Genomic DNA, 114,109 nt, shown 5'->3' on the forward strand with positions numbered 1-114,109 from the left:
GGCGTCAGGCACATGTTCTCGTCACCGGCAAGGCAGGTCGCGCATTTGCCGCAACCGATCCAGGGATAGACGAGGCCGACATCGCCGAGCTTGAGGTCGCCCTGGTCGGTCGGCTTCACGTCCGGGCCGAAGGCGAGGACCTCGCCCACGGTCTCGTGGCCCATCGTCAGCGGCAGGTTGATGCCGCGATCCTTCAGCGACAGCGGCTTGCGGCCGTGGCCGAGGTCGTAGCCGCCTTCCCAGATGTGGAGGTCGCTGTGGCAGACGCCGGCGGCCTTCACCTTGATCAGCACCTGCGTGCCCGACGGCTGCGGCGTCGCTTCGTCGAACTCCTGCAGCGGCGCCTTGAAATCGGCGACCTTGAAACTTTTCATGGCGTCCTCCCGGCATATGTCTTCGTCGCACCACCATGCCACGGCCGGCGGGGCGAGACAAACGCGAGACCTGTCTTCAGCCTTGCGTCTTCAACCTTGCGCCGCTGTTCTGCCGGACGGAATTGAGGCGTTCGAAAGGCCAATCTCGTCGCGCAGCGCCTCGGTGTGCTCACCGAGTGCGGCCATCGTTCTGGCCGGCGTGGTGTCCGCGCCGGTCATCCGGAACGGCAGGTTGAGCACCTGAAACGACCCGCCGCCGTCCTCGACCGGCGAGAGCGCCCGCCGATGCGCGAGCTGCGGATCGGCCAGCGCCTCGGACACGGTGCGATAGGCTGAGGCCGGCACGCCGGCCGCGCTCAGGTCGACGAGGCACGCCTCGGTCGAGAGCTGCTTCGACCAGGCCTCGACGCCGTCCATCATCTCGGCCCAATTCTCGCGGCGTGGCGCATAGCTGGAGAAGCGCGGATCGGAGATCCATTCGGGGCGGCCGATCACCTCCATCAGGCATCGAAACGTCTTCTCGCTCGCGACCGTGATCATGACATAGCCGTTGGCGGTCTCGGTCGGGCCGAACATCGGCCGTGGCGGCGGCTTCACCGCGAATTGCGAGCTCTGGAGCTCGATCACCGTCAAGCTCAGCATCGACTCCAGCATGGAGACGTCGATGTGCTGGCCCCGCCCGGTCACGGTGCGCTGATAGAGCGCCGACGCAATCGCGCCAAAGCCGTAGGTGCCGGTGACGACGTCGGCATGGTAGATGCCGCAATAGTCCGGCCTGACACGGCCGGGCTGATAGGCGAGATGCGCCATATCGTAGCCGGAGGCGGCGTGGATGACAGGCGCGTAGGCCGGCAGCTCGGCCGAGGGACCGCTCTGGCCATAGCCCGAGATCGAGCAATAGATCAGCTTTGGGTTGACGGGACGCAAGGCCTCATAGTCGAGCCGCAGCCGGTGCATCACGCCTGGGCGAAAATTCTCGACCAGGATGTCGGCGGTCGCGGCGAGCCGGCGCACCGCCTCCTTGCCGTCCTCGGATTTGAGGTCGAGCACGACGCTCTTCTTGCCGACATTGAGCTGGCCGAACACGGTGCTGCAGCCCTTGCGCAGCGGCGGCCGGGTCCGCATCGTCTCGCCGCCATCGGTCTCGATCTTGATGACCTCGGCGCCCATGTCGGCCAGCATCCGGGCGCAATGGGGACCGGCGATAGTGGTCGAAAAATCGAGAACCCTTAAGCCAGCGAAGGCCTTTGTCGTCGCCGCTTCGTGCTTATCTGGTAGCTGCATGCCTGCTCGGTCCTCGGCCCGTCCCTTAGGAACGATCAACGTTCTCTGTTGTTGGTGCACCGACCCTAGATGGCGGCGGCCGAGTAGGAAAGTCTTTACCGAACCAATGCATCTCGTGGGCAGGCTGAGATATCCAGGGGCAACTGGACCCGTTCTTGCATAGCAGCAAACGGGCTCGAGCAGGGGGCGACTGTTCTTGAGGGTCTTGTTCGTTACGACAGAGATGGACGACTTCGTCCGCGTCGGCGGACTTGGAGCCGTTTCCGCCGCGCTTCCCCGAGCCCTTCGCCCCTTCGCCGATATCCGGATCATGCTGCCCGGCTATCGCGACATCATCGAGCAACTCACACATATCCAGATCGTCGGCCGTTGTCCGGCGTTCGCCGAGATGCCGGCCGCCTCTCTTAGCAGGGCCGCGACGAAGGACGGTCTGCCCGTCTATGTGCTGTTGTGCTCGCAGCTCTACGACCGGCCCGGCAATCCCTATGGCGACGAGTCCGGGCGCGACTGGCCCGACAATGACATCCGCTTCGCGCGCTTTGCCTCGGCAGCCGCTGAGCTCGCCATGGGCAAGCTGGACAAGAATTGGGCAGCCGACCTGATCCATGCCAACGACTGGCAGGCCTCGCTGGTGCCGGCCTATCTCGCCTGGCGCGGAGCCAAGCTGCCGTCGATCCTGACCATCCATAATCTCGCCTATCAGGGCCTCTTCCCTAAGGACTCGCTGCGGCGGATCGGCGCACCCGAAAGCTCCTTCCACATCGACGGCGTCGAGTTCTACAACCAGCTCTCCTTCCTCAAGGCCGGGCTCGTCTACGCCTCACACCTGACCACCGTCAGCGGCACTTACGCGCGCGAGATCACGACAGAGGAATTCGGCTGCGGCCTCGAAGGCCTGCTCCGCCTGCGGTCGGACGCCTCCGAGCTGACCGGCATCCTCAACGGCATCGACGAGAGCTGGGATCCGCGCTCCTGCGCCCAGCTCGCCCAGCAATTCGGCGCGGGCGACTGGGTCGGCAAGAAGGCCAACGCGGATTATGTCCGCAAGCAGTTTGGCCTCGCGGTGTCGCGCGGCCCGATGTTCGGCATCGTCGCCCGCCTCGTGCACCAGAAGGGCATCGACCTCGTGCTGTCCGCGGCCGACGAGATCGTCGATGCCGGCGGACAGATCGTCGTCACCGGCTCCGGCGAGCCCGCGCTCGAGCAGGCCCTGATCGACGCCCACCGCCGCCGCCCGGACGCGATCGGCGTCGCCATCGGCTTCAACGACGCTCAGGCAAGACGCATCTTCGCCGGCAGCGATTTCACCTTGATGCCGTCGCGGTTCGAGCCCTGCGGCCTCAGCCAGATGTACGCCCAGCGCTTCGGCTCTCTGCCGATCGGCCACCAGACCGGCGGCCTCGCCGAGACCATCACCGACGGCGAGACCGGCTTTTTGTTCTCGAAGCCCTCGCATGAATCCTTCCTCGGCGGGGTCCGCCGCGCCTTCGAGGCCTTCATGGCCCAGGACCAGCTCGACACCATGCGCCGCAGCGCCATGGGCCGCTCGTTCTCCTGGAGCATCTCGGCGGGCAGCTACAGCATGCTGTACAAGAAGCTGGCCGCGGTGTGAGGTCGGCGCGCGTCCACGCGCTCCGCCATTGCGCCTCACTCCCCTATTGTGCCCCGGACGCAGCGCAGCGCTCTTGCGGTGCGCTGCTGAGCCGGGGCCCATCGCGCGCCGGAGTTCGCAGCCCCTGGGTCCCGGCTCTGCGCCGCAACGCTTACGCGTTGCAGCTTGTCCGGGACAGGAGACTGACCTTCACCCCTTCCCGCGGGCGTCCATCTGTGGCCGGCCGATCCAGGCCCTGTTGAGACACCGCGTCATCCAGTCAGGCTGCATCTCACCCCGCAGCCGGGCTTGCGCCTCCTGATAGGGACCGACATAGCGCAGCCTGTCCGGCAATTTTGGATAGACGCGCCTGATCCATCGCAGTGCGTTGTCGGCGGCGCTGACGTCCCGCTCCTCCAGCTCGATCCCAAATCCGGCGCGCAAACGCTGCGGCAGCATTCTCACCGTCAGCGCGCGATACCAGCGCGGCGGCCGCAGCCATGGGCGTGTGCCGCCAAAAATCTGCGCGGCGATCTCGCGCGCGGCGGGGCTGACGGTCAGCACTTCCGACTGCGCCATCGCCGCGTTGTACGCGGCAAAGCCGGCCCAGTCCGCCGGCAAATCATCTGCCGTCAATCCGAACAGCGCGCCAAAAATCCGGCTCTCGCTCCAGTAGCGCTCGCGCTCCTCCACCGAGAGCTGTGGCAGGACCAGGTCATGCGCCATCAGCGCCGTCTCGACCAAGGTCGCGTGAACCCAGCGCAGCGACGGCACGTCGTTGGCGCAGTAGCGCGAGCCTGCCGCGAACGGCCCGACCGTCTCCGGCATCTCGCCGACGATCATGGCGTGACGCCGGTGCAATTGCCGCGACGACAGCAAGGCACGGTCGAGCGAGCCGAACACCATGGCAAAGACGATGTCGAAAGTGCGATGGAATCGCCCGATCGGATCGGCAAAAGTCCTTGAATGCTCGGCGATGGCTGCAGCGACCCAGGGATGCGCGAGCTGAAGCAGCAGCGCGCGGCCGGCACCGAGGAAGATGACGGCCTCGCGGTCGATCCGCCAAGTGACCGTGTCAGGACCGAACACGCCCGGCACCGGTCCCGCCGCGTCCGCGCGGACCTTGTCGAGCGCCAATTCCAGATCGCGTTCGGACACCACTGAGCGGCCTCATCGCATGCGGATGGAGACTGACAGTCTGCAGGGGCTGTGGCAATTTGATGAATCTTCGACCGCTTGCGGCGCTATTCCGCCGCCATCGGCATCTCGTCGACATGCTCGTGCAGCACCACGCCGGCCAGCGGATCGAATTCGCCGATCCACGGCTTTCGCGCGAGCGCGGACTTGGTATGGGCATAGCCGGCATGCCAGCGCCGCGAGATGCCGGACGGACTGAAGTCAATGTCCTTGGTGTGTGTCTCGCGCTCGAGCTGCGGCGCCAACAGCCGCACCACATGCATGCGGGTCGGGCAGCCATAGCTCATCAGTTCCCGCACCGTGGGATCGCTCCGCTCGCTTTCCGGCAGCCGTGCCGCGAGCTGGTTGATCACGTGGCGCAGGCGGTGGGCCTGCTGCTGGCGCGTGATCTGGCTCGCGATCCGGCTGGAATACATCACGTCCTTGTGCCGGTTCAGCACCTCCGCCATCGTAGTCGGATCGGCGCCGACGGGATTCCACAGATGCACCGAGAAGATCAGCGAATCCCGGCGCGGATTGTCGTCGAACACGGCTTCCGTCGGCGTGTTCGACAGGATGCCGCCGTCCCAATAGAGCTCGCCATCGATGCGCACCGCCGGGAAGGCCGGCGGCAGTGCGCCTGAAGCCATGACATGCTTCACCGTCAATTCGCCGTCGCGGCTGTCGAAGTAGCGCATCTCGCTGGTGCCGACATGGGCCGCACCGACGGTCAGGCGCGGCGCGCAGCGGTTGGCGAGATCGAAATCGACCAGCTCGTTCAGCGTCTGCTCCAGCGGCGCGGTCGAATAATAGCCGGCGAGATCGGCGCCGAGCGGATAGGAATCCCCGGCATGCGCCAGCGGATTGGGCCGGAAGAAGCCTGGAATGCCGTGGGTCACGGTCGACCAATAGGCCAGCTTCTCGTTGAAGCCGCGAAACGCGGCGCGCCAGTCCCAGACCGGCTTCTGCTCCATCCGCTTCCAGAACTCTTTCAGGCGCGCGAGCCGATGCTCCCTTGCATTGCCAGCAATGAGGCTCGCATTGATGGCACCGATCGAGGTGCCGATGATCCAGTCCGGCTCGATGCCAGCCTCGTGCAGGGCCTGGTAGACGCCGGCCTGATACGAGCCGAGGGCGCCGCCGCCCTGAAGCACGAGGACGACCTGCCCCGGCAGGTCCTTGCGCTGTATGGTAGTCTGCGTGCCGTTCATGGTTCGCTCCTGATCAGCCTGCGCTGCTCCGATATTCGCTGCCGGCCGCGGCTTGTTACGCCGGCTCATTTTAGTGCGCCGTCCAGCCGCCGTCGACCGGCAGCGCGACACCGGTGATCGACCCCGCCGCCTCGGACGACAGGAAGACCGTGAGAGCGCCGACCTCCTCGACAGTGGCAAAGCGCTTGTTCGGCTGCTGCGCCAGCAGTACGTCGCGGATCACCTGGTCGCGCGAGATTCCGTGCGCAGCGGCCTGCCCGTCGATCTGCGCCTCGACCAATGGCGTATAGACATAGCCGGGGCAGATCGCGTTGCAGGTAATGCCTTGCTCCGCAGTCTCCAGCGCCGTCACTTTCGTCAGGCCGACGATGCCGTGTTTGGCAGTGACATAAGCGGCCTTGAAGGGCGAGCCGACGAGGCCATGCGCGGAGGCGATGTTGATGATGCGCCCAAAGCCGTTCTGGCGCATCGCGGGCAGCGCAAGACGCGTGGTGTGAAACGCCGAGGACAGGTTGATCGTGAGGATCTGGTCCCATTTCTCCACCGGAAACTGATCGAGCGGCGCGACGTGCTGGATACCGGCATTGTTGACGAGGATATCGAGGCGGCCGGCCTGCGCAATGGTCGCAGCGATCATCTCGGCGATCGATTTCGGCTTCATCATGTCAGCAGGCGAGTAGCTTGCCTTGACGCCGAACTCGGCGGCGATCTGCTCGCGCACCCGCCCGATCTCGCTGGCGACGCCGAGGCCGTTGAGAACGATGTCGGCGCCGGAAGCAGCCAGTGCGCGAGCGATGCCGAGGCCGATGCCGCTGGTCGATCCGGTGACCAGCGCGACCTTGCTGGCGAGCACGCGCGACGAAGCGGACGGCTGTGTCTTGACCGGGACATTCATGATCCAAACCTTCTGTTGGCAAGTGGCCGGCGCGACGCCGCGCCGTGGCTGGATCGAAATCTGCAGGATCATCCGTCTTTGCGGAAATGCCGGTTGGCTTCCAAGTCCATACGTGCGCGCTATCGCAAGCGGGATGTCATTTCCGGCCCCGATCGGCTAGATTCCGGCCGATCTCGCTGGGAGCCCGATCCATGGAAATGCACCAGGTCCGCTACTTCCTCGCGGTGGCGCAGCTCTTGAACTTCACCCGCGCCGCCGAGGAATGCAACGTGACGCAGCCTTCGCTGACGCGCGCGATCAAGCAGCTCGAGGCGGAGCTCGGCGGCGACCTGTTTCGCCGCGAGCGCCCGGCCGCGCAATTGACCGAACTCGGCCAGCGCATGCATCCTCTGCTGAAGCAGTGTTACGATGCTGCGATCGGCGCACGTTCGCTCGCCTCCTCGTTCAAGAGCGGCGAAATCGGCGCGCTCCGGATTGCGCTGACTCACTCGATCGACCTGTCGCTGCTCATTCCGCACCTCAACGAGATCAGGCGACAGTTCAACCGGCTAGAATTGCACTTCCTGCGCGGGACCAGCCGCGAGGTCGGCGAATTCCTCAAGAAGGGCGAGGCCGAGCTCGGCATTGCCGCCGAGATCGACGAGGCCTGGGAGCGGCTCGACGTCTGGCCGCTGTTCACGGAAGGCTTCGATCTCGTCGTCAGCCGGCAGCACCGGCTTGCCGGCCACGATACGGTCGATCCGGACGATCTGCGCGCGGAGCAATTGCTCGGCCGCAATTATTGCGAGCTTTCCAGTCGCATCTCCGCGGGCATGCGCGAGCACGGCATCGACGTTGACCACGGCCACGAGATCTCCAGCGAGCGCGACCTGATCGAACTGGTGGAGGCCGATATCGGCATCGCCATGATGCCGCGCACCTCGCCGGTGCCTGACAGCCTGAAGCGGGCTGCAGTCTCAGGCCTCGATGCGAGACGCACCGTCAGTCTCTATGGTGTTGCCGGCCGGCAGCGCACGGCGGTGGCCAACGCCGTGATGCGTATGTTGCGCGGCGCGGACTGGCGGGAGATTGCGGGGTAGCATCTGATCAAGCGCTGCTGCAAACCCGCTCCCCTTGTGGGAGAGGGAAGCTCACTGTTCCCGGCTCGCCGCTTCCAGCGCCGCAAGCAGATCGTCGATCTCCATGCGCTTGCGGAAATCAGGATCGACGAAGCGCGCCTTTACCAATCCGTCGCGTCCGACGACGAACACGGCCGGGATCGGCAGCATCCAGCCGTCGTTGCCGTGAAACTTCGCCATGTCCTGGTATGACAGCAGATCCTGGATCTCGGCACCGAGCCAGATCGCCAGATTGAGCGACAGCGCATAGCCATTGTCGAGATCGGTCAGGATCGGGAACGGCGCGCCGGAATCGGATTTGACCTGTCTGGTGTACTCCTGCGTCTCAGGCATGATCGCAACGATCTGCGCTCCCATCGCCGCGATACGGTCCTGCGCCTGAACAACTGCGCGGAGATTGAGCCGGCAATAGGGGCACCAATGTCCGCGGAAGAACATCACCGCGACGGGGCCCTGCGCCAGCAGTGTAAGCAGCGTCACGAGACGACCTTCGCCGTCCGGCAGCATGAAGGGTGGCATTGCATCACCCGGGTGCGGCGCAGTCTCGCCGCCGCCGTTCCCGTTCAATCGCGTCACCAGGCGATCGACGGCCTCGCCATAGGCCGGGAAGACCTCGCGGCTCGCGGCGGCATAGGCGCGCAGCTGCTCGTTCAGCGTACCCTCCATGTCGCGGCAGCGCTGGAAGGCAGACCTGAGCCGTTCGGCGTCGGCAGGCGAGAGTGACGTCATCTTTCGCTCCGGCATTCCTGAGGCGAATACTAGTTTCCCGGTTCGGCCGCCCGCAAGAGGCGGCCGCCATTCCAGGACGGGCTCAGTTCACGTAGAAATTGCCGGTCGGATCGAGCCGCCCCGGGGTGTAATACATCGTGCCGTTGTCCATGAAGAAGACGGTGTTGTCCGGCACCTTCTTGGCGTTTTTCATCATGGCCTCGTGGTTTTTCTCGGCCGGCGCCATGGCCATCGCCGACATCTTGCCGGGTCCGCCATAGACATAGGCCATGCCGGCCTTGAAATCCCAGGCGGCCTCTGAGAAGGCCGACGTTGCGATCACCGCAAACGCGGCGGTGAAAATCAGGGTCTTCGACACTTTCGTCATGAGATGCTCCTCCGGATTGACGTGAACGCCCGCCAATCGGGCGCCCCGTCATCGGATGCCGGATACGTCGAAAGCGGAAATACCGATGCCCAATCGGTTCGATAGCCACCGCGCATCGAGATAGCGCGGGGCTATCGCATCGAGAGCAAGCAGGCATTTCAGGATGGACGCGGTCTCGACGAAGCTCCTGCCATAGCCGGCGACCAGCGAGGTTGCGGCCAACACAGGAGACTTCCATGTCGACGCATCATATCTTATCGCGAATGGTTTGGTCGGGCGCTGCCGTTCTCGGCACGCTGACATTCGCAACACCGGTCTTCGCCGGCGAATGCCCCGCCGACAAGATCAAGCCCAACGCGCACCAGATGGTCGACTATAAGCCCGTCGGCGTCACCGACACCACGCTCGGCGCGATCGACCTCGGCAAGCAGCCCGCCCATATCGAAGGCCGCGAGCTGCGCTTCCGCAAGCTCACGATCGAGCCCGGCGGGATCGTGCCCTGGCACAGTCATGACGACCGGCCGGCCCTGATCTTCGTGCAGCAGGGCGAGATCGTCGAATATGCCTCCAATTGCGTCGATCCGATCGTGCACAAGGCGGGCGACATCCGCCCCGAAGTGTTCGGCACCTCGCATTGGTGGAAGAACCTCGGCAAGGAGACGGTGATTCTCTATGTCGGCGACGTCCGCAAGGATCCGCACGACCATAACATGTAACGGGTGCGTTGGCCCCAGCGCACGCGTGACCGGATGTGGCGTCCGGGACCCCACATGCTTCCTGCATGCCGGGGCGCCACATCGTTCACAGGAGAAGCCATGTCGTGACCGATCTCTCCGCCCCCATCAAGCCTGCCGCCATCGCGATGGACGCGCATTCTCCGGGCCTTGCGCTTCGCTCGCTCGTCATCGGCCTTACCGCATTCCTCACCGTCGTCGATCTGTTCGCGACCCAGGCGATCCTGCCCTCGTTGACCCGCCATTACGGCGTCCCGCCGGCCGCGATGGGTTTTGCCGTCAATGCCAGCACCTTCGGCATGGCGGTCGCAGGCCTCGTCGTCGGCGTCTTCAGCCCGCACATCAACCGGCGGACCGGCATCCTGCTCAGCCTCACCCTGCTGGCGATCCCCACCAGCCTGCTGGCATCGGCGCCAAACCTCGCCGTCTTCACCGTCCTGAGAATTGCCCAGGGCCTTTGCATGGCCTCCGCCTTCGCGCTGACTCTGGCCTATCTCGGCGAGCAATGTAGCGCCATGGATGCCGGCGGCGCCTTTGCCGCTTACATTACCGGAAACGTCGCCAGCAACCTCTTCGGCCGGCTGATCTCGGCGGCGGTTGCCGACGGTTTTGGCCTCGCCTGGAATTTCTATTTCTTCGCCGCGCTGAACCTCGCCGGTGCGGTGCTGGTCTATGGCACCATCAAGCGCGTGCAGCAGATGCACGTGACCATGCCGTCGGCATCGCCGCTCAAAGCCACCATCGCGCATTGGCGCAATCCGCGGCTGCGTGCCGCCTTCGCCATCGGCTTCTGCATCCTGTTCGCCTTCATCGGCACTTTTACGTTCGTCAATTTCGTGCTGGTCCAGCCGCCGCTGTCGCTGGGCATGATGGACCTCGGCGTCGTCTATTTCGTCTTCCTGCCGTCGGTCATAACGACGCTGCTGGCCGGCAAGGTGGCATCTCGTCTCGGCACGCGGCCGACGATCTGGGGGTCGCTTGCCGTCGCGGGGCTCGGCCTGCCGCTGATGCTGGCGCAGCATCTGGGCGAAGTGCTCGCCGGCATGGCCCTGGTCGGCATCGGCACCTTCTTCGCCCAGGCTGCCGCGACTGGCTTCGTCGGACAGGCGGCCACCGACAACCGCGGCGTCGCCAGCGGGACCTATCTTGCCTGTTACTTCTGCGGCGGGCTGGCCGGCACGGCCGTGCTGGGCCATCTGTTCGACAGCTTCGGTTGGCCAGCCTGCATCGCCGGTATCGGCATCGCGCTCGGCGTGGCGGCTCTGCTCACATTGAACCTGAAGCGCTAGCGCTTGACGGGGGCTTCCTGCGGCGGATCGTCGTCGGCAATGGCGCGCCAGGCGGCACCGTCGAGATCGTCATATTGGCCGCTGCGCAGCGACCAGAGGAAGCCGGCGAGACCGGCACCGCCGAGCAACAGCGCCAGCGGCACCAGGATGACCAGGATCTCCATCACAGGCTCTCCCGCGAGGCGCTGCGGGCACGCAGCGAGTTCAGCATGACCAGGATCGAGGATCCGCTCATGGCGGCCGCCGCAATCAGGGGCGTCACGACGCCGCTGATCGCGACCGGCACGGCCAGCACATTGTAGCCGATCGCGAGCCAGAGATTTTGCCGCATCAGATGCAGCGCCTTGCGCGCGGAATCGATCGCGGCAACGACGGGGGCCAGCGGCCGGCCGAGGAAGACGAGGTCGGCGGTGGCCTGGCTGAGATGCGCGGCCGAGATCGGCGACATCGAGACATGCGCGGCCGCCAGCGAGGGCGCATCGTTCATGCCGTCGCCGACCATCAGCACCTTGGCGCCGCGCCGCTTCAATTCCTCGATCCGTGCGATCTTGTCGGCCGGGGTGACGCCGGCGCGCCACTCGGGAATGCCGAGCGCGTTGGCCGCCGCAATCACCGCCGGCTCGCGGTCGCCGGAGAGAATCTCGATGCCGATGTCGCGCGCCTTCAGCGCCGCGATCACGGCTGCCGCATCGGGGCGCAGGCCCTGACGCACCGAGAGGATGAATTTTGCGGCGCCCTTGCTGAACGCCACGACGGACGCTTCAGGATCGAGATCGTCGGTCAGCCCGACCAGATCCTCGGCGCCGCAGAACGACGGGCGTCCCAGGCGAAGCTCGATACCGTCCACCGTGGCACGCACGCCCTGTCCGGGCTCCTCGACCGCACCGACGATCGGCGATCTCGCGCTGGCGGCCTGCGCGACGGCGGCGGCGACCGGGTGATGACTGGACAGCGCGAGCCGGCCCGCCAGCTCAAAGATGTCGGCGGGGATATCGGCCGCATTCGTCACGTCGAGATCGGGCAGCGTCAGCGTGCCGGTCTTGTCGAAGATGACATGGTCGGCTTCCGCCAGCCGCTCGATCGCATCGCCTGCATTGAGCAGCACGCCGGCCTTGAACATCGCGCCCGAGGCGACCGTCTGCACCGTCGGAATGGCAAGTCCCAGCGCGCAGGGACAGGTGATGATCAGCACGGCCACGCCAGTCACGATCGCATCGTGCCAGCTCGCACCGGCGATGACCCAGCCGAGGATCGTGATCAGCGCGGTCGCATGCACCACGGGCGCATAGAGCCGCGAGGCGCGGTCGGCGAGCCGCATGTAGCGCGAGCGCGCTTGCAGGGCGTTGTCGAGCAGCCGCGTGATCTCGGCGAGCAGCGTCGCCTCCGAGGCCGCCGAGACCCGCACCCGCAGCGTGCCCGAGATGTTCATCGAGCCGGCATAGACCGGCGTGCCCTGCCCGGCCGTAACATAAAGCGTCTCGCCGGTGATCAGGCTTTGGTCGATTTCGGAGCGCCCCTCGATCACGGTGCCGTCGACCGCGCAACGCTCCCCCGGCCTGAGCAGCACGATGTCGCCGGGGTGGATCGCCGCGACCGGCACCTGCGAGATTTCATCCGGCCCGACGAATTTTGCAGCGGTCTCGGCCTTGAGCGCGGCGAGATTGCCGGCAACGGCCCGCGTCCGCCGCCGCATGTTCTGGTCGAGGAACCGCCCGACCAGCAGGAATGTCAGCAGCATGATCGCGGCGTCGAAATAGGCGTGCTCGGCGTGATGGATGGTCTCAACCACGGACATGCCGAGCGCCAGGCACACGCCGATCGAGATCGGCACGTCCATGTTGGTGGTCTTGTTCGACAGCGCGCGCCAGGCCGAGCGGAAGAACGGCTGGCCGGCATAGGCCGCCGCCGGCAGCGCGATCAGCGCCGACAGCCAGTGGAAGAAATCGCGCTGCTCCGGCAGCATGTCGGAGACATTGCCGGACCAGACCGGGATCGACAGCATCATCACGTTCATGGTGGCGAACGCGGCGACGCCGAGGCAGCGCAGCAGAAAGCGGGATTCGGCGACCTCGGCCTCCTCCGCACTCTCCGTCTCGTAAGGATAAGCCTTGTAGCCGAGTTCCTCGAGCCGGTCGATGAAGCGCGCCGGGTCGAGCGTGCCCGCCTTCCATTCCAGCGCGACGCGGCGGTCCGTGAGGTTCACGCGCGCCATCGTCACATCGGGGATGGCAGAAAGACCGCGCTCGATCTTGGCCATGCAGCCGGCGCAGTGAACGCCCTCGACCGCAAGATCGATGTGCTGCAGGCCTGCGCCCGTAGCGCGGACATAGTGGGAGAAATCGCGGGTCACATGCATGGCGAAACCCTCAGTTCAGGATCACGCGGTTGCGCGACAGGAACACGCGCTGCCCTCGCGTCTCACCCTCAATCACCAGGTCCCACTGGCCCGGCGCGACGGCGGCGGCATTGCCGCGATAGATGCCGCTGCCGGACTCCGGCAGCTCCACGGAAACATCTGCCCGCTTGTCGGTCGGGCGCTCCAGACGTCCTTCGAACTTCAGGCCGCTCATCGGCAGACCCTTCGCATCGCGCGCATCAACCTGGAGCGTGGCCGCACCGTCGGCGCGGCGCTCGATATGGGCGCTGACCTGCCAGTTTCGCGCGGCCTGGTCCTGCGCCGCGGAGATTTCGCGGTCGTAAGTGAGGCCTGCGGCATAGGGGCTGTCGACGTCGGTGCCCGGCAGCGTCGCAATCGCGAGCTTCATCATGGTGACGTTGACGCCAATCACGACGCCGAAGAAGGCGACCAGCATCAGGAACACCTTCGTCCCGGTCAGCGGTTTCGTGGCCATGGCACTCTCCTGAACTTACGGCGCGACGAAATTGTCGGTGGCGGTGGCGACCTCGCCCAGGCCGATATCGGTGACGCGGAAGCGCACGGGGATCGACTTCTCCGGATTGTTCTCCGCCGGCGCGGTGACGAGGAGGCGCAGCTCGCTGGTGGTATCGCGCGGAATCACGATCATCGGCCTGTCCGGCGTCACGGAATCGGCACCGACGACGTGCGTGGTGAGGTTGACTGGACCGTCCGCATCGATGGCGATGACGCGGTCATAGCCGCTCTTGTTGAGCAGCCGCACCGTATAGGCGTTGCGGATCGAGCCGTCGCTCAGCTTGACCGCGACCGGGTTGCGGTCGTGCAGCACATTGACGTCGAGCAGGCTGCGGGTGGCCAGCGTATAGAGCATGATGCCGCCGACCGCCGCGATGATCGCGCTGTAGACGATGGTGCGCGGGCGGACGACGCGATAGATCGGCGCCTTGCCGTCCTGACGGCGCTGGATATTGATGTCGTTGTCGTAGCCGATCAGCCGCTTCGGCCGGCCGAGCTTGGTCATGATGTTGTCGCAGGCATCGATGCAGAGCCCGCACTGGATGCATTCGAGCTGCGGCCCGTTGCGGATGTCGATGCCGGTCGGGCAGACCGCGACGCATTGATAGCAGTCGACGCAATCGCCGACCTGCTCGCCGAGCGCGCGCAGCTCGGCCGCCTTCTTCACCGAGGTCCGCTTCTCGCCGCGGTCATAGCGATAGGTGACGTTGAGGGCCCATTCGTCGGTGAGCGCGGCCTGGATGCGCGGCCACGGGCACATATAGGTGCAGACCTGCTCGCGCATGAAGCCGGCCAGCACATAGGTCGTGGCGGTCAGGATGCCGATCCAGATATAGGCGACCATCGGCGCCTGGAAGGTCAGGAGCTCCTTCACCAGCGTCGGGGCGTCGCTGAAATAAAGCACCCAGGCGCCGCCGGTCCACCAGGCGATCATCAGCCAGATCGTGTGCTTGAGCGCGATCTCGCCGGCGCGCCGCAGCGTCAGGCCGGACGATTTGTCCTTCTTCATCCGCTCGCGGCGGTCTCCCTCGACGAAGCGCTCGACGGCGTAGAACAGATCGGTCCATACCGTCTGCGGGCAGAGATAGCCGCACCAGATGCGGCCGCCGACCGAGTTCATCAGGAACAGCGTCACCGCGGCGACGATCAAGAGGCCGGTGAAATAATAGACCTCCTGCGGCCACAGCTCGATGAAGAAGAAGTAGAAGCGACTGTTGGGCAGGTCGATCAGCACCGCTTGACTCGGGGCACCGAGGCCGCGGTTCCATCGCACGAAGGGCAGGAAGTAGTAGACCCCGAGGCAGAACGCCATCAGGCCCCATTTGATCCGGCGGAAGGTGCCGGAGACGCTCTGGGGATAGACTTTCTTGCGGGCGGCATAGAGCGGCCCGAAATCGTCTTCCGATGTCAGCTCGTTCGGGTTCACGGTCTTGTTCATCGCTTCAGGCGTCTCGAAAAGGTGCGATTAAACCTAGACCCGACGCCGCCGCGTCAGTTGATCCAGCGCAAGCGGGGACGATTTTGTTCGCCCCCGCTCGCCTCGATTACTTGCCGCCGCCCAGCGAGTGGACGTAGACCGCCATCGCCTTGATGGTGGCGGGGTCGAGCCGGCCTTCCCAGGCCGGCATCACGCCGGCACGGCCATTCGTGATGGTTTCGATCAGCGTCGCTTCGTCGGAACCGTAGAGCCAGATCTTGTCGGTCAGGTTCGGTGCGCCCATCTCCTGGTTGCCCTTGCCGCCGTCGCCATGGCAGGCGACGCAGTTCTCCGCAAAAATCTTCTCGCCCTTGGCGGCGTCATAGCCCTTGCGGGTCGGAAGGCCCGACAGCGCGCGGACGTAATTGGCGACCGTGACGATCTCGTCCGACTTCAGCACGCCGTCCTTGCCGAAGGCCAGCATCTGGCCTTCATGCGCCTTGGCGTGGCCGGAACGCGCGCCGTACTGGATGGTCTGCATGATCTGGTCGAGCGAGCCGCCCCATAGCCAGTCGTCGTCGTTCAGGTTCGGAAAGCCTTTTGCGCCGGCGCCGCCGGAGCCGTGGCACGGCGCGCAATTGTCGCCGAACACGGTCTTGCCTTTGGCGCGGGCGAGCGCCAGCAGCGCCGGATCCTTCTCGATATCGGCGAGCGAGGCCGCGCCCAGCGCGGCCATCTTGTCACCGCGGATCTTCTCCAGGTTCGCAAGCTCGACCGCGACGTCGGCGCGCGAGGAATAGCCGAACAGGCCCGTCGTGTTGCTGGAGATCAGCGGCCAGGCCGGATACACGATCCAGTAGCCGATCGCCCAGACGATGGTGAGATAGAAGGTGATCACCCACCAGCGCGGCAACGGCGTGTTGAGTTCCTTGATGCCGTCCCACTCATGTCCGGTCGTGGTCTTGCCGGAGACGGAATCGAATTCGCCATGATGATCGGTCATGATGTCTTACTCCTCCCGCAGCGGCAGCTGTGCCGCCTTGTCGAACGCAGCCTTGTTGCGGGGCCAGAATGCGTAGGCGATGATCGCGAGAAAGATCGCGACGAACACCGGCGTCCAGATCGTGGTGACGAGACCGGACGCGAGATTGTCGAGTGTCAGGATGGCTTTCATCGGGTGATGCCTTCTCAGCGAAGATTGGCTTTCTCGTTGTAGATCTTGAAGTCGACCAGCGTGCCGAGCATCTGCAAGTAAGCGATCAGCGCGTCCATCTCGGTCGGCGCGCCGGCCTTGCCGTCGAAATTGCGCACGACGGCCTTGGCGTAGCGCTTGCTGAAGGCATCGCTGCCGGCATTGTCGGGATCGGCCTGGGCCTTCAGATCGGCGCCGGCGTTGGCGATCTGGTCGTCGCTGTAGGGCACGCCGACGACCCGCAACGTCTTCATGTGGTCGGCGATCGTGTCAGGATCGACCTCGGCTTCCTTGAGGAACGGATAGCCCGGCATCACCGATTGCGGCACGATCGCGCGAGGATTGGTCAGATGGGTGACGTGCCAGTCGTCGGAATATTTGGCGCCGACGCGGGCAAGGTCGGGACCGGTGCGCTTCGAGCCCCACTGGAACGGATGGTCGAACATGCTCTCGGCGGCCAGCGAGAAGTGGCCGTAGCGCTCGACCTCGTCGCGAAGGGGGCGGATCATCTGCGAGTGGCAGAGATAGCAGCCTTCGCGGACGTAGACGTTGCGGCCGGCGAGTTCCAGCGGCGTGTAAGGCCTGACGCCGTCGACCTTCTCGATCGTGCTCTTGAGGTAGAACAACGGGGTGATCTCGACGAGACCGCCGATCGCGATCACCAGCAGAATGCCGACGATCAGGATGATCGAGTTCTTTTCGAAGACTTGATGACGTGTCCAGAACGACATGGTGTTGCTCCTCACTCCGCCGGCTGAAGAGCGACGGGCATCTGGACTTCCTGCTCGCCGACGCGAACCGTCATCCAGAGATTGTAGGCCATGATCAGCGCGCCGAGCAGGAACAGCGCACCGCCCGCGGCACGGATGATATAGAAGGGATGCATGGCCTCGACGGTCTCGATGAAGGAATATTCAAGGAAGCCGAGGGAGGTGTAGGCGCGCCACATCAGGCCCTGCAGGATACCGGACACCCACATCGCGGAGATGTAGAGCACGATGCCGAGGGTCGCGATCCAGAAGTGCCAGTTGACGAGCTTCAGGCTGTAGAGCCCCTTGCGATTCCAGGCCCACGGCACCAGGCAGTACAGTGCGCCGAAGGAGACGAAGCCGACCCAGCCGAGCGCGCCGGAATGCACGTGGCCGATGGTCCAGTCGGTGTAGTGGCTGAGCGAGTTCACCACCTTGATCGACATCATCGGGCCTTCGAAGGTCGACATGCCGTAGAAGGCCACGGAGACGACCAGCATACGCAGCACGGGGTCGGTGCGCAGCTTGTCCCAGGCGCCCGACAGCGTCATCAGGCCGTTGATCATGCCGCCCCAGGAGGGCATCCACAGCATGATCGAGAAGGTCATGCCGAGCGTCTGCGTCCAGTCCGGCAGCGCGGTGTAGTGCAGATGGTGGGGGCCGGCCCAGATGTAGAGGAAGATCAGCGCCCAGAAATGGATGATCGACAGCCGGTAGGAATAGATCGGCCGCTCGGCGCGCTTGGGGATGAAGTAGTACATGATGGCCAGGAAGCCGGCGGTCAGGAAGAAGCCGACCGCGTTATGGCCGTACCACCACTGGAACATCGCATCCTGGATGCCGCCCCAGGCGACGTACGACTTGGAGCCGAACACCGAGACGGGCAGCGCCGGGTTGTTGCCGAGATGCAGGACGGCGATCGTCACGATGAAGGCGAAATAGAACCAGTTCGCGACGAAGATGTGCGGCTCTTTCCGCTTGATGACGGTGACCAGGAAGACCAGCAGGTAGGTGACCCAGACGATGGTGAGCCACAGGTCCGAATACCATTCCGGCTCGGCGTATTCCTTGCCTTGGGTGACGCCGAGCAGATAGCCGGTGCCCGCGATCAGGATGAAGAAATTGTAGCCGAGCACGACGAACCAGGGCGCAAGGTCACCGGCGAGGCGCACGCGGCAGGATTTCTGCACCACGTAGAACGAGGTTGCGATCAGCACGTTGCCGCCGAAGGCGAAGATCACCGCGGAGGTGTGCAGCGGACGCAGCCGGCCGAAGCTGGTCCAGGGCAGGTCGAAGTTCAGCGCAGGCCAAGCCAGCTGCGAGGCGATGATGAGGCCGACCAGGAACCCGGCAATGCCCCAGAACATCGCCATGAAGGAGGCGAACTTGATCGGGCCCATATTGTAGTTGGGCCGGCCGTTGATCTCCGCCGGCGGCAGCGCCGCAGGGCGATCGAAGTAGCGGTTGACGATGCAGAACACCGAAGCCACGCTCGCGATCGCGAACAGGGTCGCATGGAAGGCGAACGGCGCATCGACCGCCTTGGCCGCGGCGATCACGCTGAGGAATGCGGTGACCGCGAACACGACGGAGAGGCCGCTTTCGCCTGTCGTCATGGTTTTGGAGATGGAGGGCTGGGGCATCGCGGATTCTCTCTCGAAAGAACACGCTGCCAGAAACCACATTCACTCTCGCGAGGAATTGATTGAAATCAAGATATGCGTTTTGGTTCGGCCGATCGGGCGAGCTTTTTTGGGAAGCGCCCGTAATTCTGCGGAGGGGCTAGTTGAAGCGCCCTCTCCGCTTGCGGGAGAGGGCGGCGAGACCGTGCGGCAGACTCACTTCGGTGAGGGGTTGGCTGCTCACCAATAATTCTCTCCGAGGAGACATATCCCTCATCCGGCGCTTCGCGCCACCTTCTCCCACAAGGGAAGAAGGAAGAGGCATCCCCTCACTCCCCCGCCGTCGCCTTCAGCGCCTTGATGACGTCTTCACGGGCGATGATGCCGACCAACCTCTGGGCGCTGTCGAGCACGATGATGCTGCGAATGCGGTGCTCGACCATGATCTGGAGTACGCGCGTCAGCCGCGTGTCGGGGCTGACATAGATGAACTCCGGCGTCATGACGTCGCCGATCTTGCGGCTCATCAGCTCATGATAGCGCGGCAGCATCTGGTTCGGGGTGAAGGCGAAGCATTTGAGGATGTCGAACTTGGTGACGATGCCGACCACTTGTCCGTCGTCCTCGACCGGATAGGAGTTGAAATCGTCGCGCTCGAACATCTCGCTGAGCGCGAGCATGTCGAGGTCGCGCTTGACCGTCCTGACGTTGCGCGTCATGTAGCCGCTGGCGGTGAGTTCGAGAAACTTGTACACGGCGCATCCTCCTCGGGTGGGTTCTGGCCGTCTGTCAGTGCGACAGCAGCACGCTGCGCGCCGATTGCGTGACGAGATGCTGGGTGACGCCGCCCAGGATCAGCTCGCGAAACCGCGAATGACCGTAAGCGCCCGCCACGATCAGCCCGGCGCCGACATCGCCGGCAACCTTCTCCAATTGCGCCGCGGCGGCTTCGCCTCTGCTGCTCTCGCAGACGCGCGCGCTCGCGGTGACGCCGTGACGGGCGAGCCAGGCGGCAACATCGGTAACGCCGGCCATCACGACCTCGCGGTCGTCATCGCGCTCCGGAATCGCCGCGATAGTGACCTCCTGCGCCTTGCGCAGCAGCGGCAGCGCATCGGCCACCGCCCGCCGCGCCTCCGGCGTGTCCTTCCAGGCCACCAGCACGCTGCGCAGATCGAGCCAGTTCACCTGGTCGGGCACCACCAGCAGCGGCCGACCGGCCTGCATCACCAGATCCTTTGGACTGGCCAGCGCAAACGCGTCGGAGAAGGCCGGGCTGCGCCCGCCGCTGACGAGGATGTCGGCGCAGCGCGCCTGCGCCAGCGCGAATCGCGCCGGAAAATCCATCGCGCTACGCCATTCCGCGCGTCCGCCGCGGTTCTTCGTGGCAGCGCGGAATTGCACCTCCAGATCGGCCAGCCGCCGCTTGACGGAGGCTTCACCCTCCTCGATCACCGCCTGGGCATTGGCGCCGTCGGTGAAATAGAGCGGCGGGGCGAACTGCGCCGCTGCAACACCAACGATGGCGGCCTCGAATCGCTCGGCGAGTTCGCCCGCGACCTGCAGACGCGCCTCGTTGGACTGATCGAGCGCCAGGCTGACCATCACGGTTGCATATGTCATCGGGGTCCTCCACACGGCAATGATCTGCCGTGAAATCTAGCCGCCCCGATGCGCGACAGGATGAGATAGATCAAACCGACCATGATGCGGGAAATCCGCCAATGGAATCAGACATCCGAACTTGCCTCCGGCCCGGCCATGGGCGAAATTACCGCCTGTTCGCAGGCGCCCGCCCGCGGCGCGAAAATGGGAGCCATCGCTTGTCGCCGACCCGCGTAACGCATCAACCGGACGACGGCCGGGGTGAGCACTTCCCGGTTCGAATCGAAGGGTTCGGCGTCGGCACCTGGGATCTCGACCTCAAGACAGGCGAGCTGGATTGGTCCGACACTGCAAGGGCCCTGCTTGGCATCGCGCCGAACCAGCCCGCCAGCTACGAGCTGTTCCTGTCGCGCCTTGAGCCTAAAGACCGCGAGCGCGTCGAGAGCGCGATCAGGCGCGTCTCCGAGCGCGGCGGCGGCTTCGACGTGTCGTTCAAGGTGGCAAATGCGTCCGGCGGCGGACAGTGGATCCGCGCCCGGGCCGGAATGATTCGCGACGATGCCGGCGCCGCCCGTCATCTGTCCGGCATCTTCCTCGACATCGACGAGGAGAAGCAGGTCGAGGAAGCGCTGCGCACACGCGAGACCCACCTGCGCTCGATCCTTCACACCATCCCCGATGCCATGATCGTCATCGACGGCCACGGCATCATCCAGTTGTTCTCGACGGCCGCCGAGCGCCTGTTCGGCTGGACCGAGCAGGAAGCGATCGGCCAGAACGTCAGCATCCTGATGCCGGAGCCGGACCGCACCCGCCACGACAGCTACATCGCGCGCTATCGTTCGACCCACGATCCGCACATCATCGGCATCGGTCGCATCGTCACCGGCAAGCGCCGCGACGGCACGACCTTCCCGATGCATCTGTCGATCGGCGAGATGCAGTCCGCCAGCGAGCCTTATTTCACCGGCTTCGTCCGCGACCTCACCGAACACCAGCAGACCCAGGCGCGGCTCCAGGAGTTGCAGTCCGAGCTCGTCCATGTCTCCAGGCTCACCGCCATGGGCGAAATGGCCTCCGCGCTCGCGCACGAGCTCAACCAGCCGCTGGCGGCGATCAGCAACTACATGAAGGGATCGCGGCGGCTGCTGGCCGGCAGCGCCGACCCGAACACGCCGAAAATCGAGAGCGCGCTGGACCGCGCCGCCGAGCAGGCCCTGCGCGCCGGCCAGATCATCCGGCGCCTGCGCGATTTCGTCTCCCGCGGCGAATCGGAGAAGCGGGTCGAGAGCCTGTCCAAGCTGATCGAGGAGGCCGGCGCGCTCGGGCTTGCCGGTGCGCGCGAGCAAAACGTGCAGCTCCGCTTCAGCCTCGATCCCGGTGCCGATCTCGTCCTCGCCGACCGCGTGCAGATCCAGCAGGTGCTGGTCAACCTGTTCCGCAACGCGCTGGAGGCGATGGCGCATTCGGAGCGGCGCACGCTCGTCGTCGCCAACAAACGCGTCACTGACGACATGATCGAGGTCGAGGTCTCCGACACCGGCTCCGGCTTCCAGGACGACGTCCTTCCAAACCTGTTCCAGACCTTCTTCACCACCAAAGACACCGGCATGGGCGTCGGACTATCCATCAGCCGCTCGATCATCGAGGCTCACGGCGGCCGCATGTGGGCCGAGAGCAACGCATCGGGCGGGGCGACATTCCGCTTCACCTTGCCGGCAGCCGATGAGAACTGATCCATGACGACCAAGGGACATGTCTACGTCATCGATGACGACGGTGCGATGCGGGACTCGCTGAACTTCCTGCTGGATTCCTCCGGCTTCGGCGTCACGCTGTTTGACGATGCGCAAGCCTTCCTCGACGCCCTCCCCGGCCTTTCCTTCGGCTGCGTCGTCTCCGACGTGCGCATGCCTGGTATCGACGGGATCGAGCTGCTGAAGCGCATGAAGGCGCAGCAAAGCTCGTTCCCGATCCTGATCATGACCGGCCATGGCGACGTGCCGCTCGCGGTCGAGGCCATGAAGCTCGGCGCCGTCGACTTCCTGGAAAAACCGTTCGAGGACGACCGCCTCACCTCTATGATCGAGACCGCCATTCGTCAGGCCGAGCCCGCCGCCAAGAGCGAGGCGATCTCGCAGGATGTCGCCGCCCGCGTCGCCTCCTTGAGCCCGCGCGAGCGCCAGGTGATGGAGGGATTGATCGCCGGCCTCTCCAACAAGTTGATCGCCCGGGAATACGACATCAGCCCGCGTACCATCGAGGTTTACCGGGCCAACGTCATGACCAAGATGCAGGCCAACAGTCTCTCGGAACTGGTTCGCCTGGCCATGCGCGCCGGCATGCTGAAGGATTGAGGCGACCCGCTTGAGGCAGGTCAAGGCCGTTGCCTGCGCCCGTGCTAGCCAGTCAGCATGATCGAGATCGGCTCGCAGAATCAGAGGTTCCCAGCGGCGCCATCGGCAAGGCCTACGGTTTACGTGGTCGATGACGATGCCGCCGTGCTGGGGTCGCTGCGATTCCTGCTGGAGACCGACGGCTTCGACGTCAGGACCTTCCGGAACGCCACGGCCCTGCTGAATGCTGCCGGCCAGCCCGACTGCTATGTGATCGACTACAAGATGCCCGACATCAACGGCATAGATCTCGCCGGCCGGCTGCGCCAGTCCGACGAAGGCACACCCGTGATCCTGATCACGGGCTATCCGGACGGCAACATTTCGGTCCGGGCCGCCGCCGCAGGCGTCAAGGACGTGATCCTGAAGCCGCTTCTGGATGACAATCTGGCCAAATGCATCCGCCACGCCATCCAGGCCCGCCACTGACCTACGGGGTTCTACGTAGGTCGCCGTAGCCCGATGGAGCGCAGCGCAATCCGTGCCGGTGCCGCCGCGCCGAAGAACCGGATTTACGCTTCGCTCCATCCGGGCCACGCACCTCACGCCTACGGGGTTCTACGTAGGTAACCCCCCTTAAGATATCGCGCGAAATTTTCGAAGCACCCGATACCGCGTAGGAAAGCGTCATCACAACGGAGATGGCGCAGATGCTGACCCAAACGCTCAACACCCAGGCGATCAACACGCAAGTTCGCGGCAAGATTGCCCCTTCCGCCCATCCCGTCTCCGACCAGTTCGGCGCGATCGCCGGCCATGTCGGCCTCGTCGCCACTGAATTCGCCTATCGCAAGGACGAGGAAATCTACGGCGAGGACGAGCCCGCCGAGTACGTCTATCAGGTCGTCTCCGGCGCGGTTCGCAGCTACAAGCTTCTCTCCGACGGCCGCCGCCAGATCGGCGCCTTCCACCTTCCGGGCGACGTGTTCGGCCTGGAATCAGGCCCGACCCACCGGCTCGCCGCTGAAGCCATCATTGACACCAATGTGCGCCTCGTGAAGCGCGCCAGCCTGGAGAAGGCCGCCGGCACCGACGTGCAGGTTGCCCGCAAGCTCTGGGCGATGACCGCCGGCGAGCTCCGCCACGCCGAAGACCACATGCTGCTGTTGGGACGCAAGACCGCGATGGAGCGTGTCGCGACCTTCCTGCTGGAAATGGATCGCCGCCTCGCAGTTGCCGGCATGATGGCGCTGCCGATGTGCCGTCGTGACATCGGCGACTATCTCGGCCTGACGCTGGAAACCGTCTCGCGCGCGCTGTCGCAGCTCCACACTCAGGGCATTTTGGGATTTTCCGGCGCACGCCAGATCGTGCTGCGCAACCGGGCGCGCCTGCACAATCTCGACGCCTGATTTTATCCTCCCCACCCACTATGGCCGGCTGAATTCGTTCAGCCGGCCATTTCTTTGGTCGCGACACGCCGCGTCTCCGGCATCACGAACAGGATCAGCAAGAGCGCCGTGGCGGCGACGCCCGACAGCCCGATGAAGGCCGTGGCATTGCCGAACTTGTCGGCGACATAGCCGCCGAGCGCCGTACTCAGCGACGCACCAATGCCGGTCGCAGTCCCCACGATGCCCTGTGCCAGGTTGAAATGGCCGCTGCCGAAGGCGACGTCGGCGACGATCAGCGGGATCATCACCGCGAACACCGCCGCCGTGATGCCGTCGAACACCTGCACCGCGACCAGCAGATAGGGGTCGCGCACGGTTGCGAACAGCAGACCGCGGATCATCAACGCACCGAATCCGATCAGCAGCAGCGGACGCCGGCCCCACGCTTGCGCCTTGCGTCCGACGGTCGGCGACAGCAGCGCCACGATCGCCTGAGGCACGACGATGCAGAAGGCGACGAGCACGGTCGCCCATTGGCTCGACCGTGCCGTCACGGCGCTTGCCATCAGCGGCATCATCGCGGCGTTCGCCAGCTGTAACAGCAGCACGCTCAGCGCGAAGACGATGAGCGGCCGCTGCCTGATCAGATGCCAGAGATTGGTGTCGCCGGGAACCGGCGCTTCGCGCGGCATCTCGCCGTGACAGCGCGCGATGTCGACTTCCTCCTCACGGATCCGCGACAGCGCGATCAGGGTCGGGATCGCCAGCAGGAAGGTGACGAGAAACACCGAGCGGCTCGACAGGAGATAGCCCGCCGTGCCCATTACCGCGGCGGCAACGCCGTTGCCGAGCGAAGCAAAGCGCGCATTGCGGCCGAGCCGCTCGCCGATGGCAAGCGGGCCGACGAGGCCAAGGCTGATCGCGGCGATCGCCGGGCCCAGCACGCAGCTCGCCGCCGCATGCAAGGTGGCGGCGGTGACCACGACGGGGAAGATCGGCATCGCCGCATAGGCAAGCGCGCAGCAGCCGATCGTCGCAATCGCAAGCGCCGCCACCAGCCGCTCGGATCTGGCGGCATCGATGATGGCGCCGCCCGGCATCTGCCCGATCAGCGCGACGATGCCGCCGATCGACAGCACGAGGCCGATCTCGACCTGGGTCCATTTCTGGGTCGTCAGATAGACCGCGATGAAGGGGCCGAACCCGGTCTGCACATCCGCGAGGAAGAAAATGAACCAGTCGAGGCCGCGCAGGCTCTGGCGCGACGGCGCCGGAATGCCCGCAGGCGGCGGCACCACGACGTTGTCCTGTTCAACGCGGCTCTCGCGATCCCGACGGTTCGGCTTGCTCGACAACAGCACCGGCGACCATCCCTCCCCGCGCCTCACTGTATCGCTTGCAGCGGCTGCAGGCTGCCGGACGCACCCAACACGACCATCGGGGTGTCTTCCTTGTACTCCGGCGCAGCGGCGACCTGCGCCTTGGTCAATTCGAGGGTAATGCTGTCCTTCTTATTGGCGATCTTGCCGAACCGCATCGCATTCCAGTCCACCACGATCTTGCGGCTGCCGACCCCGAGGAAGCCACCGAAATCGATCACGGCGGCCCGCACATGGCCGGTGCGATCGACCACGACATCGACGATGCGGCCCATATCCTCGTCGGCGGCGCTACGGACATCGCGTCCGAGCACGCCATGGGCGTCGCTCGCGCCGATGATGGTCACCGACGGCGGCGGCGCGGCGTCCTTCGGGGTCACGGGCACGGTGGACGCCGGCGGTTGCGCCGCCGCCGGCGCATTCGCTTCGCTCGGGGGCGCCGTCGGTGCCGCAACGGGCAATTCCTCCGCGGCGCGCGATACCGCGACCGTCAGGCCTGCGACGATCGCCGCGCCCAAGGCCAACCATCCGGCGCTACGCATGACACCCTCCTTGCGCGCTGCTAGCGCGCCAGCACGATCGAGACCTGGATCTGGCCGCGCGTGCGCAGAACCTCCAGCGCGACGTCGTCGCCGTGACGGCTGACGCGCAGATCCACGCTGGATTCGCCGAGACGCAGATCGCGCAGGATGATCTCGTTCAGGAACGCCGGCAGATGCGGATTGCGCAGCCGGATCTCGCCGCGTGCCACGTCGAACTCGATGCCGAGCGCCGCTTCCAGCAGCGTGAACGGCGTCGCGCTGGCCCAGGCCTGCGGCGCGCAGGCGACCGGATAGAGCGTCGGACCGCGTCGCTTCTCGCGCCGGAAGCCGCAGAACAATTCGGGCAGGCGCCGCAAATCCATGTAGGTCGCGGCATCGAACAGGCCCTTGAAGACGTGCGCGACCGAATGCTTGAGCCCGTAGTGCGCGAGGCCCAACGCGATCAGCGCGTTGTCGTGCGGCCAGATCGAGCCGTCATGATAGGACATCGGATTGTAGCGCACCTCGCCCTGCGCGACGGTGCGGATGCCCCAGCCCGAGAAGAAATGCGGCCGCATCAGGTCGGCTGCGACGAGACGGGCGCGATCCTCGCGGATCATGCCGGAGAACAGCACCTGCCCGGCATTGGAGGTTCGCACCTTGCAGGGCCGCTTCTTGCCGTCGAGGGCGAGCGCGTAGGTGCCGAGCTCCTCGCACCAGAACGCCTTCTCGAAGCGCTCCGCCAGCGCCTTGGCTTCGGCTTCGAGCTTGCGCACGCGTTCCGGCTTGCCGAGCCGCAATGCGCAGCGCGCGGCGAGCTGCTTGGCCATGTAGACGTAGCCCTGGACTTCGGCGAGCGCGATATTGCCTTCCGCAAGCTTGCCGTCGGCATGGAAGATCGCGTCGTAGGAATCCTTCCAGCCCTGATTTGCGAGCCCTTTCTCGGTGGCGCGCTGATATTCGACGAAGCCGTCCTGATCGGGATCGCCGGGACCGTCGATCCAGGCAAGGCCCGCCTCGATGGCGGGCCACAGCTCCATCAACGTCTTCTCGTCCCCGGTGCGCTCGAAATAGCGGCCGGCCAGCAGGACGAACAGCGCGGTGGAATCCACGCTGCCGTAATATTGCGAGAACGGCACCTCGCGCAGCGCCGCCATCTCGCCGCCGCGCATCTCATGCAGGATCTTTCCGGGCGCGGCGTCGTTCGCCGGATCGACTGCCTTGGCCTGGAAATGCGCGAGCCGCCGCAGCACGCCTTTGGCGATGCGCGGATCGACCCACAGCATCTGGAGCGCGGTGATCAGCCCGTCGCGACCGAACGTCGTCGAATACCAGGGAATGCCGGCATAGGGATAGCGCCCCTGCGGCGTCTCGGTCATCAGCATGTTGAGGTCGGCCATGGCCTGGCACAGCACCTCGTTGAAGATGTTGTTGGATGTCTCGATGCTGGCCGCGCCCATGGTCGACTGCCGCATCTCGCGGCGATGGGCGAGCAAGCCCCGGAAGAAGCGCGCCGGCCTCTCCTCGACCGGCCGGTTGCAGGACGCGGCCACGAACAGCGATTTCGACTGATGCGGCTCCAGCTCGAGCTGCCAGGTCGCGGCGTTCACCGAGAGCCGGGTCGGGCGCGGATCGAAATGCAGCCCCGTGGTGCGCGCGGCATCATCGAGGCCGCGATAGTCGAACAGCACGTCGGTCGGACCGAGCAGCTTGCTCGTCCCGGTGCCGCGGCGCGGGCGCCGTTCGCCGCGGACCTCGAACAGGTCGGCGAAATCATTGTCGAACAGCAGTGTCAGCTCGAAACTGGCGGGACGATCGCCGTGGTTCTGCACGCCGATGCGCTGATAGGCGGTGCCGCGCCACAGGAAGATCGTGCGCACGATATGCAGCAGATCCTTCTGCATCACGAGGCTGCCCTCGCGGTAGATGTCGGGGTTGGTGAGGTCGACCGTCAGCGCCGAATTGTCGTCGCGCAGATTGGAGCCGAGCAGCAGCGGCTGGAGATCGTCGAGCACCAGCTCCAGCCGGGCCAGATAGCGCGTATCCTGGTGAAACAGGCCGTCCGGCCCGCCGGCGGAGGCGCCGATATCGCCATGGCTGTCGAGCACGATGAACGTGTCGTCGTGCTTGAGCGAGCGCCGCGGCCGCGCCGACGGTCCCGTCATCGGGATATAGAACGGCTGCTCCGCGACCTGCTCGACGGTGCGCGTCACGGAGACGAACTTGGTGACGACTTCGGCTGACATGAGCGGCTCCCCTGCGCTTGTTTCGGGACGCAACCAACGCGAACGCGATTGTTGGGTTTACGCGGCGAACTTTGCGAGCCGGCTCATCTCCTGCGTCACCAGCTCACGGTACGGACCGTGGCCCTGCATCAGGCGGTCGGGCGCGCCGTCCTCGATGATCTTGCCGTGCTTCAGCACCACCACCCGGTCGAAATTCCGCAGCGTCGCGAGCCGATGCGCGATCGCGACCACGGTGCGGCCGCGCATCAGGCGCGACAGCGCCTCGCGGATCGCCTCCTCGGATTCGCTGTCGAGCGCGGCGGTGGCCTCGTCGAGCAGCAGGATCGGCGCGTCCTTCAGGAAGGCGCGCGCAATCGCGATGCGCTGGCGCTGGCCGCCGGACATTTTCACGCCGCGGTCGCCGACCATGGTGTCGAGCCCTTCCGGCAGGCTGTCGATGAAGTCGCAGCGCGCGGCGATCGCCGCGCGCAGCACCTCGTCGTCGGTGGCATTCGGGCGACCATAGCGAATGTTCTCGCGAATGGAGCGATGAAACAGGGAAATGTCCTGCGGCACCACCGAGATCGCCTCCCGCAGACTGAGCTGCGTCACCTTGGAGATGTCCTGGCCGTCAATGGTAATGTTTCCCTCGTCCGGATCGTAGAAGCGCTGGAGCAGCGTGAACAGCGTCGACTTGCCGCCGCCGGACGCGCCGACCAGGCCGACGCGCTGGCCGGGCTGCAAACGCAGGCTAAAGCGCTCAAAAATCTTTTCGCCGCCGGGATAGCCGAAGGTGACGTTGTTGTACGCGATCGCGGCGCCGCTCTTGACCAGAGGCTCGGCCTCGGGGTGATCGCGCAGTTCATGCGGCACGAGGAGCGTCGCGATCGCCTCGGTCAGGCGCGCCACGTGCTGAGTGACGTCGACCAGCGCCACCGCGAGATCGCGCGTCGCGCTCAGGATGGAGATGCCGAGTGTGCAGACCAGCACGACGTCGCCGGTGGTCGCCTCGCCCTGCTGCCACAATGTGATCGCCCACGCCATCAGGGCCACGGTCAGGACCACGGTCACGGCGGCGTGCAGCAACCGCAGTTTTTCGAGGTAGCGGAGGCTGCGGCTTCGCGCGGTCAGTTCACGGTTCACCGTCGCATCGAACCGCTCATGCTCATGGCCGATGCCGCAGAAAGCGCGGACCAGCGGCATGTTGCTGATGACGTCGATCATCTCGCCGTCGACGGCGGCGGCCTTGTCGGCAAAATCGTCATGCAGCGGCTTGCCCGCCGCGGCCAGACGGAACATCGCGAAGACCATCCCGCCCGCAATGACGATCAGGCCGAGCGCCATGTAGGGGCTGACGGTTCCGATCAGCATGATCGCTGCAACTGTGGCGATGCACGGCGGCAACACATTCCAGACGAACATGTTCTCGACCGTGAACACCGCGTTCGATGTGGCGGTGATGCGGCTGGTCAGCATGCCCGGCATGCGGTCGGAGAAATAGCTCGGCGCGTGGCCGGTGAGATGACGAAATATGTCACGGCGTAAATCACCGGTGACACGGACGAAGGTGAAGCTGGCCGTCCAGCTCGCGATCCGCCACAGGAAGTTGTCGGCGGCGATCAGCGACATGAGCAGGATGAATGCCAGCCATACGCTACCGCCATGTGAGGTTCCCGCCGACAGGGCGTCGACCAGCGACTTGACGCCGTACTGGGTGCCCACCGAGCAGGCAACCGCCGCCACGACGGCAGCTAGGATCACCAGATGCGACACCATGCGCATCCGAAGATAGCGCAAGACAAAGGCAAATGGCCTGCGCGCGTATCCAGACAGATGATCCATTGATGACCGACCCCGCGTGATGATTCCAGTTTTTCTCTTAGCCGAACGAACCCGATTGCTTCGCCCCGGTTCCCGGGCTGGCCGATCACGACATGCGGATGCGGACGATGTGAGAAGAGGTGATGGCATCATCGCGGCCACGCTGCAGTGTGTCGAAGATGTAACGTTCGGGAGAAGGAACTTCGCAAATGCGAGAACGTTCCCTGATTGGCATGCCGGTGCCGACACTCGGCGGGGGCTTTAACTTTCATGATCGCACAGAGGAGAAGGTGAGATGCGCATCGCGCAGGTAGCTCCGTTGACGGAGGCTGTTCCACCCAAGCTGTATGGCGGCACCGAGCGGGTGGTGCACTGGTTGACGGAAGAGTTGGTTGCCCTTGGACACGACGTGACACTGTTCGCCAGCGGCGACTCGCAGACGTCGGCGAAGCTGGACGCGTTATGGCCGCGGGCGCTTCGCCTCGACGGTTCCGTGCGCGATCCCAACGCGCTGCATATGGTGCTGCTGGAGCGCGTGCGGCAGAAATGTGACGACGAGGAGTTCGACTTCCTCCACTTCCATCTCGATTATTATCCGTGGTCGCTGTTCTACCGGCAGCCGACGCCGTTCCTGACCACGCTGCACGGCCGGCTCGATCTGCCGGAGCATCAGCCCGTCTTCAACACCTTCTCGAAGATGCCCGTCATCTCGATCTCGAACGCGCAGCGGCGCCCGGTGCCGCAGGCCAATTGGGTGACGACGATCCACCACGGCCTGCCGGAAAACCTGCTGACGCCGAAGCCGGCGAAACAGGAATATCTTGCCGTGCTCGGCCGCATCGCCCCGGAGAAAGGTGTCGACCGCGCCATCAAGATCGCGACCCATTGCGGCATTCCGCTGAAGATCGCCGCCAAGGTCGACCGCGCCGACCAGGATTATTATGACGAGCTGATCAAGCCGCTGATCGTGAACAATCCGCTGGTGGACTTCATCGGCGAGATCGGCGACCACGAGAAGTCCGATTTCCTCAGCGGCGCACTCGGCTTGCTGCTGCCGATCGACTGGCCGGAGCCGTTCGGCCTCGTCATGATCGAAGCCATGGCCTGCGGCACGCCGGTCGTCGCCTTCAACCGCGGCTCGGTGCCTGAGATCATCGACGAGGGGCTGACGGGCTTCGTGGTCGAGGATGTCCTCAGTGCCGCGGGCGTGGTGAACCGTCTTGCACAGCTCGACCGCAACGCCATCCGCAAGCAGTTCGAGAAGCGCTTCACGGCAAGGCGAATGGCACTCGACTATCTCGCGGCGTATCGCAGCTTGATCGAGGCACAGGCACCGCGCATCAAGCTTGTGAGCAGCGCGGAATAAGCGGTCGCACCCGCCACTCTCGTGTCCCGGACGCGCTGCAACGCTCTTGGCGTTGCGGCGCAGAGCCGGGACCCACGCTGCAGAAACGGCTCGGGAATGCGGGCCCCGGCTCTGCAGCGCACCGCTGAAGAAGCGCTGCGCTGCGTCCGGGGCACGAGATGTCTACATCACCACCGCCCGTTTCGGCTCGACAATCTCGAACATCCGCGGAAACTCGTCCATCAGCCCCATCAGCTCGGCGAGCTTCATCGGGTTGCCAGACAGCTTGACCTTGCCGGCGGCCGCGGCTTCCGGAAAGCTCGTAAGCTTCGCGATGACTTCATCGAGCGTCGCGCGCGCCAGCGTGAAGCTGGCATCAGCGCCCTCGGCCTGGATGCCCTCGGTATAGGTCAGCGCGCAATTCTCGAGATTGAGCACGAATTTCTCGCCGGTATCCGAAAAGCTCCAGTTCAGCACGATGTGCTTGCCTTCCGCCTTCGGGCCATTGAGGCGAATACCCAGCACGTCCCAGAGCTGCTCGGTCCGCAGCGCCGCCAGCGTCTCGCGCGGCATTGGCGGGCGCGGCGGGGTCTTCGGCATGCCCTGGCGCAATTCCTGCGCGCCGAACAGATAGGCGTTGCGCCAGGTCGAGCTCTCGGCGGCGTAGCCGAGCTGCTCCAGCGTGTCCGCGAGTAGTGCCCGCGCGCTGGTGTTATCGGGTTCGGCGAAAACGAGATGGCCGAGCGCCTGTGCAACGAAGCGAAACTCGCCCTTGGCAAAATCGGCGCGCGCCCGCGTCAGGATCGCCTCAGCGCCGCCCATGTACTCGACATACTTCTTGCCTGAGGCCACCGGCGGCAGCGGATCGAGATTGACCGGGTTGGCATCGTACCAGCCGAGATATTTCTGGTAGATCGCCTTCACATTGTGCCGGATGTGACCGTAATAGCCGCGGCCGTGCCAGGCGCCCTCCAGGCTCTTCGGCAGCTGGATCGTCTCGGCGATCTCGGCGGCGTTGAGGCCATGGTTCATCAGGCGAATGGTCTGGTCATGCGCGAATTTGTAGAGATCGCGCTGCTGCCGGATCATGCTGCCGATGCGCTCACGTCCCCACACCGGCCAGTGATGCTGGCCGCACATCGCCTCCGCCTTGCCGTCCCAGAGCTGCAAGGCTTCACCCAGATATTTCGACCAGGCGAGCGCGTCACGCACGTCGGCGCCGCGGAACGGCAGCAGATTGTGGAAATTGTGCGTGCAGTTTTCGGCGAGGTTCAGTAGCTTGTAACGCGGGATGAAGAAATGCATCTCCGCCGGTGCCTCGCTGTTCGGCGCCATCTGGAATTCGAATTCGACCCCGTCGATGACACGCCTGTCGCCGGTCGCCACGATCAGATCGGTCGGCCGCAGCAGCGCGACGGAGCCCGCCGCCATCGACTTGCCGAGCCCGTTGTCGACCTGTCCCCGCACACCCTTGGCGAGGAACGGCCCGAACTGATACTGCGCCCGGCGCAGCATCGCAGGGCCCGCAATGATGTTCTCGGAGACGGCGTGCTCCATGAACAGGTTCGGCGCGATGATCGGCACGCGTCCAGTTGCGAGCGCGTCCTCCTCCAGCACGCCGCGCGCACCGCCCCAATGGTCGGTGTGGGTGTGCGTGAAGATGACGGCGGCGACCGGCTTCAAGCCGCGATGCCTAAAGTAGAGATCCAGTGCGGTGCGCGCACCTTCGATCGAGGTCAGGGTGTCCACGACGATGACACCGCTGTCGCCCTCGATCAGCGTCATGTTGGCGATGTCGAGCCCGCGGACCTGATACACCCCGGGCACCACCTCGAACAGACCGTGCTGCATGTTGAGCCGCGCCTGCCGCCACAGGCTGGGATTGACCGTGGGCGGCGCCGCGTCGGTGGCGAGAAAGCCGTAGGGCTTCAGGCTCCATACCGTCCGCCCCTGCGCGTTCGTGATCTCCGCGTTGTCGATGGTGCCGAGAAAGCCACGCGCCGCATCGTCGAAATCCCGCGTGTCGGAAAACGGCAGAGCATTCAGCATGGCATCATGCTGCGCGATGACGGACGCGCTCGCGTCCTTCGGCGTGTCGGCAGCTCCGGTACTGTTCATGAGGCCCTCCCCGGCTCGTCTTGCTTGGGAGGCATCTAACCGCATCTCGATTGTGGTTCCAACTGATCCTTACGCGGCCAACCCTTCGGCCGGTGGCTTGTCAGAGCCGCGAATGTCCGTCATCCGCAGCTCCCGCGCCAGCACATAGCCGCCGCGTTCCTGCTTGGCCCGATAAAGCGCCTTGTCGGAGCGCGACAGCAGCGCTTCCGCGGTGCGGCCGTCGTCGGGGGCGACGGCAACGCCTATACTGACACCGAGCTCGATCATCTGTCCCTCGACATCATAGGGCGCGCTGATCGACTGCACGATGCGCTGGGCCACCGCCTCCGCGCCATCAGCCACGCGCTGCACCAACACGAACTCGTCGCCGCCCATGCGGACCACGAGGTCGCAGGCCGCAGCGAGCGCCTTGAGCCGCCCGGCGACCTGCTTGAGCAGCGCATCGCCGACGGGGTGGCCGAACCGGTCGTTGGCTTCCTTGAAGCGGTCGAGATCGAGCGTATGGACGGCAACCGTCCCGCCTGCGAGCATCAGCGGCAGGTCCGTGGCCAGCACCGAGCGATTGGACACGCCGGTCATCGGGTCACTGCGCGCCAGCTGCTCGAACTGCCGCTTCAGCGTGATCTGGCTGATCGAGGCGTTGAAGCTGAGCCGCACCATCTCGAAGCTTGCGACCACATACATCAGGATCAGCAGCCCGAGACCGACGTGGCGCAGATCAGGCTGCATGAAGGTCACGATCGCGGCTGGAGCTGCGATCGCGACGAGATCGAGCAGCGCCGCGACGGGTCGCAGCGCCAGCCGCGCCACCACACCGGCGCCAAAACCGAAGCCGATGCCGATCGCCATCACCGAGCAGAGCGCATCGCCCAGCACGATGCTGCGCGCGGCAAACACGCCCAGCACCAGGGCCGTTACGACCGTGCCGGCGACATAGCGACGCTCCCAGCGCGCGGCCTCGGCCCGATTGAGCTGCGGCAGCTGCGCGAGGCGACGACGGAAAGCAAAAATCTCGAACAGGCGAACGACAGCCACCACGACACCGGCGACCGTCAGGCCGGCGGTCACGACGTCTCCGGTCTCGTAGGTCGTGATGGCGCCGACCATCGCAAGGCACGCGGCGGCAAGAATGTTGGGCATCGTCGTGCCGTGAAGGCCCGTGATCACTTCCATATAGACGGCGTCCGAAATCGACGCCCGTCCGGATTCCATTCTGTTGAACAACATGCCAGCCCCATCCACTGGCATGGCTCTACCGCGGACCCGTAAAAATGCGTGCACTGCACAGCGACAGCATTTTAACGAACGTGTTTAGCCTCGTTAACCATACGCGGCCACGCTAATGCATCCCCAGCACCCTCGGCAGCCACAGCGTCAGATCGGGCCAATAGGTCACGATGACGAGGAAGCCGAGCATGGTGATCAGCCACGGCATCACCGCCACCGCGAGGTCGGTGATCCGCATGCGCGCGATCATCGAGGCCACGTAGAGGTTCAGGCCGACAGGCGGGTGGCAGAGGCCGACCTCCATGTTGACGTCCATGACGATGCCGAAATGGACGAGGTCGATGCCGAGCTTCTTGGCTGCGGGCGCCAGGATCGGCGCCATGATCAGGATGATCGAGTTCGGCTCCATGAAGTTGCCGGCGAGCAGCAAGAGGATGTTGACCACCAGCAGGAAGCCGACCCAGCCGAGATTCTGCGCCGCGATCCAGTCGGCGAGCGTCGCCGGCAGGTTCTCGTTGGAGAGCACGAAGGAGAACAGCACCGCGTTGGTGACGATGTAGAGCAGCATCGCGCTGGTGTTGGCGGCGCGCAGCAGCACCCGCGGCACGTCCACCATCTTGATCGCCTTGTAGACGAACACCGCGATGACGAAGGAGTAGACCGCCGCCATCGCCGCCGCCTCGGTCGCCGTGAACAGGCCGCTATAGATGCCGCCGATGATGATGACGACCAGCATCAGGCCCCAGATGCTCTCGCGGAAGGTGCGAACGGTCTCGCCCCAGCTCGCCTTCGGCAGCCGCGGATAGTCGCGCTTGCGGGCAAGCCACCAGGTCACGATGCAGAGCATCGTCGTCAGCATGATGCCGGGGAGCAGGCCCGCAACGAACAGGGCGCCGATCGAGGTGTTGGTCGAGACCGCGTAGACGATCTTCGGGATCGAGGGCAGCATCAAAATGCCGAGCGAGCCGGCGACCGTGATGATGCCGGCGCCGAAGCGCATCGGATAGCCGTGCCGCACCATCTCCGGCAGCACGATCGCGCCGATTGCGGCCACGGTCGCGACGCTGGAGCCGCAGACCAGCGCGAACATCGCGCAGGCGACGATGCCCGCAAGGCCAAGGCCGCCATACCAGTGCCCGATCAGCGAGGTCGCGAAATTGATCATGCGGCGCGCGACGCCGCCATGCGTCAGGAAATTGCCGGCGAGGATGAAGAACGGGATCGCCATGATCTCGAAGCCTTCGATGCCCGTGAACAGCTTCATCGAGACCGCTTCGATCGGCACCGTCGTCAGCGTGAACAGGAACGTCATCACGGTGAGACCGAGCGCGATCGAGACCGGGATGCCGGTCAGCATCAAGGCGATCAGCAGCGCGAACACGGTCGCGGCGCGCATCCAGTGCGGCAGCATCAGAACGCCGAATTTCTCGGCCAGGCACATGGCGAAGATCAGGACCGGTGCCATGATCAGGATGATGCCGAGCGGCGACACTTTTCGCGCGGCAGCGCGGGTCGCCGCGCCGGCGGGTTGGGGATGCAGGGCGGGCGAGACGTCGGCTTCCACGCCTTCCACATGGGTTTCGTCGTGATGCGGCAGCTCGCCGGTCCAGTAATAGAACCAGGACACCTGGAGGAAGCGGAAACACATCAGGCCGGAGCCGAGCGGGATCGCGAGATAGACGAACCACATCGGCGCTTCGAGATCGTTCGACTGCTGCCCGGTCTTGAACATCTCGGAGACGAAGGAGGCGCCGAAGGCGGCGATCATGCCGGTGAACAGCGCACCGCAGAGCAGCGCGAACAGGATCACGTGCTTGCGCGAGTGCTCCGGCAGGCGGTTGACCAGGAGGTCGACGCCGACATGGATGCCGGTGCGCACGCCATAGGCCGCGCCGAATTTCGCCATCCAGATGAACATGTAGATGCAGAGCTCCTGCGCCCAGGACAGGTCGAGCTCCGACAGGAAGGTGAACACCGCCATCGACAGGCTCGCAAGCCAGCCCATGCCGTGCGCGGCCGCCCATCTGGAAAGGGCAATCGACTCGCCTGCACCATAGCGGTGCACCACCGCGATGAAGATCAAGCCGGTTGCAGCCGCAATGAGCGTCGCGATCAACCATTCCTCGAGATGGTTGAGCGCCGAATTGAGCACGCGAAGCAAGTCCAAGCCCCCCAAAGCATGATCCGGAAAAGTGCGAAGCGGTTTTCCGAAGAGATCATGCGTCAACAATAAACTAAAGCGCGATGACGATTTATCCAAATCTCATCGCGCTTTATGCGAAACGGTCGGGAGTGCCTGCACCCCCGACCGTTGGTATTATTCTTGCGAGAACCCGCGTCAGTTCATCTTGACGTCGAGTTCCCTGGCGACGAGATCGAGCACCTCCTGCCCGACCCGGCCCTTGGCCCAGGTGTAGGTCGGCCGCATCGCCTCCTGCCACGCCTTGCGCTCGGCATCGCTGAGATAATGCAGCGTGGTCTTGCCGGCCTTCTTGATCTCGGCCAGCGCGTCGTCGTTTTCCTGGTGCGCGATCTGGTTGGTGTAGTCGGTCGCCTCAACCATCGCCTTCTCGAGCTGGGCGCGGATGTCGGGCGGCAGGCCGGACCAGAATTTCGAGTTGACGATCACGGCATATTGCAGATGCGCGTGATAGGACACGGTGATGTCCTTCTGCACCTCGTAGAACTTCTGCGTCAGATAGTTGGACGCGGTGTTCTCGCAGCCGTCGACGACGCCGGTCTGCAGCGCCTGGTAGACTTCGGAGAACGCCATGATCTGCGGAATCGAACCGAGCAGGCGGAAATACTGGTCCGCGACCTTCGAGCCGGAGATGCGGAATTTCAGGCCCTTGAAATCTTCCGGTTTCATCAGCGGACGATTCGACGACAGCATGTGGAAGCCGTTGTCCCAATAAGCAAGGCCGGTGATGCCTTTCGCTTCGAGCTTCTGGAACAGCCATTTACCGACCGTACCCTTCATCGCCGCGGAATAGGTCGCATCGTCCTTGAACAGCCAGGGCAGGTCGAGCGCCTCGAATTCCTTGATGCCGAGCGGCGCGAATTTCGCGGTCGAAGGCGCCAGCATCTGCACCGAGCCGAGCTGCAGCGCCTCGATCTCCTCCTTGTCCTTGTAGAGCGAGGAGTTCGGATAGACCTCGATCTTGACCTTGCCGTCGGTGTACTTTTCGGCGAGTTCCTTGAACTTCAGCGCGCCCTTGCCCTTCGGGGTGTCGTTGGCGACGACGTGGCTGAACTTGATGACGATGGGGCTTTGAGCCGAGGCGACGTCGGGGCCAATCGCAGGAGCGAGGGCGAACGCGGCCGCAGCGACCGCGAAGAGCAGTTTGCGCATGAAGGACCTCCCCAATAACCCTGAAAGACGGGTCTTTTTTGTTTTACGAGGTCAGTAGTGGCAGCAATCCGCCAGCCGAACAACTAGACCTAAGCCCAATTTGCCGCAGCCAAGCTATCTTGACGGCCGCAGAATGCGCAACCCGGCACCTGGTCCCCTCCCCGGGTGCGAGCGCTGATGTCGCATTGCGGCGGCGCGATCAGCCCTTGCGCTGGGCCACCATGAACAGGCGCCGGAACGGGAACAGCGTCTGCCCCGCTGCGTTCTTCGGGTACGCCTTCACAACGCGCTCCCCATAGGCCGCCTCGAACGCGGCCTTCTCGTTCCCTTCGAGGATGTCGAGATAGCGCGTCAGCCAGGTGCCCTTGGTCCACTCCTTGACGGGGTTCTCGCCTTCGAGCACTTGAAGATATTCCGTCTCCCAGATGTCGACGTTCTGGGACAGAGGTGCAAGCAGATCGTGATAGAAGGCGGGCCCCTCGACCGGCGGCGGGGTGACGAGATGCTCGACTTTGGACCGCCAGGGACCGTTCAGCGCGGTTTCGCCGATCAGCACATGCGACGGCGCCAGGAAGTTGCGCGGCATCTGCACCGCGAGCACGCCGCCCGGCTTCACCTTCTCCATTACCGACGGAAACAATGCCGCATGATTGGGCAGCCAGTGCAGTGCGGCATTGGAATAGACGACGTCATATTGCTTCGCGGGACGCCACTGGCCGAGGTCCTCGTGTGACCATTCCACCTCCGGCGCAGCTTTCCGACCCGCGGCGACCATCTCGGCCGAGCCTTCGACGCCGGTCACGGCCGCATCCGGCCAGCGCCCCTTGATCAGCTTTGTCACGTTGCCGGCCCCTGCCCCGAGATCGGCGATCGCGCGCGGGGCGAAATCCGGAATGCGCATCAACAGGTCGACGGCGGGCCGGAGCCGATGGCCGGAGAATTTCAGATATTGCTGCGGGTCCCAGACCATCGAGAGGCGCCTTTTCTTTTTCGTGTTTCCTTCAACGCGGCTCTTGGTTACCACTGCTCGTCCCGCCCAGGCAATTCGCAAAGCCCGCGGGACGGGCAGGAAGCGAACCGCAACAAGCAAAAACCAAACAAGAAAGCGTGTGACCATGGACCTTGGGCTCAAATCCAAAACCGCTGTCGTCACCGGCGCGAGCATCGGCATCGGCCGCGCCATCGCCAAGGGCCTCGCCGCCGAAGGCGTGCGAATCGTCGGCGTGGCGCGCCGCACCGACCTGCTCGCCGAGCTGGTGAACGAGGTCGGCGGCGGACTGATCACACCATTCGAGCAGGACGTCATGGCCAAGGACGCGGCCGAGAGGATCGCAGCCTTCGCCGTGAAGGAGTTCGGCCATGTCGACATCCTCATCAACAATGCCGGCGGCAGCCGCCCCCTCCCCGTCGATGCCCCCGACAGCAAATGGGATGAAGCGATCGCGCTGAATTTCACGAGCTACCGCCGCATCACGCATGCGCTGCTGCCGCAGATGATCGTGCGCAAATGGGGCCGCATCGTCAACATCACGGGCAAGTCAGAGCCCGAAGGGTTGAACGCCGCCTTCGCGGCGAAAGCTGCCGTGCATGCCTGGGCCAAGGGCCTGTCGCGCGAGATCGGCAAGCACGGCATCACCATCAACTGCATCCCGCCCGGCCGCATCATGAGCGAGCAGATCCGCCGCAACTACCCGCCGGAGTACCGCGAGCGCTTCGCGGAAGAAGAGATCCCGGTCGGCTATTGGGGCGAGCCGGAGGACCTCGCCGCACTCGCGGTATTCCTGACCTCGCCGGTGGCGCGGTACATCACGGGCACGGTGATCCCGGTGGATGGGGGGTTAAGACGGTATCAGTTCTGAGGCCGGATGAGCCCTTGTTGAATCGATGCGAGCGGAGGGATTTAAGGAATTACCCTGAACTGCCGTTCACCGCGGCAGAAGGACTGCCGCCTCCTCGACGCGTCCGGCGCCGGCTGCAGGTCGGTGAGCGCGCGCGAAGATGAAACGGGATGTCGCGGGTATTTCCGCTCCGGCGCTGCCGTCTTGCCCGATCAGGATCAATCCCGCGCCGCCATTTGCCACGTTCAGAATGATTGGCTCGCCGCTCCATGTCTTGATCGGCTCCATTCCGACGATGAGAAATTCGCCAATCGGCTGGTCAAGATACTGCAGACGCAATTGCGGGCCAACCTCGGCCGCGGCCAGCTCAAAGCCCAGCTGGCCAGCGCGCGCGTAAACGTCGGCCAAAGTCGCGGCATCGGATGTGACCCCAAGCTCAGCTGGCGATACGGTGACGAGTTCTACAGCTGTCTTTTGGGAGGCAACTGCGAAGGTCGGCCGTGCAATGATTTCAGCGGCCCGCCCGCCGACATTGCAGCCCATGCGATCCAGCGCATTGCGCAGCTTGATCGGGTCAGCGAACGTGCCGATCATAATCGTCTTCCACGTTGCAACATCGCGGGCCGACTTGATCGACTGTTGCGACGCCTGTGCAGGGCCGAGCTTGAGCCCAAGCTGCCTTTGCAAGACATCGCGGGCAGCGCATTGAGCCCGCGCGCCGTTCGCGAATGGAATGACGTAGGCTGCACATAGCATGAGGGCCAGGACGTAGCGGCTAGCTTGCCCTGCACGAGAATGATTGCCCTTGGAATCGGCTCGGCGCGTCGGAATAGACATGACAAATGGCTTTTTCGGTAACGTTCGACAGAAAAAGCCCGCCTCCGAGTCCCTGGGAAGAACGGAGGGAATGCATAAAAACGTCGCCCGGCCGACTTAAAAATGCATCCGGAGGCGGGGGCCTAATGTCAAAGTATTTCCATTTCAAAATGACGGGCGACAGTCCGTAAGCCTGTGATCGCCCATCCCATCAGACACTTGGAGGAATGATGTAATTGCAGAGTAGCACAAAGACTCTTTCGGTTCAACGCCGAACAGCTCGCAGCAATAGTACAGCGCAGCGAATCTCATTGACAGCATCTAGCGCGATGCGTCTCGCAAGCCTCCGACCTGCGAAGCCACTCCTCACTTCGCTCGCTTCCAGACGAACTCCAGTGTCACGCCTGCGGCCATCTCAGCCGGCCGTGGTCTTCGCGGCGCGGCAATGCTTTTCGCACAGCGCCTCCAGCCTGACCCGGTCCGGCGCACTTCGAAGATTGTCATTTTGATGGAGCAGTTGCTCCAACTCGAGGGTTTCGTCTGGCGAAAGTCCGGCAAGGATGATCATGCCTTTGGCGTTGGTCGTGAACTCGAAATAACGAGTGCTCATCTGGAAATTCCGAAAAATAACATAGGATCAAACATCGGCATCCCAGCGATAGGACGACAATCCGCCAGGAGCCTACAAGGAGACCGGCGCAAGATTTGCGCCATGCAACCCGCCATCATGCGGCTGGCGCTTTATCCAGGTCGTCCGGCGTCGCAGGATAGGCCGGCCAATCGATCGGGATGCAGAAAAGACCGCGGCGATCGATTTCCCGAAGCAGGCGGTCCGCACGCTGCTCTGCCGGGAAGCCAACGAGACGCGTACCCGCCAGCGCATCGGCTTGCACCTCGTTGCGGATGAACTCGTAGGCCCGCAAGATGAAATGGTCGGAGAGGCCCTCAAAATTGTCCATGGCGATCCGAGGCTCTTGTCACGACAATATCCATTCGAGGAAACACCAGCTGATCCAGGCGATTGCAACGATCCAGGCGATCATCGCCGTGCCTGCCGCGGCAAAGAACGCAAGCGCGACCAGATAGTCGCCGGTCTGCCGGCGATGAACGCTGACGGACGCTTCCTGCGTGGCGGCTTTATTAAGCATTTGGGTCCCTGATGGTTCACAGGGATAACGGGCTCAATGCGGCTCGACAAACGGAGGACGCTATTAACCTCACCAATCAACCTTAAGCCCGTGGGCGAAGGCGCGCTGCTTCACGCTGCAGCGGACAAGCCATTCAGATTCCCCCGCACGTGACGGATGCTTGATCCAGATCAAGCCTGCCACGGCAACACCATCCGGAATGGGCAAGATGGCCGCGCAGAATGCGCCGCCCGCAAGCCAGGGAGTTGATCGATCATGACCTCCGCGAATCCTCTGCGTATCGCCGTTCTCGTTGGAGCCGCCGCTCTGCCGCTCGGCACGGGCGCCCAGGCGGGCCCACTCCCGACGCACCTTTCGACGATGAAAGCGATGGTCGACCCGGCCACGACCGAAGTACGATGGGTCGGCGGCTGGCGTGGCGGCTACGGCTATCGCGGCGTGGGCTGGGGCGGCTACCGCGGCGGCTGGGGCTATCGCGGAAGCTGGGGTTATCGCGGCTATGGTTATCGCGGCCTCGGCTACGGTGTGGCTGCCGGCGCGGTGGTCGGCGGCGCGATTGCGCGGAGCGCCTATTACGGCGGCTATGGCAGCGGATACTACGGCGGTTATCCCGGCTACCCGGCTGCATCCTACTATGGCTATGGCGGCGATTATTGCCCGCCATCCGGCAGCTACTGGGCTTATTAGCTGAAACAAACCCGCCTCTTCGGAGGATGGCTCGCCACGAGCCACCGATCTCGGAAGCGCCACCTCATGGGCGGGCGCAGCTCATCCCTCGCCCGCCGGGGGCACGACATACAGTGTCAGCGCAAACACCGCGTAGATGAAGATCATCAGCGCGCCGACGAACCATGCCGAGCGTCCGCTCGTGGTGATGAAGGTCGCCGTGACCGTTGCAATCATCACCATGGTGACGGCACCCGGCCAGAACTGCAGGTTCATGGGCGTGGGGCCGACGACGTAGCTGAGCAGCACCAGCGCGGGAGCGACGAACAGCGCGATCTGGGAGGCGCTACCGAGCGCAATGCTGACGGCCATGTCGAGGCGATCCTTGCGCGAAGCTGCAAAAGCCACCGCGAATTCCGCGGCAGCTCCGACCAGCGAAACGATGATGAAGCCGACGAACGCCGGACTCATGCCGAACGTTTCCGCCGCCTTCTGCACCGATTCCACGAAGATCTCGCTCACCAGCGCGACCAGCACGGTGACGACCAGCAGCGTGCCGACGGCCGTTCCGATCGGCCAATGCGCTTCCTCGTTCTCGCCGTGATCGGCGCTTGCGAACAATTCCTTATGGGTCCCGAGCGAGAACCACAGGCCGAGCGCATAAGCCATGATCAGCAGCACCGAAATGCCGACGCTGAGCTTGTTCAGGATGCCTCCATCCTGGGGCAGGTGTTCGAGATCGGCGACCGCCGAAGGCGCTAGCAAGGCGACGGTCGCCATCAGCAGCAGGCCGGATGAGAGCCGCGCGCTGGCGCGGTTGTACTCCTGCACATGGTAGCGCAGGCCGCCGAGCAGCAGGCAGGCGCCAAGCATGAACAGCGCGTTGGTGACGATCGCGCCCGCAATCGAGGCCTTCACAAGCATATACTGGCCGGCGCGCAGCGCCGTGACGGCGATGATCAGCTCCGTCAGATTGCCGAGCGTCGCATTGAGCAGCCCTCCTACGGCATCGCCGGTTTTTGCGGCAACCGCCTCGGTGGCATGGCTGAGCAGCGCCGCCAGCGGCACGATCGCAAGCACGGCCAGCACGAACAGCAGCGTATGGGAATGCGGTGCTATCGTGTCCGCCACCAGCACGATCGGCGCGAAGACCAGCATCCAGAGCAGAGGGGTATCCCGGATTTCCTTGACCAATGTTTGCATGCCGGCCGCCCCCCTCCATCGATGCTGCGATGGAAAGATCCAGCCGCCACACGGGGAAAGTATTGATCTGTCTCAATGCCCCCAGGTGACGGGGCGAGCGCTTTCTCCATTCCAGGGGCCTCTCGCGGCTCGCAAAGCCCGAGCCGCGTTCACATAAAATTGCTGGCAATCGCCTGACAAGTGTCGCCGCCTTGCGACGATGATCGGCACAGTCCAATCTCTGACAATCGCGGCCCATGTTGCAGCCGTAACGTGCGCCGCAGATGAACGCTCTGTCCCTTCCACTTCGTCGCCGGAGGCGCGCACCATGACCATTTGGGATCGAACATCGCGAGGGCATCACGCCTGCCCCACCTGCCATGGCCCGTTCGCGTCGCGCCGCGGCTTTCTCGCAGGTGTCGGTGCGCTCGGTCTCGCCTCGGCCCTCCCAGCCGTTGTGGTGCAGGGACAGACCAGACCAACGCTGATCGACACCCACCTGCATTTCTATCCGCCCGAATACCAGAAGCTCTGGCTCGGCTACGAAGACGCCCGCAAGCAGCCGCACTTTCCCGGCCAGGTGGCCTGGACTCGCGAAAAACTCGTCGAGGACATGGACCGCAACGGCATCCGCACCGGCATGCTGTCGATCGCCTCCACGCCGGGCGTGTGGTTCGATCTGGGACCGGCGGAAGCGGGCCGGCTCGCCCGCAGCTGCAACGACTATGCGGCCGAGATGATGCGCGATCACCCGGGCCGGTTCGGCCTGTTCGCGACCTTGTCGATGCTGGACATCGACGCCACGCTCAAGGAGATCGACTATGCCTTCGACACGCTGAAGGCGGACGGCATCGGCCTGCAAAGCAGCTACGGCGACAAATGGCTCGGCAATGCCGCCTACAAGCCGGTGCTCGAAGAGCTGAACCGCCGCAAGGCGGTCGTCTACGTCCATCCGCTGGTCGCGAGTTGCTGTAGCGCGCTCAGCGTCGGCACGTTCCCGGCAGTGATCGAGGTCCCGCATGACACCACGCGCACGGTGACGAGCCTTCTGCTCAGCGGCTCGTTTGCCCGCTACCGCGACATCAAATGGCTGTTCTCGCACGCCGGCGGCACCATTCCGATGATGGCCGGGCGCATCAATTCCTTCTATGGAGCACGGCCCGAGCTCAAGGAGTTTGCGCCGGAAGGGATCGAGGGCGAGCTGCGCCGGCTGCACTACGACACTGCGAATGCGACGTTCGCGCCGTCCATGGCCGCGCTGCTCAAGCTGGTCCCGGCGTCGCAGATCACCTACGGCACCGACTATCCATACTTCGGCTTTGGCCAGTTCGCAGAGCTGCAGAAGCTCGGCCTGTCGACAGGGGATCTCGATGCGATCGGCCACGAGAACGCCATACGTCTCGTGCCCCGCCTGCAGGCTTAAGTCCTGCACGACCGCGACCAGGGTTTAACATCAGGGGTTTCTCGGGTGCCGAGGCCCCGCCGTAGACCGGCCACGAGCTAATAGCTCGGAGCCCTGGCGATCGCCGACACGCCGACATTGGCAGAGCCGCAGCGGCCAGGCTGCCGGAGAACCCGGCGGCCACGCGATGTGCCATCGCTCTCCAGCATGGATCACTTCCCGCCGTGTGCATTGACAGCCTCTGCCCGCGCTTTAATGCATATACATATTCCGGAGCCGTCCTATCGGGAGCCGCCGCCATGCCGCCGATCTATATCGCCTATCTGAACCGCCTCGATATCGAGGAGCTCAAGATCACCGACGAGGAGATCCTGGCTGCGATCGAGACGAGCCTGGCGGCGCAGGGGCGCGGCAACACGGTCATCGAGCCGCGCGTCCATCTTGAGCCTGGTGTCGCCAACGGCCATTTCAACGTGCTTCGCGGCGCGATCAAAGCGCCGATCGACAGGGCCGGCGTGAAAATCGTCGGCGACTTCGTCGACAATTACAAGCAAGGGCTCCATTCGGAACTGGGACTGCTGGCCCTGTTCGATCCGTCCAACGGTGCGCCAAAAGCGATCATGGACGCCAGCGGCATCACCGACATGCGGACAGGCGCCGTCACCGCCATTGGCGCCAAATATCTCGCCCGAAAGAACTCGAAAGTCCTCGGCCATATCGGAGCACGCGGCACCGCCTATTGGAACGTCCGGTTGCTGGATCATCTGTTCGATTTCGATGAGATCCGGGTGCATTCTCGGCGAGAGGAAAGCCGGAACGGCTTTGCCAAGCGGCTCTCGCGCGATCTCGGCAAGAAGGTCGTTGCCACCGCGGATTGGCAGTCCTGCCTCGACGGCGCCGACATCGTCGTCGAAGCCTCTCGTCTCGATAAGCCGACGCCGATGCTCAAGACCGAATGGATCAAGAAGGGCGCCTTCGTCGTCCCCTACGGCACGATGAGCGCGATTGAACTCTCGTTGACCGATATCATGAGCAAACTGGTCGTCGACGATTGGGGACAATGCAAGGGCGGCAAGTTCGGCAGCCTCCGCGCTCACGTCGAGGCCGGCAAGCTGTCCGAAAAGACGCTGCACGCCGAGCTTGGACAGATCGTCGCCGGGCTCAAGCCCGGCCGCGAGAGCGAGGCGGAGACCAATCTTCTTTGGCACCGCGGGCTTTCGCTCAGCGACATCGCATTGGGACATGCCATGCTGGAAAAGGCCGAGCGCCTCGGCATCGGCCAGCGACTGCGGTTTGCGTGACACTCAGCGCACCGCCGTCAGCGCTGCGCTACGTCGCCAACGCGCGAATGTATTCGGCCGCGCCTGCGGCGGCGGCGGCGTGGACCGAGCTGTTCGACTGGCTGGCGCGCGAGAGTGGCGTTGCACTGGACGTCATCGATCATGCATTTCCGCTCCCGCTGTCCGATCTGTGGGCGCGCCGGGATCTTGGTGCAGCCTTCATGTGCGGATTTCCGTTCATGCTCTCGGCCGACCGACCCCGTCCTGTCGCGGCGCCGGTCCATCCGGCGCGCTCTACCGGGGCCGACCGGTCTACGCGACGCGGCTGGTCGTGCGCGCGGACTCCCGCTTTCAATCCCTTGAAGATACGTTCGGCGGCCGGCTTGGCTTCACCGTCCCGGACTCGCATTCGGGCTACAACGCCTTGCGCCACCATCTCGTGCCGTACTTTCGAAAGCACGGAGCGATGCTGTATCGCGAAAGCGTCGGTCCCCTGACGACACCGCGCCGCGTCGTCGCGGCGCTTCTCGACGGCGAGGTCGACGTCGGTCCGCTCGACAGCTATGCGCTGGATCTGATGCTGCGCCACGACCCGCTGCTCGGTTCGCGGATCCGCATCGTCGCAACCACCGATCTGGCACCGATACCGTTTCTCGTGGCGGCGGCTGCATGTCTCGACGAGGTCGTCGCTAAATTGCAGGCCGCGCTCTGGACCTTTGCGACAGCGCCGGCCTGCGCCTCCTTGCGCGATCGGCTCTGCCTCGACGCCTTCGCGGCCGTCGAACTTGCGGACTACGAGCTCACATTGCGCTGGGATGCCGAAGCTCGCGCCGCCGGCTACGCGAAGCCTGGTTGACCGGCGCCTCGATCATTTGGCTTTTGCCGCATCGACGAAACTGTTGGTCCACAGATCATCCTTGGTCGCTGCGGCGTCGAATTCCTTGCCGAAATTGTTGCCGACCTCCTTGTTGAAGGTCAGCGCGTTCTTCATTCCCTCGACATCGATCCGGCCCCGCTCGGCCACGCCGCTGCTCATGCTCTTCACTGCCGAAGCGATCGCCTGCGGATCGGCCTTGGCGAAGAACTGCTTCTGGATCGCTTCGGCCACCTCAGCGGGCTTGTCGAGGACGGCTGCGCTTGCGGCCTGCATCGCGTTGACCGTCTTCTGAATCAGCTCGGAACTCGCGGGGCTGATCGGCTTCTTGGCGACCAGCACAAGATAGGGCTGCTTGGCGAGAAGCGGAAATTCATCGCCCATCGAGACGAGAACGACGCCTGTGCCCGCCCTCTCCGCGAGAAATCCCTCGGGCGGAGAGAGAACGAAGGCATCGATTCGTTTGGCTTCGAGCGCCGCCTGGATGGCAATGGGGCTGCCGACCTGCGCCACCTTGATGTCGTTTTTCGGATCAAGGCCCCCTTGCGCGGCGAGCCAGCGCGCTGCAGCCTCTTGGGCACCGGCCAGCGCGGTGGCGCCGAACGTCGCGCCTTTGAGGGCAGCCAGTCGCTTCGGCATGGGATCGGTCGGCTTCACACCGGCACGTTCGAGAAAGTCCTTCGACACGACCAGCTGAAGCGTCACTTTGGACATCAACGAATAGACGATCTCGAATGGCTGGCCTTTGGCCACGGCACGCAGCATCGAATCCGGCCCGACCGCGGCAAGATCGATATCACCTGCGTCGAGCGCCGCGAGGGCGGAGGCATCGCCACCGGGCAACGCCGCGACCGTGGCGGTGAGGCCTTGGGGCTTGAACGTGTCGAGCGCGCGCCCTGACCAGATCGGCAGGAAGCTCAGCGTCGGGGCTCCCAATCCAATGCGAACCGCCTGCTGGGCTGCGGCAAGATCGGGCAGCAACGAGACCGCCGCGGCAATTGCTGCCGCCCTCACCAGTTTCATCGTGACACGCATGGATGCACTCCCAGTTCAAGCGTCGATCGGGCCTGAACCCGACAATGTTCGCCAGCGCAGAAGGCGACGTTCGATCGCTCCGGCGATGAGGTTTGCGACGGTGACGAAGCCGAGCAGGATGACGATCCCTGCGAAAACGCCGGCAGGATCGTAGGTCGACGACGCCTCATGGATGAACAGGCCGAGGCCCTGCACTGACGATGTAAACTCGCCGACGATGACGCCGATGACGCTGTAGGGGATCGCCAGCCGCATGCCGAGCATCACGAACGGTGCGGCGGCGGGCAGGAAAACATGATAGGTCAGCTGGCGCTGGTTGGCACCCATGATCAGCGTGAGATTGACGAGCTCACGATCGACGCTGCGGACGCCCGCGAAAACGTTATAGAAGACCAGGAAAAACACCATGATCGAAGCGAGCGCGACCTTCGATCCAATGCCGATGCCGAACCAGATGATGAACAGAGGAGCCAGCGCAATCTTGGGAATCCCATAGAAAGCCATCACATATGGTTCGAATATCCGCGCCAGCCGAGACGAGCGACCGAGCGAATAACCGGCAAGCACGCCACCGGCAACGCCGATGACGTAACCAAGCACGAGCTCCTGTCCGGTGATCCACAGATGCGGATAGATCTCACCCGAAGAGAACAATTCATACAGGCGCGCAACCACTGCGGTCGGCTTGCTGACATAGATCTCCTTGATCAGTCGCCCCGATGCCCATTGCCAGAAAATCAGCAGCGCGACGCCCGGCAGAAGCTTCACAAGCCATTGCAGGGCCTTTTCGCCGATCGCCCCCAGTCCGCCACCTGCAGATGCGAGCGAGGATCGGGGGGCAACCTCCCTCATGGCCTGCGGCTCGTTCAATGGATCTGTCCTGCCTGGAGCTGGGAGCGGAATTCGGTCCAGACCGCGTCGTAGGCGGCGGCAAAGCCCGGGTTCTTGAACGGCTCGAACATGTTCCTCGGTCGGGACAGGTCGATCGGGATATTGGCGAGCAGCCGTGACGGCCGTTGGCTCAGGACAACGACGTTGTCGGCCAGCAGCACGGCTTCCGTAATGTCATGCGTGACGAAGATGACGGTGGCACCGGCTTCCATGGACAATGTCTGGAGGTCGCTTTGCATCACCATGCGCGTTTGGGCATCGAGCGCGCCGAACGGCTCGTCCATCAGGATCACGTCGGGACGGTAGACGAGCGTGCGTGCGATCGATCCGCGCTTCTGCATACCGCCTGAGAGCTGGCTGGGAAAATGTTGCTCGAAACCCGTCAGCCCCACCGAACGAAGCACATCGTCAACCCGTTTCTGTCGCTCCTGCGCAGGGACGCCGCGCAGCACCAGCGGTAACTCGACATTTTCGCCGAGAGTCTTCCATGGCAGCAGCTGCGCCTGCTGCGGCACGAAACCGACTTCCGTATTGATCGAGGTGACCTTGCGACCACGGTGATGGACCGCGCCTCGCGTTGGAAGAAGCAGGCCGGCGGCCATCTGGAGCAGCGTACTTTTCCCGCAGCCGCTCGGTCCGATGACGGCGATGAATTTGCCGCGGGCGGCCTCGAAGCTGATCCCGTCCAGCACGCGAATCTGGCTTCGCTGCCCTGGCGACGGAAAATCCTGTCCTATTCCGTCGAACAAAAGCACGCGATCGTCCATGCCGATCAACCCTCAAGCCAACATGTCTATACATATTCCAGGCCATCGAAATGAGCAAGCCGCGCCCGGTGGTGAGAGTTTGAGCTTCGTTGCCCGAATGAAATGCACGTGCCCTCGGCGGAACCCGCCATCCGTCATCGATCGAAAATCCTCTGATAGATCAAGGGACGTTCTACTGTGCATGGGGTTGTTTTCGAAATCTCCCGCGAGCCTCAGGAAAAATAACGCGCCCCCTCACTCCGCCTGCAGGATCTCCGCGACCGCCGCCCCCGCCGCGATCGTGCCGAGCCCGCCGCCGACATCGCGCGTGGCCCTGCCCTCACGAAGCGCCTTCGTGACCGCCGCCTCGATCGCACGCGCGGCCTCCTCGTAGCGGACCGCGCCGGTCTTCTCGCCGTGCCAGGCAAGCAGCAGCGCGGTGGACAGGATCAGCGAGACCGGATTGGCGAGGTCCTGCCCGGCGATGTCGGGCGCCGAGCCGTGCGCCGCCTGCGCCATGGCGTAGCGGTCGCCGACATTGAGCGAGCCGCCCAGGCCGAGGCTGCCCGACAGCTCCGCGGTGAGATCGGAGAGGATGTCACCGAACATGTTGGTGGCGACGATGACGTCGAATCGATCGGGACTACGCACCACATGCGCCATCATGGCATCGACGAGGATGTCGTCGACCTCGAGCCCAGGATAGTCCTTCGCCGCCGCGCGGCAGATGTCGAGGAACATGCCGTCGCCGATCTTCAGCACATTGGCCTTGTGCACGATGGTGAGATGCCTGCGCCGTTTCATCGCCAGGCGACAGGCGGCGTGCGCAATGCGCTCGCAGCACAGCCGCGTAATCCTTCGCAGCGAGATCACGACGTCTAATGTGACCAGCATCTCGCCATTGCCCTGCTCCATGTTGCGGTCGGCGTAGAATCCTTCGGTGTTCTCGCGCACCACGACGAGGTCGAAATCACGGATGCGGCCGGGCCGCCCGGCATAGGTGCGCGCCGGCCTGACATTGGCGTAGAGGTCGAGGTTCTTGCGAAAGTGCCTGGACGGATTGATCTCGCCATGCGCCTCGTCCTTGAAGTCGAAGGTCGCGGTCGGCCCCAGGATCAAGCCGTCGGCGGCGCGGACAATGTCGAGCAGCTCGGGGCGCACGGTCGTGCCGAATTGCTTGAGGCTTGCATGCCCGATCGCGTGCTCCTCCAGGCGCAGATTGAGCTGGAAGCGCTCCGAGGCCGCGCGCAGCACGCCCGATGTCGCGGTCGTGATCTCCGGTCCGATGCCGTCACCGGGCAGAATGACGATGTGCATGGCGCTTCCCCTGACATTGCAGCTGCGCGGCGATCATACGCCGGCGCGCGGCCGCTTCGCCCAGCCTTCGCGCATACAATGCATGCGTGCCTGCACCTGTGGAAACGGCCCCGAGCGTAGTACATGCCGAAAGTCCCCTTTCGCCGCGCCGCCGGAGCAACGCGCCAACGCAATGACAATCACGTTACCTGCCGCCGCGCGCGAGCCCGACCACACCCTATCCGATGGCCTGCCGGCCGCGCAGCGGCGCTGGGCGATCGCGGCCATCTTTACCGCGCTGGCGATGGCCTCGCTCGACACCGCAATTGCCAACATCGCGCTGCCGGCGATCGCCGCCGACCTGCGCGTTTCGCCGGAGCAGTCGGTGTGGGTCGTCAACGTCTACCAGATCGCGCTGGTGGCTACGCTGCTGCCGCTTGGGGCGCTCGGCGAAATCGTCGGGCACCAGCGCATCTATCTCGGCGGCCTGATCCTGTTCACCATCGCCTCGCTGTTCTGTGCGGTGGCGTGGTCGCTGGACAGCCTCCTGGTCGCTCGTGCGCTGCAAGGCTTGGGCGCCAGCGGCATCATGAGCGTCAACACCGCACTGGTGCGTTTCGTCTATCCCGGCCGGATGCTCGGCCGCGGTTTTGGCCACAACGCACTCGTTGTCGCGACCGCCTTCACCGTCGGGCCGTCGGTCGCCTCAGCGATCCTCGCGCTCGGCCCGTGGCCGTGGCTGTTCGCCGTCAACATCCCGTTCGGCCTGATCGCGACCGGCATCGGCTTTGCGATGCTGCCGAAGACGCCGCGCGCCGATCACGGCTTTGACTTTCTCGGCGCGCTGCTGGCCTCGGCCTGTCTCGGCCTGTTCATCACCGGCATCGGCAGCGCCGCACACAATTTGTCGCCGGTCATCGTCGGCATCGAGCTGGTCACGGCGCTCGCGCTCGGCTTCATCCTGACCCGCCGCCATGCCGACCATCCCGCGCCGATGCTGCCGATCGATCTGTTCGCCCGGCCGATGTTCGCGCTGTCGGCCGCGACGGCAGTGTGCTCCTTCGTCGTGCAGGGTCTCGCCTTCGTTTCGCTGCCGTTTTATTTCGAGGACGTGCTGGGACGTTCGCAGGTCGAGACCGGCTTCTTCATGACGCCGTGGCCGCTGGTGGTCGGCATCATGGCGCCGATCGCGGGGCGCCTCTCCGACCGCCACGCGGTCGGCCTGCTCGGCGGCATCGGCCTCGTGCTGCTCGGCCTCGGCATGGCGCTGCTCGCGATGCTGCCGCCCAACCCCGCGATCCCCGACATCATCTGGCGGATGGTGATCTGCGGCATGGGGTTCGGCTTCTTCCAGGCACCGAACATGAAGGCGGTGATGTCGAGCGCCCCGCCGCACCGCAGCGGCAGCGCGTCGGGCATCGTCGCGACGGCGCGATTGACGGGCCAGACGACGGGCGCCGCGCTGGCCGCGGCCTGCTTTGCTGTTGCCGGCCACGAAGGCGCAACCGTCGCGCTGGCGCTCGGCGCGGGCTTTGCCGCGCTCGGCAGCGTGATGAGCTTTCTACGGTTGGCGGTGAAACCAGGCTTTTAGGCCAGGTGCCGGGCTGGGTTCGTATCGATGGTCGCGGCGGTCGGGACACTAGTCCCTTCATCCAGCGCGGCGAGACGCGCATCGATGGCATCGATCACCTTGCGCGAGAACGGCCCGAGGTGTGCATAGGCCGCGATCATCTGTACCGCGATCCGCGCCGATGAGGTATCGCGCTTGGCGCAGTTCATGAAGGTCTGCCATAGCGGCCCGCGCGCCTCGGGGATGGCGGTGATCACGCGATGCACCGTCTCCATCGCTCCGACCCGCGAACGGATATCGCCCTCCGCAAGCTCATGGCGCTGCCTGGAACGGTCGAGCAGCGTCATCAGCTTGTCGACGCGGCCTGCATAGGCTGCCGGGCTGTAGATGCGCTCCAGCACGGTCCTGTAATCCATCAAGATATCGCGGAGCGGCCGCACCGGATCGAAGTTGATGCCGCTGGTGCACTGGTCGCCGCCCGTGGTCGATGCCAGATCGTGGTCGGCGTGCAGACGACCCTCTTTCGCAAGGCGCCGCGTCAACTGCGTGTTCGGCAAGGCATAGAGCAGGCCGACCATCGCGACGGGAATCGCGGCCTCCTCGATGAAGTCAACCATGGCATCCGCCATCGAGACCTTTTCGTTGTCAAAGCCGACGATGAAGCCCGCGGTGACGAGCATGCCGGCGGCATAGATCCTGTGAATGCTCTCGGCGATGTTGCGCCGCGTGTTCTGCTTCTTCCGCATCGCGACCAGCGTCGCGGGATCCGGGCTCTCGATGCCGACGAAGATACCGAAGAAGTTTGCGGCGCCCATCAGCTCGAGCAGTTCGGGATCATCGGCGAGATTGACCGAAGCCTCAGTGGACAGCTCGAAGGGGTAGCCATGCGCGCGCTGCCATTCGGCGAGCTGCGGCAGGAACTGCCGCAGCGACTTCTTGTTGCCGATGAAATTGTCGTCGACGAAATCGAGATGGCCGCGATAGCCCATCTTGTAGAGCGTCTCGAGCTCGACGAACATCTGCTCGGCCGTCTTGGTCCGGGGCACGCGGCCGTAGAGCTCGATGATGTCGCAGAACTCGCAGGTGAACGGACAGCCGCGCGAATACTGCACACCGAGATAAAGGTAGTCCTCGAACTTCAGCAGGTCGAAGCGCGGCACCGGCGTTTTAGTGACGTCGGCCTGGAACTTCGGCGCGGTAAAAACGCCGGAGCGCTCGCCGCTCTCCCAGGCCGCGATGAATTCATCGATGACGCCTTCGGCCTCGCCGAGCACCTGGAAGTCTGCCCGCTCATAGATGTGCGGGCTCGACGTCGGATCGGGACCACCGACAACCACGGGCTTGCCCGCGGCACGGCACAGGTCGATCAGGCGCAGCGTGTCGGCCTGCTGCGGCAGCATGCCGCCGGTGAAGACGACGTCGGCCCAGGCGAGGTCGTTTTCGTCAAAGGGCTGCGTGTTGCAATCGATCAGCCGGACCGTCCAGCTTTTCGGCAACATGGCGGCGACGGTGATCAGGCCCAATGGCGCGGCCGGCCGTTTCACCCCCATCAGCTTGCAGGACTCGCCAAAGCTCCAGAACGACTCCGCGGTGAACAACGGATAGAGCATCAGCACATTGCAAGGGCTTGGCACGTTGATGGAACTCCCTTTGACTCGGGTGCAGTGTAGCAAAGCGCCGCCGTCTTGCACCCCGTCAAAAGGGACAAACTGTCGCCGCGCCGCAGTGATAACCGGCCCTGGAACCGCCGTTCATGAACGGCCGTCGTCCCAAGCCATGGATTGGCGCGGGGAACCCGGGTCCTCGATCATGCGTGCTCGGCGGCAAGAATTTTCCGGCTGGTCGCCAGGACATCACTGCACCACGCGAAGAAAGCGCCGAGGAACTCGCGACCCGCCGCATCGGTGCGGGCGTGCTGCCTGAGCGTTTCGAACCCCTTCTCCATCCGCGAGGCGTTGCGTGCCAGCAGCGCCCGGATGTCGCTGCGGACTTGCGGATCCTCCTCCCGCTCGAGCATGTGCACGTCGAGCTGAGTCACGTGGATGAACGAATATTGCGCGTGCAATACCGCCGTCATCGGACGCGGACGGTCGACCACGATCGGGCTGGCATAGAGCTCGTCTTGCGGATTGCTGATGATGCGGATCGCGTTCTCGTTGGCAACGCCGAACGCGCGAAGCTTGTGATGGGCCATCTCATGAACGATGGCCTGCGCGGTCGCGAGCGGGCAATTGACTGTGAGCCCGATGACGCCGAACCGCGCATCGACCGAATGGCTGGCCGAGCCGAGGCGGCCGGGCCCTTCGGTCGGCTGCTCGGTGTCGCGATAGCATTGGATGGTGTGGACGATGTCCGGCCATTGTTTTGCAGCGACCGGCCAGCGGCGCACGTAATGCAGCGCCTGCTCCATCGCCGCGGCGGCGTGTGCATCGGGCACGAAACGCGGCGCGGGAAGCAGCGGATTCTCGGTGCGCAGGGCCACCCTGCCCTCCGCAACGCTCGGCGCGCCGTTCACCGCCGGGCGCTGCGGCGGCAGCGGACGCCATGGCGTCGGCTCGGTCTCGATCAGGCCAAGGGCGACGGCGGTGTCGTAGCCGTCGGCCTGCGGTTGCGCCGTTCGCTCCCAGTCAATCGACATCGCATTCATGGCGTCTTCTCCGAATCTGTTCAGTGCAGGCGATCCATCGCCGGCGAGAGCGCTGCGGACACGCGCGCCGCGCGTCCAGGCAGCAAGACAAGGCCCATCGAGGCCGCAAGCGACTCCATGTCCTTGAAGCGGTGCAGCGCGCGGTCGGTGCCGATCACAATCACCGTTCTTGTAGTCGCGCGGATGGCGGCAAGCGCTTCGCCGTCGTCAAGCCGCTCCGGATCGACGAAAGCCAGATCGATGCCTTCTGGCGCAAGACCCGCCAGCGCTGCAAGCGCCTCGCCGCCGGTGCCGCCTAGCACGCGCGACAACGGGCCAAGGCGCCGACGCGCGGCTTCAGCGAGTGCGGAATCTTCCTCGGTGCCGTACAATGTCAACTTGGGCCGCGTCTGCGCGATCAGCTCCAGCAGCAGGCCATCGCCGCATCCGACATGCACGGCCGTTGCAGCGTGACGCAGCGCGGCGGTCTGCTCCCAGACAACAGTGCTGAAGCGTGATCGCATAGCGAAGGCATTTTCGAAACCGACCGCTTCACATCCGGCACCGAGCTCGGCAATGATATCGTCGCTGTCCCCGAGCCCGATCGCGACGGCCTTTCCCCTTTCGGCCCGCAACGCTGGCGCGGCTTTGCGAGCCCGCGGCGCGCCCTCGTCGGACAGCCAGGTGCAGCGGAATGCAGCCGTCTTGAGCTCGGCGATGCCGTTGACCAGGGATGCGCCGAGCGGCCAATCCGCAATCTCTTCCAGCCAGCCTATCTCCTCGACGAATCCGAGTTCGCGGCCGAGATCGAGAAATGAGCGCGCACGATCTTGCGTGGCTGAGCAATCCGTTGAGCACGGCGCGTGTCGCACCGGCCCCAGCCCCAACACCGCGAGCGCGACATGCGCGTGAATGCCGGTCTTGTCTTCACGCCCGAGCATGGCGGCCAACGGATCGCTCCCGCCACGTCGAAGATGGTCGGCCCAGGATCTCGCGCAGCAGGCGGGGTAGCCGAACCGCATCGCCACCTGCACCGGATCGTCCCCCGCCGGTTCGGCCATCGGTGCATCGAGCGACACGGTGCCGATCAGGACCGCATAGTCGAGCAACCGCTTCGGCTCGCCGATCGATGCCTCAAGCGGCCAGTCGGCGGCATAGCCGAGCGACGCCTTGATGGGCTTTGCGTGAAGACTGATCGTGCTCGCCCGCTCCGTCAATGCCTCGATGTCATCATAGGCCGTCCACAGCAGCGTCGCCGCAATTTGCTTCCGCCGCACCATCTCCAGCTCAATCGCGACCGCCGTAGCACCGAGACGCTCCAGGCGCGGCTGCCAGAGTGCGCGCGCCTGCGGACCGCTGAAGCTGATGCGCTGCATGGCCGCCTTGGTAACAACAGGCTCGCGCGGCGTCGCCGCGAGCGGAGGGCGCGGCCATGACAACCAAGCGGATGTCATGGCGCCTCCGCCGGCTGGAGCAGCGAATGCAGGGCTGGATTGTCCCCGATCGACCAGGCCGCGATCATCTTGGCTTCAAGCTCGGGGCGGCGATCCGACCGGCTGATCACGGTTTCTCCGCTCGCCAAAAGTTCGGTCTCGATATCTTCGAACAGGCCGAACCACACCGGACAATCGACCGACCGCATCCGCCAGTCGCCGCCGATCGCAGTGCCCGGGCAATTGCCCTTGCAGGCGAGGAAGAAACGGCATCCCTGGCATCCGCCATTGTCTTGCGGCGTGCGGTAGAGCGAAAGCTGGCGCTCGAAGGCCTCACGGCTGGCGCGCAGATGGGTGACGCCATCCTTGTTGGTGCGGCCGCAATTGCCGAGCCGGCCATCGCTCTCGACGCCCACCACGGCACGCGTCGCATAGGGATCGCAGGCGTGGAACACGCATGAGGTGCGGGCGTCGTCTCCCCTCAGCATTGCGGCCATCTCGGCAAAGATGTCGAACTGGATTGACGGCAGCTTCTGTTCGAGCCGGCGCAGCTGCCGGAGCGCTGCGAGGTTTTCCTGCGCGGTAAGCGCGAGGCCCTCACCTCCTTCCGTTTCGTCCTGCTCCAACAAATGCAGGCGCAGTTTTCGGACGCCGAGGCTGCCGAGAAACCCGATCCATTCGCAGAGCAGGCCGAGCCGCGCCGGCGCGGCGTTCATCCGGTTCAGCGTCACGATCACATTCGGCGGCATGCCCTCGCGGCACAGCGTCTCGATCACCGCCTCGCTGCGCGCGGTCGCGCGCCGCGTTGCGGGCAGGCTGCCGGCCCAACGGGCATCGTTGAGCGGTCCCGGTCCGTCGATGGAAATACCGATGCGCACACGGTATTTTCTGAATAGCTCGATGTCGAGCTCCTCGATCAGCGTGCCATTGGTCTGCATGCCGACGCCGCCGTGGCGGTCGAAGCCCAGTTGCATCAGACGTTCGAGATCAGGCCGGCGTGTCATCATGATCTCGCCGCCGAACAGGCTGAACGGCTCGGCAAGCCTGTCCAGCGTCGCCATGATCGCATCGAGATCGTAGCGCTTCGGGACGTTGCCGGCAGTGCGGATGCCCTCCTGATAGCAGTAGCGGCACTTGATGTTGCACTTGTCGCCGAGCGGGCGGACTTCGACGGTCATGGCTGCACCCGTTCGAGGTCAGCCGGCGCACCGCAGACATGAACCGGCCCACGTTCGCGCGGCAGAACGAAGCCGAGCGGAAATTCGGCACGGGCATCGGCGTCAAATATCTCCCGGCCAGCCTCCGTGACCAGCGAGAGCATCCTGCCATCGATCTCGATCGCGAGCCGCCGCGCCAGGACTGCATCCATTGCGGCCTCGATCGTGACAATATCGAAACGCCCGGCAAGCTGTTCGACGACGTTCGCCCGCGTGCAGGGATTGCGCAGCAGATGGAGCACGGCGGCCTCGGTCGCTGTCGGGCAATAGAACGGCTGGAGCGCGCAGCCACGCGTGTCGCTGACGAGATGCGCGGCGCCGACGGCAGTCATGGTCAATTGCGGCGCAAACGGCTGGTCGAACCAGCGTGCGCGCCACGCCGCGCTCGCGTCCGTCAGCGACACAAGGTCCTGCTCGCGCGCGGCATCAGGCGCGTCGCCCTCGAAGAAATAGGCGAGATCGGAAAGATCCTCGTCCGGAACGTCGTAGATCGCGCCATAGGCCGGCATTGGCGTGACGTTGCGAAAGCCGATATCGGCGGCGCGTTCGAAATTGGGGCTGAAGCGATCGAGCCTGATGCGACCGCAGCCGACCGGCGGCTGGAGATGTTCGAGCAGCGGGACCATTTTGGCGACGGCGTCGTAGGCCTCGCGCGGCTCGCCGGGAAATCCGTACAGGATCGACCAGACCAGGCCGACGCCAAGCTCGCGGCAATTGCGCAGCAGGCGCAGGTTAAGCAGCGCGCTCACGCCCTTGCGCATCAGATGCAAGACCGGATCAGACAGGCTCTCGATTCCGGGCTGCAACCAAACCGTCCCGGCGAGCGCGAGCTTCTCGAGCTGCGCCTCGTCCATATTGGCCTTGATCTCATAGAAGAAGCGGAAGCCATGCGCCGGGCGTTCGGCGAGCTTTCCGAGCACGCCGTCGATATGGGACATGCCCAAAATGTTGTCGGTCGCGGCGAAGCGCCCGATCCCAAACTCCGCATGCAGCGTCTCGATCTCGCTGAGCACACGCGGCGCTGACTTTGCCCGGAAGGCCATGCCCTCACCGTTGAGGCCGCAGAAGGTGCAGTGGTGCTTCTGGCCCCACCAGCAGCCACGCGAGGACTCGAACGGGATCGAGGGGCGCACGCGCGCGGCTTCGGACATCCCGGCAAGCTGGGTAAAATAATCGGCGTAATCGGGGATCGGCAGCGCATCCATCGCCGTCGGGCCGGATACGCTAGCTGTGGCGGGCTGGTCGCGGGACAGGCATCCCGGCAGGCAGCGGGGCTCTTTGCCACGCAAGATTGCTTCGACGGCCGGGCCGAACACGGTGTCCGCTTCGCCATTGAAGACGTAGTCGATCTGCGAAAAATTCCTGAGCAGCACTGCGCCCATCGGGCCGTGGCAATTGGCACCGCCGAAGCAGATCACGACCGACGGATCGCGTGCCTTGACCGCGGCCGCGATCGCAAGCGATGCGACCGTCTGCTCGAACATCGAGGTGAAGCCGATGATCTTTGGGCTTCGTTCGAGCAAGCGCTCGGCCGCTTCCTCGACGAAGGACGGGATCAGGTCGCGGCGGATCTCGTAGAGCTGAGCCAGCCCCTTGCGCGCGATGGCGGTGCTGAGCTCGCTGATGTGGCGCCGCGCCTGAGGGCGGTCGGGCTGCGAGCCCAGGCACTCGCCGAACAGCCAATCGCCCGCGAGCAGATGGCTCGGCAGCTTTTCCGCGAGCTGCTCGTTGAGATCGAGCCCGATGCGATCCGCGAACAGCAAGTTGAGATAGAGCGTCTCGGCGCGAATCCCCTGCCGCCGCAGCAGCGCCTGCAACAGGCCGAGCGCCGCCGACGGCCGCACCACGGACATCACCGGCGCCGAGCAGAACAGGACATCGGTGCTCATGGGACGGCCGCCAGGTTCGGGGGCGCCGCCTGCTCGTCCAGCAGGATCTCGCAGGTCTCGATCTGGCTGCGTCGCGCCGCAGCCGCTTCGCGCACGCGTGACAACAGCTCCGGCGAGCGGAAGATGCGATCGCAGGCGGTGCAGATGCCGTCAAAGTCTTCCGCGCGCATCGGCGCGGGATCGTCGGCGGTGAGGGCAGTGAGGATGGCGACGGGGCCTTCGAGCCTGATCCATCGGTAGAGCGGGTCGGCAGCCGCCACGCGCATGGCGGCTTCGATCCCTTCCTTCGCGATGTGTCCGACCTTCAACGAGTCGTAATGCGGCAGCACGCCGCAGCACGGCCGGATGCCCCCCTCGTGATCCACCGTGACGGTGTGCAGAACGGACTCGCAGGGGCCGCGATAGGCCGAAGCATGGTGAACGCGCCCGGCCTGCGTATCCCCGTCGGTGTCCTCGCCGCGGCCGGTCGAATTGGCGACCGTCTCGTAGATGTTGATGCCCGGCTCGTCCTGAAGACCGAGATCGGCGCGCAGGCTCGCAGCAGTGATTTTCGAACCTGCCTCGAGGACCACGGCGATCCGCAGCAACAGGCCGCATTCACGCGCGGCTGCCACCGCATTGGCGATGAAGTTCAGCGGCACGAACTCGGCATGGGGATCATCGTAGGACAGCGTCATCTCGGTGAGCCCGGCGGTACGCAATCGCCAGACAGCCGCCCTCGCCCGCGCGGGCGACTTGGCCCAGAACGCACTCGTGGTGATGCCGGCGCGCAAGCCCAGCGACGCGGCCAACGCCACGGCGTCAGCCACGATATCCGCGTGCAGCATCGGATCGCCACCGACGAAATGGACGATCTCCATCGACGGTATCTGCGCGGCCTGTTTAATGCAGCGATGAACGTCAGCGGCGGAGAGATGGCCGCCGTGAAACATGTCGGATGAAAAGCAACAGTGTGAACACTTCAGCGGACATTTCAGCGTGACATTCAAAACGAGATTTTTAGGCGTCACCCTGGCCGCGCGGAAATCCGATAAATATTTTGCACCGAGCGCCATGGCCGACGACCTCATATCCCGGCTGCCCGGCGAACCGGTCAGCCGGCCATCATGATCTGCCGACGAAAGTTCGCCGACGCGGGATCAGAGGATGTCGATATGGATCGTGCCGGCCTGCACACCGCCGGAACGCGAGGCGAGCTTGCCGCGCAGCATCGACGCCGTCGTGTCGTCGAGCTGTACGCCAACGCTGCTCAGATACGCAACCGGGTCCTTGCTGACATCGCTGGCAAGGCCGAGCAGATCGGCGTGGGTGGTGAGTCCGGAAGGCGACTTCGCTTTGAGATCGTTACCTGACGCAAGAACTTTTTCGAGATCAATCGTGACGATGCGACCCATGGCGCTTCTCCCTTAGGATGGACTAATGATCCATCAAACCAAAGGTTGTACAACGCCCTCAGATAGTCAAATTAAATCGATGCGCCCAAAGGCTGCGGAGTTGTACCGCCGTTCACACGCCGCGACACCGCACGCCCCAGATTGTTCCCCGCGCACCTCAATCTCTTTGACGGCCACCCCGCGGACTCTTGATTTGAAGAGTTCCAATTTGCCAGACACATTGTGTCGCTGAGTCCGATCGGTGGATCGGACCAATCAGGGGACTTGCGATGGCAAACCTAATAATCAACGGAAAAACACTTGCGCTTGACGTCGAGCCGGATACGCCGCTGCTCTGGGCGATCCGCGAGAATGCCGGCCTGACCGGCACCAAATATGGTTGCGGCATTGCACAATGCGGCGCCTGCACGGTTCACATGGACGGCGTCGCCACCCGGTCCTGCGGGGTTTCGGTCGCCGAAGCCGAAGGCAAAAAGATCACGACGATCGAAGGGCTCGCTACCGGCAATACGCTGCACAAGGTGCAGCAGGCCTGGATCGCCCAGGACGTTCCGCAATGCGGCTATTGCCAGAGCGGCATGATCATGGCCGTGGCGGCGCTGCTCGCCGACAAGCCGAAGCCGACCGATGCCGATATCGACGAAGCCATCACCAATATCTGCCGCTGCGGCACCTTCCAGCAGGTGCGCGAAGCGATCCACACGATCGCAGCCGCGTAAGGAGCCGCCCCATGAACAAGCACGTCTCTCCCAGGATGAACCGCCGCGCCTTCGTTATCGGCACCGCCGCAGTCGGCGCCGGCCTTGCGATCGGCCTCGACCTTCCCTTCGGCGGTCCCGCCGTGGTCCGCGCGGCCGATGGCTCGCCCGAGGTCAATGCCTGGGTCGTGGTCAGGCCTGACGACACTGTCGTGATCCGCATCGCCCGCTCGGAGATGGGCCAGGGCTCGCTCACCGGCCTTGCCCAGCTCGTCGCCGAGGAACTCGAATGCGACTGGTCGAAGGTTACGACCGAATATCCGACCCCCGGCCAGAGCGTCGCCCGCAAGCGCGCCTGGGGCGATTTCTCCACCGGCGGCAGCCGCGGCATCCGCTCTTCACAGGACTATGTCCGCAAGGGTGGCGCCACCGCACGCGTGATGCTGATCGAGGCCGCCGCCAACGAGTGGAAGGTGCCGGCCTCCGAATGCACCGTCGCCAAGGGCGTCATCACCCACAAGGCATCGGGCAAGACGACGACTTACGGCAAGGTTGCCGAAGCCGCGGCGAAGCTGACGCCGCCGGCTGACGTCAAGTTGAAGGATCCCAAGGACTGGACCATCGCCGGCAAGGGCTTGCTGCGGCTCGACACCGCAGAGAAGACCAATGGCACCATGATCTACGGTATCGACGTCAAGCTGCCGGGCATGCTGAATGCCGCGATCAAGGACTGCCCGGTGTTCGGCGGCAAGCTGAAGAGCTATGACGAGGCCAAGATCACCGGCATGAAAGGCGTCAAGAAGGTCGTCAAGGTCGGCGACACCGCGGTCGCGGTCGTGGCCGACACCTGGTGGCACGCCAAGACCGCGCTCGACGCGCTGCCGATCGTCTGGGACGAGGGCGAGAACGCAAAAGTCTCGAGTGAGTCGATTGCGAAGTGGCTGGCCGAAGGCCTCGACGATTCGCAGCCGGCCTATGTCGGCAACAAGAACGGTGACGTGAAGGCCGCAATCGCAGGCGCTGCGAAGAAGGTCGAGGCCGTCTACAACTACCCCTACCAGAACCACGCCACCATGGAGCCGATGAACGCCACCGCGCTCTACACGGCGGACAAATGCGAGGTCTGGTGCGGCACGCAGAACGGCGAAGCCGCCTTCGCTGCGGTGCTGGAGGCCTCAGGTCTGCCGGCCGAGAAGTGCGACGTGCACAAGGTGATGCCCGGCGGTGGCTTCGGCCGTCGCGGCCAGACCGACTATGTCCGCCAGGCCGTCATCATCGCCAAGGAGATGCCGGGCACTCCGGTCAAGCTGCTGTGGTCGCGCGAAGAGGACATGGCGCACGGCCGCTATCACCCGATCACCCAGTGCAAGATGACCGGTGCGTTCGACGCCAACAACAATCTAGTAGCGCTGCACTACCGCCTGTCCGGGCAGTCGATCCTGTTCTCGCTCCGCCCCGAAGCGCTGCAGAACGGCATGGATCCGGCGGCCTTTCAGGGCGTCGCCCAATCGGGCGAAGCCGCGATCGGCTATTCAGTGCCAAACCTCTTGGTCGAGCATGCGATGCGCAATCCGCACGTTCCGCCGGGCTTCTGGCGCGGCGTCAACGTCAATCACAACGCGATCTACATGGAATGTTTCATGGACGAGCTGGCCCATTCCGTGGGCCAGGACCCGCTCGAGTTCCGCCGCAAGCTGATGGGCAACCATCCCAAGCATCTGGCGGTGCTCAATGCCGTCGCCGAGAAGATCGGTTGGACCACGCCGGCGCCCAAGGGCGTCTATCGCGGCATTGCGCAGGTGATGGGCTATGGCAGCTATGTTGCCGGCGCCGCCGAGATCTCGGTGACCGACGGCAGCAAGATCAAGGTGCATCGCATCGTCGCTTCCACCGATCCCGGCTACGTCGTCAACCCGGCGCAGGTGGAGCGGCAGATTGCGGGCTCCTTCGTCTATGGCCTCTCGGCGCTGTTCTACGGCGGCTGCACCGTCAAGGACGGCAAGATCGAGCAAACCAACTTCGACACCTTCAACTCGATGCGCATCAATGAGATGCCGAAGGTGGAATCGGTGATGGTGCCGAGCGGCGGGTTCTGGGGCGGCGTCGGTGAGCCGACCATCGGCGTTGCGGCGCCGGCGGTGCTCAACGCCTATTTCGCGGCGACGGGCAAGCGGATCCGCTCGGTGCCGCTGCGTGACCAGAACATCACTTTCGCCTAGAAGAAGCGCTGCGGCGGCCATGACGGCCGCCGCAGTATTCTTGTCCGGATGAGCCCGATGACTACGCGCCCGGTGACACGGCGGAACGCCGTCCTCGGCCTCACCGCGGCAGCTGCAATGCTGGCGCGGCCATCGATCCTGCACGCGCAATCCACGGGCCGCATCGTCGTGGTCGGCGGCAGTTTCGGCGGCGCCGCTTGCGCCCGCGCGCTGAAGCGTGCGCAGGCGGACCTGCAAATCATCCTGATCGAGCCCAATGCGGTCTTCACCTCCTGCCCCTTCAGCAACGAGGTGATCGCGGGCCTGCGCGAGATCGAGGCGCAGCAGTTCGGCTACGACAAGCTCGCCGCCGAAGGGGTCACCGTGATCGGCGAAGCCGTGACGGCGATCGATCCGCAGCGGCGCAGCGTCATGACAACCGATGGCGTCGCGCTGCCCTATGACCGGCTCGTGCTCTCGCCCGGCATCGATTTCCATTTCGAGGCGCTACCCGGCTATGACGAGGTCGCATCGGAAAAGATGCCGCACGCCTGGAAGGCCGGCGCGCAGACGCTGCTGCTGCGCCGGCAATTGGAGGCAATGGACGACGGCGGCACCGTCGCCATCGCCATTCCTGCCAATCCCTCGCGTTGTCCGCCGGCGCCTTACGAACGTGCCAGCCTGATCGCGCATTACCTGAAAGCGAAGAAGCCGCGCTCGAAGGTGCTCGTGCTCGATGCCAAGGACAGCTTCTCCCAACAGCGCCTGTTCGAGAAGGCGTGGAAGGAGCTCTATGGCGACATGATCGAGCGCATCGCGCTGTCGCAGGGCGGCCGCGTCACCTCGGTCGATGCTTCGACAAGGACCATCGTCACCGAGTTCGGCAATTACACGCCTGACGTCGCCAACGTCATCCCACCGCAACGCGCCGGGCGCATTGCCGAGATCGCGGGCGCTGCGGATGCGACCGGTTGGTGTCCGATCGATCCCGTGAGCTTCGAATCGAAGCTCGCTCCGAACATTCACGTCATCGGCGACGCCTGCCTCGGGGGCGGCATTCCCAAGTCAGCCGCGGCCGCGAGCGCGCAAGGCAAGGCCTGCGCCGCGGCGATCGTCAACCTGCTCGCGGGCCGCGCACCGGAGACGCCGCGGCTGAGCGGTGTCTGCTACAACACCGTCGCGCCCGGCTATGGCTTTTCGCTTGCCGGCAACTACCAGCCGAAAGGCGACATCTTCGCCGAGGTCGAGGGCGGCGCGACCAGCCCTGTCGATGCCCCGCGCGAGTTGCGGGTCCGCGAGGCGGCGGAAGCCGAGCGCTGGTTTCAGACCATCACGGCAGACACCTTTGGCTAGGGCACTCCTCCATATCGCGGCGCTGATCGCCGCCACTCTCGTGCTGGCCTGTGACGCCAGAGCGGAAGGGCTCGTGCCGTACAAGATCATCGGTGACACCATCCCGCAGCCGCTGACGGGGACGCCAGGCGATCCCGCGCGTGGACGCGAACTGGTGCTGGCGCGCACCACGACCTGCATCCTGTGCCATTCCGGTCCGTTCCCGGAGGCGCGGTTCCAGGGTGACCTTGCGCCCAACCTCTCGGGCACCGGGAACTGGTGGTCGGCGGGCCAGTTGCGGCTGCGGCTGGTCGATGCCTCGCGCTTCAATCCACAGACCATCATGCCGTCCTATTATCGCAATGACGGGCTGGTCCGGGTGGGACGCAATTTTGCCGGCAAGCCGATATTATCCGCCGCGGAGATCGAGGACATCGTGGCCTTTCTTGTCACGCTTCGGGACTAGGACTGTTCATGCGGACCACACGACGACAATTCCTGAGCCTTGCCGGTGGCGTGACGGTCGCCGGAACGATCCCGATCGTGACGCTGCGGCCGCTGCGGGCAACGCCCACGATGCTCAACACCGCCATCCGCAATGTCGTCGGCGAGGCGCAAATCCGCACCGGCAAGGTCAAGCTCGACATTCCGCCGCTGGTCGAGAACGGCAACACCGTGCCGATGACGGTGAGCGTCGCCAGCCCGATGATGGCGAGCGACTACGTCAAGAGCATCCACGTCTTCAACGAGAAGAACCCGCAGCCGAACATCGGCAATTTCTATCTCACCCCCTCCTCCGGACGCGCCCAGGTCTCGACGAGGGTCCGGCTCGCCGACACCCAGAAGGTGGTCGCGATCGCACGTCTGTCCGATGATACGTTCTGGCAGGTCGCAGCCGAAATCGTAGTGACGCTGGCCGCCTGCACCGAGGAGATGAACTGATGGCCGCGCTCATCAACGTTCCCTCGAAGGCCCGGCGTGGCGAAGTCATCGAGATCCGCACGCTGACCTCGCACATCATGGAAACCGGCTTCCGCCACACCGCGGACGGGGCACTCGTGCCGCGCGACATCATCACGAGCTTTACCTGCCGCTACAACGGCACCGAGATCTTTCGCGCCGACTTGTTTCCGGCAATCGCCGCGAACCCGTACCTTTCGTTCTTCACGGTCGCGAAGGAGAGCGGCAAGTTCGAGTTCGAATGGACCGGCGACAACGGCTATTCGTCCACCGCCTCGGCCTCGATCACGGTCGAATGAGTTCTTGGCGTGCGATATTGGTGACCGCGCTCGTCGCCACGGCGCCTGCCCTGCGCGCCGGCGAGATCCCGTCCGATGCGCGCCGCTCCGGCTACACCTTCATGGGTCCGGACACGCGCGCGATGCAGGATGACGACACCGCCAATCCGGGCATGCTGTTCGTGCTCGACGGCGAGGCGATGTGGGGCAAGAAGACCGGCACTGCCGGGAAGGCGTGCGCGGATTGCCATGGCGACGCGCGCAGCAGCATGAAGGGCGTCGCGGCGCGCTATCCCGCCTTCGACAAGGCGACGGCACGCCCCGTCACGCTCGACCAGCGCATCAATCTCTGCCGCGTCAATCACCAGCAGGCCACTCCGCTCCCGTATGAGAGCCGCGACCTCCTCGCCCTCTCCGCCTTCGTCGCTCACCAGTCGCGCGGTGTCGCGATCACCGTCGGCGACGATCCGGAGCTGAAACCTTTCGTCGCGCAAGGCCGCGACCTTTTCATGCAGCGTGAGGGCCAGCTCAACCTTGCTTGCACCAATTGCCACGATGACAACTTCGACAAGCGTCTTGCGGGCTCACCGATCACGCAGGCGCAGCCGACCGGCTATCCCCTGTACCGGCTGGAATGGCAGACGCTGGGGTCGCTGGAGCGGCGCTTGCGCAGCTGCATGACCGGCGTTCGCGCCCAGGCCTATGATTATGGCGCGCCGGAGATGGTCGCGCTCCAGCTCTATCTGATGTCGCGGGCGCGCGGCCTGCCGATGGAAACACCCGCCGTGCGGCCCTGATCGGCGCGAATTAGGACTAGGCAGACGCGGCGCGGTCGCTAGTATCCCTCCCAAAGAAAATGAGTCACAGGGAGGAATTACAAGTGGTCAGCCACAACATCTCGCGTCGTACGCTCTTGACCGGCACCGCTGCAGCCGGCGCACTCAGCCTGACGGGACTGCCGGCACGCGCGGACATCAACTGGAAGAAATATTCCGGGACCAAGCTGGAGGTGATCCTCGCCAAGGGACCCCGCGGCGACAATTTGCAAAAATACATCAAGGAATTCACCGAACTCTCGGGCATCCAGGTGGAATCCGAGCAGATCCCCGAGCAGCAGCAGCGACAGAAAGTAGTGATCGAGCTGACCTCGGGCCGGCCGAGCTTCGACGTCGTTCACATCAGCTATCACGTGCAGAAGCGGCAGTTCGAGAAAGCCGGCTGGCTCGCCGATATGACGCCCTACCTGAAGGATCCGACACTGACCCCGCCGGACCTCGTCGAGAGCGATTTTTCGGCCGCGGGCCTGCAATACGCCAGGAACGACAAGGGCCAGATGCTATCGCTGCCGTGGTCGGTCGACTATTTCATCCTCTACTACAACAAGGAGCTGTTCCAGAAGAAGGGCGTCGAGGTCCCGAAAACGCTGGAGGAAATGGCCGTTGCCGCCGAGAAGCTCACCGATCCCAAGGAAGGCGTCTATGGCTTCGTCGGCCGGGGTTTGCGCAACGCCAACATGGCGATGTGGACCAACTTCTATCTGAACTATGGCGGCGAATTCCTCGACGCCAAGGGCAACATCCTGAGTGATGGTCCGGAGGCGATCGAAGCCACCAAGCTCTATCAGCGGCTGCTGACCAAATCTGCCCCTCCGGGCGTCGCCGGCTTCAACTGGATGGAGTCGATGGCCTCGTTCACGCAAGGCCGGGCAGCAATGTGGATCGATGCCGACGGCTGGGCACCACCGCTGGAAGACCCGGCCGCCTCCCGCGTCGTCGGCAAGGTCGGCTACACTCGGGTGCCGGCGGGACCTAAAGGCCAGTTCTCCTCGACCTATGGCGACGGCATCGGCATTGCCGCGGCGAGCAAGAACAAGGAAGCCGCCTACCTGCTCTGCCAATGGGTGGCCTCGAAGGGACAGGGCACGCGCCTGCTCCAGGCCGGCGGCGGCGTGCCGTTCCGCAACTCCATCGTCGATGATCCCGAAGTCGCCAAGGGCGTCAAGACCAAGGAGTGGCTGCAATCGGTCATCGACTCCGCAAAGATCTCCAAGCTCGGCCTGCCCGTCATCATCCCGGTCGCCGAGTACCGCGACACCGTCGGTGCAGCCCTCACCGCGACCTTGTCCGGCGCCGATCCCGCAACGGAATTGAAGAAAGCACATGAGCAATTCCGGCCGATCCTGGAGCGCAGCGAAAAAGCGTGAGCGTGATCACTCAGACCTCTCCAGCTGCGGCGCAGGACGCCGCGCTGGAGAAACAATTGCGGCGGCCGTCCTATTGGCCGTTCGTGCTGCCGGCACTGGTCGTCGTGGTCGCGATCATCATCTTCCCATGGGTCTTCACCATCTGGATGAGCCTGAACGAGTGGAAGGTCGGCGCGCCGACCAGCTTCGTCGGGTTCTCCAACTATCTCCGGCTGACCAGCGATCCGCGTTTCCTCGAGGCGGTGGTCCACACCATCATCTACACCGCTCTCTCGGTGCTGTTGCCGCTCGTCTTCGGCACATTCGCGGCCGTGGTGTTCCACCAGAAGTTCGCCGGCCGCGGCTTTCTGCGCGGCGTCTTCATCATGCCGATGATGGCGACCCCCGTCGCGATTGCGTTGGTCTGGACCATGATGTTCCACCCCCAGCTCGGCGTACTGAACTATCTGCTGTCGCTGGTCGGCATCCCCGCGCAGCTCTGGGTGTTTCATCCCGCGACCGTGATTCCCTCGCTGGTGCTGGTCGAGACCTGGCAATGGACGCCGCTGGTCATGCTGATCGTGCTCGGGGGCCTCGCCGCCATCCCGACCGAGCCCTATGAGAGCGCGCAGATCGACGGCGCCAATTTCTGGCAGGTATTCCGCTTCATCACGCTGCCGCTGATCATGCCGTTCCTGTTCATCGCCGGCATGATCCGCATGATCGACGCGGTGAAAAGCTTCGACATCATCTTCGCGATCACGCAGGGCGGGCCGGGGTCGGCGTCGGAGACGATCAACATCTATCTCTACAGCGTCGCCTTCACCTATTACGACCTCGGCTACGGCTCGGCGATCGCGGTGGTGTTCTTCCTGCTGATCGTCCTGCTGGCGGCGGTGATGCTCCACGCCCGCCAGCGCATGGTGTGGACAGAAATTGCGAGCGACGCATGACACGCCGGCAGATCATCGGACAAATCGGCCTGTGGTTTTCGGTGTTCGTCATCGTGTCGCCGGCCATCCTGTTCTTCCTCTGGATGGTGTCGCTGTCGCTCAAGTTTGAGATCGACAACGCGGCCTACCCGCCGGTGTTCTTCCCCGAGCATATCGCCTGGAAGAACTATGCCGACGTGCTCGCCTCCAACCGCTTCGTGACCTATTTCGCCAACAGCCTGATCGTCACGGGCAGCGCGACATTGCTGGCGCTCATGGTCGGCATCCCGGCCGGCTACGGCATCGCGCGGATGGCCGCGCATAAATCCGCCATCGTGATCCTGATCGCCCGCATCACGCCCGGCCTATCCTATCTGATCCCGCTGTTCCTGCTGTTCCAGTGGCTCGGTCTGCTCGGCACGCTGGTGCCGCAGATCATCATCCATCTGGTGGTGACAGTGCCGATCGTGATCTGGATCATGATCGGCTATTTCGAGACGACACCGCTGGAGCTGGAGGAAGCCGCCCTGATTGACGGCGCCACGCGCTGGCAGGTCTTCCGCCACGTCGCCCTGCCGATCGCCAAGCCCGGCATCGCGGTCGCCTTCATCCTCGCCGTGATCTTCTCCTGGAACAACTTTGTCTTCGGCATCGTGCTGGCGGGCCGCGAGACACGCACCCTGCCCGTCGCCGTCTACAACATGATCTCGTTCGACCAGTTGAGCTGGGGGCCGCTGGCGGCCGCCGCGCTGATCGTCACGCTACCCGTGCTGCTGCTCACGGTGTTCGCGCAGCGGCAGATCGTGGCCGGGCTCACGGCCGGGGCGGTCAAGGGCGGCTAACCAATGAAACAGCCGGGCGATGCGAGATCGCCCGGCTGCCTTTCACAGTTTGTGTACCCTACTCCGCCGGTGCCGCGTGCATATCGGCATGCGGCACGTAGTGCTCGCTGGTGCGGCGGCTGAGAGCGTACAGTCCGGCCGCCATCGCAGCGTAGGCAAAAGCGACGGATGGCGTGACCCCGAGCCCTCCGCCGATGCCGACGGATTCGCCGTGCATGAAGCCGAAATAGGTGAGGATCGCACCGACCAGCGCGAAGGCCGAAGCCTTCTCGAAGTCACGCTCGATGATGAACACACCGATCGCGCCCAGGATGAGGCCACCGAGGATGGAGCCTCCACCCATGATCTCGAGCCCGTGGTAGAACACACCCTGCTGCGGCAGCGCTGCGATCGCGGCGGTCTTGACCGCGTCAGCCTTGTCGGCGGCCATGCCGCCCACGGTCGCCGCCGCAGTCATCGTCGAACCCAGCATGGTGTCGATCTGGAGCTTGGCCCAGGCCGCAAGATGCGGGGTCAATGCCAGCACGATCGCAGGCGCGTGCTTGACCGGCGTGGTCTGGAACGCCTGCGCGCCGATGAGCATGCCAATATAGAGCAGGATCGGCGAGATCGCGACGACAGGCACCAGCGCCAGCAGAACCGGAATGATGCCGAACCAGGCCAGCACGACCACCATGAGACCCGTCGCAGCCGAATACCCGATGCGACCGCCCATCGCCTTCCAACCGGGATGGCCGATATAGACGGCGTTGATGAAGGGATTGCCCATCAGGCAGCCGATCAGGCTGACGACGCCGTCGGCGGTCAGCACCCGCGTGGTCGGATATTCGTCGCCAGCGGCTTCCGCGCTCTCGACATTGTCCATGGCTTCGACGAGGTCATAGATGCCGAACGGAATGGCCGTGACCAGGATGACGCCGAGGAATTCGAAACCGGAGAAGACGTAGCCGACCGCCGGGATCGGCACCGAGAAGCCGAAGCTGGCAAAGGCATCGCCGACGCCCTTGAGGCTCAGCCCGCCGAGATTGAGCCCGAACAGGTTCGAGCCCCATGCGATGACCATGCCGACCGCGATGGCGATCAGGCCGGCCGGAATGCTCTTGGGATATTTGATGCCGCCGAACCAGCTCACCAGGATGATGGCGAAGCAGACCAGACCGATCTGCGGCGTCATGTACATTTCGAGCGCCGGTCGCATCGAGATGAAGGTGACGGAGACGCCGGCCAGCGTGCCGAGCAGCGCGGCGCGCGGCGTGATCTTGCGGATGAACGGCGCGATGAAGCCGCCGATCATCAGGATGAAGCTCTGGAAGAACACCCAGACGAGGCCGGCCGACCAGCCCTTCAGCGGATCGCCGGTCTTGATCGTGATGGGCAGCATGATCACGAAGGTGACGATGAACATGTGTGGCACGCTGACGCCCGAAGGCAGCGCACACACGTCGTTGCGGCCGGTCTTCTGCGCGAGGCGATAGGCGAGATACGCATAGTAGAAAGTGGACAGGCACATCATCAGCCCGAGCGCGGGCAGGATGCGGCCGAACACGAGTGAGTCCGGCATCTTCAAGACGAAGCGCAACAGGCCCGTGAGCACCAGCATGTTGACGAGGATGTTGGTGCCGAAGCCGAAAAACGCGTTCCAGTCGCCCGATGTCCATAGTGCCGGCTTAAAAGCGGACTTGCCGGCCGTCCCCGTCAATGTGCTCATGAGAATACCCCTATGTGGTCGAAACCTTCATCGCCTCCAGTACTGCGGCTGAGCTTGCGACCCAGCCGAAGATGCCGCCCTGGGCCTTGATCATCTTCAGGCCCATCTCGTGAAACTCGGGGAAGTAGGATGCGCAGCCGTCCGAGATGACGACGCAGCGATAGCCGCGGTCATTGGCCTCGCGCACGGTGGTGTTGACGCACACTTCTGTGGTGACGCCGCACACGAGCAAGTTCTCAATGCCGTATTTCTCCAGCACGTCGGTGAGCTCGGTGGCGTAGAACGCACCCTTGCCGGGCTTGTCGATCACGACCTCGCTGTCGAGCGGATAGAGCTCCGGGATGATGTCATGGCCCGCTTCGCCACGAATGAGGATGCGCCCCATCGGGCCGGGATCGCCGATGCGCAGAGACGGCGCACCGCGCTCGATTTTCGCCGGCGGCGCGTCGGAGAGATCGGGCAGATGCCCCTCGCGGGTGTGGACCACCAGCATGCCGGTGTCACGTGCGGCTTGCAGCACGGCGCCAATCGGCTTCACGGCGCGCGCAAGCTGGCTGACGTCGTTGCCGAGTGTCTCGCCGAAGCCGCCGGGCTCCATGAAGTCGCGCTGCATGTCGATGATGACGAGCGCGGTCGAGGACCAGTCGAGCTTGATCGGCTCGGGCTCGGCGCTGATGACGCCCAGTATTGGCTTGGTTGAGTTCAACATGACGCAGGCCCCCGCGAGAACTCTCTTCGCGGAGAGTTCTGCAAGGGCCGTGCCATTGTGTACAATTGCGATGGCGCGCAGGCGGCAGAAGAATTCGCTGTTTAGTCAGAAGCTTATGCCGAGGATCAACGTCTGCTTATTCCCTGTGCGACGGCTTTACGACGTGCAGTTGCTTAAAGGATAAGCGACAGTGCCGCTTGCTTCTCTAGCGGGCAGCGCTTCCATAGAGCCGCCGATGCTCTTCCTCATACGGCGCATACGAATCCTTGAGCGTCGCCATGTTCAGCAGCATGGTCGCGACAATCGCACCCGCCGTGTCGAACACCCGCGTCTTCACCCAGGCGCTCTCGGTGCGCCGGCTGCCGGACAGTGCGACGACCTCGCGCTCGACTTCATACTCCTCGCCGACAAACAGCGGCCCCTTCACGAGCCTGATCTCCTGGTCGGCGAACAGGCCAACGGCCGGCCCCTTCGTCGGCAGCGGATCGTCCTTTGAGCGGTACTGGAAGAGCACGCTCAGCATCTCCATCGGGATGATCGGCTTGTCCCACGGATTGTCCGCTCCGGAATAATAAGATGAGTTCTCGGTGATGACGGCGAGCTTCTGCCTGAGGGAGAACGGATAGAGGTCGCCCATGTTCTGGTCGAACGCCATCCGCACCGCTTGGCGCTTACCGGTGTGGGCCACCTTCACGTCGCGCAGGATGACGGGATTGGCGAGCGGCTTGAGCTCGGTGAGACGCGCTTCGAGCGCGGTCGCTGCGTGGGGGTCGCCGATCGAGGCCGTGCCGCGCAGCACCTCCGTGCCGTCGCGCTTCACCATCTGGATCTGGCACTGGCTGGTCCCGGGCAGGGGCTTCGACAGGATCGCTTGCACCTCCTCGCCCTCGTAGCAGACGCTGCGATAATGCGCGGAGAGGCAGCCGCTCTCGAACCAGGCCTGTCCCCACAGCTTCGCACCGAGCGGGGCAAACTGGCTGAAATGCGTCGGGCCCTCGATGGTGCCGCCCTTGAAGCCGAGTTTCTGCGCGGTGGCGTCGTCGTGAATCGAGGCGTGCGCGTCATAGGTTTGAGCCTGAAGCATCTGGCGCGGCCGGCGCCATGGGCCGATCAGCGCTTCGGCGGTCTCCGTGATCTCGGTATCGAACGCGTTCGCCATGATAGGCTCCTTCACAGACAGCCATGACTAGCAGGCCCGACACGGATGCGGCTAGCCGTATTGACTTCGCGCGCCCATGCTCTTGACTGGCGGCATCCGCTTCGCAAGTCGCCCTCTTTCCGCGGCGCAAAATTCCCACCGGACACGACGACGAGGACTCCTGAGATGACGCTGATGCAGGTCGAGCTGGACGACAAATACCGGCTCGAATCGAAGCGGATCTTCCTGTCCGGCACGCAGGCGCTGGTCCGCCTGCCCATGTTGCAGCGCGAACGCGACCGGCTGCAGGGACTCAACACCGGCGGCTTCATCTCGGGCTATCGTGGTTCCCCGCTCGGCATGTACGACCACGCGCTGTGGCGCGCGAAGTCGCACCTCCAGCAGCACGACATCGCCTTCGTCCCCGGCCTCAACGAGGATCTGGCAGCGACCGCCGTCTGGGGCAGCCAGCAGGTCGGCCTGTTTCCCGGCGCCAAGGTCGATGGCGTGTTCGGCATCTGGTATGGCAAGGGCCCGGGCGTCGATCGTTCAGTCGATGCTCTCAAGCACGCCAATGCGGCCGGCACCTCGCGCAATGGTGGCGTGCTGGCGCTTGCCGGCGACGACCATGGCTGCCAGTCCTCGACGCTGGCGCATCAGAGCGAGCAGGTGTTCGCGGCCGCACTGATCCCCGTGATCAATCCGGCGACGCTGCAGGATTATCTCGATCTCGGCCTCTATGGTTTTGCGCTGTCGCGCTTCTCCGGCTGCTGGGTCGGCTTCAAGGCCATCAGCGAGACCGTGGAGAGCTCGGCCTCCATCTACAGCGATCCGGAACGCATAAGGATCGTGCTCCCCGACGATTTCGAGATGCCGCCCGGCGGCCTCAACATCCGCTGGCCCGATCCGCCGCTCGAGGCCGAGCGTCGCCTGTTCGGCCCGAAGATGGCGGCGGTGCAGGCCTTCGCCCGCGCCAACCAGCTCGATCGCATCGTGCTGGATTCAAAGCCGGCGCGTCTCGGCATCGTCGCGACCGGCAAGGCCTATCTCGATCTGCGCCAGGCGCTCGCCGATCTCGGCATTACCGACAAGGACGCGCAGGATCTGGGCTTGCGGATCTACAAGGTGGCATTGACCTGGCCGCTGGAGGAAAGTGGCGCGAAGCGTTTTGCCGAAGGTCTTCAGGACGTGCTGGTGGTCGAGGAGAAGCGGGGCTTCATCGAAGACCAGCTGATGCGCATCCTCTACAACATCGATGCGTCCCGGCGGCCGACGGTCACTGGCAAGCGCGACGAGAGCGGCACAGCGCTGCTGCCGAGCGAGGGCGAACTGACTCCGACCATCGTCGCCGGCGCGCTGGTGGCGCGCCTGCGTAGGCTCGGCCATCACAGCCCGGTGCTGGAGCAGCGCCTCGCCCGGCTCGAGGCGTTCGACAATCCCGTCACCACCACGTCGCAGATCAAGCTGGCGCGTACGCCGTTCTTCTGCTCGGGCTGCCCGCACAATACCTCGACGCGCGTACCGGAGGGCAGCCGCGCCATGGCCGGCATCGGCTGCCACGGCATGGCCCTGAGCATGCCGACCCGCCGCACCGACCTGATCTCGCATATGGGTGCCGAGGGCGTGAACTGGATCGGACAAGCGCCCTTCACCACCGAGAAGCACATCTTCCAGAATCTCGGCGACGGCACCTACACGCATTCCGGCCTGCTCGCCCTTCGTGCGGCCTCGGCCGCCGGAATCAACATCACCTACAAGATCCTCTACAACGACGCCGTCGCGATGACTGGCGGCCAGCCCGCAGAGGGCGCCTTCAACGTCGCGCAGATCGCGCATCAGGTCTGGGCGGAGGGCGTCAAGCGCCTCGCGATCGTGTCGGACGATCCCGGCAAATACCCCCAAGGCAATTACTTCCCGCAAGGCGCGACAATCCATCACCGCCGTGAGCTCGATGCCGTGCAGCGCGAGTTGCGCGACATCAAGGGCCTCACCGTCGTGATCTACGACCAGACCTGCGCCGCCGAGAAGCGCCGCCGTCGCAAGCGCGGGCTCTATCCCGATCCCGCCAAGCGCGCCTTCATCAACGAGCTGGTCTGCGAGGGCTGCGGCGACTGCTCGCAAGCCTCGAACTGCGTCTCAGTGCAGCCGCTGGAGACCGAGTTCGGCCGCAAGCGGCAGATCGACCAGTCCAACTGCAACAAGGACTTTTCCTGCGTCGAAGGCTTTTGCCCGAGCTTCGTCACCGTCCATGGCGGCACGCTCAAGCGGATGAAGACATCTGCGGTTGATTCCGGCCAGCTGTTCGCTGACCTGCCGCTACCGCCCGTGCGTGAGCTCGATGGTCCCTACAACATCCTCGTCACCGGCATCGGCGGCACCGGTGTCATCACCATCGGCGCGCTGCTCGGCATGGCCGCCCATGTCGACGGCCGCGGCTGTTCGGCGCTGGATTTCACGGGGCTATCGCAGAAGAACGGCGCGGTGATGAGCCATGTCCGCATCGCACCGAATCCGGAGGACATTTCCGCGGTCCGCATCACCAGCGGCGGCGCCGATGTCATCCTCGGCTGCGACATGATCGTCTCGGCTGGCCCGACCGCGCTCAGCCGCGCCGAGCGCGGCGTGACCAGGGCTTACATCAACGCCGATTTGCAGCCGACCGCGAGCTTCGTGCAAAACCCCGATCTCGATTTCGAGATGGGCACGATGCAGACCGTGCTGCGCGACGCCGTCGGCGACAAGAACCTCGACATCATCGACGCGACGGGCATTGCCGCGGCGCTGATGGGCGACAGCATCGCGACCAATCCCTTCATGCTCGGCTTCGCATTCCAGAAGGGCGCGATCCCGCTGTCGCTGGAGGCCCTGCTTCGCGCCATCGAGATCAACGGTGCCGCCATCGAGATGAACAAACTCGCTTTCACCTGGGGACGCCTTGCCGCCCACGACATGTCGCGGGTGCGCAGCGTGCTGCAGTTCAAGAGCCGGGCGTCGGCACCGACCAAGTCGCTCGACGACGTGATCGCAACCCGCGCCGAGTTCCTGACCTTCTATCAGGACAAGGCCTATGCGGACCGTTACCTCGCGACCGTGGCCAAGGTCCGCAAGGCGGAGAACGCGGCCTCGCCCGCGTCCACGGAGCTGACCGAGGCCGTCGCAAAGAACCTGTTCAAGCTGATGTCGTACAAGGACGAGTACGAGGTCGCGCGGCTCTACACCGACGGCAGCTTTGCCAGGAAGGTGTCCGAGAAATTCGACGGCGACTTCACGCTGAAGTACCACCTCGCGCCGCCGATCTTTGCCAAGCGCGACAAGACCACCGGACATCTCCAGAAGCAGGAGTTCGGCGGCTGGATGCTGCACGCCTTCCGCGTGCTGGCCAAGCTGAAGTTCTTGCGCGGCGGCGCGTTCGATCCGTTCGGCCGCACCGAGGAGCGGCGGATGGAGCGGAAGCTGGTCACAGATTATTTTGCGATGATTGACCAGCGGATCGCCGGGCTGAAAGCCGAGCAGATTCCGCTGCTGACACGGCTCGCCCGCGTGCCCGAAACCATCCGTGGCTTCGGCCATGTCAAGGAAGCCAACGTCAAGCTCGCGGCAGCCGAAAAGGCGCGGCTGGAAGCGGAGCTGGAGAACAGCCGCTTTGCGGCGGCTGCGGAGTAGCGGGAGAGAAGCGCAAACTCTCTCCACGTCATTGCGAGGAGCCCTTGCGACGAAGCAATCCAGACTCTTTCCGCGGAGGGATTCTGGATTGCTTCGCTGCGCTCGCAATGACGCGGATACGGGGATTACAGCAACCAGACAGCTGCCTTCGCGGCACTTGACGCTGTCACCCCACCCTCCGCCAAATGCCTCCCCGCGATATACCCGAACGTCAGCGCCGGCCCGAGCATGATGCCTGGACCGGGACAATTCCCGTTCATGATCGAGCCCATGTCGTTGCCGCAGGCATAGAGTCCCGCGATCGGCGTGCCGTCCTCGCGCAGCGCGCGTCCTTGCGCATCCACCTTCATGCCGATCGCCGTGCCGAGATCGGCCGGATAGATGCGCATCGCAAAAAACGGGGCTCTGAGGATCGGCGCAACGGTAGGATTGGGTTTGTGCGCGGCATCGCCGAGGTAGCGCTGGGAGATCGTGCTACCTCGGCCGAATTCGGGATCGCGGCCCTCCTTCGCCCCGTCATTGAAGGTCGCGATCGTTGTAAAAAGCACGGACGGTTTGACAGCGATCTTCGTCGCGAGGCGCGCGATGTCAGGCGCCTCGATCAGTTCGCCGCTCGCCACATAACGCCGCACACTGCGCGCGAACGGCTTGATGCGGCCAAGACCGTAGCTCCAGAGAAACCGGCGGTCGCAGATCAGATAGAATGGCCGGTCCGGCTCGCCATTGCCATCACGCAACATGGCCAGCACAAACTCGTGGTACGACAGCGCCTCGTTGACGAAGCGCCGGCCCGCCGCATTCACGGCGATCACGCCGGGCTTGGCGCGGTCGGTCACCATATGCGGGAATACACCGCGACTGCCGTCGGCGCGCCGGAACAGCGAGGCCGGCACCCAATAGGCCGGGCTGGCCGCGTCCGTGTTGAGAGCGGCACCAGCTGTGGCCGCCAGCCGAAGCCCGTCGCCTGTCGCTGCAATACTGGTCGCCGAGATGAAGCCGGCGGCCGCCGGGAAGAAGCGCTTGCGCAAGGGCGCATCGTGCGAGAAGCCGCCGGTTGCCAGCACCACGCCGCGACGCGCGGCGATCGGCCGGTCGCGCGAGCCGTGGCGGATGACCACGCCGCTGACACGATCGCCGTGCATCGACAAATCCTCGACGTCGGCACTGAACAGGATCTCGACCCGTCGCGCCAGCAGCGAGGCATAGAGCTGCGCCGCCAGCGCATTGCCGAGATGGAGCGTCGTGCCGCGGGGCCAGCGCAGCCGCTGCAACGCGTATTCGGAAACCAGCCATGCCGCACGCATCGTCGAGCGCAGCGATTTTCCAACACTACGCAGATGCGGGATGTCGAGGCGGTTGACCATCATCCCGCCGAACAGCGTGAACTCCGGCAGCGGCGCGCGCAGCCGCGCGAAATGCGCTCCCAGCCGAGTACCGTCGAATGCGACAGGCTCCAGTACGCGCCCGCCCGATGTCGCGCCGAGCCGTTCAGGATAATAATCGGGACAGGCCTTCACCGGTTGCAGGCGCACCTCCGTGTTGGCTTCGAGCCAGGCGACCGCCTCCGGCCCGCGCGCGAGGAAGGCGGCGCGCAAGCCCGCATTGGCAGGCTCCGGCACCGTGCTCGCAAGGTACTGGACGGCATCGGTGATGCTGTCGGAGAGCCCCACCTCTTTCATTTTGGCATTGGCAGGAATCCAGACCATGCCGTCGGACCACGCCGTGGTGCCGCCGACGAACGCGGTCTTCTCGATCACCAGCACGCGCAGGCCTTCGGCCGCGGCAACGGCGGCAGCCGTCATGCCACCGGCACCGGCGCCGATGACAATAACATCGTAGGTTTCTTGCGCCGGCATCATGCGGCAAGGGTCCCGAGGCGAGGCATGACACGGTCATACCTCGCCTCACCCGCCAAGCGCTAGCGCGCCGGCTTCCGCTCTACGGGATCGATATCGATCGCCCGCAGGCGGCCGAGCCGCAGCACATCCATGGCGAGCCGGCGGCCGATCCGGTCGCGGTCGAGCACGCGGATCAGATCGTCGACGCCATTGATCTCGACGCCGTCCAGCTTGATGACGACGTCGCCGGGCAGCAGGCCGGCCTTCGCCGCCGGGCCGTCCGGCTCGATCTGCATCAGCAGTGCGCCCATCTTGTTCTCGACGCCGGCCAGCACCGCGTGCCGGCGTGGCACCGGCGCGGTCTGCCCAGCGACGCCGATGAAGGCGCGACGGACATAGCCGTGGCGGATGATCTCCGACAGCACGAATTGCGCGGTGTTGCTGGCAACCGCGAAGCAGATGCCCTGCGCGCCATTGATGATGGCGGTGTTGATGCCGATCACTTCGGCATTCGACGACACCAGCGGCCCGCCGGAATTGCCGGGGTTCAGCGCCGCATCGGTCTGGATCACGTCCTCGATGGTGCGCCCGCTCACCGAACGGATCGAACGCCCGAGCGCGGAGACCACGCCGGCGGTCACGGTCGATTCGAAGCCGAGCGGATTGCCGATCGCGATCACGAGCTGGCCGCGGCGCAGGCTCTTGGAATTGCCGAGCGCGGCATAGGGCAGATCGCGCACGCCGTTGGCGCGCAGCAGCGCGAGGTCGGTGTCGGGATCGACGCCGAGCACCCGGGCATCGCCGACATTACCCTCGACGTCCCGCAGGCGGATCTCTTTGGACGAGCCGACCACATGGCTGTTGGTGAGCACGAGGCCATCGGGCGAGATCACGATGCCCGAGCCGAGCCCGCCGCGCTCGCGCCTGTCAGGCACCTTTGGCCCGGTCTCGACCCGCACGACGGCAGGGCCGACCCGATCGGTCACGTCGATCACAGCGTTGGAATAGGCGTCCAGCAATGCCCGGTCATCGACCGGCGCAGCTTCTGTCGTTCGCGATGACGCGGCGTCATCGGCGATATCTGAAGTGAAATCCAGCATGGCAAAAGTCCTTGAGGCTCACACAGATGGTGGCGTGTTCCGTCTGCCGCAAGGTGCCCGCCCGGAGCGCGAGGCTGGCCTGCCCAGGTGGCTAGGGCGCACGCCGCAGTGTGCCGCCCCTGGACTTGACGGGATCAAGCAGCGACCAGTCCCCGTCAGGGAGAATGTGCCCTTGGGGGAACGGTGCGCGCAGCTCGAGCCCCAGCGAACGCAGCACGCGGTCGTCGCGATAGTAGCATTGCAGGACGACGCGAACGAGCGTCGCGGCCGCTGCGCCGCCGTGCTTGCGAAACTCCTGCGCCACGGCATCGCGCCTTGCAGCATCGAGCCCGGCGAGCGGCTCCCCCGCCAGCCGCGCCAGATGGTCGAGCGCTGCGGCTACAAGCTTCGTATCGCGGCCGAGCGTCGCCAGCATGTCGGCCTGGATCGCGGGATCGTCGGCGCCGGGCACCTTGTATTCGTCGCTGGCGGGCACGATCATCGCAGCGACAGTGCGGAGGTCGTCGCGCTGCCGCGGCGTGAGGGTCATCTGCTCGGACATAGCGGCCTCAATCGAACAAATTGGCGAGGCGCTGCTTCATCTGGTCGGCGATGTAGAGCGCGAGAGCCTGGATGGTGGAGGTCGGGTTCACGCCACCCGAGGTGACGAAGATGCTGCCGTCGACGATGAAGAGGTTCTTGACGTCGTGGGTGCGGCCCCATTCGTTGACGACGGAGCGCGAGGGGTCAGTGCCCATCCGGGCGGTGCCGAGCAGGTGCCAGCCGCCCCAGGGGATCGGCGAGTTGACGCAGATGTCGGTGGCACCCGCCGTTTCAAGAAACTCACGGCCGCGGGCCAGCGCATAGTCCATCATCTTCCGGCTGTTCTCGCTGATCGTGTAGTTGATCTTCGGCGCGGGAATGCCGTGGCTGTCCTTCAGCACCGGATCGAGCGTGACGCAATTATGCTCCTCCGGCAGGTCCTCGCAGATCGCGGAAAAGCCCAGGCGATGGCCGTTGAGCTTGCGGAAGACGCGGTGATGATCCTCGCCCCAGGGCAGAATGCCCTTCTGCTCGCTGACGACGGCCTCGAACACCGGCCCGGCACCGCGCACGAACTGGACTCCGAAGCCGCGCACGAAACCGCGCGACAGGTCGGTGTCGTACCACTCCTTGCTCCACAGGCAGGTCGGCGGGGCGCGGTTGCTATCGGTCGGCTGCTCCACATAGCCATAGATCTGCGCATAGGGATGGAACATCAGGTTCTTGCCGACGAGGCCCGACGAATTGGCAAGGCCGTTCGGAAAACGATCCGACCTCGAATTCAGCAGCAGCCGCGGCGTGCCGACGCCATTGCAGGCGATGATCACGACATGCGCCGGCTGGAATTGCTCGACGCCGTCCCTGTCGTAGTAGACCACGCCCGTGGCCATGCCGTTCTCGTCGGTGGTGATCTCGCGCACGCGGCAATGCGTGCGCAGCTCGACACCGGCGCGGATCGCATGCGGCCAATAGGTGATGTCGGTCGATGATTTGGCGCCCTGCGCACAGGCCGGCGTGCAATGGCCGAGATTGATGCAGCGCGCGCGGCCCTCATAATCCATGGTCGCGACAGTGGTATCCGACGGCCACCAGTGCCAGCCGAGCTCGTTCATGGCCTTGCCGATGATGGCACCCGACAATCCCATTGGCTGCTGCGGCATTGGCGGATGCGTCAGCGGCGACAGCGGATCGCCCGAGAGGCCCGACGTGCCCATCATCCGGTCGTTCTCCTCGAAGAACGGCGTCAGCGCGTCGTAATCGATCGGCCAGTCATCGGCGACGCCGTCGAGCGTCTTCACCTTGAAATCGGAGGGATGCAGTCGCGGCCAGTGCGCTGTGTACATCACCGTCGAGCCGCCCACCGCATTATAGTTCACGACCTTGATCGGCGAATTGTCGTCGTTGATCGGATAGTCCTCGGGCCGGCCGCGGACGTTCGGGCTCGACGACCACTCGCCGTAGAACTTGGCCTCCCAGTCCCGGCCCGTGCTCGGATATTCCGCCGGATTCATCCAGCCGCCCTGCTCCAGGCAGAGGATGTGCATCTTGGTCTCAGCCAGCGACCACGCCACCGCCGCGCCCGAGGCGCCGGCGCCGATGATCAGGACGTCCACGGGGTCTTTCATCGCAACCTTTTTCCTCCCCCTCGCCGCTTCCCGGGCGATTCGGCCTAAGCGGTGCGCAAGGCCGGCGAACGATAGGGGCAGAGCAACAGCCGAGTAAAGCCGCGAGACCGGAATGTCGCACTTCGCAGGGCGCAGACCATTGGTATCGTCCCGTCCGGATGCTAGGAACGAGGGGCAAGAGCAATCGATAGCGAGACCTTATGTCCTTCCGAAATTTCTTTGCCGCCGCCCGCGTTTTTGCGCTCGTTTCGTTTTTCGCCTTGCCCGGAATTCTGGTCTCGTCCGAGCCGGCCACGGCGCTGACGGCAGCTGCGACCGTCCGGGACGCCAATTCGATCCAGCTCGGCGACGTCACCTATCGGCTCGACGGCGTCGACGCGCCCGAGCTCGACCAGGTCTGCATCGACGATCATGCCGATCCCTGGACCTGCGGCATCGAGGCCCGCGACCAGCTGGCAAAGCTGATCAACAAGCGGTCCGTGCGCTGTGACGACGTCGGGCCCGAAAAGAGCTTTGGCAAGCGGCATCGGGCAATCTGCACAGCCGAGGGCGACAAGGTCTCCTTGAACGAGCAACTGATCAAGCTCGGCTACGCCATCGCCCGCGAGCCGATCAAGGCGAATGTCAAGCCGGCTGCGGCGGACGCCAAGGCGGCCTCCGCCGGCATCTGGAAGGGTTGCTTTGTTGCGCCGCAGGAATTCCGCACCGGCAAGAAGGACGGCACTCTCCTGGGCGCGGCCTGCCGCCCCGACCGCGACAAGGAGATCCGCGCAGTGCTGTTTCCGGAAGACCTGACCATGCCGCCGAGCTGCGCCATCAAGGGCAAGCTCGCGGTGCGCGCGCGCGTCACGGGCAATATCGGCATCTATCATCTGAGGGGCTGCCCGAGCTACCCGGCGACGACCAAGCCGGACCGCTGGTTCTGCTCGGAGGACGACGCCCAGGCCGCCGGCTTCCGCAAGGCCTACAACTGCCGCCGGCCAAAGTGAACAATTGGTTCACGCAGCCGTGAGTGGTAGGCGGAGACAGTATTGATCCGGAATTGAACTCCAGGCCGAGTTGCTGCACCTATATGTGTACGCAAGTGCTTGGCGCGAGCGTTTCCTTGGCGGACGATCCTCATCGGATTGTCTTTGCTCGGGCGTTTCCTCCCTAGACTTGGGCCGCTTGTCACAAACAAGCGGCTCTTCTTTTTGGACCGCCCTACATCGGCTTCGGCATGATCTGGTCCATCGGCGGCATGTTCGCATTGAGATGCGACATGATCCAGACGGTGCCGCCGACCACCAGGAAGACGACCAAAAGGCCGAAGGCCAGTGCCAGCACATTGTTGGTGTTGTCCGGCCCCGTGGTGATGTGCAGGAAGAACACCAGGTGCACGCCCATCTGCGCGATCGCAAGCACGATCAGCGCGACGGGAATCGAGGGCTGCCAGACCAGATCGGTGCCCGCGATGAAGAACGACGTCGCGGTGAGGAGCAGCGCGAGGCCGAGGCCGACGACATAGCCGAGCACCCGCTCGCCGACACTGTGCTGCTCTTCCTCGCCGGGTGCGAGGTCGTGGCCAGGCAGATGCGTCTGATCACTCATGTGCCACCTCCAAGCAGATAGACGACGGAGAACACCCCGACCCAGATGATGTCGAGCGCATGCCAGAACAGCGCAAAGCACATCATCCGCCGCAGCACGTCGGCGCGGAACCCCTTGGCGAAGACCTGGGCCATCATGGTGAGCAGCCACAGCACGCCGGCGGAGACGTGCAGGCCGTGGCAGCCGACCAGCGAGAAAAACGCCGTCAGAAAAGCGCTGCGCGACGGGCCATAGCCGCGCGCGATCAGGTCGGCGAATTCGCGGAACTCGATGATGAGGAAGATCACGCCGAGCACGCAGGTCACGGCCATGCCGAGATAGTACCAGAACCGGTTGCGCACGTCGGCGGCGATGCTGGCCATGCCGCAGGTGAAGCTCGACAGCAGCAGGCAGACCGTCTCGATCGCGACATTACGCTGCTCAAAGATCTCCGAGCCCTTCGGACCGCCGGCAGTCTGGCCGGACAGGACCGCATAGGCCGCGAAAAAGCAGGAGAACATCACAATGTCGGAGAGCAGGAAGATCCAGAAGCCATAGGCGGTGACGATCCGCTTCGAGGCAGGCCCGGGATGTTCGATCACGACGCCGATGTGATGGGGATCGGCATGGACATGACCGGCGGTTGTCGTCATCGACATCAGACTATCCCCGCCATGCTGACGAGGCTGCGCCGCTCCTCGAGATTGACGCGGTCGATCGCGGCGACCTCCGCGGCCGGAATGACGTACTCGTCGTGGTCGCGCCAAGCGAACACGACGAAGGTCGCCCACGCGCCGAGACCGCCCAGGATCACCATCCACCAGATGTGCCAGATCAGCGCGAAGCCCATGATGGTGGCGAAGAAGGCGCACACGAAACCGGTCGGCGAGTTCCTGGGCATCTCGATGTCTTGATACTCGGGCTCGTCGTGCTCCAGCGATTGCTGCCGGGCGCGGCTCTTCATGTCCCAATAGGCGTCCTCGCCGCGCACGTCGGGATTGAAGGCGAAGTTGAACACCGGCGGCGGCGACGAGGTCGCCCATTCCAGCGAGCGGCCGTCCCATGGGTCGCCGGTGCGGTCGCGCAGGGCCTCGCGATTGCGGATGCTGACGACGAGCTGCATGATCTGGCAGATCACGCCGATCGACAGGATCAGCATGCCAAACGCCGCCATGAACATCCATGGCCGCCACGCCGCGACGTCGTAATGCTGCAGGCGCCGGGTCATGCCCAGCATGCCGGCGATGTAGAGCGGCAGGAACGTGACGTAAAAACCGAGGAAGGTGAACCAGAACGCCAGCTTGCCCCAGCGCTCGTCGAGGCGGAAGCCAAACGCCTTCGGGAACCAGTATTCGAAGCCGGCGAAGGCGCCGAACAGCACGCCGCCGATGATGACGTTGTGGAAGTGGGCAACCAGGAACATGCTGTTGTGAAGCATGAAATCGGCCGGCGGCACCGCGACCAGCACGCCGGTCAGGCCGCCGATGATGAAGGTCACCATGAAACCGACCGCCCACAGCATCGGCGTCGCGAAACGGATGCGGCCGCCATACATCGTGAACAGCCAATTGTAGATCTTCACGCCCGTCGGCACCGCGATGATCATACTGGCGATGCCGAAGATGGCGTTGACGTCGGGCCCCGCCCCCATCGTGAAGAAATGGTGCAACCAGACCATGAAAGAGATGACGCAGATCGCCATGGTCGCGAGCACCATCGAGCGATAACCGAACAATGCTTTGCCGGAGAAGGTCGAGACCACCTCGGAGAAGATGCCGAAAGCCGGCAGCACCAGGATGTAGACCTCGGGATGTCCCCAGGCCCAGATCAGATTCATGAACATCATGACGTTGCCGCCGGCTTCATTGGTGAAGAAGTGGAAGCCGAAATAGCGGTCGAGCAGCAGCATCGCGAGCGTTGCGGTGAGGATCGGAAACGCTGCGACGATCAGGAGGTTGGAGGCCAGCGTGGTCCAGCAGAACATCGGCATGCGCAGATAGTTCATGCCCCTGGTGCGCAGCTTCAGCACCGTCGTGACGAGATTGATGCCGGCGACCAGCGTGCCGACGCCTGATATCTGCAGCGACCATGCGTAATAGTCCACGCCGACGCCCGGCGAATAGGACAGCTCCGACAGCGGCGGAAAGGCGAGCCAGCCGGTGCGCGCGAACTCGCCGATCACGAGCGAGAGATTGACCAGCAGTGCGCCGGTCGCGGTCAGCCAGAAGCCGACCGAATTGAGCGTCGGGAAGGCGACGTCACGCACGCCGAGCTGGAGCGGCACGACCAGGTTCATCAGCCCTATCACGAACGGCATCGCCACGAAGAAGATCATGATGGTGCCGTGTGCCGAAAAGATCTGGTTGTAATGTTCCGGCGGCAGGTAGCCTTGTGATTGATAGGCCACCGCCTGCTGGATCCGCATCATGATGGCGTCGCTGCCGCCGCGCAGCAGCATCACCGAGGCCAGCAGGATGTACATGACGCCGATGCGCTTGTGATCAACGCTGGTGATCCATTCATGCCAGAGATAGGGCAGATGGCCCTTCACCACGACCCAGATCAGCACGGCGAGGATCGCGACCAGCACCACCCCGCCTGCGACGAGCGGAATGGGCTGATCGAACGGAATGGCCGACCAATCGAGCTTACCGAGCATCATGGCCTCCACGGTTGGGACGGCCTGCGTCGGACAGCAGCTCCGGTCCCGGCCCCGGCGGAATGTGCTGGGTCGCGATCAGGTCGAACAGGCGGGGATCGTCGAGGCGAAAGGTCAGCCTGTTCTTCTCGACGCCCTGCTGCATCAGCTTCTTGTAAGCGTCCTCGTTCAGCACCGCGTCGGTCTTCGCCGTCGCCGCCACCCAATCCGGGAAGGCGAGCGGCGAGATCACGTTGACGTCGAACATCATCTCCGGAAAGCCATCGCCGGAGAAATGCGCGGACAGGCCCTGCAGCTTGCCCTCATTGTCCGCGCGCAGGTTCAGCTTCGTCACCATCCCGTTCATGGTGTAGATCATGCTGCCGAGCTGCGGGATGAAGAACACGTTCATCACGCTCGACGAGGTCAGCTGGAAATTCAGCTCGGCGCCGGCCGGCACCGTCAGCGCATTCACGGTGGCGATGCGCTGGTCCGGATAGATGAAGAGCCATTTCCAGTCGAGCGAGACCGCCTGGATCCGCACCGGGCTGCCGGTGCCCGCCACGGGCGCGGCAGGATCAAGCTGGTGCGAGCCGATCCAGGCGACGCCGCCGAGCAGGATCACGGTGAGCGCGGGAATCGCCCACACCACCATCTCGACGCGCCCGGAATAGACGAAGTCGGGCTGGAAGCGCGCCTTCGGATTGGAGGCGCGAAACCAGAACGCAAAGCCGAGGATCGCAATGATCGTGGGCACCACGATCGCGAGCATGATGAAGACGGAATCGACCAGGATCGTGCTGTTGGCGGCAGCCACCGGCCCTCGTGGATCGAGCAAATTCATCGGCAAGCCACAGGCGGTTGGAAGCCCCGGGGACAGAGCCTAGCGCGGGAAAGGCTCCGCAACAAACGCGATCGCGTGAGATCGGTTCCTCAACGGTAACGGCCGGCCATGCGCAACAAGCCGGCCGCGACATGCAATTCCATGTGATGTCAATGACATGAGCGCAGGAGATGCACCTTCTCTCCGGCCGGGCCGGTTGCTAATCTGCACGAAAATAATGAGAAAGATGGGAGTGAACTGGCATGCGCTTGAAGGACAAGGTCGCCATCGTGGTCGGGGCCGGGCAGAGCCCCGGTGAAGGGATGGGCAACGGCCGCGCCACCGCACTGACCTTTGCGCGCGAAGGCGCGAAGGTGCTGTGCGTGGATCATCATCTGGAATCGGCGCAGGAGACCGTCGCGCTGATCGCGGAGAAGAATGGCACCGCAGCCGCCTTCAAAGCCGATGTGACGAAGTCCGCCGACATCAAGGCGATGGTGGCGGACGCGCAGTCGCGCTGGGGACGGATCGACGTGCTGCACAACAATGTCGGCGTCAGTCTCGCCGGCGGCGATGCCGAGTTGCTTCAGATCACCGAAGAGGCCTTTGACCGCGTCGTCGCGATCAACCTGAAGAGCTGCATCCTCGCAGCGAAAGAGGTGATTCCGATCATGCGCGCACAAAACAGCGGCGCCATCATCAACATCTCCTCGATGGCGGCGATCACCACCTACCCTTACGTCGCCTATAAGGCGACGAAGTCGGCGATGATCGCCTTCACCGAACAGCTCGCCTACCAGAACGCCGAATACGGCATCCGCGCCAACGTCATCCTGCCCGGCCTGATGAACACCCCGATGGCCGTCGACACCCGCGCCCGCGAATGGCACAAGACCCGCGCCGAAGTCGAAGCCGAACGCGACAGCAAGGTGCCGCTGCGCAGGAAGATGGGCACTGCGTGGGACGTTGCGAATGCCGCGCTGTTCCTGGCGTCGGACGAGGCGAATTTCATCACCGGCGTGACGCTGCCGGTGGATGGCGGGGCGAGCGTGCGAAGGGGGTAGGTTTGTCTTCTCCCTCGCCCCGCTTGCGGGGAGAGGGTCGGGGTGAGATGCTCCGCATCGCCCGGAGCGCGTCGGCCTCTCCCCGCACGCGGGGAGAGGCGAAAGGCGCTGCGCTCAGCGCGAAGACGTCACCCGCCAGATCGTGCCGTTGCCGTCCTCCGACACCAGCAGCGATCCATCCTTCGCGACTGCCACACCCACGGGCCGTCCCCACACCTCCGAGTCGCTCACCACGAATCCCGTGACGAAATCCTCGTACTCTCCGGTCGGCTTGCCGTCCTTCATCCTGATGCGGATCACCTTGTAGCCGGTTCGTTTCGACCTATTCCAGGAGCCGTGCTCGGCGGCGAAGGCATCGCCCTGATACTCGGGCGGGAACTGCGTGCCCTGATAGAAGGTCATGCCGAGCGAGGCCGAGTGCGGCTGGATCAGCACGTCGGGGACCGTCACCTTGTCCTTGATGTCCGACCGCGCGCCGGCATGTCGCGGGTCTTCGTTGCCGCCGATGTAGAGCCAGGGCCAGCCGTAGAACGCGCCCTCCTTCACGCTGGTCACGTAGTCCGGCACGAGATCGTCGCCGAGGCCGTCGCGCTCGTTGGTCGAGCACCACGGCAATCCGGTCTGCGGCTGGATCGCAAGGCCGACGCAATTGCGGATGCCGGTGGCATAGATCTTCCGCTCCTTGCCGTCGGGGGTGAAGACCAGCACCGCGGCACGCTCGAGCTCGCTGGCCCAGGCTGCGCCGAGCGGTTGCGCTTTTGCCCACGCCTCCAACCCGCCCGGCGGCGTACCCATGCCCTCGGCGACGTTGCTGAGCGAGCCGACCGACACCAGCATGCGCTTGTTGTCGGGCGTGAAGACGATGTCACGGGTGGAATGACCGCCGTCGGCCGGCAGGCTTGCGACGATCGTCTCCGCCTTGCCGCGCGCCTTGAGGTCGCCGGCCTGATAGGGAAAGCGGACGACGCTGTCGGTGTTGGCGATATAGATCCATTGCGGATTGTCGCCGTTCGGAAAGAACGCGATGCCGAACGGCTGCCGCAGGCCGCTGGCAAACACCTCGCTGGTCGCGACCTTGCCGCCCTCTCCCGCGCGCAGCACGCGGATGGTGCCGGCCCGCGTCTCCGCGACGAAGACATCGCCATTCGGCGCCACGCGTATGATGCGCGGCGCGCGCAGGCCTTCGGCGAACAGCTCGATCTTGAAACCTTCGGGTACCTGGAGCGCGGCCTCCGGCGGACGCGGCACCACCCGCGAGGAGCTCGCCACCGACCGCGTGGCGCCGGGCCTGACCAGATCCTGCGGCCGGATCAGCCTGATCGTGCCGGGCTTGTCGGCCCGCCAATCGCCATAGGCGTCCTTGCCTTGAAGCACCGGCTCGGCCCGCGCGGATATCGCAGCCGCAACCATCAGTCCCACGGCCAACGCCACGGGCCACATCCTGCTTGTCACGTCGTCGTCCTCCCGGCCTGCATGTCTCACGCGTCAACGCCGATCAACTGCGAATGGTCCACCACAGGCAAAGCGCCTGCCGCATCGCACGTCAGCTCATGCCCGCACGATGTGCATCAGCCGCAACCCATCGTACTGGAAAACACTGCCGATAGGTGCGACACATTATAGAGGCAGGGCCGCCGGTTGCGGCCATCAAAGCTGCGGCAGCGGCCGCAATTGATGGGGTGATCATGTGGGGATCCATCATATCGGAATGGGCGAGCCTGCTGCTCCGCTGGCTGCACGTGGTCGCCGCGATCGCCTGGATCGGCAGTTCCTTCTATTTCATCGCCCTCGATCTCAGCCTCAAGCCGAAGTCCGACTTGCCTGACGGCGTGCAGGGCGAAGCCTGGCAGGTCCATGGCGGCGGCTTCTACCGGATCATGAAATATCTGGTGGCGCCGAGCCAGATGCCGGACGAGCTGACCTGGTTCAAATGGGAAGCCTACACCACATGGCTGTCCGGCTTCGCGCTGATGGTGGTGGTGTACTATCTCGAAGCCGATCTGTTCCTGGTCGACAAATCGGTCCTCGATCTCACGCCGTTCCAGGCCGGCCTGTTCAGCTTCTGCAGCCTCGCGCTGGCGTGGCTGCTCTATGAGGCCGCCTGCCGCACCGGGCTCGCACAGCGCGAGCTGCCCTTCGCCATCGGTGGCTATATCTTCCTGGTCGCACTGACCTACGCCTTCACGCATGTGCTGAGCGGCCGCGGCGCGTTCAACCAGATCGGCGCGCTGATCGGCACCATCATGGTGGCCAACGTCTTCGCGGTGATCATCCCGAACCAGAAGAAGATCGTGGCGGCACTGATCGCAGGACAGGCGCCCGATCCGAAGCTCGGCAAGACCAGCAAGGAGCGCTCGGTCCACAACAACTACCTGACGCTTCCCGTGGTCGTGCTGATGATCAGCAACCACTATCCTCTGCTCTACGCCACGAAGTTCAACTGGATCATCGTCGCGATCATCCTGGCGCTGGGCCCGGTGATCCGTCACTTCTTCAACGAAGGCCATGCCGGGCGCAAATCGCCGTGGTGGGTATGGGGCGTTGCGGCCGTGGGCGTCATCGCGATCCTCTTGCTCTCCGCTGCCGGCCCGCGCGGGATCAAGACCGGCGCGCTGCCGGCGCCGGTCACGGTCGCCAATGTCGAAGAAATCGTGATGTCCCGATGCAGCATGTGCCACGCGGCCGAACCGGTCTGGGACGGTATCGTCACCGCGCCGAAGGGCATTTTGCTCGATGCGCCCGAGCACATCCATCGCAACATCCGCCTGATCGGCCGCGTCGCCGCCTGGTCCACCGCAATGCCGCCCGGCAACATCACCGAGATGACCAGCGAGGAGCGCGCCGTCCTTGCCGCCTATATCGAGCAGGCGCGCTGATGCCGCCGATGCCGCGTTTGGCGCAACGAAATTCCGCATCTCCCACTGAATTGAAAATGACTTGACCGCCCATCCGGCGTAGACAGGACCGGCGGCCGCTGATGCGGCGGCGCAAGTCAGTTTGCATTCGGGGATAGAACAGTGGCCCTCAAAAACGTCATCGGTATCGACCACGCCGTGGTCATGGTGAAGGATCTCGACAAGGCCGCCGAGACCTATCGCCAGCTCGGCTTCACCATCTCGCCGCGCGGCACCCACAGCGCGCATATGGGCACCGGCAACTACACCATCATGTTCGACCCCGACTATATGGAGCTGCTCGGCGTCCTCGTTGCGACCGAGCACAACGCCCCCGCCCGCGCCTTCGTCGAGCGGCATGGCGAGGGCATCGAGCGCATCGCCTTCACCGCGATCGACAGCGCCGCCGGCGCGGACGAGATCCGCGCCCGCGGCCTGACGCCGATCGGCCCGACCGATTTCGAACGTCCGGTGACGCTGCCTGATGGCACGGTCTCGGCGGCCAAATTCCGCACCTTCATGTGGCCGACCGCCGAGGCGCCCGGCGGCGTGCGCATCTTCGCCTGCCAGCACAAGACCCGCGAGACGGTGTGGATCCCCGAACTGATGAAGCACGCCAATGCGGCCAAGCGCATCAAGCAGGCGCTGATCGCAACACCCGAGCCCGCGAAGGAGGCCGCGCACCTCGGCCGGCTGATCGACCGCGAGCCGAAGGCCGAGGCCGACGGCGCCGTGTCCGTGCCCTCCGGCGGCGATCGCGCCGACTTCGTCTATCTGACGCTGGACCAGCTCGGCAGGCGCTATCCCGGCGTGCCGCTCGCAGGCCTCTCCGAACGCGGCGGTGCGGCGCTGGTGCTCGTCAGCGGCGATCTTGCTGCGACCGAGAAGGCGCTGGGTTCGGCCGCCGTGCGGAGCGGGGTCGCCATCGTCGTGCCGCCGGCCAAGGCGAGCGGCACCCTGCTCGCCTTCGTTGCCGGCTGATTTTAACGAATTTTTTAACGTGTGTTTACCCGGCGGCTCTAGAGTTCCCTCTCGTCCAAGCCGTCCGGGTCCAAGCGCATGTTCAAAGAGGGATCGCCGATCGCCTATGACGCGCCGGCCGAACTGAAGAAGTGGCCGTCGCTGAAAGGCGAGAGACAGAAAGACCGGGGTCCGCCCTACATGGTCTACAACGGCACGCTCGCCGACTGCGTCCGCGAGCTGATGGCAAAGCCCATCAAGGGCATCTCGCTCTACGACATCATGACCAAGCCGCAAGCCGCGTTCGACCAGACCGTGCTGTCGCCGGGCGATGCCGCCGAGATCGCGATGCGCAAGGATTTTCCCAAGGCGTAAGCCCCTCTTTCGCCGCAGGGTCGCTCGCGCGACGCGTTTGCCGTAGATCCGCGGGCCGGCGGCGGATGTTCCCCTGTTGGACCACCGTACTAACACCGGCCCCCTCGCGGAATCGCAGCTTCGCCGCAATTACGGTTAATGAAGTCCTCCTCACCGGCGCCCCAGCCGGTCGTTCCCCCACGGTTCGAGGACTGTTACCGAGATGCGATTTCTCGTCGCGGCTTGCGCTGCGTTTCTGATTCTCATGTGCGACGTCAGCCCGTCGCCGTCCTTGCAGACAGCAAGCCTCGATCGCGCCACCTCCAAGACCGATCGCGCGCCCTCGCTGGTTCCCGTCGTCGAACTGTTCCTCGCCAGTGTGCAGGCCATCGAGCTCGCCAATGCGCGCGCGGCGTACGAGGAGACCATCGAGCCGGAGCCCACGGTCGAAACCGCAGACAAGGCTCCGGCTTCGCCGACCGAGCAATTCTGCCACGCGCTACGAGTGGCGGCTGAGGAGAGCGGCATTCCCGTGCCGTTCTTCGCGCGGCTGCTCTGGCAGGAGAGCCGTTTCAAATCGAACGAGATCAGCCCGGCCGGCGCCCAGGGCGTCGCGCAGTTCATGCCCGAGACGGCCGCCGAGGTCGGGCTTGACGATCCCTTTGATGCCATGAAGGCGCTGCCGGCGTCGGCAAAGTTCCTGCGCAAGCTCCGCGATGATTTCGGCAATCTCGGCCTCGCCGCGGCCGCCTATAACGCGGGTCCCGGCCGCATCCAGAAATGGCTCGCACGCGAGAGCGAGCTGCCGCGCGAGACGCGCGACTATGTCCGCATCATCACCGGCACCAAGGCGGAAGACTGGACCGAACGCACGGATGCCTTGGCGATCCGGATCGACCTGCCGCGCGAAGCGCCGTGCGAAGGCATCGGCAGCCTGTCCAAGACCAGGGATGTTGCCTGGGTTCCGGTGAACCTGACGCCGTCGGTGGTCAGCATCATGCGCAAGGCCGAGCAGCTGGCGGCGCGGCTCTCCGCGAGCCGGGCGCGCAAGCGCTTCGCGTCCCTGCTGCGCAAGAACGGCTCGGCCCATGGCAAGGCGCGCAGCATGATCGCGACACGCGCGGCGAAGGGATCGAAAACGCACGCCATCCGCATGGCGGCGCGCGAGCGCTCCTCGGGCTAGATCACTCCGCCTTGATGTTCGCGGCGGCCACGACCTCCGCGAGCTCCTTCGTCTCCTTCGCGATCTTCGTCGCGTAGTCGGCCGGGCTCAGCACGCTGACGACGCCTTGCGACCCGAGCTTCTCCGCGACCGCCGGATCCCTTGCCGCCGTGACGATCTCCCGATGCAGCGTCTCGAGGATCGGCGCGGGCGTTGCCTTCGGCATGAAGAAGCCGACCCAGAACGACAGGTCGAAGCCGGGATAGCCGGCTTCCGCGACGGTCGGCACGTCGGGCAGCGACGGCAGCCGCTCGGCCGAGGACACCGCGAGCGCGCGTAGCTTGCCGGCCTTCACCAGCGGCACCGCAGAGAGCGGATCGAACACCGCCAGCACCTCCTGCGCGAGGATGCCGACCTCGGAGGCCGCGCCGCCGCGATAGGGCACGTGGATCATCCTGATGCCGGCGCGCTGGCTGAGCAGCTCCATGGCGAGATGGGCGAGGTTGCCGTTGCCGCCGGAGCCGTAGGCGAGCGCCCCCGGTGCAGCCTTCGCCGCGGCGACGAGATCGGCGACGGTCTTGATATCGGCGGTCTTGGGGTTCTCCGGATTGACCACCAGCACCAGCGGCGCCGAGACCACGGTCGTCAGCGGCGCGAAGTCGGCTTGCGGGTCATAGCGGATGTCCTTGAACAGGGTCTTGTTGAGCGTGATCGTGGAGGAGTTGCAGGCGAGGACGGTGTAGCCGTCCGCGTCCGCATGGGCGACGCCTTCGGCCGCGATCATGCCGTTGGCGCCGGCACGGTTCTCGACCACGAAGGGCTGCCCGAGTTTTGCACCTAACCGGTCGCCGATGATGCGCGCGACGACGTCGACCGGCCCGCCCGCGCTGAAGCCGACCATGATCTTGACCGGCCGCGCCGGGTATTTTTGCGCGAGCGCCTGCGTCGCCAGCGCACAGGCGCAGAGTCCGGCGATCAGCGCCAGCAGGCGAGCCGTTCGTTGCATTCATTCCCTCCCCACACCCTTGGCGTACCGCTTGTGCATGCTTGTTGGTGCGGCGCGCGTGAACGGCATGATGAGCGGCCGCGCGCGATTTCGCAATCGCGTTGGCGCGCCGGCATTCCGCCGCGCGGCAGGTGAGAACCTCTTCCCAACAAAAATTCGAAAACAACCCCATGCACAGTAGCCGTCGCGCCGCAGATCGGGGGGCTTGAAGGAATTTTCGGATAGAGCGAATTCACCCTTGACACGTCGGGCAAAACAGTGGCATGATGGCATCATCGCAACGATTGCCAGCGTGACCGCCGCCCGACCGCGGCCGCCCCGACGCTGTTGCGTCCAAGCTCTTCATCGGTATCCCGAAATTCGCATCCGCGCGCCACCGCGAACGGTCGCACGCGCCTGCGCCAACAAAGGACACGGCATGACCACAGCTCCGAGCCTCCCCGCCACGTCGCCGCTTGCGGCAAACGATCACAGCACCCGGGCTGCACCCCCGCGCGTCAGACTCTACAAGCGCCGCATCGCCATCAATCATCATGATCCGCAAGCCGGCGAGCAATTGCTGGCGGAGGCGCTCGGCGCCGCCGATCGCGATGCGCTGCACGGGCTTCTGAGACAGTTGGCCAAGGCGAGCGCAGTCGGACAGAAGCCGGATGAATCCAATCTGGCCTTCATGATCTCGATGATCGGGAGCATCGCGCCGAGGGATTCCATCGAGGCCATGCTGCTGTCGCAGATGGCCTCCGTTCACGTCGCGGCGATGCGCTGCGCCTGCCGCCTCGCCTGCACGGACAATCTTCCGCAACAGGAGGGCGTCACGCTCGCCATGACCCGCCTCGCCCGCACGTTCGCCGCCCAGGTCGAGGCCCTGAACCGCCACCGCAGCAGCGACGAGCGCGCGATCACGGTGCAGAACCTGTCCGTGCAGGACGGCGGCCGCGCGATCGTTGGGAATGTCACGCAGCATGCGGGCATGCTCGTCGCGGAGCCGGGACCGAAGGAGGCAAAGCAGGGCGCGGGCCTGTGACCAGCCCGCACGCCCGCAACACCGGCCCAATGCGCTCCAGCCTGCGCTGCGGAGCCAAGACCCGCAATGGCGGGGTGTGCTGTGCGCCAGCGCTACGCGGGAAGAAGCGGTGCCGCATGCACGGCGGCGCGTGGAGAAGCGGGGCGCCCCGCGACAACCGGAACGCCGAGACTCATGGGCTGTTCACGCGAGCCGCCGCAGCCGAGCGGGTGCAGATGCGGTCGTTGCTGGACGCGGCGCAAGAGTTGCTGAGGAAGTTGACGTGATCGGCCGTCGACTCATGCCGCCTCTCCTTTGATTGATCGGATGCCCTTCCCGCCACCCGCCACGACAATTTCCACGTGCCTGTGAACTGCTTCACACGTGCGCCTTGGCCGTCTCGCTAGCTTGGACCGGTCTCGGTGCAACACGCGGAGGGGCATCATGGGGGCATTGAACCTGTCACAGGTGCTCTGGGAGGAGCGCCAGGCGCTCGCCGGGAAACCCCTTGCATTCCCGAGGATCGAAACCGAGCGGGCAGACGCGTCGCCGGCGGCGGCCGAGCCGGTGCCTCCGGAGCTTGGTGATATCTACCGGAAACTGAACGGCGACGACCGCTGGGCGTTATGCCTGTCCGGGGGCGGCATCCGCAGCGCTTCCTTCGCGCTCGGCATCCTGCAACGGATCGCCGCGCTGAAGGTCGCCTCGAAGCGCGACGGCAAGGCCGGCTCGGCCCTGACGGAGTTCGAGTACCTGTCGACCGTGTCGGGAGGCGGCTATATCGGCAGCTGGCTGTCGGCGTGGCTGTGCCGCGAACGCAAGGCGGGCCTGCCGAACCCGGTGGTGTCCGCCCTGAACGATCGCTGCACGGAAGGGCAGATCAAGGACCACGAGGAGGCCGAGCCGGTGTCCAACCTGCGGCGCAACTCGCATTTCCTCGCGCCGAGCTTCTCCGCGATCTCGCCCGACCTGTGGAGCGATGTCGCGGGCGTGCTGCGCAACCTGTTCCTGAACTGGGTGCTGCTGGTGCCGCCAATGATCCTCGCGGTGCTGCTCACCAAGGCGGTCTCCTTCGCCATGATCGATGCCCACGCCATCACGACCGCCAACGCGCCGCCGTGGTTTCTCGCACTGATGATCGTGCCGACCGCTTGCTTCCTGATCGCACTGTCATTCTCCGCCGCGAACCGGCCCGCGCGCGGATGCATCAACGTCCCGCAGCCCTGGTTTCTGCTGTGCGATCTCGCCCCGTTCCTGATCGGCGCCGCCCTGCTTGTCTTCGTCCTGCAAAGCCAATACGGGCTGGCGACCCTCACGCAGGTGACCGATGCGCTCGGTTTCAAGTTCGGCGCAGAGGTGAAAGGCGCCCGGTTCTACGCCAACGTGATGATACGCGGCGCCGTGCTTGGCGTTCTGTTCTTCCTGCTGTCGTGGCTGCTGGCGTGGGTCTGGCCATTCGTCCTTGGCAAATCGACGCAACAGGCGCTCGCCAACCGGCCCAAACATCCGTGGATCGATCTGATCGCCTGGGGCGCGGCCGGCGCCGTTTTCGGCCTCCTGAGCGCCGCCGGGCTGGCGCTGCTCTGGATTTTCAGCCCGCCGGATGCGGATGCCGCCGCCGCGCGCTTCGCCTGCGTGCTTGGCCTGCCCTGGATCGTGCTGGCGCGCATGGTCGCCGACGTGGTCTACATCTCCTTTGCCGAGTTCCTGTCCGAGGTCGATGTCGGCCTCGAATTCCAGGCACGCTCGAGCGGTCTCTTCACCCTCGCCTATATCGGCTGGCTGCTCTGGTTCGGACTGGTGCTTGGCGCACCGCCCGCCGCCGCCTGGATCAAAAGCCAGCTCGGCACCGCATCAGCCGCCTCGCTTGCCGCCGGAGGGGGCCTGTCCGGACTGCTCTCCGTCGTACTGGGCGCGAGTTCGAAGACCAAGGCCGCCGCCGAGCAGGTGTCCGGCTTTCGTCAATATCTCAGCCTCAATACGATCGCCGCCGTGGCAGCCGCGATCTTCGCGGCGACACTCGTCGCTGTGCTGTCGATTGGCTTCGACGCCGCTTTCGCGCCGTTCGAGAACGGCGCCGGGCATATGCCCTGGGCGATCGTGATGCTGGTCGGCGGCCTGCTCCTGCTGCTGATCGTCGCCGCCTCGCTCGTCCTCAGCATCAACCGTTACTCGCTCCACAGCATCTACCGCAATCGCCTGGTGCGCGCCTTCCTCGGCGCATCGCGCCGCGAGCACGACCGCGCCAAGACCAAGAACAAATTCACCGATTTCGATAGCAGCGACAGTCCCTATCTGCACGAGCTCTGGCAGCACGGCGTCCGTCCCCATGGCGCCGATTGGAAGCCGTTCCACGTCATCAGCGGCGCCCTCAACCTGGTCTCGTCGAAGAACCTGGCGTGGCAGGAACGGATGGCAGCCCCGTTCACCTTCTCGCCGTTGCATTGCGGCAGCGGCAGCGCGGCGTTCGAGGACGGCGCCTACCGCACGACCTACGCCACCAAAACCCAGCCGCATCCCTACGGCGGTCCGCCGCTCGGCCTGACGCTCGGAACCGCGATGGCGATTTCCGGCGCCGCGGTCAGCCCCAGCATGGGCTACAACTCCTCGCCGGGAGTGGCTTTCCTGATGGCTCTCTTCAACGTCCGGCTCGGCTGGTGGCTGGCGAACCCGCGCGGCGACAATCCCGATTACGCCAAGCCCAAGCCGCCGTTCGCGCTGCGTCCTTTCTTCATGGAGATGTTCGGCCTGACCAGCGAGCGGGAGCGCTGGGTCTACCTCACCGACGGCGGACACTTCGAGAATCTCGGCATCTACGAGATGGTTCGGCGGCGTTGCCGCCTGATCGTGGTCAGCGACGCCGGCTGCGACCCCGACTACAGCTTCGAGGATCTCGGCAACGCGCTGCGCAAGATCTGGATCGATCTCGGTGTTCGGATCGACATGCACCGGCTCGACCTCTTGAAGAAGCGCTTCACCGAGCGGCCGAGCCCGGCAACGGAAGGCCCCTACTGGACCGTCGGCGACATCCTCTACAAGGACGCCGACGGCGGCGATTCGCAGAACGGCCTGCTGCTGTATTTCAAGTCGGGCCTACACGGCACCGAGCCCATGGGCGTGCTGAGCTACGCCATCGCGCATGCGAGCTTCCCGCACGAGACGACGCTGAACCAGTTCTTCTCGGAATCGCAATTCGAAAGCTACCGCGCGCTGGGCTACGAGATCGCCGATCGCGCGTTCAAATCCGGCGTTGTGCCCGAGGCGCCGACGGTGCCGCCCACGTTCCGCGCGATCGTGACCGAGCTCAAGAGCAAGATCCCGGCGACTTAGGTTGTCAGCCGCCGGACGTCCTTCAGTGCTGATGGGCGAGATAATGCGCGAGATCGCCGATCTGGTCCTTGGCGACCGTCTGCATCACATCCGCCATCGTCGCATCATAGCCGTGGCGGCTGTTGTCCTTGTATTCAGCGAGCGTCTTGGCGAGATAGTCCTCGCGCTGACCCGCGATGCGCGGAACGTTCTCCTTTCCGGAGTAATCGGGGTTGTGGCAGGTGTTGCAGCGGTTCTGATTTGCCAGCGCCGCGCCGCGTGCCATCCGTGCGGTGTCGGCAGCATCAGTCGGCACCGCCGGCTTCGGCAGCGTGGCGATGAAGTCGGAGAAGGTGCGCAGATCGTCGTCGGTCAGCGATTTCGCCATCTCGTTCATCGGCTCGAACAGGCGCAGCTTCTCGCGGAACATGAAGAGCTGGATCAGCGCGTAAGGCGCCTGCTGGCCGCCGAGCGAGGGTGTATTCTCGGTCTCGGAGGTACCGCGCTCGCCGTGACAGGCAAGGCACGGCGCGGCGCGCTCCTGGAAGGTCTCGGCGGATGCGGGGAGGGTCAGCAAAGCCAGCGCCAAAGCGGCTGTGAGTGTTTTATACATCTCCGCTCCCGCATACTCCGTCATTGCGAGCGAAGCAATCCAGACTGTCCCGGCGGAGGGTTTCTGGATTGCTTCGCCGCAAGCGCAAAATTGCTTCGCAATTTTGTCGCGGGCTCCTCGCAATGACGGCAGCAACAATTACTTTGCCGCGACCTTCTGCTTGCCGTAGCTGATGCGGTAGACCGCACCGTTCCAGTCGTCCGAGACCAGCAGTGAGCCGTCCTTGAGCTGCATCACGTCGACGGGGCGGCCGACATATTTGTTGTCCTCGATGAAGCCGGTCAGGAACGGCTCCACTGACTTCACGGTGCCGTCCTTGTTCAGCTTGACGACGACGACGTCACCGCCCTGCTTCTGCGACTTGTTCCAGGAGCCGTGGCGCGCGACGAAGATCGCGTTCTTGTATTGCTTCGGGAACATGCTGCCGGTGTAGAAGCGCATGCCGAGCGCGGCGGTGTGCGGGCCCATCAGGCCGACCGGGGGGGTGTAGTTCTTGCAGTCCTTACCCCAGCCGAGCTCCTGGTCGATGATGTTGCCCTGGTAGCAGAACGGTGCGCCAAAGTCCTCGCCGGCCTTGGTGACGCGGTTGAGCTCGTCCTCCGGCACCGTCTCCGACAGCCAGTCGCGCCCATTGTCGGTGAAGTAGAGCTGCTTGGTCTCAGGATTCCAGTCGAAGCCGACCGTGTTGCGCACGCCGACCGCGTAGACTTCCGCGCCCGTACCGTCGAGATTCATCCGGCGGATCTGGCCGTGATCGGCATCGTGCAGCACGTTGTTGCCGGGCTGGCCGACCGGGACATAGAGCTTGTCGTCCGGGCCGATGGCGATGAACTTCCAGCCATGCGCCTCGTCCTTCGGCAGCTTGTCGTAGATCACCGTCGGCTTCGGCGGGTTATCGAGGACGTCGTCGATCTTCTCGATCTTGGAGACCTTCGACAGCTCGGCGATGTAGAGCGTGCCGTCCTTGAAGGCGACGCCATTCGGCCGGTACAGGCCGGACGCGATCACCTTGACCGACTTCCTGCCGTCCTTGTCGGTGATGGCGTAGACCTTGTCGACGAGGCGGCTGCCGACGAACACCGTGCCCTTGTCGCTCTGCGCCAGCGAGCGCGCGTTCGCCATGCCGGAGGCATAGACCTCGATGTTGAATCCCGCGGGCACCTTCAGCTTGGCGAGCGGCAGCTTGTCGGCAGCGGCCGGAATCGGCGGCGGCGCGACCGGCGCGAGCTTTGCCGCGGCCTCATTGTCCGGGCGCCCGATCATGGGGGAACCGGGAGGAAGCGGTTGCGCGGCAGGCGCGGCCGGCGGCGTTGCGGGCTGCTGCGCTGCGGCGCACAGCGTGAACGCACTGAAAAAAACGCCGGCCAGCAACAGGCGGCGCGACGCGAACGAAGTATCGATCATGATATTTTCTCCCCAAAACGGAAGCCGTCTTCCAGACGTTGGCGCGTCCGCGGCTTTTCCGGATCGCAGTCTGTGAATTTGCGCAGGCAAAAGCAATCGGAAACGAAGCCGCGCGCCCCGACATCGCGTCTGGTCGCCTCTGCGCCAACACGACCTCTCCCGGCATTGGCAGGCCTCTCCCAATCATGTAACCCGGCCAAAACGCTTGCCGGGACGAAATGCTCATGACCACTGCCGCCGCCGACGACGCGGGCCACGCCACGCCTGCGCTGATCTTCGCGCTGGTCGCACTGGCCTGCGGGCACATGCTCTCGACCTTGCTGCGCACGATCCCCGCGATCAGCCTCGACCTGATGGCGGCGGATTTCCGCATCGAGCCGCAAGCGCTGGCGAGCCTCACCTCGGTCTATCATTTTTCCTTCGCGGCCTCGCAGATTCCGGTGGGGGCGGCGATGGACCGGTTCGGCGTGCGGCCGGTGTCGCTCGCCCTGCTGGCGGGAACCGTACTCGGCGCGGTGGCGTCCGGGTTTGCGACCGGACCTGAGAGTTTTGCGGTCGGACAGTTGATGCTGGGCGTTGCCACCTCGGGCATGCTGATGTGCCCGATGACGCTGGCGGCCAAGCAATTGTCGGCGGCGCGCTTCGGACTGTGGTCGGGCGCGATCCTCTCGATCGGCAATGTCGGCATGCTGTTGTCGTCGAGCCCGCTCGCCTTCGTCATCGACAATTGGGGCTGGCGCGCGGGATTCTGGATCTCCGCGATCGGCGGCATCATGGTGGCGCTCGCGGTGTTCGTGCTGGTGCCGAACCAGCCGGCCGAGCACAAGGACGAGTCCTCGCCGCTGTCGCAGATGATCGAGGTGCTCAGGCTCGGCCTGTCGCGGTCCTTGCGCGGCCTGATCGCGCTGGCGCTGGTGTCGCTGGCAAGCTCGCTGGTGCTGCGCGGCCTGTGGGGCGGGCCGTGGCTGATGCAGATCAAGGGACTGTCGCGGGTCGAGGCCGGCAACCAGCTCGGCGCGTTCACGCTGGCGATGATCGCGGGGCCGCTGCTGGTCGGCATGATCGACCGCAGGTTCGGCCGCCGCCGGGAGCTCGTGGCCGGCACCCACGCCTTCGCGGCGCTGCTGCTCGCGCTGATGGCGTTCGGCGCACCGCATTTGCCCATCGCATGGCTGTTCGGTGTGACGGTCATGCCGCCGTCCTACGATCTGATGCTGTTCGTGCTGATCGGCCTCTTCACCTCGGCCCAGCCGCTGCTGTTCGGCATGTCGCGGCAGCTCGTCGACGCGCAGGTCGCCGGCAAGGCGCTGGCCGCGGTCAATCTCGCCTTCTTCCTCGGCACGGCGCTGATGCAGTCCGTCACCGGCGCGGTGGCTGCGCTTGCGGGGCTGCCGGCGGTGCTGCTGTTCATGGCGGCGGCGCTGGCGATGGGCGTAGTGATCTTTCTCGCATATACGCGGACGCTCCAAAACGGCTAAGGTCGCATTTCGTAATCTTCACGCCGGAGGGCCGAATGGACGTGCAGCGGATCGCCGCTTTTTCACAAGGCGCGCATGGGGGCAACCCGGCCGGTGTCGTGCTCTGCGACGCGCTGCCTCCGGCCGACCGGATGCTGGCGATCGCAGCCGAGGTCGGCTATTCGGAGACGGCGTTCGCCGCGCCGAGCGGGGATGGCTGGCGGGTGCGCTATTTCGCGCCCGAGATCGAGGTGCCGTTCTGCGGCCACGCGACGATCGCGCTCGGAGCCGCGCTTGCCCTTGCCCATGGCGACGGCACCTTCCCGCTCCAGCTCAACGACGCGACAATCACGGTTACGGGCTGGCGGAACGGCTCCGCGCTGATGGCGGCGCTGCAATCGCCGCGAACGCGGAGCGCGCAGGCACCGCAGGAGCTGGTCGCCGCCGCCCTCGACCTGTTCTCGTACGACGCTGCCGATCTCGACCCGCGCCTGCCGCCCGCGATCGCCGAGGCGGGCGCGCGGCATCTCGTGCTGGCCCTGGCGAGCCGGCAGACACTGGCCGCGATGCATTACGATCTCGAGCAAGGGCGGCGGTTCATGACGGCGGCGGGCCTCGTCACGATCAGCCTCATCCATGCCGAAACGGACACGCTGTTCCATGCCCGCAATCCCTTCGCCGCCGGCGGCGTCTACGAGGATGCGGCGACGGGCGCCGCAGCCGCCGCCCTCGCAGGCTATCTGCGCGACCTTGGATGGCCTCATGGCGGCGCGATCGACATTGTCCAGGGCGAGGACATGGGCATGCCGTCGAAGCTGCGCGCCGAGATCAGCGCTGAACCCGGCGCGAGCATCCGGGTGTCCGGGGCGGCGCGGCTGATGTAGCGGACGGAGCCCGGAGACGGGTGGAGCCGTTCGGGCCTGCACCATGCGCGGATAGCAACGCAATGCAGCAGTTCATGCGTCGGGGCCGCCTTGCGAAACCAGCTGTCCCGAACGATGCTTGCGCGCACCGTGCATCAAAGGAATGATCCATGCCTGTCGACCACAAAGCCGCCACCGATCGTCTCATGCGCTTCCTCGCGATCGAGGGCGTCACCGGACAGGAGGCGGCGATCGGGCGTGAGCTCACCGCCGCGCTGAAGGAGAGCGGCGTGCCGGCCAAGGCGATCCGGCTCGACGACGCCAATACCCGCATTCCCGTGCCGACCGAGACCGGCAATCTCATCGTCGACCTGCCCGGCCGCGGCACGCTACACAACCAGCCGCGCATCATGTTCATGACCCACATGGACACCGTGCCGCTCTGCGCCGGCGCCAAGCCGAAGAAGTCCGGCCGCAAAATCGTCAACGAGGCCAAGACCGCGCTCGGCGGCGACAATCGCTGCGGCTGCGGCGTGCTGGTGACGCTGGCGGCCGAGCTCGAAAAGCAGAAGCTCGACCATCCTCCGATCACGCTGCTGTTCTGCGTGCGCGAGGAGAGCGGGCTCTATGGCGCGCGCCACGTCAAGCTGGACGAGCTCGGCTCGCCGGTGATGGCCTTCAACTATGACGGCGGCTCGGCCTCCAATGTCGTCATCGGCGCGGTCGGCGCCGACCGCTGGACCGTCGAGATTTTCGGCCGCGCCTCCCATGCCGGCGTCGCGCCCGAGCGCGGCATCTCCTCGACCATGATCATGTCGCTGGCGCTTGCCGACGTGCAGGCCGGCGGCTGGTTCGGCAAGGTGGTGAAGGGCAAGGGCGCCAGCGCCCGGCAGGGCACCAGCAATGTCGGCCCCGTCACCGGTGGCGAGGGCCGGCCCGCGGGCGATGCCACCAACGTCGTCACCGACTACGTCCATGTGCGCGGCGAGAGCCGCAGCCATGACGGAAAATTCTTCAAGGAGATCACGAAGGCCTACAAGGCCGCGTTCGAGAAGGCGGCCAAGAAAGTGACGAACGCACAGGGCAAGTCCGGCAAAGTCAAGTTCAAGGCCGAAACCGACTATTATCCGTTCCGCATGAAGGAGAATCTGCCCGTCGTGAAGCGCGCGATCGAGGCGGTGTCCGCGGTCGGCGGCACCCCGAACGTCCGTGCCGCCAATGGCGGCCTCGATGCCAACTGGATGGTCCGCCATGGCATTCCCACCGTGACCTTCGGCGCCGGCCAGAACGAGGCGCACACGGTCGACGAGTGGATCAACCTCGACGAATACGATCGCGCCTGCGCGCTGGCCGTGCAGCTCGCGACGATGCGGTGATGCAAATGGTTCGGTTCGCGCTCGCGGGATTGGCGCTGCTGGCGCTTGGGGGCGCGGCCGGCGCGGAAGAGGACAACAGCGCCCTGCTGGTCGATCTCTTCGCAAAAATCTGCGCGCCCAAGCCGGCGAGGCCAAGCCAGGTCGAGCGCATCGCCGGCGGACTGGGCTTTGTCAGTGACGGCGGCCCGATCACGGCCGAGATGGAGCGCGGGCCAAAGATCGACATTCTCTATATGGCGAAATTGATGAGGCGGGGCGAGCGGCTCGGCAGCATGACGGCTTATTTCGCAGGACCGGACGATGGCCCGAGCGTGACCTGCACGGTATCGGCCGTCGGCGTTTCGGCTGACGCGCTGCCCGGACTGATCGAGACATCGTTGAAAGCCGGCGAGCGGACCGACAAGCCGTCTAAAGACGACAATCTTCGCCTGGCGAGCTGGCGTACCGGGGCCGGCGACACGCTCGACATGTCGGTGTGGCGAACCTCGCCGCAGCGGGCCTCGATCACCATCAATTACTACGCTGACAAGCGGTGAGCGGGATCAGGCCGCCCCGCGCGGCCTTATCACGCGTTGCGGGCGTGGATGGCGCAGCTACAATGCGGGTAGCCCGCGATGGGTAGCAGGCAGCGAAACCCATCGCTACCTGCGCAGTTGAAGATGATGGGTTTCGCTTCGCTCGACCCGTCCTACAAGAAGAAAAACGCAGGGAGGCCGCATGCCACACATCGCCAATATCGAAGCCGGATTCTACCGGATCCCCCTCCCCGTCACGCTGTCCGACTCCACGCATGGCGAGATCGCGGCGTTCGAGCTGATCACCTGCCGAATCCGCGATGCCGATGGCGCCGAAGGCGTCGGCTACACCTACACGGTCGGGCGCAATGGCGGGGCGGTCGCCGATATCCTCAAACGCGAGATCCCGCCGCTGGTCGAGGGACGCGAGGCTGATGACACGGAAGCTGTCTGGCATCACGTCTGGTGGGCCCTGCATTATGGCGGGCGCGGCGGGCCGGCGGTGCTGGCGCTGTCCGCGCTCGACATCGCGCTGTGGGATCTGAAGGCGCGGCGCGCCAAACTGCCGCTGTATCAGCTGCTCGGCGGGTTCGATGCGCGCGTGCCGTGTTACGCCGGCGGCATCGACCTCGACCTCTCCGTCGAGGCGCTGCTCGCGCAGACCGACGGCAATCTCGCCAGGGGCTTTCGCGCCATCAAGATGAAGGTCGGCCGGCCCGACCTGACATCCGACGTCGCGCGCGTCGCGGCGATGCGACAGCATCTCGGCGGGGGCTTCCCGCTGATGGCGGATGCCAACATGAAATGGACGGTGGAGGAGGCGATCCGCGCCGCGCGCGCCTTCGTGCCCTACGATCTCACCTGGCTGGAAGAGCCGATCATTCCCGACGACGTCGCGGGCCATGCCCGCATCATGCAGGCCGCCGGCGTGCCGATCGCGGCGGGGGAGAATTTGCGCTCGCTGTGGGAGTTCAAGACCTACATCGCGGCGGGTGCGGTGTCCTATCCCGAACCCGACGTCACCAATTGCGGCGGCGTCACCGCCTTCATGAAGATCGCGCGGCTGGCAGAGGCCTTCAACCTGCCCGTCACCAGCCACGGTGCCCACGACATCACCGTGCACCTGCTCGCGGCCTGCCCCAACCGCTCCTATCTGGAGGCGCACGGCTTCGGCCTCGACACATATATCGAGCATCCGCTCGTGCTGGAGGACGGCAAGGCGGTGGCGCCGGACCGGCCCGGTCATGGCGTCGGCTTTGACTGGAAAGGGTTGGCGAAGCTGGCGTGACACCCGGAATGACGGGGAAAAGCGGCGCGCGTTGCTGCACGCGAGGCATTCGCTGGCGCGTGATGCGGCGGGCCGATATTCGGCTATGCTGGCGACAGCCGGCCCTCCCAGTGAAAGACCCATCTTGACCCCCGAGTTGCACCAGAAACTGACCGCGTGGCGCCGGCATCTGCATGCCCACCCCGAACTCTCCCTCCAGGAAAAGGCCACCGCCGCCTTCGTGCAGGAAAAACTCACCGAGCTCGGCATTCCCTTCGAAGCCGGCATCGGCGGCCATGGCGTCGTCGCGACCTTGACGCGCGGATCCGCGCAAGGCGCCGTCGGCCTGCGCGCCGACATGGATGCGCTGCCGATCACCGAGGACACCGGCCTGCCCTATGCCTCGACGACGCCGGGCGTGATGCATGCCTGCGGCCATGACGGTCACACCGCTTCGCTGCTCGGCGCCGCGGCGCTGCTTGCGGCCGACACCAGCTGGAGCGGCACGGTCCATTTCATATTCCAGCCGGCCGAGGAAGGTTTTGGCGGCGCGCGCATGATGGTCGCCGACGGGCTGCTCGAGCGGTTTCCGATGCAGCGCGTGTTCGGCTTCCACAACTGGCCCGGCCTTCAGGCCGGCACCATCGCGGTCCATGACGGCGTGGTCATGGCGTCCGGCGGGCGCATCAGCATCACCATCGAGGGCCATCCGGGCCACGCCGGCATGCCGCATCTGACGCGCGATCCGGTGATGGCGGCGGGCCATCTCATCGTGGCGCTGCAATCGGTGGTGTCGCGCAGCGTCGATCCGCTCGACACCGCCGTGCTCTCGCTGTGCACGCTCGAAGGCGGCACCGCGCGCAACCAGATCGCCGGACGCGTCGTGATCGGCGGCACGCTGCGGTTTCATCGCGAGGCGGTGAAGGACATTCTTCTTGCTCGTATAGATGAAATCTGCGCTGGCATCGCGACGAGCTTCGGCGTCAAGGTCACGCCCGAGATCGTGATGGGGGTCGGCGTCGTGATCAACACACAGGCCGAAGCGGGTCTCGCCCGCCTCGCGGCCGAGAAGGTGAAGGCGCCGCTGCGCCGCGATCTCGCGCCCAGCATGGCGGGCGAGGATTTTGCCTTCTACCTGCAGAAGCGCCCCGGCGCCTTCGTCTGGATCGGCAACGGCGATTTGCGCGACGGCGCCGAGCTGCACGGCCCGCGCTACGATTTCAACGACGCTATCCTCCCCGTCGCATCCGGCTGGATGGCCGAAGTCGCAAAGGCGGCGCTGGCGTCGAACTAGGGCGTGTACTCATAAACCCGCGCCGCACTTCGTATGGAGTCCGCCATGCCGTCGATAGCGGCGCTTTGATACACCTCACTCTACGTCCGAGATGGGTCTTGGCTGTGTGAAAACGCCCAGACGCTCGAGCGCGATAGAAGAACCTATTCGTCCCAAACCATCGTAGCGCCGAGTTGCGCAAGCGCCTTCATCCTAGACGACGAACTGAAGAATGTAATTCTAGCCGAGTTTTGGTCTTTCGCGTTTTTACACAACCGGGGCCAGAAGGAGACATTGCCGGCGGTCAGCTAGTGGGCGTCCGGAGTGTTGGCTCGTTCCGGCGGTGTGACAAATCTTCCCGCACCGCTCCATTGCGCCGAATTTAGCAAGATCAAACTCTCGCCAACTGCAGCACGGCCTCAACGCCGCCTTCCAGGATCTGCTCTGCTTGGATGGTGTCGGGGACGGCCCGCGCGAACTGGAGGGTGCCCACCATGAGGCCGAAGATGGCCGTCGCGCGCCGGTGCTTTTTGACGGAATCTCCGCCGGGAAGCAGCGCGGCTAGGGCCGTGACGTAGCTATGCAGTGCTTTCTCGTAATCTCGCCTGGTGGCCAAAGGTTGACGGGCGATTTCCGGAAGCAACGCCGCGGAGGGACACCCGTCCGCGGCGCCTTCAAGGTGGGCGCGGTTCAGATATCGGCGGATCGTGCCTTCGAGATCGATGCCCTTAAGCTGATCTCGCTCAAGGCAAAGCTGCTGCTCACCCAGCGCTCTGCCCAGCGCTTCGCGAACAAGCGCGCCCTTGGACTCGAAGTGCGGAGAGAAGGCTCCTTTGGTGAGGCCGGCCTCGCCCATAATCCCCGCAATTCCCGTGGCGGTGATACCGTCCCGGCGCATGCACTTCGATGCCACGTCGACAATATGCCGTCGTGTCTCCGCCTTGTGACCCTTCTCGAAGCGCATTTCTCGCAACTCCACCAATACCCGGCATCCGCTATGGATCATGGCGCTAGGTCGCGATTGGCCCGGTACCAAAAACGCCTTCGATCTTGCGTGCAAGGGCCAGCAGCGTCCGGTCGCTACCTAGCGAAGCATCAAGCTCCAGGCCAATTGGCAGTCCGGCGCGAGAAAGGCCGACGGGAAGACTGATACCCGGCAACCCCACGCTGCTCGCCGACACGGTGTGGTTTGCCAAAGCTAGGTAGCTAACTTCCTGCCCCGCAATATGGACAGTCGTCTGCTCCTCGACCAAAGGCGCTGTGCAGGGCGTGGTCGGTTGCAGAATGACCAGCGCCCCATGAGAGACGAACGCCCTGTTGAGCCGACGCTGGATTTCCGGCCGGCTCACATCGAGCGCCATGTGATAGGCTTCTGCCGAGGTAGCGCCTGCGCCACCTGGAAGTACAATATGCCCCCACGCCTGCCGAAGTTGGGGCTTAAGGCCCTCGTAAATGGCCTCGAAGGTGGTCGGAATGTCCTGGCGGCGAAGAAATTCCGAGATTGCGCCCATCGTCTCATAAGCGAAGATGCCCCACGTCGCGGTTTTGACGAGGGCATTGAAATCGTCGCCAAGGTCTACTTCAACGATCTCGGCGCCAGCATCCTGCAGCCGCCGCACCACCTCTCGGAAGCGGGTCTCGATTTCCGGGTCCACCAGATCCAGGAACTGTCGCGGCGCGAAGGCCAGCCTCGCTCCCTTCAGGCCGTTGCCGCCGTTGGACGGCTGGACGACCGCTTGTTCACCCGTCATGACCTGATCGAGCAAAATGCAGTCCTCGACGCTTCGCGCGAATGCGCCCGTCGTATCGAGCGTATGGGAGATCGGAGCAACGCCATCGCGCGGCCAACGTCCGGTCGTTGGCTTGAATCCCACGACACCACAGAACGATGCGGGCACCCGGATTGACCCAACGGTGTCACCGCCCAACGACGCCGGAACGAGGCCGGCGGCCACCGCTGCGGCGGAGCCGCTAGAGGAGCCCCCTGACATGTGATCCCGCGCGTGCGGATTCTTCACCTGACCATAACGTGCGTTGTGACCGGTCAAGCCGTAAGACATCTCGACAAGGTTGTTCTTGCCGAAGATCAATGCGCCCGCCTCCTTAATGGCCCGGACAGCGTCGGCATCTTCGCGCGGCACAAAATGAGCCAGACTTTCGATTCCCAGACTAGTGGGTAGCCCTTTCGTCAAATAACTGTCCTTCACCCCAAGCGGCATGCCAAGCAGCGGGGCCGTCGATCCGGCTGCACGCAACTTGTCTGCGGCCCTGGCGGCCGCCATCACCTCCGCCTCGTCGATGGTGATGAAGGCGTTCAGTTCGGCAAGCGCTCGGGCGCGCTGTAAAAGGGCCGTGGTGTAGCCCTCGGAGGTGATGTCGCCGTTGCGAACCGCTGTTGCAGCGATTGCGAGCCCAAGCGAGCTGAGATCTGCGGTTTGTAGTGATGAGGCAGTGGTCGTGTCGTCGTCCATGGAAATCCTCGCCAGGAGCTGTTTGGCGGCACCCGGCCGCCGCCCAACAGCGGCCCAGCTCAATGCCATTATGGTCATAATATAAAATTACGATCGTAATTCAATGAGGATGGCGACTAGCTAGGGACACAAGCGCGTGAAGTGTCGACGGACGATTGCGGGCAATGACTGGTTCAGTGACTTCTGCATTGGGTCAAAATCGGCGGTCTTGGTAGATGTGAGCTGCTTCCGGTCCGCAGCCAGGAGCAGACGTTTGGAAATGCGCGGAGGTAGTCGGCCTCGGGCCAATAGGCGACATCGCCAGTGCGTCCTGATATGAGGAGGTTACCCACCGCCTTAGTCATGAGGTTCATATGATAACGGACCAGAACGCGCTGTGCGTCGATGTCGAATACGTCATCAATGCGAATGGTACGAAGACGATTCTGGTGGTCGGGACTGACTTGCAGTTGGACCCAGCCGAAATCGATTTCGACAAGGCGGCAGTGGATGCGCTTTGCTTTGATCTGGAGCGGCATCGTGGGTCAATCCCCTACGTCGAAGCGATCCGGCTTGTGCGGAGACGGCCTGGGTCAGCCGAGTCGACAATGTTATCCGGAACGCTCGGAGAGCACCGAATTAGGACCAACCTCTAACCCAGCCGAAGGGGACCGCGCGGTCCGCTAAGGCTGACGCATCCGCGCAACTCTACACTAAGGATGAATGCCAGCGTCGCATGTTGCCGCCCAGTGAGCGTTTAGTGTGCGTACCGTTGCGGCCCATTCGTCGCTCCTTTGTCAAATCGTGTGCCGGCTATGATTTCGTTGAATGGCCGCGCCATTGAAGAAAGTGTGTCATGTGGAACAGGATCGCCCTTGGATTTGTGGGTTTATTCTTCACGTTCTCGGCGGGGATGCAGTTACAGTTGTGGTGGGAAAAAGGCCAGGTCCGTAAGTACTATTATAGACGCGAAGGGGCGTCGTACCTCGTGAACTATGATTTGGAGCCAATTACGTACAGCGCACTGGTGCTTACCTTCGTCCTTGGCCTTGTTGCAGGGCTCTGTATGGTCTGGGTGGCACTGGGTGGTAAGCTGCCGTGGACACGCTAGTCCGAAGGCCATGCGGTTTGACGTTCAGGTGTCCGCAAAGGGTCACAAGCCGCCGATCAGGCTGAAGGTGGAAGACCTCCGCTTTGCGTTGGTAAGCCGACGTTTATGAGTACACGCCCCAGCCGTAGGCCGCGCCCTCACGCCTCGTCGAGCAGCTCGAACAATTCCTCGACCCGGTCGAACGGGGCATCGCGCATCGGGCTGTGATAGACGACGCGGTCGCCGTCGCGTTGCAGCGATTTGCCGCGGGATTTGCGCAGGCGGCCCGGCAGGAACGTCGCAGCCACCGCGCTCGCGCCGACGTCGAGGCGGATGATACCTCGCTGCTTGCACGCGAGTCGCAGCCTTGCGGCATGAAAGAAGTCGCGGGCAACCTCCGGCAGCGGCCCGAAGCGGCGCGAGGTTTCCTCCTCGAGATCGTCGAGCTCGTCCTCGCTGCTGCACCGTGCGGCGCGGGCATAGAGCTCGAGCCGCACCGGCTCGGACTGCACATAGGTTTCGGGCAGCATGTCGGCGATCGGCAGATTGAGATCGGGCACCCACAGCTCGACCCGTCCGTCCTTCTCCGAGGCCATCTTCAGGAGGTGGCTGTAGAGCACCGGCCCGAACACCTGGACGTGACCGGATTGCTGTTCGGAGAACAGATCGCCGGCACCGCGCAAATCGAGGTCGCGCTCGCTGATGGCAAAGCCTGCGCCCGGCCGGCTGAACTCCTCGAGCACGGCGAGCCGCTTCTCGGACTGCTCCGAGCCGGTCTCGGTCAGGAGATAGGCGAAGGCGCGGATGCCGCCGCGACCGACGCGCCCGCGGAGCTGGTGCAGCTGGGCAAGACCGAACCGTTCGGGCCAGCACACCACGATGGTGTTGGCGCGCGGGATGTCGAGGCCGCTCTCGACGATGTTGGTCGCGAGCAGAACATCGGCCTCGCCCTCGACGAAGCTCATCATGCGGTCGTCGATCTCGTCGGCCGGCAATTTGCCGTGGAGACAGACGATGCGCAGATCCGGCGCCACCGCCTGCACGCGGGCGAGCATCGGCTCCAGATCCTGGATGCGCGGACAGATCAGAAAACTCTGGCCGTGGCGCCGCTGCTCCCGCAGCAAGGCCGAGGCGATCGCGGTATCCGACAGCGGCGCGATTTTGGTCGCGACCGGAAGCCGGTGCACCGGCGGCGAGGCGATGACGCTAAGATCGCGGAAGCCGGCAAGGCCCGCGGCGAGCGTGCGCGGGATCGGCGTGGCGCTCATCCACAGCGTATGAACATTCTTGGCGAGGCCGGAGAGTTTTGCCTTCTCCGCCGCGCCAAAATGCTGCTCCTCGTCGATGATGACGAGGCCGAGATCGTCGAATCTCACGTCCTTCGAAGAAAGCGCCTGCGTGCCGACCACGATCTTCATCCGGCCGCTGCGCAGGGCTTCCTTGGTCTGGCGCAGCTCCGCGCCCGACGTCGCCCGCGACAGATTGCCGACCTCGACGTCGAACGGGGCAAAACGTTTCTGGAAGGTTGCGACATGCTGCCGTGCCAGCACCGTCGTCGGCACCGCGACCGCCACCTGCTTGCCCGAGAGCGCTACGGCGGCCGCGGCGCGCAACGCCACCTCGGTCTTGCCGAAGCCGACGTCGCCGCAGATCACCCGGTCCATCGGATGGCCGGATGCGAGATCGTCCAGCACGTCATTGATCGCCTTGGCCTGATCGACCGTGGTGAAGTAGGGAAAGCGCGCCACGAATTTCTCGTAGGCCGAGCCCGGCGGCACCAGCCTGTCCGCCTTGCGCCGCCGGCGTTGACTGATGTGTTTGGCGAGCGCCTTGCCGGCGAGCTGGATCTCCTGCTCGGCCGAGGTGCGGCGCGACCACCAGGTGCTGCCGTCGGCCTTGTCGAGGGCGAGCTTGCCGCGCTCGGTCGAATAGGGCCACATCATGCCGAGATCGGACGGCGGCACCAGCGCCGCATCGCTTCCCGCAAACACCAGCCTGACCATCTCGCGCATCGCGCCGCCGCCGGT

At 64.8% G+C, this 114,109-nt stretch carries 103 protein-coding genes and 1 pseudogene (2 of these 104 cut by a window edge); 41 read left to right on the plus strand and 63 right to left on the minus strand.

Features of this window, described 5'->3' with window-relative positions; all coding sequences use genetic code 11:
• A protein-coding gene (locus HYH08_RS24115; RefSeq protein ID WP_220012319.1) for an alcohol dehydrogenase crosses the window boundary here: on the minus strand, nt 1-374 show its 5' portion. Its footprint begins 694 nt before the window's first position; 374 of the gene's 1,068 nt are visible here — the first part of the coding sequence; it begins with the start codon at nt 372-374; the stop codon falls past the left edge of the window.
• A 90-nt stretch (nt 375-464) separates the two neighbouring features.
• A complete protein-coding gene (locus HYH08_RS24120; protein WP_220012320.1) occupies nt 465-1,658 on the minus strand; it encodes a CaiB/BaiF CoA transferase family protein in 1,194 nt (397 codons plus the stop codon).
• 196 nt (nt 1,659-1,854) lie between these two features.
• Between HYH08_RS24120 and glgA the strand changes: the two genes are divergently transcribed.
• Nucleotides 1,855-3,270 carry a glycogen synthase GlgA gene (gene glgA, locus HYH08_RS24125; protein WP_220012321.1) on the plus strand — a complete coding sequence of 472 codons (1,416 nt, stop codon included), beginning with the start codon at nt 1,855-1,857 and terminating at the stop codon, nt 3,268-3,270.
• A gap of 189 nt (nt 3,271-3,459) precedes the next feature.
• Here glgA and HYH08_RS24130 read toward each other — a convergent pair whose 3' ends face one another.
• The 3 genes from HYH08_RS24130 to HYH08_RS24140 form a co-directional block, all read right to left on the minus strand.
• Nucleotides 3,460-4,410 (minus strand): oxygenase MpaB family protein, encoded by a 951-nt coding sequence (locus HYH08_RS24130; protein WP_220012322.1) that lies wholly within the window; start codon nt 4,408-4,410, stop codon nt 3,460-3,462.
• A gap of 83 nt (nt 4,411-4,493) precedes the next feature.
• Nucleotides 4,494-5,636, minus strand: coding sequence for a DUF3734 domain-containing protein (locus HYH08_RS24135; RefSeq protein WP_220012323.1), 1,143 nt, complete (start codon nt 5,634-5,636; stop codon nt 4,494-4,496).
• A gap of 70 nt (nt 5,637-5,706) precedes the next feature.
• Entirely contained in the window at nt 5,707-6,531 is an 825-nt protein-coding gene (locus HYH08_RS24140) for a 3-hydroxybutyrate dehydrogenase (protein ID WP_220012324.1), read from the minus strand.
• Nucleotides 6,532-6,722: 191 nt separating this feature from the next.
• Here HYH08_RS24140 and HYH08_RS24145 point away from each other — a divergent pair, with 191 nt between their 5' ends.
• Nucleotides 6,723-7,610 (plus strand): LysR family transcriptional regulator, encoded by an 888-nt coding sequence (locus tag HYH08_RS24145; RefSeq protein WP_220012325.1) that lies wholly within the window; start codon nt 6,723-6,725, stop codon nt 7,608-7,610.
• A gap of 51 nt (nt 7,611-7,661) precedes the next feature.
• Here HYH08_RS24145 and HYH08_RS24150 read toward each other — a convergent pair whose 3' ends face one another.
• The 3 genes from HYH08_RS24150 to HYH08_RS24160 form a co-directional block, all read right to left on the minus strand.
• The gene (locus tag HYH08_RS24150; protein WP_220012326.1) at nt 7,662-8,378 is read right to left on the minus strand and encodes a peroxiredoxin-like family protein; all 717 of its coding nucleotides are present in this window, start codon (nt 8,376-8,378) and stop codon (nt 7,662-7,664) included.
• Nucleotides 8,379-8,460: 82 nt separating this feature from the next.
• Complete coding sequence (locus tag HYH08_RS24155) at nt 8,461-8,745, minus strand: hypothetical protein (RefSeq protein ID WP_220012327.1); 285 nt, start codon at nt 8,743-8,745, stop codon at nt 8,461-8,463.
• 48 nt (nt 8,746-8,793) lie between these two features.
• A complete protein-coding gene (locus HYH08_RS24160) occupies nt 8,794-8,970 on the minus strand; it encodes a hypothetical protein (RefSeq protein ID WP_220012328.1) in 177 nt (58 codons plus the stop codon).
• 11 nt (nt 8,971-8,981) lie between these two features.
• Here HYH08_RS24160 and HYH08_RS24165 point away from each other — a divergent pair, with 11 nt between their 5' ends.
• Both HYH08_RS24165 and HYH08_RS24170 read left to right on the plus strand, forming a co-directional pair.
• Nucleotides 8,982-9,461 carry a cupin domain-containing protein gene (locus tag HYH08_RS24165; RefSeq protein ID WP_220012329.1) on the plus strand — a complete coding sequence of 160 codons (480 nt, stop codon included), beginning with the start codon at nt 8,982-8,984 and terminating at the stop codon, nt 9,459-9,461.
• A 104-nt stretch (nt 9,462-9,565) separates the two neighbouring features.
• A complete protein-coding gene (locus HYH08_RS24170) occupies nt 9,566-10,768 on the plus strand; it encodes an MFS transporter (protein WP_220012330.1) in 1,203 nt (400 codons plus the stop codon).
• On the opposite strand, the gene ccoS is transcribed toward HYH08_RS24170, so the two are convergent.
• From ccoS to HYH08_RS24220, 10 genes are all read right to left on the minus strand, one after another.
• Nucleotides 10,765-10,932, minus strand: a complete 168-nt coding sequence (gene ccoS / locus HYH08_RS24175) for a cbb3-type cytochrome oxidase assembly protein CcoS (protein WP_220012331.1) — start codon at nt 10,930-10,932, stop codon at nt 10,765-10,767. The genes HYH08_RS24170 and ccoS overlap by 4 nt on opposite strands.
• On the minus strand, nt 10,932-13,124 hold the full coding sequence (locus HYH08_RS24180) for a cation-translocating P-type ATPase (RefSeq protein ID WP_220012332.1): 2,193 nt from the start codon (nt 13,122-13,124) through the stop codon (nt 10,932-10,934). The genes ccoS and HYH08_RS24180 overlap by 1 nt, the downstream gene beginning before the upstream one ends.
• A gap of 10 nt (nt 13,125-13,134) precedes the next feature.
• Entirely contained in the window at nt 13,135-13,620 is a 486-nt protein-coding gene (locus HYH08_RS24185) for a FixH family protein (RefSeq protein ID WP_220012333.1), read from the minus strand.
• Nucleotides 13,621-13,635: 15 nt separating this feature from the next.
• Nucleotides 13,636-15,099 carry a cytochrome c oxidase accessory protein CcoG gene (gene ccoG / locus HYH08_RS24190; protein ID WP_220012334.1) on the minus strand — a complete coding sequence of 488 codons (1,464 nt, stop codon included), beginning with the start codon at nt 15,097-15,099 and terminating at the stop codon, nt 13,636-13,638.
• Between the two features lie 106 nt (nt 15,100-15,205).
• Nucleotides 15,206-16,081, minus strand: coding sequence for a cytochrome-c oxidase, cbb3-type subunit III (gene ccoP / locus HYH08_RS24195; RefSeq protein ID WP_220012335.1), 876 nt, complete (start codon nt 16,079-16,081; stop codon nt 15,206-15,208).
• Nucleotides 16,082-16,087: 6 nt separating this feature from the next.
• On the minus strand, nt 16,088-16,252 hold the full coding sequence (locus tag HYH08_RS24200; RefSeq protein ID WP_220012336.1) for a cbb3-type cytochrome oxidase subunit 3: 165 nt from the start codon (nt 16,250-16,252) through the stop codon (nt 16,088-16,090).
• Between the two features lie 14 nt (nt 16,253-16,266).
• Nucleotides 16,267-17,001, minus strand: a complete 735-nt coding sequence (gene ccoO, locus HYH08_RS24205) for a cytochrome-c oxidase, cbb3-type subunit II (RefSeq protein ID WP_220012337.1) — start codon at nt 16,999-17,001, stop codon at nt 16,267-16,269.
• Nucleotides 17,002-17,012: 11 nt separating this feature from the next.
• Nucleotides 17,013-18,662, minus strand: a complete 1,650-nt coding sequence (gene ccoN / locus HYH08_RS24210; protein WP_220012338.1) for a cytochrome-c oxidase, cbb3-type subunit I — start codon at nt 18,660-18,662, stop codon at nt 17,013-17,015.
• Between the two features lie 308 nt (nt 18,663-18,970).
• Nucleotides 18,971-19,396 (minus strand): CBS domain-containing protein, encoded by a 426-nt coding sequence (locus HYH08_RS24215; protein ID WP_220012339.1) that lies wholly within the window; start codon nt 19,394-19,396, stop codon nt 18,971-18,973.
• A 34-nt stretch (nt 19,397-19,430) separates the two neighbouring features.
• Nucleotides 19,431-20,264, minus strand: coding sequence for a universal stress protein (locus tag HYH08_RS24220; RefSeq protein WP_220012340.1), 834 nt, complete (start codon nt 20,262-20,264; stop codon nt 19,431-19,433).
• A gap of 200 nt (nt 20,265-20,464) precedes the next feature.
• Between HYH08_RS24220 and fixL the strand changes: the two genes are divergently transcribed.
• The 4 genes from fixL to HYH08_RS24240 all read left to right on the plus strand — a co-directional run bounded on the left by fixL (nt 20,465) and on the right by HYH08_RS24240 (nt 23,994).
• Complete coding sequence (fixL, locus tag HYH08_RS24225; protein ID WP_220012341.1) at nt 20,465-21,982, plus strand: sensor protein FixL; 1,518 nt, start codon at nt 20,465-20,467, stop codon at nt 21,980-21,982.
• Between the two features lie 3 nt (nt 21,983-21,985).
• Entirely contained in the window at nt 21,986-22,603 is a 618-nt protein-coding gene (gene fixJ / locus HYH08_RS24230) for a response regulator FixJ (RefSeq protein ID WP_220012342.1), read from the plus strand.
• Between the two features lie 57 nt (nt 22,604-22,660).
• A complete protein-coding gene (locus HYH08_RS24235; RefSeq protein WP_220012343.1) occupies nt 22,661-23,071 on the plus strand; it encodes a response regulator in 411 nt (136 codons plus the stop codon).
• Nucleotides 23,072-23,292: 221 nt separating this feature from the next.
• Nucleotides 23,293-23,994, plus strand: a complete 702-nt coding sequence (locus HYH08_RS24240; protein WP_220012344.1) for a helix-turn-helix domain-containing protein — start codon at nt 23,293-23,295, stop codon at nt 23,992-23,994.
• Nucleotides 23,995-24,032: 38 nt separating this feature from the next.
• Here HYH08_RS24240 and HYH08_RS24245 read toward each other — a convergent pair whose 3' ends face one another.
• From HYH08_RS24245 to HYH08_RS24260, 4 genes are read right to left on the minus strand one after another with little or no spacing between them, the layout of a single operon-like run.
• Complete coding sequence (locus HYH08_RS24245; protein WP_220012345.1) at nt 24,033-25,337, minus strand: MFS transporter; 1,305 nt, start codon at nt 25,335-25,337, stop codon at nt 24,033-24,035.
• 23 nt (nt 25,338-25,360) lie between these two features.
• Nucleotides 25,361-25,897 carry a PRC-barrel domain-containing protein gene (locus tag HYH08_RS24250; RefSeq protein WP_220012346.1) on the minus strand — a complete coding sequence of 179 codons (537 nt, stop codon included), beginning with the start codon at nt 25,895-25,897 and terminating at the stop codon, nt 25,361-25,363.
• 20 nt (nt 25,898-25,917) lie between these two features.
• The gene (locus tag HYH08_RS24255) at nt 25,918-28,122 is read right to left on the minus strand and encodes an amylo-alpha-1,6-glucosidase (protein ID WP_220012347.1); all 2,205 of its coding nucleotides are present in this window, start codon (nt 28,120-28,122) and stop codon (nt 25,918-25,920) included.
• 57 nt (nt 28,123-28,179) lie between these two features.
• Nucleotides 28,180-29,943, minus strand: coding sequence for an ABC transporter ATP-binding protein (locus HYH08_RS24260; RefSeq protein ID WP_220012348.1), 1,764 nt, complete (start codon nt 29,941-29,943; stop codon nt 28,180-28,182).
• Nucleotides 29,944-30,217: 274 nt separating this feature from the next.
• On the opposite strand from HYH08_RS24260, the gene HYH08_RS24265 reads away from it, so the two are divergent.
• Nucleotides 30,218-31,288, plus strand: coding sequence for a glycosyltransferase family 4 protein (locus HYH08_RS24265; protein ID WP_220012349.1), 1,071 nt, complete (start codon nt 30,218-30,220; stop codon nt 31,286-31,288).
• A 162-nt stretch (nt 31,289-31,450) separates the two neighbouring features.
• Here HYH08_RS24265 and HYH08_RS24270 read toward each other — a convergent pair whose 3' ends face one another.
• From HYH08_RS24270 to HYH08_RS24290, 6 genes and pseudogenes are all read right to left on the minus strand, one after another.
• A complete protein-coding gene (locus HYH08_RS24270) occupies nt 31,451-33,385 on the minus strand; it encodes an alkyl/aryl-sulfatase (protein ID WP_220012350.1) in 1,935 nt (644 codons plus the stop codon).
• Nucleotides 33,386-33,454: 69 nt separating this feature from the next.
• The gene (locus tag HYH08_RS24275) at nt 33,455-34,612 is read right to left on the minus strand and encodes a GGDEF domain-containing protein (RefSeq protein WP_220012351.1); all 1,158 of its coding nucleotides are present in this window, start codon (nt 34,610-34,612) and stop codon (nt 33,455-33,457) included.
• A gap of 112 nt (nt 34,613-34,724) precedes the next feature.
• The gene (locus HYH08_RS37825; protein WP_349631461.1) at nt 34,725-36,008 is read right to left on the minus strand and encodes a TRAP transporter large permease; all 1,284 of its coding nucleotides are present in this window, start codon (nt 36,006-36,008) and stop codon (nt 34,725-34,727) included.
• A 243-nt stretch (nt 36,009-36,251) separates the two neighbouring features.
• Nucleotides 36,252-36,617 (minus strand): annotated as a pseudogene (locus HYH08_RS37830) (TRAP transporter small permease); the annotation flags it as partial.
• Between the two features lie 333 nt (nt 36,618-36,950).
• Entirely contained in the window at nt 36,951-37,964 is a 1,014-nt protein-coding gene (locus HYH08_RS24285) for a DctP family TRAP transporter solute-binding subunit (protein ID WP_220012353.1), read from the minus strand.
• A gap of 199 nt (nt 37,965-38,163) precedes the next feature.
• A complete protein-coding gene (locus HYH08_RS24290) occupies nt 38,164-38,934 on the minus strand; it encodes a methyltransferase domain-containing protein (RefSeq protein WP_220012354.1) in 771 nt (256 codons plus the stop codon).
• A gap of 145 nt (nt 38,935-39,079) precedes the next feature.
• Between HYH08_RS24290 and HYH08_RS24295 the strand changes: the two genes are divergently transcribed.
• The gene (locus HYH08_RS24295) at nt 39,080-39,823 is read left to right on the plus strand and encodes an SDR family NAD(P)-dependent oxidoreductase (protein ID WP_220012431.1); all 744 of its coding nucleotides are present in this window, start codon (nt 39,080-39,082) and stop codon (nt 39,821-39,823) included.
• 66 nt (nt 39,824-39,889) lie between these two features.
• On the opposite strand, the gene HYH08_RS24300 is transcribed toward HYH08_RS24295, so the two are convergent.
• The 4 genes from HYH08_RS24300 to HYH08_RS24315 form a co-directional block, all read right to left on the minus strand.
• The gene (locus HYH08_RS24300; RefSeq protein ID WP_228748034.1) at nt 39,890-40,639 is read right to left on the minus strand and encodes a hypothetical protein; all 750 of its coding nucleotides are present in this window, start codon (nt 40,637-40,639) and stop codon (nt 39,890-39,892) included.
• Between the two features lie 394 nt (nt 40,640-41,033).
• Entirely contained in the window at nt 41,034-41,228 is a 195-nt protein-coding gene (locus HYH08_RS24305) for a hypothetical protein (protein WP_220012355.1), read from the minus strand.
• Nucleotides 41,229-41,343: 115 nt separating this feature from the next.
• Nucleotides 41,344-41,577, minus strand: coding sequence for a hypothetical protein (locus tag HYH08_RS24310; RefSeq protein WP_220012356.1), 234 nt, complete (start codon nt 41,575-41,577; stop codon nt 41,344-41,346).
• A gap of 18 nt (nt 41,578-41,595) precedes the next feature.
• Entirely contained in the window at nt 41,596-41,766 is a 171-nt protein-coding gene (locus HYH08_RS24315) for a hypothetical protein (RefSeq protein ID WP_220012357.1), read from the minus strand.
• Nucleotides 41,767-42,021: 255 nt separating this feature from the next.
• Between HYH08_RS24315 and HYH08_RS24320 the strand changes: the two genes are divergently transcribed.
• Nucleotides 42,022-42,453, plus strand: coding sequence for a hypothetical protein (locus HYH08_RS24320; protein ID WP_220012358.1), 432 nt, complete (start codon nt 42,022-42,024; stop codon nt 42,451-42,453).
• An 81-nt stretch (nt 42,454-42,534) separates the two neighbouring features.
• Here the strand turns inward: HYH08_RS24320 and cax are convergent, their stop codons facing one another.
• Nucleotides 42,535-43,635, minus strand: coding sequence for a calcium/proton exchanger (gene cax / locus HYH08_RS24325; RefSeq protein ID WP_220012359.1), 1,101 nt, complete (start codon nt 43,633-43,635; stop codon nt 42,535-42,537).
• Between the two features lie 307 nt (nt 43,636-43,942).
• On the opposite strand from cax, the gene HYH08_RS24330 reads away from it, so the two are divergent.
• From HYH08_RS24330 to HYH08_RS24340, 3 genes are all read left to right on the plus strand, one after another.
• Nucleotides 43,943-45,037, plus strand: coding sequence for an amidohydrolase family protein (locus HYH08_RS24330; RefSeq protein WP_220012360.1), 1,095 nt, complete (start codon nt 43,943-43,945; stop codon nt 45,035-45,037).
• 278 nt (nt 45,038-45,315) lie between these two features.
• Nucleotides 45,316-46,317 (plus strand): ornithine cyclodeaminase family protein, encoded by a 1,002-nt coding sequence (locus HYH08_RS24335; protein ID WP_220012361.1) that lies wholly within the window; start codon nt 45,316-45,318, stop codon nt 46,315-46,317.
• A gap of 202 nt (nt 46,318-46,519) precedes the next feature.
• Nucleotides 46,520-47,152 carry a phosphate/phosphite/phosphonate ABC transporter substrate-binding protein gene (locus tag HYH08_RS24340; protein ID WP_220012362.1) on the plus strand — a complete coding sequence of 211 codons (633 nt, stop codon included), beginning with the start codon at nt 46,520-46,522 and terminating at the stop codon, nt 47,150-47,152.
• A 12-nt stretch (nt 47,153-47,164) separates the two neighbouring features.
• Here HYH08_RS24340 and HYH08_RS24345 read toward each other — a convergent pair whose 3' ends face one another.
• From HYH08_RS24345 to HYH08_RS24360, 4 genes are all read right to left on the minus strand, one after another.
• On the minus strand, nt 47,165-48,205 hold the full coding sequence (locus HYH08_RS24345) for an ABC transporter substrate-binding protein (protein ID WP_220012363.1): 1,041 nt from the start codon (nt 48,203-48,205) through the stop codon (nt 47,165-47,167).
• A gap of 15 nt (nt 48,206-48,220) precedes the next feature.
• Nucleotides 48,221-49,057: an ABC transporter permease gene (locus HYH08_RS24350; protein WP_220012364.1), complete on the minus strand. Its 837-nt coding sequence runs from the start codon at nt 49,055-49,057 to the stop codon at nt 48,221-48,223.
• A gap of 14 nt (nt 49,058-49,071) precedes the next feature.
• Nucleotides 49,072-49,863: an ABC transporter ATP-binding protein gene (locus HYH08_RS24355; RefSeq protein WP_228748042.1), complete on the minus strand. Its 792-nt coding sequence runs from the start codon at nt 49,861-49,863 to the stop codon at nt 49,072-49,074.
• 234 nt (nt 49,864-50,097) lie between these two features.
• Complete coding sequence (locus tag HYH08_RS24360) at nt 50,098-51,159, minus strand: isocitrate/isopropylmalate dehydrogenase family protein (protein WP_220012366.1); 1,062 nt, start codon at nt 51,157-51,159, stop codon at nt 50,098-50,100.
• 172 nt (nt 51,160-51,331) lie between these two features.
• Here HYH08_RS24360 and HYH08_RS24365 point away from each other — a divergent pair, with 172 nt between their 5' ends.
• Nucleotides 51,332-52,729, plus strand: coding sequence for an MFS transporter (locus tag HYH08_RS24365; RefSeq protein WP_220012367.1), 1,398 nt, complete (start codon nt 51,332-51,334; stop codon nt 52,727-52,729).
• Here the strand turns inward: HYH08_RS24365 and HYH08_RS24370 are convergent.
• The 7 genes from HYH08_RS24370 to HYH08_RS24400 all read right to left on the minus strand — a co-directional run bounded on the left by HYH08_RS24370 (nt 52,726) and on the right by HYH08_RS24400 (nt 61,267).
• The gene (locus HYH08_RS24370; protein ID WP_220012433.1) at nt 52,726-54,348 is read right to left on the minus strand and encodes a B12-binding domain-containing radical SAM protein; all 1,623 of its coding nucleotides are present in this window, start codon (nt 54,346-54,348) and stop codon (nt 52,726-52,728) included. The genes HYH08_RS24365 and HYH08_RS24370 overlap by 4 nt on opposite strands.
• A 167-nt stretch (nt 54,349-54,515) precedes the next feature.
• Nucleotides 54,516-55,355 carry an aKG-HExxH-type peptide beta-hydroxylase gene (locus tag HYH08_RS24375; protein ID WP_220012368.1) on the minus strand — a complete coding sequence of 280 codons (840 nt, stop codon included), beginning with the start codon at nt 55,353-55,355 and terminating at the stop codon, nt 54,516-54,518.
• Nucleotides 55,356-55,375: 20 nt separating this feature from the next.
• Nucleotides 55,376-56,788 (minus strand): class I SAM-dependent methyltransferase, encoded by a 1,413-nt coding sequence (locus HYH08_RS24380; protein WP_220012369.1) that lies wholly within the window; start codon nt 56,786-56,788, stop codon nt 55,376-55,378.
• Nucleotides 56,785-57,945 (minus strand): radical SAM protein, encoded by a 1,161-nt coding sequence (locus HYH08_RS24385; protein ID WP_220012370.1) that lies wholly within the window; start codon nt 57,943-57,945, stop codon nt 56,785-56,787. The genes HYH08_RS24380 and HYH08_RS24385 overlap by 4 nt, the downstream gene beginning before the upstream one ends.
• On the minus strand, nt 57,942-59,873 hold the full coding sequence (locus tag HYH08_RS24390) for a RiPP maturation radical SAM C-methyltransferase (protein ID WP_220012371.1): 1,932 nt from the start codon (nt 59,871-59,873) through the stop codon (nt 57,942-57,944). The genes HYH08_RS24385 and HYH08_RS24390 overlap by 4 nt, the downstream gene beginning before the upstream one ends.
• Nucleotides 59,870-60,943 (minus strand): radical SAM/SPASM domain-containing protein, encoded by a 1,074-nt coding sequence (locus HYH08_RS24395; RefSeq protein ID WP_349631458.1) that lies wholly within the window; start codon nt 60,941-60,943, stop codon nt 59,870-59,872. The genes HYH08_RS24390 and HYH08_RS24395 overlap by 4 nt, the downstream gene beginning before the upstream one ends.
• A 69-nt stretch (nt 60,944-61,012) precedes the next feature.
• The gene (locus tag HYH08_RS24400) at nt 61,013-61,267 is read right to left on the minus strand and encodes a hypothetical protein (protein WP_220012372.1); all 255 of its coding nucleotides are present in this window, start codon (nt 61,265-61,267) and stop codon (nt 61,013-61,015) included.
• A gap of 269 nt (nt 61,268-61,536) precedes the next feature.
• Between HYH08_RS24400 and HYH08_RS24405 the strand changes: the two genes are divergently transcribed.
• Genes HYH08_RS24405 through HYH08_RS24450 form a run of 10 tightly spaced genes read left to right on the plus strand, consistent with a single transcriptional unit; the run spans nt 61,537 to nt 70,689 of the window.
• Nucleotides 61,537-61,986 (plus strand): (2Fe-2S)-binding protein, encoded by a 450-nt coding sequence (locus HYH08_RS24405; RefSeq protein ID WP_220012373.1) that lies wholly within the window; start codon nt 61,537-61,539, stop codon nt 61,984-61,986.
• A gap of 11 nt (nt 61,987-61,997) precedes the next feature.
• Nucleotides 61,998-64,184, plus strand: coding sequence for a xanthine dehydrogenase family protein molybdopterin-binding subunit (locus HYH08_RS24410; protein WP_220012374.1), 2,187 nt, complete (start codon nt 61,998-62,000; stop codon nt 64,182-64,184).
• A gap of 48 nt (nt 64,185-64,232) precedes the next feature.
• Nucleotides 64,233-65,516 carry an NAD(P)/FAD-dependent oxidoreductase gene (locus HYH08_RS24415; RefSeq protein WP_220012375.1) on the plus strand — a complete coding sequence of 428 codons (1,284 nt, stop codon included), beginning with the start codon at nt 64,233-64,235 and terminating at the stop codon, nt 65,514-65,516.
• On the plus strand, nt 65,509-65,961 hold the full coding sequence (gene soxX / locus HYH08_RS24420) for a sulfur oxidation c-type cytochrome SoxX (protein ID WP_220012376.1): 453 nt from the start codon (nt 65,509-65,511) through the stop codon (nt 65,959-65,961). Before HYH08_RS24415 ends, soxX begins: the two co-directional genes overlap by 8 nt.
• Before the next feature lie 8 nt (nt 65,962-65,969).
• The gene (locus HYH08_RS24425) at nt 65,970-66,437 is read left to right on the plus strand and encodes a SoxY-related AACIE arm protein (RefSeq protein ID WP_220012377.1); all 468 of its coding nucleotides are present in this window, start codon (nt 65,970-65,972) and stop codon (nt 66,435-66,437) included.
• Entirely contained in the window at nt 66,437-66,754 is a 318-nt protein-coding gene (gene soxZ / locus HYH08_RS24430; protein ID WP_220012378.1) for a thiosulfate oxidation carrier complex protein SoxZ, read from the plus strand. Before HYH08_RS24425 ends, soxZ begins: the two co-directional genes overlap by 1 nt.
• Complete coding sequence (gene soxA / locus HYH08_RS24435; protein WP_220012379.1) at nt 66,751-67,530, plus strand: sulfur oxidation c-type cytochrome SoxA; 780 nt, start codon at nt 66,751-66,753, stop codon at nt 67,528-67,530. Before soxZ ends, soxA begins: the two co-directional genes overlap by 4 nt.
• Nucleotides 67,531-67,589: 59 nt before the next feature.
• A complete protein-coding gene (locus tag HYH08_RS24440) occupies nt 67,590-68,936 on the plus strand; it encodes an ABC transporter substrate-binding protein (RefSeq protein ID WP_220012380.1) in 1,347 nt (448 codons plus the stop codon).
• On the plus strand, nt 68,933-69,868 hold the full coding sequence (locus HYH08_RS24445) for a carbohydrate ABC transporter permease (protein ID WP_220012381.1): 936 nt from the start codon (nt 68,933-68,935) through the stop codon (nt 69,866-69,868). Before HYH08_RS24440 ends, HYH08_RS24445 begins: the two co-directional genes overlap by 4 nt.
• Nucleotides 69,865-70,689 (plus strand): carbohydrate ABC transporter permease, encoded by an 825-nt coding sequence (locus tag HYH08_RS24450; RefSeq protein WP_220012382.1) that lies wholly within the window; start codon nt 69,865-69,867, stop codon nt 70,687-70,689. The genes HYH08_RS24445 and HYH08_RS24450 overlap by 4 nt, the downstream gene beginning before the upstream one ends.
• Nucleotides 70,690-70,747: 58 nt before the next feature.
• Here the strand turns inward: HYH08_RS24450 and HYH08_RS24455 are convergent, their stop codons facing one another.
• The 3 genes from HYH08_RS24455 to HYH08_RS24465 form a co-directional block, all read right to left on the minus strand.
• Entirely contained in the window at nt 70,748-72,397 is a 1,650-nt protein-coding gene (locus tag HYH08_RS24455) for a regulator (protein WP_220012383.1), read from the minus strand.
• Nucleotides 72,398-72,407: 10 nt separating this feature from the next.
• A complete protein-coding gene (locus tag HYH08_RS24460; RefSeq protein WP_220012384.1) occupies nt 72,408-73,106 on the minus strand; it encodes a cysteine hydrolase family protein in 699 nt (232 codons plus the stop codon).
• A 205-nt stretch (nt 73,107-73,311) separates the two neighbouring features.
• Complete coding sequence (locus HYH08_RS24465; protein WP_220012385.1) at nt 73,312-74,265, minus strand: hypothetical protein; 954 nt, start codon at nt 74,263-74,265, stop codon at nt 73,312-73,314.
• Nucleotides 74,266-74,430: 165 nt separating this feature from the next.
• Here HYH08_RS24465 and HYH08_RS24470 point away from each other — a divergent pair, with 165 nt between their 5' ends.
• Complete coding sequence (locus tag HYH08_RS24470; protein ID WP_220012386.1) at nt 74,431-77,907, plus strand: indolepyruvate ferredoxin oxidoreductase family protein; 3,477 nt, start codon at nt 74,431-74,433, stop codon at nt 77,905-77,907.
• A 125-nt stretch (nt 77,908-78,032) separates the two neighbouring features.
• Here HYH08_RS24470 and HYH08_RS24475 read toward each other — a convergent pair whose 3' ends face one another.
• From HYH08_RS24475 to HYH08_RS24490, 4 genes are all read right to left on the minus strand, one after another.
• The gene (locus HYH08_RS24475) at nt 78,033-79,766 is read right to left on the minus strand and encodes an FAD-dependent oxidoreductase (protein WP_220012387.1); all 1,734 of its coding nucleotides are present in this window, start codon (nt 79,764-79,766) and stop codon (nt 78,033-78,035) included.
• A 59-nt stretch (nt 79,767-79,825) separates the two neighbouring features.
• Nucleotides 79,826-80,845, minus strand: a complete 1,020-nt coding sequence (locus tag HYH08_RS24480; protein ID WP_220012388.1) for a S1C family serine protease — start codon at nt 80,843-80,845, stop codon at nt 79,826-79,828.
• A 91-nt stretch (nt 80,846-80,936) separates the two neighbouring features.
• Complete coding sequence (locus tag HYH08_RS24485; protein WP_220012389.1) at nt 80,937-81,386, minus strand: hypothetical protein; 450 nt, start codon at nt 81,384-81,386, stop codon at nt 80,937-80,939.
• A gap of 7 nt (nt 81,387-81,393) precedes the next feature.
• Nucleotides 81,394-82,992: a GMC family oxidoreductase gene (locus tag HYH08_RS24490; protein ID WP_220012390.1), complete on the minus strand. Its 1,599-nt coding sequence runs from the start codon at nt 82,990-82,992 to the stop codon at nt 81,394-81,396.
• Between the two features lie 200 nt (nt 82,993-83,192).
• Between HYH08_RS24490 and HYH08_RS24495 the strand changes: the two genes are divergently transcribed.
• Nucleotides 83,193-83,981 (plus strand): thermonuclease family protein, encoded by a 789-nt coding sequence (locus HYH08_RS24495; RefSeq protein ID WP_220012391.1) that lies wholly within the window; start codon nt 83,193-83,195, stop codon nt 83,979-83,981.
• Nucleotides 83,982-84,195: 214 nt separating this feature from the next.
• Here the strand turns inward: HYH08_RS24495 and cyoD are convergent, their stop codons facing one another.
• Genes cyoD through HYH08_RS24515 form a run of 4 tightly spaced genes read right to left on the minus strand, consistent with a single transcriptional unit; the run spans nt 84,196 to nt 88,016 of the window.
• Nucleotides 84,196-84,582: a cytochrome o ubiquinol oxidase subunit IV gene (gene cyoD / locus HYH08_RS24500; protein WP_220012392.1), complete on the minus strand. Its 387-nt coding sequence runs from the start codon at nt 84,580-84,582 to the stop codon at nt 84,196-84,198.
• Nucleotides 84,579-85,220 carry a cytochrome (ubi)quinol oxidase subunit III gene (locus HYH08_RS24505; RefSeq protein WP_220012393.1) on the minus strand — a complete coding sequence of 214 codons (642 nt, stop codon included), beginning with the start codon at nt 85,218-85,220 and terminating at the stop codon, nt 84,579-84,581. The genes cyoD and HYH08_RS24505 overlap by 4 nt, the downstream gene beginning before the upstream one ends.
• The gene (gene cyoB, locus HYH08_RS24510) at nt 85,220-87,220 is read right to left on the minus strand and encodes a cytochrome o ubiquinol oxidase subunit I (protein WP_220012435.1); all 2,001 of its coding nucleotides are present in this window, start codon (nt 87,218-87,220) and stop codon (nt 85,220-85,222) included. Before cyoB ends, HYH08_RS24505 begins: the two co-directional genes overlap by 1 nt.
• Nucleotides 87,210-88,016 carry a cytochrome ubiquinol oxidase subunit II family protein gene (locus tag HYH08_RS24515; RefSeq protein ID WP_349631459.1) on the minus strand — a complete coding sequence of 269 codons (807 nt, stop codon included), beginning with the start codon at nt 88,014-88,016 and terminating at the stop codon, nt 87,210-87,212. The genes cyoB and HYH08_RS24515 overlap by 11 nt, the downstream gene beginning before the upstream one ends.
• A 269-nt stretch (nt 88,017-88,285) precedes the next feature.
• Here HYH08_RS24515 and HYH08_RS24520 point away from each other — a divergent pair, with 269 nt between their 5' ends.
• A complete protein-coding gene (locus tag HYH08_RS24520; protein ID WP_220012395.1) occupies nt 88,286-89,086 on the plus strand; it encodes an SDR family NAD(P)-dependent oxidoreductase in 801 nt (266 codons plus the stop codon).
• 114 nt (nt 89,087-89,200) lie between these two features.
• Here HYH08_RS24520 and HYH08_RS24525 read toward each other — a convergent pair whose 3' ends face one another.
• Complete coding sequence (locus HYH08_RS24525) at nt 89,201-90,526, minus strand: PQQ-dependent sugar dehydrogenase (protein ID WP_228748045.1); 1,326 nt, start codon at nt 90,524-90,526, stop codon at nt 89,201-89,203.
• Between the two features lie 245 nt (nt 90,527-90,771).
• Between HYH08_RS24525 and HYH08_RS24530 the strand changes: the two genes are divergently transcribed.
• The 4 genes from HYH08_RS24530 (at nt 90,772) to HYH08_RS24545 (ending at nt 94,477) form a co-directional block, all read left to right on the plus strand.
• On the plus strand, nt 90,772-91,962 hold the full coding sequence (locus HYH08_RS24530) for a urate hydroxylase PuuD (RefSeq protein WP_220012397.1): 1,191 nt from the start codon (nt 90,772-90,774) through the stop codon (nt 91,960-91,962).
• A 141-nt stretch (nt 91,963-92,103) separates the two neighbouring features.
• Nucleotides 92,104-92,961: a VOC family protein gene (locus tag HYH08_RS24535; protein WP_220012398.1), complete on the plus strand. Its 858-nt coding sequence runs from the start codon at nt 92,104-92,106 to the stop codon at nt 92,959-92,961.
• A 78-nt stretch (nt 92,962-93,039) separates the two neighbouring features.
• On the plus strand, nt 93,040-93,315 hold the full coding sequence (locus tag HYH08_RS24540; protein ID WP_220012399.1) for a hypothetical protein: 276 nt from the start codon (nt 93,040-93,042) through the stop codon (nt 93,313-93,315).
• A 202-nt stretch (nt 93,316-93,517) separates the two neighbouring features.
• Nucleotides 93,518-94,477 (plus strand): lytic transglycosylase domain-containing protein, encoded by a 960-nt coding sequence (locus tag HYH08_RS24545; RefSeq protein ID WP_220012400.1) that lies wholly within the window; start codon nt 93,518-93,520, stop codon nt 94,475-94,477.
• A gap of 1 nt (nt 94,478) precedes the next feature.
• On the opposite strand, the gene HYH08_RS24550 is transcribed toward HYH08_RS24545, so the two are convergent.
• The gene (locus HYH08_RS24550; RefSeq protein ID WP_220012401.1) at nt 94,479-95,462 is read right to left on the minus strand and encodes a Bug family tripartite tricarboxylate transporter substrate binding protein; all 984 of its coding nucleotides are present in this window, start codon (nt 95,460-95,462) and stop codon (nt 94,479-94,481) included.
• Nucleotides 95,463-95,880: 418 nt separating this feature from the next.
• Here HYH08_RS24550 and HYH08_RS24555 point away from each other — a divergent pair, with 418 nt between their 5' ends.
• The 3 genes from HYH08_RS24555 (at nt 95,881) to HYH08_RS24560 (ending at nt 99,795) form a co-directional block, all read left to right on the plus strand.
• A complete protein-coding gene (locus HYH08_RS24555; RefSeq protein WP_220012402.1) occupies nt 95,881-96,486 on the plus strand; it encodes a hypothetical protein in 606 nt (201 codons plus the stop codon).
• Nucleotides 96,487-96,515: 29 nt separating this feature from the next.
• On the plus strand, nt 96,516-96,752 hold the full coding sequence (locus HYH08_RS37710; protein ID WP_283844165.1) for an HGGxSTG domain-containing protein: 237 nt from the start codon (nt 96,516-96,518) through the stop codon (nt 96,750-96,752).
• Nucleotides 96,753-96,909: 157 nt separating this feature from the next.
• Nucleotides 96,910-99,795 carry a hypothetical protein gene (locus HYH08_RS24560; protein ID WP_220012403.1) on the plus strand — a complete coding sequence of 962 codons (2,886 nt, stop codon included), beginning with the start codon at nt 96,910-96,912 and terminating at the stop codon, nt 99,793-99,795.
• Between the two features lie 22 nt (nt 99,796-99,817).
• Here HYH08_RS24560 and HYH08_RS24565 read toward each other — a convergent pair whose 3' ends face one another.
• Together HYH08_RS24565 and HYH08_RS24570 are read right to left on the minus strand one after the other, a co-directional pair.
• Nucleotides 99,818-100,387 carry a c-type cytochrome gene (locus HYH08_RS24565; protein ID WP_220012404.1) on the minus strand — a complete coding sequence of 190 codons (570 nt, stop codon included), beginning with the start codon at nt 100,385-100,387 and terminating at the stop codon, nt 99,818-99,820.
• Nucleotides 100,388-100,525: 138 nt separating this feature from the next.
• Nucleotides 100,526-101,791, minus strand: coding sequence for a PQQ-dependent sugar dehydrogenase (locus HYH08_RS24570; protein WP_220012405.1), 1,266 nt, complete (start codon nt 101,789-101,791; stop codon nt 100,526-100,528).
• Nucleotides 101,792-102,015: 224 nt separating this feature from the next.
• Between HYH08_RS24570 and HYH08_RS24575 the strand changes: the two genes are divergently transcribed.
• From HYH08_RS24575 to HYH08_RS24600, 6 genes are all read left to right on the plus strand, one after another.
• On the plus strand, nt 102,016-103,269 hold the full coding sequence (locus HYH08_RS24575; protein WP_220012406.1) for an MFS transporter: 1,254 nt from the start codon (nt 102,016-102,018) through the stop codon (nt 103,267-103,269).
• Nucleotides 103,270-103,304: 35 nt separating this feature from the next.
• Entirely contained in the window at nt 103,305-104,132 is an 828-nt protein-coding gene (locus HYH08_RS24580) for a PhzF family phenazine biosynthesis protein (protein ID WP_220012407.1), read from the plus strand.
• A 149-nt stretch (nt 104,133-104,281) separates the two neighbouring features.
• Nucleotides 104,282-105,487 carry a M20/M25/M40 family metallo-hydrolase gene (locus tag HYH08_RS24585; protein ID WP_220012408.1) on the plus strand — a complete coding sequence of 402 codons (1,206 nt, stop codon included), beginning with the start codon at nt 104,282-104,284 and terminating at the stop codon, nt 105,485-105,487.
• Nucleotides 105,487-106,023 (plus strand): hypothetical protein, encoded by a 537-nt coding sequence (locus HYH08_RS24590; RefSeq protein ID WP_220012409.1) that lies wholly within the window; start codon nt 105,487-105,489, stop codon nt 106,021-106,023. Before HYH08_RS24585 ends, HYH08_RS24590 begins: the two co-directional genes overlap by 1 nt.
• A gap of 181 nt (nt 106,024-106,204) precedes the next feature.
• Nucleotides 106,205-107,290: a mandelate racemase/muconate lactonizing enzyme family protein gene (locus tag HYH08_RS24595; RefSeq protein WP_220012410.1), complete on the plus strand. Its 1,086-nt coding sequence runs from the start codon at nt 106,205-106,207 to the stop codon at nt 107,288-107,290.
• Between the two features lie 124 nt (nt 107,291-107,414).
• The gene (locus HYH08_RS24600; RefSeq protein WP_220012411.1) at nt 107,415-108,563 is read left to right on the plus strand and encodes an amidohydrolase; all 1,149 of its coding nucleotides are present in this window, start codon (nt 107,415-107,417) and stop codon (nt 108,561-108,563) included.
• A gap of 370 nt (nt 108,564-108,933) precedes the next feature.
• On the opposite strand, the gene HYH08_RS24605 is transcribed toward HYH08_RS24600, so the two are convergent.
• The 4 genes from HYH08_RS24605 to HYH08_RS24620 form a co-directional block, all read right to left on the minus strand.
• Complete coding sequence (locus HYH08_RS24605; RefSeq protein WP_220012412.1) at nt 108,934-109,506, minus strand: TetR/AcrR family transcriptional regulator; 573 nt, start codon at nt 109,504-109,506, stop codon at nt 108,934-108,936.
• 46 nt (nt 109,507-109,552) lie between these two features.
• A complete protein-coding gene (locus HYH08_RS24610) occupies nt 109,553-111,013 on the minus strand; it encodes an amidase family protein (protein WP_220012413.1) in 1,461 nt (486 codons plus the stop codon).
• A 173-nt stretch (nt 111,014-111,186) separates the two neighbouring features.
• Entirely contained in the window at nt 111,187-111,531 is a 345-nt protein-coding gene (locus tag HYH08_RS24615; protein ID WP_220012414.1) for a hypothetical protein, read from the minus strand.
• Nucleotides 111,532-112,240: 709 nt separating this feature from the next.
• Nucleotides 112,241-114,109, minus strand: the 3' portion of a protein-coding gene (locus tag HYH08_RS24620; protein WP_220012436.1) for a DEAD/DEAH box helicase. The gene runs 1,230 nt beyond the window's last position; only the last 1,869 of its 3,099 coding nucleotides appear in the window; the start codon falls outside the window, past its right edge; the stop codon is at nt 112,241-112,243.

Source organism: Bradyrhizobium sp. BR 10289, assembly GCF_019455385.1.
Taxonomy (GTDB): Bacteria; Pseudomonadota; Alphaproteobacteria; order Rhizobiales; family Xanthobacteraceae; genus Bradyrhizobium.

What these genes read in the sequence shown, in the direction of transcription:
- HYH08_RS24255 (WP_220012347.1), bottom strand. Translation starts at nt 28,122, where the DNA reads ATGTCAGCCGAAGTCGTCACCAAGTTCGTCTCCGTGACGCGCACCGTC.
- cax (WP_220012359.1), bottom strand. Translation starts at nt 43,635, where the DNA reads ATGCAAACATTGGTCAAGGAAATCCGGGATACCCCTCTGCTCTGGATG.
- HYH08_RS24495 (WP_220012391.1), top strand. Translation starts at nt 83,193, where the DNA reads ATGTCCTTCCGAAATTTCTTTGCCGCCGCCCGCGTTTTTGCGCTCGTT.
- HYH08_RS24385 (WP_220012370.1), bottom strand. Translation starts at nt 57,945, where the DNA reads ATGACCGTCGAAGTCCGCCCGCTCGGCGACAAGTGCAACATCAAGTGC.
- HYH08_RS24615 (WP_220012414.1), bottom strand. Translation starts at nt 111,531, where the DNA reads ATGCCGCTCCAGATCAAAGCAAAGCGCATCCACTGCCGCCTTGTCGAA.
- HYH08_RS24350 (WP_220012364.1), bottom strand. Translation starts at nt 49,057, where the DNA reads ATGAGGGAGGTTGCCCCCCGATCCTCGCTCGCATCTGCAGGTGGCGGA.
- HYH08_RS24145 (WP_220012325.1), top strand. Translation starts at nt 6,723, where the DNA reads ATGGAAATGCACCAGGTCCGCTACTTCCTCGCGGTGGCGCAGCTCTTG.
- HYH08_RS24545 (WP_220012400.1), top strand. Translation starts at nt 93,518, where the DNA reads ATGCGATTTCTCGTCGCGGCTTGCGCTGCGTTTCTGATTCTCATGTGC.
- HYH08_RS24595 (WP_220012410.1), top strand. Translation starts at nt 106,205, where the DNA reads ATGCCACACATCGCCAATATCGAAGCCGGATTCTACCGGATCCCCCTC.
- fixJ (WP_220012342.1), top strand. Translation starts at nt 21,986, where the DNA reads ATGACGACCAAGGGACATGTCTACGTCATCGATGACGACGGTGCGATG.
- HYH08_RS24560 (WP_220012403.1), top strand. Translation starts at nt 96,910, where the DNA reads ATGGGGGCATTGAACCTGTCACAGGTGCTCTGGGAGGAGCGCCAGGCG.
- HYH08_RS24315 (WP_220012357.1), bottom strand. Translation starts at nt 41,766, where the DNA reads ATGCTTAATAAAGCCGCCACGCAGGAAGCGTCCGTCAGCGTTCATCGC.
- cyoD (WP_220012392.1), bottom strand. Translation starts at nt 84,582, where the DNA reads ATGAGTGATCAGACGCATCTGCCTGGCCACGACCTCGCACCCGGCGAG.
- HYH08_RS37825 (WP_349631461.1), bottom strand. Translation starts at nt 36,008, where the DNA reads ATGCGCGCCGCGACCGTGTTCGCGCTGCTGATCGCCTTGATGCTGACC.
- HYH08_RS24440 (WP_220012380.1), top strand. Translation starts at nt 67,590, where the DNA reads ATGAGTCACAGGGAGGAATTACAAGTGGTCAGCCACAACATCTCGCGT.
- HYH08_RS24140 (WP_220012324.1), bottom strand. Translation starts at nt 6,531, where the DNA reads ATGAATGTCCCGGTCAAGACACAGCCGTCCGCTTCGTCGCGCGTGCTC.
- HYH08_RS24285 (WP_220012353.1), bottom strand. Translation starts at nt 37,964, where the DNA reads ATGCGCAAACTGCTCTTCGCGGTCGCTGCGGCCGCGTTCGCCCTCGCT.
- HYH08_RS24455 (WP_220012383.1), bottom strand. Translation starts at nt 72,397, where the DNA reads ATGAGCACATTGACGGGGACGGCCGGCAAGTCCGCTTTTAAGCCGGCA.
- HYH08_RS24390 (WP_220012371.1), bottom strand. Translation starts at nt 59,873, where the DNA reads ATGAGCACCGATGTCCTGTTCTGCTCGGCGCCGGTGATGTCCGTGGTG.
- HYH08_RS24345 (WP_220012363.1), bottom strand. Translation starts at nt 48,205, where the DNA reads ATGCGTGTCACGATGAAACTGGTGAGGGCGGCAGCAATTGCCGCGGCG.
- HYH08_RS24180 (WP_220012332.1), bottom strand. Translation starts at nt 13,124, where the DNA reads ATGCATGTGACCCGCGATTTCTCCCACTATGTCCGCGCTACGGGCGCA.
- HYH08_RS24585 (WP_220012408.1), top strand. Translation starts at nt 104,282, where the DNA reads ATGCCTGTCGACCACAAAGCCGCCACCGATCGTCTCATGCGCTTCCTC.
- HYH08_RS24150 (WP_220012326.1), bottom strand. Translation starts at nt 8,378, where the DNA reads ATGACGTCACTCTCGCCTGCCGACGCCGAACGGCTCAGGTCTGCCTTC.
- HYH08_RS24380 (WP_220012369.1), bottom strand. Translation starts at nt 56,788, where the DNA reads ATGACATCCGCTTGGTTGTCATGGCCGCGCCCTCCGCTCGCGGCGACG.
- HYH08_RS24135 (WP_220012323.1), bottom strand. Translation starts at nt 5,636, where the DNA reads ATGAACGGCACGCAGACTACCATACAGCGCAAGGACCTGCCGGGGCAG.
- HYH08_RS24520 (WP_220012395.1), top strand. Translation starts at nt 88,286, where the DNA reads ATGCGCTTGAAGGACAAGGTCGCCATCGTGGTCGGGGCCGGGCAGAGC.
- HYH08_RS24590 (WP_220012409.1), top strand. Translation starts at nt 105,487, where the DNA reads ATGCAAATGGTTCGGTTCGCGCTCGCGGGATTGGCGCTGCTGGCGCTT.
- HYH08_RS24400 (WP_220012372.1), bottom strand. Translation starts at nt 61,267, where the DNA reads ATGGGTCGCATCGTCACGATTGATCTCGAAAAAGTTCTTGCGTCAGGT.
- HYH08_RS37710 (WP_283844165.1), top strand. Translation starts at nt 96,516, where the DNA reads ATGCGCTCCAGCCTGCGCTGCGGAGCCAAGACCCGCAATGGCGGGGTG.
- ccoG (WP_220012334.1), bottom strand. Translation starts at nt 15,099, where the DNA reads ATGAACAAGACCGTGAACCCGAACGAGCTGACATCGGAAGACGATTTC.
- HYH08_RS24460 (WP_220012384.1), bottom strand. Translation starts at nt 73,106, where the DNA reads ATGTTGAACTCAACCAAGCCAATACTGGGCGTCATCAGCGCCGAGCCC.
- HYH08_RS24525 (WP_228748045.1), bottom strand. Translation starts at nt 90,526, where the DNA reads ATGTGGCCCGTGGCGTTGGCCGTGGGACTGATGGTTGCGGCTGCGATA.
- ccoO (WP_220012337.1), bottom strand. Translation starts at nt 17,001, where the DNA reads ATGTCGTTCTGGACACGTCATCAAGTCTTCGAAAAGAACTCGATCATC.
- ccoN (WP_220012338.1), bottom strand. Translation starts at nt 18,662, where the DNA reads ATGCCCCAGCCCTCCATCTCCAAAACCATGACGACAGGCGAAAGCGGC.
- HYH08_RS24200 (WP_220012336.1), bottom strand. Translation starts at nt 16,252, where the DNA reads ATGAAAGCCATCCTGACACTCGACAATCTCGCGTCCGGTCTCGTCACC.
- HYH08_RS24240 (WP_220012344.1), top strand. Translation starts at nt 23,293, where the DNA reads ATGCTGACCCAAACGCTCAACACCCAGGCGATCAACACGCAAGTTCGC.
- HYH08_RS24425 (WP_220012377.1), top strand. Translation starts at nt 65,970, where the DNA reads ATGCGGACCACACGACGACAATTCCTGAGCCTTGCCGGTGGCGTGACG.
- HYH08_RS24275 (WP_220012351.1), bottom strand. Translation starts at nt 34,612, where the DNA reads ATGTTGTTCAACAGAATGGAATCCGGACGGGCGTCGATTTCGGACGCC.
- HYH08_RS24330 (WP_220012360.1), top strand. Translation starts at nt 43,943, where the DNA reads ATGACCATTTGGGATCGAACATCGCGAGGGCATCACGCCTGCCCCACC.
- HYH08_RS24365 (WP_220012367.1), top strand. Translation starts at nt 51,332, where the DNA reads ATGACAATCACGTTACCTGCCGCCGCGCGCGAGCCCGACCACACCCTA.
- HYH08_RS24575 (WP_220012406.1), top strand. Translation starts at nt 102,016, where the DNA reads ATGACCACTGCCGCCGCCGACGACGCGGGCCACGCCACGCCTGCGCTG.
- ccoS (WP_220012331.1), bottom strand. Translation starts at nt 10,932, where the DNA reads ATGGAGATCCTGGTCATCCTGGTGCCGCTGGCGCTGTTGCTCGGCGGT.
- HYH08_RS24395 (WP_349631458.1), bottom strand. Translation starts at nt 60,943, where the DNA reads ATGAGGTCGTCGGCCATGGCGCTCGGTGCAAAATATTTATCGGATTTC.
- HYH08_RS24165 (WP_220012329.1), top strand. Translation starts at nt 8,982, where the DNA reads ATGTCGACGCATCATATCTTATCGCGAATGGTTTGGTCGGGCGCTGCC.
- HYH08_RS24120 (WP_220012320.1), bottom strand. Translation starts at nt 1,658, where the DNA reads ATGCAGCTACCAGATAAGCACGAAGCGGCGACGACAAAGGCCTTCGCT.
- HYH08_RS24295 (WP_220012431.1), top strand. Translation starts at nt 39,080, where the DNA reads ATGGACCTTGGGCTCAAATCCAAAACCGCTGTCGTCACCGGCGCGAGC.
- HYH08_RS24335 (WP_220012361.1), top strand. Translation starts at nt 45,316, where the DNA reads ATGCCGCCGATCTATATCGCCTATCTGAACCGCCTCGATATCGAGGAG.
- HYH08_RS24550 (WP_220012401.1), bottom strand. Translation starts at nt 95,462, where the DNA reads ATGCAACGAACGGCTCGCCTGCTGGCGCTGATCGCCGGACTCTGCGCC.
- HYH08_RS24610 (WP_220012413.1), bottom strand. Translation starts at nt 111,013, where the DNA reads ATGGACGACGACACGACCACTGCCTCATCACTACAAACCGCAGATCTC.
- HYH08_RS24605 (WP_220012412.1), bottom strand. Translation starts at nt 109,506, where the DNA reads ATGCGCTTCGAGAAGGGTCACAAGGCGGAGACACGACGGCATATTGTC.
- HYH08_RS24415 (WP_220012375.1), top strand. Translation starts at nt 64,233, where the DNA reads ATGAGCCCGATGACTACGCGCCCGGTGACACGGCGGAACGCCGTCCTC.
- HYH08_RS24540 (WP_220012399.1), top strand. Translation starts at nt 93,040, where the DNA reads ATGTTCAAAGAGGGATCGCCGATCGCCTATGACGCGCCGGCCGAACTG.
- HYH08_RS24480 (WP_220012388.1), bottom strand. Translation starts at nt 80,845, where the DNA reads ATGCTGGATTTCACTTCAGATATCGCCGATGACGCCGCGTCATCGCGA.
- HYH08_RS24530 (WP_220012397.1), top strand. Translation starts at nt 90,772, where the DNA reads ATGTGGGGATCCATCATATCGGAATGGGCGAGCCTGCTGCTCCGCTGG.
- soxA (WP_220012379.1), top strand. Translation starts at nt 66,751, where the DNA reads ATGAGTTCTTGGCGTGCGATATTGGTGACCGCGCTCGTCGCCACGGCG.
- HYH08_RS24485 (WP_220012389.1), bottom strand. Translation starts at nt 81,386, where the DNA reads ATGTCCGAGCAGATGACCCTCACGCCGCGGCAGCGCGACGACCTCCGC.
- cyoB (WP_220012435.1), bottom strand. Translation starts at nt 87,220, where the DNA reads ATGCTCGGTAAGCTCGATTGGTCGGCCATTCCGTTCGATCAGCCCATT.
- HYH08_RS24270 (WP_220012350.1), bottom strand. Translation starts at nt 33,385, where the DNA reads ATGAACAGTACCGGAGCTGCCGACACGCCGAAGGACGCGAGCGCGTCC.
- HYH08_RS24305 (WP_220012355.1), bottom strand. Translation starts at nt 41,228, where the DNA reads ATGAGCACTCGTTATTTCGAGTTCACGACCAACGCCAAAGGCATGATC.
- HYH08_RS24565 (WP_220012404.1), bottom strand. Translation starts at nt 100,387, where the DNA reads ATGTATAAAACACTCACAGCCGCTTTGGCGCTGGCTTTGCTGACCCTC.
- soxZ (WP_220012378.1), top strand. Translation starts at nt 66,437, where the DNA reads ATGGCCGCGCTCATCAACGTTCCCTCGAAGGCCCGGCGTGGCGAAGTC.
- HYH08_RS24465 (WP_220012385.1), bottom strand. Translation starts at nt 74,265, where the DNA reads ATGGCGAACGCGTTCGATACCGAGATCACGGAGACCGCCGAAGCGCTG.
- HYH08_RS24555 (WP_220012402.1), top strand. Translation starts at nt 95,881, where the DNA reads ATGACCACAGCTCCGAGCCTCCCCGCCACGTCGCCGCTTGCGGCAAAC.
- HYH08_RS24580 (WP_220012407.1), top strand. Translation starts at nt 103,305, where the DNA reads ATGGACGTGCAGCGGATCGCCGCTTTTTCACAAGGCGCGCATGGGGGC.
- HYH08_RS24410 (WP_220012374.1), top strand. Translation starts at nt 61,998, where the DNA reads ATGAACAAGCACGTCTCTCCCAGGATGAACCGCCGCGCCTTCGTTATC.
- HYH08_RS24475 (WP_220012387.1), bottom strand. Translation starts at nt 79,766, where the DNA reads ATGATGCCGGCGCAAGAAACCTACGATGTTATTGTCATCGGCGCCGGT.
- HYH08_RS24450 (WP_220012382.1), top strand. Translation starts at nt 69,865, where the DNA reads ATGACACGCCGGCAGATCATCGGACAAATCGGCCTGTGGTTTTCGGTG.
- HYH08_RS24505 (WP_220012393.1), bottom strand. Translation starts at nt 85,220, where the DNA reads ATGTCGATGACGACAACCGCCGGTCATGTCCATGCCGATCCCCATCAC.
- HYH08_RS24260 (WP_220012348.1), bottom strand. Translation starts at nt 29,943, where the DNA reads ATGGATCATCTGTCTGGATACGCGCGCAGGCCATTTGCCTTTGTCTTG.
- HYH08_RS24185 (WP_220012333.1), bottom strand. Translation starts at nt 13,620, where the DNA reads ATGGCCACGAAACCGCTGACCGGGACGAAGGTGTTCCTGATGCTGGTC.
- HYH08_RS24250 (WP_220012346.1), bottom strand. Translation starts at nt 25,897, where the DNA reads ATGCGTAGCGCCGGATGGTTGGCCTTGGGCGCGGCGATCGTCGCAGGC.
- HYH08_RS24405 (WP_220012373.1), top strand. Translation starts at nt 61,537, where the DNA reads ATGGCAAACCTAATAATCAACGGAAAAACACTTGCGCTTGACGTCGAG.
- HYH08_RS24375 (WP_220012368.1), bottom strand. Translation starts at nt 55,355, where the DNA reads ATGAATGCGATGTCGATTGACTGGGAGCGAACGGCGCAACCGCAGGCC.
- HYH08_RS24155 (WP_220012327.1), bottom strand. Translation starts at nt 8,745, where the DNA reads ATGACGAAAGTGTCGAAGACCCTGATTTTCACCGCCGCGTTTGCGGTG.
- HYH08_RS24470 (WP_220012386.1), top strand. Translation starts at nt 74,431, where the DNA reads ATGACGCTGATGCAGGTCGAGCTGGACGACAAATACCGGCTCGAATCG.
- HYH08_RS24570 (WP_220012405.1), bottom strand. Translation starts at nt 101,791, where the DNA reads ATGATCGATACTTCGTTCGCGTCGCGCCGCCTGTTGCTGGCCGGCGTT.
- HYH08_RS24300 (WP_228748034.1), bottom strand. Translation starts at nt 40,639, where the DNA reads ATGTCTATTCCGACGCGCCGAGCCGATTCCAAGGGCAATCATTCTCGT.
- HYH08_RS24290 (WP_220012354.1), bottom strand. Translation starts at nt 38,934, where the DNA reads ATGGTCTGGGACCCGCAGCAATATCTGAAATTCTCCGGCCATCGGCTC.
- HYH08_RS24310 (WP_220012356.1), bottom strand. Translation starts at nt 41,577, where the DNA reads ATGGACAATTTTGAGGGCCTCTCCGACCATTTCATCTTGCGGGCCTAC.
- HYH08_RS24320 (WP_220012358.1), top strand. Translation starts at nt 42,022, where the DNA reads ATGACCTCCGCGAATCCTCTGCGTATCGCCGTTCTCGTTGGAGCCGCC.
- HYH08_RS24490 (WP_220012390.1), bottom strand. Translation starts at nt 82,992, where the DNA reads ATGAAAGACCCCGTGGACGTCCTGATCATCGGCGCCGGCGCCTCGGGC.
- HYH08_RS24360 (WP_220012366.1), bottom strand. Translation starts at nt 51,159, where the DNA reads ATGCACATCGTCATTCTGCCCGGTGACGGCATCGGACCGGAGATCACG.
- HYH08_RS24220 (WP_220012340.1), bottom strand. Translation starts at nt 20,264, where the DNA reads ATGACATATGCAACCGTGATGGTCAGCCTGGCGCTCGATCAGTCCAAC.
- HYH08_RS24235 (WP_220012343.1), top strand. Translation starts at nt 22,661, where the DNA reads ATGATCGAGATCGGCTCGCAGAATCAGAGGTTCCCAGCGGCGCCATCG.
- HYH08_RS24355 (WP_228748042.1), bottom strand. Translation starts at nt 49,863, where the DNA reads ATGGACGATCGCGTGCTTTTGTTCGACGGAATAGGACAGGATTTTCCG.
- ccoP (WP_220012335.1), bottom strand. Translation starts at nt 16,081, where the DNA reads ATGACCGATCATCATGGCGAATTCGATTCCGTCTCCGGCAAGACCACG.
- HYH08_RS24265 (WP_220012349.1), top strand. Translation starts at nt 30,218, where the DNA reads ATGCGCATCGCGCAGGTAGCTCCGTTGACGGAGGCTGTTCCACCCAAG.